The sequence below is a fragment of the Paenibacillus sp. J31R98 genome (assembly GCF_056269245.1).
Window position 1 is genome coordinate 115,343 of the sequence record NZ_JBWDNO010000002.1, and the last position, 115,343, is coordinate 230,685.

The following is a 115,343-nucleotide window of genomic DNA, read 5'->3' on the forward strand; positions in this document are numbered from 1 at the left end:
TTCAATAACTGTGACTATTGGTATCTGCCAGTTGTCTACCTTGCCTTTGGAGTGAAGCGACTACACTTTGCTTAAGAACAAAACTGACACAAGTTACCTGCGTTTAACCACTTAGAATATTTTTCCATATAAGACGTTTCCTTCTTACAATTTGGTTTAACAAGAACTTGATCCCATAATAAAAAAAGCCGCGATTTACGCAGCCTTAATGAAATAGTTACTTGTCACCCGTTAATAGTTAACACTTCAAAGTTGTACTCATCTCCAATAATTAGAAAGATATGATCCCCAATTTGTTGGAGTTCTTTATCTGATAGTTCATCAAAATGGCTTGCTCTTCTGTGTGGAAATTCGATGTGACTTCTCTTCCTGCTTCGACTATCGAGTACCTACATTATTTAGATCTCTGTGCGATTGAAACCCTTAACAATTATCCAAATGGGAAATACGATTTCGAATATTGCTCCTGGAGCATATAAAACGGGCCAGATTTCTTGTCCGAGGATCACCTGACAGCTGCTCGCCAATAATGCCGCATACCCGATGAAACCGATGACTGACAAAAATCGTGGAACCAGTTTTGATCGATAGAGAATTTCACACAGCAATAAGCTGCCTAAACTTAGAACAATCATGGCCATATGGAAGAGCATAGAATGTGCTTCTATCAATGATTTCCCTATCGTCTCAAAGTACGAACTCTTGGGAGTACCTATGGAGATGTAATTTTTGCTCAGCTCGATAAGTACAAACGGACCGATTGCACTAATGATAAGTAGTGTAGACTCCATGATACGAGATCCGAAGTATCCCAGCGCAAATGCTTCGTTCTGCTTTTTTAAGATGGGGTACAAAAGCATAGCAATCCCCACTACTGCTAATGCGTTTATCAACTCCAAAAACGATCCTGAAACCACGTTTGCTCGGTCTGGATAAAGTTTGGCGAGAAAATCCGGTCGATTTAGAACCGGATCTAGAAGTTCATTTCCTATCAAGTAAGCACCTGTCGAAACCAGAAACAATGCCCCTGCCACTCTTGCAATCTTATTCATGTTTATCACCTCTTGGCTAATTTATAAGAAGTATAGCTCGAAGAGGATTAGGGCTAGTAGACACTTTAGTGTGGTTTACGGAATTTGGGGAATAAATTCAATTCACTGGCACGAGCGATCGCTTCCGTACGTCTTTGCACCTGAAGCTTTTCAAAAATCCTGCGATTATGCCCTTTGACCGTGTCCAAGGCCAAAAAGAGTTTCTCTCCGATTTCTCTGTTCGAGAGCCCCTTAGCTATAAGCTCGAGCACTTCGATTTCTCGCTGGCTGAGCGGTTCGATCAGGTTGCTCTTTTCACGGTTGCTCACACGTTCCAAACAAAGTTGTGCTTCACGGAGAGCTGGAATCGGTAGATCACCGCCTAGACGCAGAGCCTCTTGATAACATTCCTCCGCTAGACTGCTCCGATTTTCAGCTTCCTCTATTTGACCCATTCCAATCATGGCCATTACAGCCATCAGTTGATGACCCATCTTTAGGCTATTCGAAATGACTTCGCAGTAGGCTTCACGAGCGGTGGAATGATCTCCGATTCGCTGGCAAGCGACGCCCAGCATCCAAGCGGCTGCCGTTCGAACGGGAATATTATCCGGTCGCACGTACGCCAATGCACGGCGTGATTGGATTATTACAGTCTCAATTCCTTGATTCCCGCTTATCCCTACATCGCTTGTAGGTGCAATCAGTCCGACAAGTTCATCGGTCTTGTCGTCGTGTTCCGTGTTTTGCATTGCCGCTTCGGCTACCTGTAATCTTCTTTCATCACGGTTTGGATTACCATTCAACACCAATGATGCCAATGTAGCCCGAGTCGCTGCAATCAGTCCAATCAGGTCCCTGACACGAACGTCTTGTTCCACACCTTCCAGTGCCACCTCTGCCGCTCGCAGCTTGTGTTCGACGCCAGTCAGCTTGCCCGTAATCAGAAGAGCTGAACCATATATCACCCACAACGCGGGTCTGACATCCAATTCAGCCGCAGGTAATGACTCAAGCCAGTTAAGAGAAATGCTAACAGCCCCGCGAAGATGCAGCGGCATTCCTTTGCCTTCGAGCAGACGTGCGGCGCAATTGATGTCATGGGATTCCACAGCATGGCTAAAGGCTTCGAGTTCGAAACCATTGGTTTCATACCAGTTACTTGCTCGTTTATGCAATTCCGCGATATTGTCTCCTTTGAAACTCTCCTGCAGCCTTTTGCGGAGTAAATCTGCAAACAAATGGTGATAGCGATACCACCGTCGTTCATTGTCCAAAGGCACGACGAATAAGTTCTTGTGTTCAAGATCCATTAAAGTTTGGATACCGGAAACCGTGGGATCGAGCATAATATCATCGCAAAGAGGACCGCTCATACGGTCGAGAATCGATGTCCGCAGCAAAAAGCTTTGAACGGCCTTAGGCTGCCGTCGCAGGACTTCTTCAACAAGATAATCTAACACGAAATGATGTCTGCCGCTGAAAGACTTAATAAACCGATCGGCGTCATAGTCTCCCTGGATGGAGATCGCTGCCAATTGCAGACCTGCAACCCAGCCTTCAGTGCGTGACTCCAACGAGGCTATTTTATCCATGGGCAAGTTAAGGTCCATGATACGATTCAAAAAATCTTCAGTTTCGGAGAGAGTAAATCTCATGTCGGCTGATCGCAACTCGGTCAATTGGTCCACGGCTCGCAATCGAGCCAACGGAATGCTCGGGTCCTCGCGGGTCGACATGACAAGGTGCATCTGAAAAGGAAGATGATCAAGCAAGAAGCACATGGCATCGGAGACCGGTTTTGAATTCGCCGTGTGATAATCGTCAAGAACAAGCATGAAAGGAGTCGGAATGGCCGCGATCTCATTAAGAAGAGCAGTCAAGATCGACTCAGTCGGCGGCAGTTGAGGTAGTTGAAGCATAGCAAGTACGCCTATTCCTATATTCTCCTCAATTGTCTTTAGAGCGGAGATCATGCATGTTAAAAAGCGGGTAAGTTCGTTGTCCCCTTCTTCTAGCGACAGCCATGCTACAGGCCGTCCGCAATTAGCGAGCCATTCACAAACTAAAGTAGTTTTGCCATACCCCGCTGGTGCGGAGATTAAGGTAAACTTGCGGTAAAAACCCCTACTGAGCCTTTCAGTCAATCGTGAGCGGAGAACCGCGTTCGGCCGAGGTTTAGGGATATAAAATTTGGTGGCCATTATTGGAGTAGACATATATTTAACCACCCTGCCTCTTAGCTTAAAACCAAATCAAGCATATTTTTGGACACCTATCATATTCGTGATCTTACTCCAAGACCCTTTTAATGAACACAGATAAGTATCGTAAGGAAGAAATTGAAGAACTGCATATCACGAAAAACGATATAAATAGGGTTCACAAGGTGAGAACCCCTGTATACGCCTACAATACCAACGGTGAAAAAGAGGGCTAAGGCAAACATGGTACCAGCCACCCGAGGTAATCTATTTCTATTATGTCGATATCTCTACCCAAGCCTATTTCGGTTGCTTTAAGAAAAGCCAGCCCATAGGCGGTCACCGTTTCACCGAATCAATTCTCCGCCATACATTATCCCGTTACGATTTCATGTAAGGAAGGAGTATGCTATGAGAATCCCGATATCCGGATTTATCATGCAATCAGGTGATGATGACCCTCTTCACGCTCATAGGCTCTATATAACATCATGGAACGGCAATCCTAGACAAAATCATATTCACGCTATGTCTGGGGTGACATCGATAAATGATGGGCATTCCCATCAATATGCGAGTTGGACTGCTCCCGCTCCAACCGGTGTGCCACATGCACACAGCTATAATATGATGACATTTGTCAGTCAGGGACATACCCATTTGATTCAAGGTACAACAGGTCCTGCGATCGCCATACCAGGTGGCGGGCATTATCATATGTTTGAAGGATTTACAACGATTAATGGCATCAACCCGCATTCACATAGGCATAGCGGACAGACAGGCAATGAAGTTAGTACGATGTAGCATAATGCGATATATCCCCTGCCAAGTATAGATAAATAACCTGGCCCGACTGTCCAGGTTATTTTCTAATTTCCGTTAACCACTCGTTACTGTTTAATAAGCTCTCCTTTGGGCAATTGGAAGGAAAAACAATAGATCCCTTCTTCTATAATTAACATCTCACTATTGAAGATAACTGCCCGTTAGCAGAACGAAGTGTAGTCAGTTACCTCTGGTGGACTGCTTCAATATGCGAATACCGGCGTTTCGTCGGCAATGAGATCAAGTTCTTGTCAATTTCGGCAATGGGATCAAGTTCTTGTCATCTGGTTTTGACAAGAACTTGATCCCATAAATAAAAAAAGCCGCGATTTTCGCGACCTTTAATGAGATAATGTTCTTGTCATCCGACAAGTGGCAGCATCAAAGTATCCTGCCCGTTTGCGCAAAGAAGGCTGCCGGTTTCATTTGCCGGCAGCCTCGTTTACCAAAATTCGTGGAAACCTCGTCAGTTTCCAGTTAAAAAGATTAAAAAAAGCTGCCGGCACATGTCGGCAACTTTATTTACTGATCATTTTCAGGCATCCGGTGGATTCTTTTTTATTCTAAAACCGCCGAATACTACGCTAAACGCAATTCCAATTCCGATACCAACAGAGATATTATCCATTGCCACTCCAATTGCTACACCAAGGGCGATTCCTACTGCAAGCGCCGTTGCGGGTTTCATCTTGTTCTTCCTAACCATAATTCCACCACCTCAAATTGCTGTCGATATTAAATACGTCCATCTAAACGGGCGGTTTCATATTATTCAGTTTTGTCAAAGTAACCGTTTGCTTGTACCCCGTACTGTCTATAATTGTGTACTTTCTTTTTAAGTGCTCAAACATGTAAACTGCCCGTTAACGTAATGAAGCCGCCGATCGAGCTGGCAGCTTCATCAAAGATTTTTATTGTGCTATCCTGCCCGTTTGCTCAACAGGCTACCGAAAATCGGCAGCCTGTTCTTAAATTTTCAATCATTATCTTGATATTCGAAATTACCCGTTTCTATCCGTTTAATAATATCCTCGAGTTCTTCAATTTTACCTTGTTTCATGTACAGTGATTCACTAGTTTTAAAAAAATGAATCAGTTTTTTCTTCTTTAGTTGTGATAATCTCTTATGTAAATAAGATAAGAGTTCTTGATTGTCTGTATTCACCTCAACCTCTCCTCTCAGACTGATGAGCTATTGTACCCGTTAGCTTAATGCTCAAACGGCAGCCGGTAAACAATCCAGCTGCCGTCGTTCTATTGTGCTATCGTTCTCCGTTAACGTAATCGAGCGTTTTCACTTGTTTTTGTTATCTCTAAAAATACCAACTGCTAATCCGACTACAATTCCAAATGAAGTTCCATATACAATTCCAAGACCTACATTACCGAATACTGCTCCAAATGCGACACCAAAAGCGGAACCAAAAGCGGCACCTAGAGCAATTCCAAGGCCTATGAAAGAACCTTTCCCGTCATCTTTCATTTTCAAATAATCACTCCGCTTCTTAATTTCATTCCAAAGCTTTACTGCTGTGACAGTTTCGCCTCATACAACGACTTTACAAAAGATGTAGGTATAACTCAATACGTTGCCAACTACTTAATGTTTCGCTACATTATTCTGCCCGTTAGTTGAATAGGCTGCCGGTATTCCGGCAGCCTGCTGTGTTTTTGCTCTATAGTACCTGTTAGATTAATAATTAAAAATAGATTACTAAGTCTAATCGTCCTTTTCAACCTCCGGTTCTGTCACATAAAAAGGAGTTAACATTAGGGATGAAGTACTCCGGTATTTGTTACTGTTACAAAAATAGGAGTTAAACCAGTCTATTCACCACTCAACCTCCGGTTCTGTCACAAAAATAGGAGTTAATATTAGGGATGAAGTACTCCGGTATTTGTTACTATCACAAGAATAGGAGTTAAGCCAGTCTATTCACCACTCAACCTCCGGTTCTGTCACAAAAATAGGTGTTAACATTAGGGATGAAGTACTCCGGTATTTGTTACTATCACAAGAATAGGAGTTAAGCCAGTCTATTCACCACTCAACCTCCGGTTCTGTCACAAAAATAGGAGTTAGAATGGGTAAAAATTCATGATGGGGTCACCCAAATCTTATAACTCACTATACCATCTTCTAAACTTTGTGATGTATTGATGATTACTTTTGCTTTATTTTGGTCTGCCCATTTCGGAAGTTGTTTGAGCAGATATGTGTAAACTTTATAATCTGGAGTAGCATAACCTACATTTTCTCGTATGCCTCCAGCAAAATCAGAATAAAGTGAATCCACCCATTCGTATACCTCCCAATCTGTCGCCATAATTCTTTTGGCTTCTTTATACTGTTCATTAATCCAATCAATACACATCCCGAACACCTCGATTATTAGCCAAAATCAGGAGCTAATTGAGCTATCGTACCCCCGTTAGCGCAATGACTTCAACCATCATAGTCGTACTTCATTCGCTTGAGATACGAGCCATCTCAATTCCCTTTCTTACAGATCTGACAAGTGTTTCATCATTGGATTCTATAATTAGTTCGGATAGATGAACAAAACCTTGTCCTTTTATCTTTTCAGTTGGAACAATTTCATATCCCTTTTTATATCTCCATGATATACCTACTAATTTCAAACCCTTTACTGCTCGTGTATAAGATTTGTACCCCATTAATCGACCCATGACTGTTTCATTTGCCTTTGTATCCGTAGATTCAATGGAATAACACTTGGAAAATGAATCCATTAACATTTCTTTAAGGTCATTATCCGTGAATCCAGATTCTAATTTATTGATATAGTCTATTTCCGCTACACCATACTTTTTAGATTTACCTGTTGACACTAAATACAATTGATTCTGACCATCAATATATACATTTACTTCTTTGTACTTTAAATATGGAAAAAGAAAATATTTCATGAGAGATTTTTCTCCAAGTTAATTAGTATATCGACTTTAGCAAATTCATCTTAAATTATCGCAAAAACATTGCGCAATTCTGCCTGTTAACGAACAGGCCACCGATTTCTACGCAGCCTTTTTTTTTGAACTATTGTTCCCCATTAGCTTAACCAATTTTAGTTTCGGACAAATTCAGCAGAAACAATGGTTTTGTTCCAATCCACATGTATTGTATATGAGCCAGGCTCCAATTTCGAAAATGTCTTATTATCTGTATAATCCTGCCCAGGCTCCAAATCTATGTAGTCTTTTATTGGAACCCCACCTTCTTCTATTACTTTGTTGTCTTTAAACAACTTATATTTTGCTCCACCAACAACAGTCACTATTTTTTCGCTTTGATTTTTGAAACTATAAGTAATTTTAGTATCTGTACCTAAGTTTACTACTTTAACGGAACCGACTAAATCAGATTGATTTGTCTTTGTACAGCCCGCAAAAACCATGCACAATACACATACTAACATTATGATGTAGATGTTCATTTTTTTCATCAATATCACCTCCACGTTATAAATCAGACGAACACTTTCTTGAGTAGGTTACTAATTCCAAGGATTGGTCACCATTACGCTAATCTGCCCGTTACTTCAATGAAAACGGCAACTGAACATCAAGCCAGCTGCCGTCGTGTTGTATTATGCGATACGTGCCCGTTGGTTTAATGAGTTATATAAGTTCAATTCAGAGAAATAATATCTCATCAACAAAATCTTCTACAATAGACTTGCTGTTAACTGGGATTATTGTGATGCCTTTATTTTGTTTTATCATTTTAGAGCAATGCATCAATCTTGCTTTAATTAATTCCTTCATGTCATCATTAAGCCAAGGAAAACAAAATATATGCTTCCCATGTGCTATTCCGATAGCTGTGGAGGCGTTCCAACGTTCGTTGCTTATATATTTTATTGATCTCTCCAGACGACTAGGAGCAAGCTCGAACATTTCAACCAGTTCACTCACAGAATAATTGCTTGATTTCGCGTTTTCCAATTGCTTATGAATGGTTATTTCCTTACGAAATCCTAATGTATTTTTCTTTGGTAACCCTTCACCAATGTACCATCCATTGGTTTGTATGACACTCCGATTGATTAATTCATCATCAAAATAGATATTGCCTTGGTAACGCCTCGCCTGCCCAGAAAGCAGATAAGAAAGTGCCCAACCTCCTCGTCCAGGCTCACTTACTATTGCGTAAACCTTAGCGGAAGTAAACTTGTATGAGAAATGATTCAAATGTTCTCGACATGAATTAAGGTTCATCATGGTAGGACTGCATGTAAGCGAGACATCTTGTAACTCAACTTGATTTATAGTCTGCATAAGAGGATGTTCACCACCATTATGTTGTTTACCTCAATATACCACTTATCATAATTGCTTTTCTTAAAAAATAACTACGAATAAATGTTGTAATCTCCTGCCCGTTAGTTCAACGAAGTGAAGTCGGTCATTTCTGGCTTAGTGCTTCATTTATGGGATCTCCAAGCTTTTCGTGGGAATGAGATCAAGTTCTTGTCATTTTCGGTAATGGGATCAAGTTCTTGTCATTTGGTTTTGACAAGAACTTGATCCCATAAATACAAAAAGCCGCGATTTTCGCGGCCATTAATGAGATAAAGTTCTTGTCACCCGACACCTGTGTGTGCCGTTAATGCTACGAATATCATCAATAGAGATCGTGAACATTATTTGTGACCAAATTTGATCGTCATACTTTGTTTCAGGACGTGTTGCTTGTATAGCATTTGTTTCAGCAATCAAAAGCCAATGCTCAAAACTTGCTGTAGCAAGTCTCCATATTAGATGTGAAATGGCCCAGTTGACCGATTCCGTTGGAACACCACGATTCACTAAGGTAAGCATGTAAGCTTCAACTGCTTCTGAGCCATGAAAAAAAAGAATATTATGATCTTGCTTCTTACTTGGTTTTCCTGGTGATATTTCATTATAAAAAAGATTGATGTTTAAGAAGCTCTCTTTCCAAAAAACATACGCATAAGCATATGGACAGATTTCCGGGAAATCTTCTCCTCTTCCGCAGCTGCTACACACGCCCAAGCGGTCCGATGCAACCCACAATTTTACACCTTAAAGCTAAATATTCCATTCCATCTCCTTTATTTCTCTTCTATAATTCCTATGAATGCCCTTACATTGGCAAGGTGGCAGCTATTATTACTCGCCCCGGAAAGGAGTTTCCGCAGTTGGCCATAGGTACGGGCTTCAACACTAACCGAGGGAGTGAATTGATATGCGCATTCTTTCTATTCAAAGTAAAACGCACTTGCCGAAGTTCGCTTTAATGCTGAGCTTGCTGATAACCTTCTTGATTTGCTGTCCCGTCGATAACGCACAAGCCGCGACGCTTCCCGCTCAGGTCTCCGTCAATGCCGGGACCTCGCTGAACACAATCCAGCCTGAGGCCTTCGGAATAAATACTGCGGTCTATGACTGGGAATTGCTCAACCCGGGCAACCCGGGGCTGATCAGCCAAGCCGGAATTAAGGTCATGCGCTACCCCGGCGGCGGCACTAACGACGAGTATCATTGGCAGACGAATTCAGTCACCCCCGGCAGTACTAGCTTTGCTGAGCCCGCCAACAACTTCGACGCCTTCATGAATGTCACGCAGCAAGCCAACGCGCAAGCCATGATAACAGTGAACTACGGCTCCAATACTACCGGAACCGGAGGAGGAGATCCCCAGGAGGCTGCCGATTGGGTGAATTACGCCAATAAAGTAAAGGGCTACGGTGTCAAGTATTGGGAAATCGGAAACGAACAATACGGAGGCTGGGAGATGGATCTCCATGCTAACCCTCATAGCGGCATCGCTTATGGTACGAACGCTTCCATTTACATTGATAAAATGAAGGCAGTCGACCCCTCCATCAAAGTCGGCATCGTTTTAGCTCAACCCGACCTACTCCAATTCGGCAACTGGAACGATGAAGTGCTGAGTATTGTCGGAAGCAAGATCGATTTTGTCATCATACACTGGTACCCGCAGGAACCGGGGAATGAGAGCGATGCCGGCCTGCTGGCGACTCCTGGGAATATTCCGGGTATCGTGACGGCGCTTCGTTCTCAAATTAATCAATACAGCGGTGCGAACGCTTCCAACGTGGAAATCATGATTACGGAGACGAATTCGGTCTCCTATGGGCCGGGCAAGCAAACCGTCAGCCTTGTGAACGGCTTGTTCCTCGCGGATAATATGATGACTTGGCTAGAGAACGGCATTGCCAACGTCGACTGGTTTTCGCTACATGTCGGCCCTTCCGTCGGCAATAACGATCCCGCCCTTTACGGCAATGCGGACTATGGCGACTATGGCATGTTGTCCATGGGCAAAATGAACGAACCATCGGTGAATACGCCGTTGCCGTCCTATTATGGCTATCAAATGCTATCGTACTTGGGCAAAGCCGGCGACACGATGGTAGCCTCCTCATCGAACCAAAACCTGATTGCAGCCCATGCAGTCAAGCAAGCCAACGGGCACCTTGCTTTAATGCTGATCAACAAAGATCCCGCCAACAGCTACAACGTCTCGGTCTCCTTAAACGGCTATTCGCCGAGTGGTAGCGGGACGGTCTATTCGTACGGCATGAACAGCACCTCAATCGCTTCAACCAACGTCGGAGGGCTATCCTCCTCCTTTTCGCAGACGGTAAGTCCTTATTCTCTTACCACAATCGATTTAGCCCCGACCAGCGGCGGTTCAACGTCAAGCCCAACTAAAATAGATGACACCAATGCGGGCATCACCTATTCGGGAACCTGGGCAACCAACACGCCTGCCGGTTTTTATAACACGACCAACCACTTTACGAATACGACCGGCAGTTATGCTCAGCTCACGTTTAGCGGAACTAACGTAACCTACATCGGGGGTAAAGGCAGCAACCACGGGAAAGTCGATGTTTATATTGATAATGTTTTGCAGGCAACGGTTGATTCCTATGCGGCAACGGACAGTACACAAGTAGATCTGTACACGAAGACAGGACTTACGAATGCCTCTCATACCATCAAAGTCGTGCAGCGTAGCGACAAGAATGCTTCCTCCAGCGGCAATTATACCGATGTGGATGCTTTCTCCTATGTTACTGAAACGACACCAACGCCAACCCCAACAAAAATCGATGACACCAACGCGGGCATCACCTATTCGGGAACCTGGGCAACCAACACGCCGGCCGGTTTCTATAACACGACCAACCACTTTACGAATACGACCGGCAGTTATGCTCAGCTCACGTTTAGCGGAACTAACGTAACCTACATCGGGGGCAAAGGCAGCAACCATGGGAAAGTCGACGTTTACATTGATAATGTTTTGCAGGCAACGGTTGATTCGTATGCGGCATCGGACAGTACGCAAGTAAATCTGTACACGAGGACGGGACTTACGAATGCTTCTCATACCATTAAAGTCGTCCAGCGTAGTGACAAGAATGCTTCCTCCAGCGGCAATTATACCGATGTGGATGCTTTCTCATATGTTACTGAAGCGACACCAACGCCAACCCCAACAAAAATCGATGACACCAACGTGGGCATCACCTATTCAGGAACCTGGGCAACCAACACGCCGGCCGGTTTCTATAACACGACCAACCACTTTACGAATACGACCGGCAGTTATGCACAGCTCACATTTAGCGGAACAAGCGTGACCTACATCGGGGGCAAAGGCAGCAACCATGGGAAAGTCGATGTTTACATTGACAATGTTTTGCAGGAAACGGTTGATTCCTATGCGGCATCGGACAGTACGCAAGTAAATCTATACACGAAGACAGGACTTACGAATGCCTCTCATACTATTAAAGTCGTGCTACGTAGTGACAAGAATGCTTCCTCCAGCGGCAATTATACCGATGTGGATGCTTTCTCCTATTATTAATCTCGAACGGTTCATCCGTACCGGATGGTTGGCGCTATTGAAGTTTGCGTAAGTGTTACGGCTTCCGGCACCTTTATTCGGACCTCAAGATCGATAAGAAGCAGCAGTAACGCAACAAAAGCCCCGCGGCTCTAATTGACCGCGGGGCTTCGTTAATCAGTCATGAAGATCGGATGCAGTTGTGATATTTCTTAAAGTCCTCACTGAAGTAGTGCGGGTCGTCTTCAACCAATCGCCGTTAATCTATATTTTATCGTAGCCTGTCGACCAAGGAATAAGCTCCCGGACCACGCAGCGCTTGCTTGTGCGCAAAAGAAACAACACACAGGAAGAGATGTCCTCCGGCAACATCCAATCCTCCGGCGCGCTGGCTACGTCGATATCCCGCACCATCTTCGTGTCGGTGATGCCCGGATAGACCGTGCTGACCTTAACGCCGAACTCCTTGCCCGTCTCGTATAGGGCTTCGGAAAAGCCCGCGACCGCACATTTGGAAGCGCCATATGCTGACAAATGCCCCGGTACGCCTAGCGCCACGGTCGAAGAAAAGTTGATAATATATCCTTCGCCTTTGTCCTTCATGATCGCCAGTACGTGCTTGCTTAACGCAAACAGTGCCTTCACATTGATATTGAAGGTATTGTCCCAATCCTCGTCTGTTGTTTCTAGCAACGGCTTTGGCAAGATGATACCGGCATTGTTGATCAGAATATCCACCGTGCCGAAAAGTCGAACAGCTTCCGCTGCCAACCGTCCGGCGCCCATCGGATCACTTAAATCGACGGAAACTGCCCGAGCCTCGCCGCCTGAACGCTCGATTGTCGCCATCACTTCGCCAAGCTCCGTCTCGCTTCTTGCCGCAACGACCACTTTGCAGCCTTCCGCCGCCAGATCGAACGCAATCTGCCGTCCGATACCTCTTCCTCCTCCGGTAACGATCGCCACCTTGTTACGCAATTCCATGTTTGGTTCCTCCTTATGTTCCTTGAGGTTACCGGACGATTTCGTTACGGCCGCCCTTCCTGCGTGCGATCAACGCTCTAGAATCGCCGGCCGCTTCCAGACGCGTCCTTCGACCGCCGTTTCGATCGTCGGCCAATTGCCGGTCATCGAGATGATCTCCGGTCCTCGCTCGGTCAGCAACGTCATGTCTTCCGACTTCGTGCCGGTAATCGTAGGATTCCAGCCAAACACCTGATTAACCTTCATCGTGCCTGGCATCTCCGGTTCGATGTGGTACTCGCGCGGCGCGTATCCCGCTGGGCCTCCTTGGTAATGCAACCTCCATTCGCCGGGATACCCGGCCTCGTCGTACAAGCGCATAATGCGCTGGAAAGCCTCGCGGTACGTTACTCCTTCCCGGGTACCATCAATCATGCCCGCGTCGATCGCTGCGAGTTTCTCCATTTTGCCGAGAAGTTCTCCATCCATCGAACCGAAATGGACGGCGCGGGTGCTGCTTGCTACCAGTCCGTATTTCTCGAAGCAGACGGAGATCAACACGTAACGCCGCACGCGCTTGTCGGTTGCGATAGGATGGCGATACTGATAAATGCGTTCATCGCTCATGACGCAGATAATCATCGGGTTGAGGCTGCGCCGCAGCGCTTCACGAGCAACCTCGCCGCGAATTTCTTGTTCAGTCCAACCTGGCTCGATGAGTCGGCATGTCGCCTCGACAGCCTCCGTCGCCTTCAAGGCTACCTGCCGGTAATATTGCTGCTGGTCTTCGCTCAGAACGGACCGAAGCTCGGTCAGTTGCGCGGTAACCGACACCATTTCCGCCCCTTCCACCCCCGGCGCATCGGTTCCGATTCGCTTACCGCGAACGAGCCGCGCAAATTCGCTTCGCTCGAAAGGCTCGTACCAGTTATGCTCCAGCGGCGAAAAGCCCAATTGTCCGACTTCCTCGTTGATGATCCGTGGTATCTCAATGTTGTTGGCTACCGCATAACAGGCGTCCTCAGTCACGTAGAGCCATGCGACTCCTTCATCTACGCCGTTGTTTACGTAGTTCTCTTTGCCGCCGGTTAGCCAGGCGAAGTTATTGCGCTTGCCAAGCAGCAGACCGTCTAGGCGGCATTTATCGAGAAGAACCCTCGCCTTTTCCAATGGCTCCATTATTTCCTCCTTCAGCGAGCTTTACGAGCAGCCGCTTCGATCGTTTTTCTCACGACATCGGCCCAACCGCCTCGTTGCCGGCAATTCCGCAGAGAGAACGACTCCATGAGGCTATCGATTTCTTCCTCGTTCAGTCCGACGAATTGTTTGGCAAAAGGAACTTGAAGCTGAACCGCCGCGATGCATTCATTCAGATAGAACGACAACGTACTGTACAGCCCCTCGGCCGTCGGAATGCCATCCAGACCGCTCATTACTTCATGCATGTGCGTGCCGAGGCCGCGGATTAATTCAATCCATTCGTTCTCGCCCACTTGGTCTGCGAACGAATTGCAATGCAGCGCTTCAATCGCCCGGCTGGCCGGAGCAATCCGCCGTACCCATTCGGATTCCGAATCGGCATAGACGATCCCGGTTTTTCCGAGATCCTTGTAGATGCCGAACGTCCAGGGGTCTCCTTGTTCCTCGGCGATAGAGAGAATATCTTCGAGAAAGCGCAAGCGCGATGCTTCGGATACCGAGGAAGGGAACGTTGCGCTAGTCTCGCCGAACCAGTTAGGCCCCCCGTTCTCCCGTATAAAGGCGGATCGCTTGATATATTCCTGCTTCAGCGCTTCACGATCCCAATATTGGCCGGTGTGCTCATCCTTCCCGGGATACTCCGTATTCCCCATTCCGCAATCGGAATAAAAATGCATGCTGTAAACCGCATTTTCGTCGAAGGGATGGTTAAGCCCCTCGAATCGGGTGGAATAGCCGTCGCCTTCGATAAACACGATATGCCGTTCGTCCACCTCGCGGATCGCTCGGATCGCCTCGCGGTAAAACCGGTCAAGCTGGGCTATGCTAGGCGGGATCGGCTCATTTAACAAGTCGTATCCGGCAATGACGGGCTCATCGCGGTAACGGCGCGCGATTTCCCGCCACAGGGAGACTGCGCGTTCTTGGTGAGACCGGTGCTCCCAGAAGGCTGCCGCTCCCGTAATGGTATCCGAGTGGAAATTGGGATTTTGCCCGCCTTGAGCGGCGTGCATGTCCAGTATCAAATAAACTCCGTTTTCACGCGCCCAACCGATGGCTTTGTCAAGCCAAGCGAAGCCTTCGGACAAATAGACGAAAGGTTCGTCGTCCGACTCAAAATGTCGATAGTTGAACGGAACGCGCACCAGATTGCAGCCTAGGCTCCGCATGAACCGGAAATCGTCCTCGCCAATGAAATGATTCATAAAGCTTGTAAAAAAGAACTTCGCGCGCTCTTCGCCGAGCACGCGTGTAAATGCTTGACGAATACCTGTTTCATGCCCCGGCATACCGATCATGAAGTTCTCCAAATTCAACCAGCCTGCGAACGAAAATCCTCGCAATCGAACTTCTCGGCCGTGGCTGTCGACGATCTGCCTCCCGGCAACTTTTAGAAAATCCATTTTTTTCTCCTCCAAGCGTAATTAATTCCCCGAACCTCGCGCCATACGCCCATTCTTATTGGGTAATTTAATTATAGAAATCAGAGAATTTCATCACATACCGCGACGGTGACTTTAATTTGCACTTTTGTGACTTGTTTCGGTGACGTCCTCTCCGTCGAGTCCTCGATCGACATAATGTCGACCGACAGCTCGCCCAAGCGCTCTGGTGTAACCCACAATTTTACACCGTAGAGCGAAATATTCCATTCAACCGCCTATCTTTCTCTTCTATACTTTATCTGAATTCGCTTGCATTGGCGGGGTGCAGACTATTCTAACACGCCCCGGAAAGGAGCATCCGCAGTTGCCAAAGGTACGGGGTTCAACACAAACCGAGGGAGTGTATTAATATGCGCATTATTACTATTCAGAGAAAAAAGCATTTGCCGAAGTTCGCTTTAATGCTGAGCTTGCTGATGACCTTCTTGATTTTCGGTCCAGTCTACAACGCCCATGCCGCGACGCTTCCCGCTCAGGTCTCAGTCGCTTCCGGGACCTCGCTGAACACGATCCAGCCCGAGGCTTTCGGTATTAATACCGCGGTCTATGACTGGGAATTGCTCAACCCGGGCAACCCGGGGCTGATCAGTCAAGCCGGAATTAAGGTCATGCGCTACCCCGGCGGCGGCACTAACGACGAGTATCATTGGCAGACGAATTCAGTCACCCCCGGCAGTACTAGCTTTGCTGAGCCCGCCAACAACTTCGACGCCTTCATGAATGTCACGCAGCAAGCCAACGCACAAGCCATGGTAACAGTGAACTATGGCTCCAATACTACCGGAACCGGAGGAGGAGATCCCCAGGAGGCTGCCGATTGGGTGAATTACGCCAATAAAGTAAAGGGCTACGGTGTCAAGTATTGGGAAATCGGAAACGAACAATACGGAGGCTGGGAGATGGATCTCCATGCTAACCCTCATAGCGGCATCGATTATGGTACGAACGCTTCAATCTACATTGACAAAATGAAGGCAGTCGACCCCTCCATTAAAGTCGGCATCGTTTTAGCTCAACCCGACCTCCCCCAATTCGGCAACTGGAACGATGAAGTGCTGAGTATTGTCGGGAGCAAGCTCGATTTTGTCATCATACACTGGTACCCGCAGGAACCGGGGAACGAGAACGATGCCGGCCTGCTGGCAGCGCCCGCAGATATTCCGGGTATCGTGACGGCGCTTCGTTCCCAAATTAATCAATACTGCGGCGCGAACGCTTCCAACGTGGACGTCATGATTACGGAGACGAATTCGGTCTCCTATGCGCCTGGCAAGCAAACCGTCAGCCTTGTGAACACCTTGTTCCTCGCGGACAATATGATGACTTGGCTAGAGAACGGCATTGCCAACGTCGACTGGTTTTCGCTGCATGTCGGCCCGTCCGTTGGCAATAACGATCCCGCCCTTTACGGCAACGCGGACTACGGCGACTATGGCATGTTGTCCATGGGTAAAATGAACGAGCCGTCGGTGAATACGCCGTTGCCACCTTATTATGGCTATCAAATGCTATCGCACTTGGGCAAAGCCGGGGACACGATGGTATCCGCCTCCTCGAACCAAAACCTGATTGCAGCCCATGCAGTCAAGCAAGCCAACGGCCATCTCGCTCTCCTGCTAGTCAACAAAGACCCCGCCAACAGCTACAACGTCTCGGTCTCTTTAAGCGGATTCTCGCCAAGCGGCAACGGAACGGTCTATACCTACGACATGAACAGCACTTCTATCGCTTCAACCAACGTCGGAGGGCTATCCTCATCCTTCTCTCAGACGGTAAGTCCTTATTCTCTTACCACAATCGATTTAGCCCCGACCGGCGAAAGATCATCGCCAAACCCAACTAAAATAGATGACACCAATGCGGGCATCACCTATTCAGGAACCTGGGCGACAAACACGCCAACCGGGTTCTATAACACGACCCACCACTATTCGAATACGACCGGCAGTTATGCTCAGCTCACGTTTAGCGGAACAAGCGTTACCTATATCGGGAGCAAAGGCAGCAACCACGGGAAAGTTGATGTTTATATTGATAATGTTTTGCAGGCAACGGTTGATTCCTATGCGGCATCGGTCAGTAAGCAAGTAAATCTGTACACGAAGACGGGACTTACGAATGCTTCTCATACAATCAAAGTCGTGCAGCGTAGCGACAAGAATGCTTCATCCAGCGGCAACTATACCGATGTGGATGCTTTCTCCTATGTTACTGAAGCGACACCAACACCAACACCAACACCAACGCCAAACCCAACGCCAAACCCAACGCCAAACCCAACGTCAAACCCAACTAAAATTGATGACACCGATGCGGGCATCACCTATTCAGGAACTTGGGCAACGAATTCGCCAGCCGGATTCTATAACACGACCAACCACTATACGAATACGACCGGCAGTTATGCTCAGCTCACGTTTAGCGGAACCAGCATTACCTATATCGGGGGCAAAGGCAGCAACCACGGGAAAGTCGATGTTTATATTGATAATGTTTTGCAGGCAACGGTTGATTCCTATGCGACATCGGTCAGCACGCAAGTAAATCTGTACACGAAAACGGGACTTACGAATGCTTCTCATACCATCAAAGTCGTCCAGCGTAGCGACAAGAATGCTTCCTCCAGTGGCAATTATACCGATGTGGATGCTTTCTCCTATGTTACTGGAGAGACACCGACGCCAAACCCAACTAAAATAGATGACACCAATGCGGGCATCACCTATTCAGGAACCTGGGCGACAAACACGCCAACCGGGTTCTATAACACAACCCACCACTATACGAATACGACCGGCAGTTATGCTCAGCTCACGTTTAGCGGAACAAGCGTTACCTATATCGGGAGCAAAGGCAGCAACCACGGGAAAGTCGATGTTTATATTGATAATGTTTTGCAGGCAACGGTTGATTCCTATGCGACATCGGTCAGCACGCAAGTAAATCTGTACACAAAAACAGGACTTACGAATGCTTCTCATAACATCAAAGTCGTGCAGCGTAGCGACAAGAATGCTTCCTCCAGCGGCTACTATACCGATGTGGATGCTTTCTCCTATGTTACTGAAGCGACACCAACACCAACGCCAAACCCAACGCCAAACCCAACTAAAATTGATGACACCGATGCGGGCATCACCTATTCAGGAACTTGGGCAACGAATTCGCCAGCCGGGTTCTATAACACGACCAACCACTATACGAATACGACCGACAGTTATGCTCAGCTCACGTTTAGCGGAACCAGCGTAACCTATATCGGGGGCAAAGGCAGCAACCACGGGAAAGTCGATGTTTATATTGATAATGTTTTACAGGCAACTGTTGATTCCTATGCGGCATCGAACAGTAAGCAAGTAAATCTGTACACGAAGACGGGACTTACGAATGCTTCTCATACAATTAAAGTTGTCCAGCGTAGTGACAAGAATGCTTCCTCCAGCGGCAATTATACCGATGTGGATGCTTTCTCCTATGTTACTGAAGCGGCACCGACCCCAAACCCAACTAATATAGATGACACCAATGCGGGCATCACCTATTCAGGAACTTGGGCAACGAATTCGCCAGCCGGGTTCTATAACACGACTAACCACTATACGAATACGACCGGCAGTTATGCTCAACTCACGTTTAGCGGAACCAGCGTAAGCTATATCGGGGGCAAAGGCAGCAACCACGGGAAAGTCGATGTTTATATTGATAATGTTTTACAGGCAACTGTTGATTCCTATGCGGCATCGAACAGTAAGCAAGTAAATCTGTACACGAAGACGGGACTTACGAATGCTTCTCATACAATTAAAGTTGTCCAGCGTAGTGACAAGAATGCTTCCTCCAGCGGCAATTATACCGATGTGGATGCTTTCTCCTATTGATCTCCAACGATTCGTCCCTACCGGATGGCGCGTTTGAAGTTTGTGTCAGTGCTACGACTTCCGGCACCCTTTTTCGTACCTCAAGATTGATATGAAGCTGCCAGTAACGCAACAAAAGCCCCGCGGCTCAAATTGACCGCGGGGCTTCGTTAATCGTCATGAAGATCGATGCCGAATTCTCTTATATTGAATCGGATGCATTTGATGATATTTCTTAAAGACCTTGCTGAAGTAATGCGGGTCGTCGAAGCCTACCAGCTCCGATACTTGCAACACCTTCAAATCCTCTTCGGACAGAAGTTTTTTCGCAGCCTCCATACGTACGGCGGTAATGTAAGCCGTCAGCGTCTGACCCGTCATCCTCCTGAACAGCTTGCTGACATAGTTGGGCGTCAGATGGACCGCTTTCGCTATGCCGCTTACGTGAATCTTATGCATATACTGCCCAAGGACGTATGCCTTAACCGCTTGGATAATCTCAATCTGATCCCGCGGTCGTTGCATACCAAATTGACAAGTAAGCTCTTCCGTGACATTACTCTCAAGTGCCGACAGCCTGTTATCCTCAATTGCCTCACCTCGCCGCAAAATGTCCGAGATAGGGAGGATCACACCGGGTCCCGTAAAGAAACGAAGTTCCAAGGCACGGCATGCCTGCAGGTAAGATTGCCGAATTCTTTCAAGCCGTTCCTCGTGTCCTCCGACACCGACCGTGACCTTCATCCCCAAATCGTCATCGTCATGAAAGCTTCGGACGATGACTTCGCATACGTCCCGAATCGAAACGGAGACATGCACATTCTTTAAGATCGGAAATTGCTCCAAGAATTCTTCAATGGCCTGCCGGTCGCGGAAATATCCCGATGCTAACTGATTCAGAATCGCCGCGATCATACGTTGCGCATGCCGCGAGCGGTGACTATGAAGTTGCGCTCATCGCTGCGTTCATGGACCGCGCAGCACTTAATCGATTTGACTGTCAAAGCCTGCATGACGGTTCCTCCTCGTGTCAGTTATATTCCCTTCGCACTTCGACTTCTTTGCGGTAAGCTCTCGGACTTACTTGAAACATCTTCTTGAACGCTTTGGAGAAGTAACTGAAGTTGCTATAGCCGGCGATCTGAGCGATTTCGCTTATGGGCTTTAAGCTGGTGCGCAGCAGTTGCCGGGTCAACTTCATCTTATTGACGAAGATATACTCCGACAGCGATTCTCCGGTTTCTTTCTTGAACAACCTGGATAAATAAGCCGGATTCAGATGCACCAGCTCGGCAAGCTCTATACGTTCTATTCGCTCATCCAAATGAGCGTCTATATAGTTCTTGATTCGCTGTACAATCGAATCCATCTCCCGCTTCACGATGCTGCTTGCCGTCGCGGTGACCCGAACTGCCCATTCCTCCATTTGCCGGATCGTTTTGGGAGCGGATGCCGGATCAAGCAGTTCCGACTCCGTGAACACGTCATGTACGCGACTCTCGTGCTTTTGCAATACGGAATAGACCGTCTGCAGCACTTGATGGTAGTAAAGCAGCAGCGCTTCCGCGTTTCCGCCGTCGAACTGCAGCGAGACAAGCGACTGGTGGATCCGCTGACACAAGGCTTCTTTGTCGCCAGTCTCGATCAATTCCACCCATTCGGAAAAATCGACTGCACTGCGCCGTTTCGGTTCAACCTGAATCGACCTATAGCGGTACACGTCCTGAGTCTTGATAATATTGTCGAACTCCATACGCAACAACGCATCTACCATTCCTTTGGTACCTTCGATCGCTGTCAAATCGCCGATATAGCAGGACACTTTGCAGTAGAAATGGTGCTCGCAGTATTGGATGAACTGCTTGCAACGTTCGGATAGTTCTTCCGCATCGAGAAGCGTCGTACGATCTTGATAGAGAATGATCCAGTTCGCGCCGCCGTGATCCGAAACCGTACAACCGGAAATCCCCTGCAGCACCGTCTCTTCGACCACTTTGCGGATCGCATATTCCATCAATTCCTCGTCTCGCTCGTTGAACACCTGCGTCCACTGTTCGATGCTGATAAGAATCGGCTGCACGTACATTCGCCGAGGATCGAACGGTACCGCGAAGTCCCTAAGCGCCAGCTCTAAGCGATCGGCCAAGCTCGACAGTCGCGAAGCGAGAATGTCCTGCCAAAAGCGTTCGACCAAAAGCGGCTTCTTCTTTTCCCAGAACGCATTCGCTTTCTCCTGCGCCGCACGCCACTCTCGTTCCCCCCTTGACGCATCCACGATTCGGCCTACGACCGATTCGAGCGCCGCGAAATCCACCGGCTTCAGTAAATAGTCCTGCGCCCCAAGCTGTACTGCCCGCTGCGCATAGTGAAATTCGGCATGGCAGGTCAGGAACAACGTATCCAGCTCCGGATTGTGAGCGCGAATCCATTCGATCAGCTCGAAGCCGTCGCCCTCAGGCATTTCAATATCGCAGATGACCAGACCGATGTCCGTTGTCTGCAGCACGGTCCTGGCATCCGCAACGTTATAGGCTTCATAAATGCCGGTAAATCCAAGAGCGGCCCATTTCACGCCCGATTTGAGTCCTTCAATAGCATAGATTTCGTCATCCACGATCAACAGATTGTACATAGCCGATCGCCCCTCCTATTCCCGTTTGCGAAGCGGAATTCGTATGATCACGCAGGCTCCCTGCGGGAGTACATTGGACAAGATTAGCTCTATTTCCCTGTCGTAGAGTACGTTTAAACGATGGAATACATTCCAAATACCGATATGCTCGTTCGTAAAGGTCCGATCCTCTAGCGTCTCATGCAACCTCTCCACCAATTCTTGCGGGAATCCTTTCCCGTTGTCCTCGATTCGCAGTTCGCACCACTCCTCGCCATGCTTGACGATCGCCTTCGCCTCCACCCGCACGCAGAACAGACTCTTACCCGTCGTGAATCCGTACTTGACGCAATTTTCCACGAACGGTTGAACAGTAAGTGGAGGAATCAACCCTTCCTCAACCGCGGGATCGATTATCCATTCGTATTCCAAGTGTTTCGGGAAACGCAGCTTCTGGATTTGCATGTAGTGGTCTACGTTTTCCAACTCTTCCCGAACGGTCGTAAGGTTTTCATTCAAACGAGCAAAAAAGCGAAGAAAGCTGACCATGTGACGGGCCATCTGCTGTATTAACTGCACCTTCCCGATCTCTGCAAGGTTGTATATGACGTTTAGTGAATTAAATAGAAAATGCGGATTCATTTGCAACTGCAGTTGCTTCAGTTCAGCCTGCCGCAAGCGTAGTTCTTCTTCATAGACGTGGATTTTCAGATCCCGGATCTCCGACGCCATATTATTGAAGGTCTCGCCGATCATACTGAACTCGAGGGAACGCTCAGTCGGGAGTCGCGCGTCCATGTTCCCTTTTCCGATCTGTCTCATTCCCTTAATCAGACGCTTCATCGGTTGGATCACAAGCCGCTGCAAATAAATGAGAAAGAGCACCAGCAAGGCGCCGGCCACGAACGGGATGACATAACTGATACGCTGGAAGAGCGGTACCTGCTGCAACATGTTCTTCTCGGAAATGAGGACCGCAAGCGCCAAATCTGATGCGCTCATCCAATGATAGACCAGCAGATTGGCTTCCTTCCCATGAACCGTGGCGGAATCGCCGCTGCGGTCGCTTACGGCCGCGTTAATCTCTCCAGCCGCGTCAATCGGATCGGAGGTCAGAATATTCCCTTTGCCGTCGATAAAAAAGGCGTTAATATTGCTTCCCTTGGATACCGATTGGAGCGCAGCCATTAAATCCTCGCTGCGGACCAGCGCACCGACGTAGGTATTCGTATCCGTTTCTACGATTCTAAGTAAAAAATTTTCATTCCCAATGCGACTGGTCGTCCATTGGACTTCGTAGGCCCTCAGTTCGGCAACGTTGTTGGCTGTAAAAAGTCCTTCCAGATACGCCTTGATTTGAGTGTATTCGTCATAAGACTCTTGCGCGGGCTGCGCGAAGATCATATCTCTATTAAACGGATTATAGACGAAATCGAAATAAATATGTTCGGCATAGAACATATCCGAATACAGCATCCCGGAAATCGCGACTTTAGTAAGTGTGTAAGCGTTCTCATTATTCATGTCGTATACCATTGAGCGAATGAGCGGCTCCCGATTGGACAGCTTGTAGAGATACTTGCTATCCGAATTCAGCGTTTGATCAATTTGGTCTCCGTACAAGGTGAGCAGATTGGCGTTGTAGTTCGTCACCTGATTCCGAACGACCTTACTCGAATAATCGTTGGTGTAGAGCAGGAAACAAATGAGTGGAATAGTGATGAGACTGAAGCCGAGAATCAATTTTACCTGTAAGGACATTGATCGCTCCCCCTGTCTCAGTGCCTTAATAGAGCTCGTCTAAGGTTATCATATCAAATCAAGCGGAAAGCATGAATCCGTATGATTCACGCTTTCCGCCGCTGGTCTATCACGACTACCGATCTATTTTCTTCAGACCGATTTTATTTTTGCGTTTCCAACCAGGCGTTTAACTGCTTCTGTTTCTCGGCCATAATCTTATCCAAGCCAGCATCGTTCAGCTTTTTAATATAATCGGGCAAGTTCTTGTCGAGATCGAGCGTGCCCGTCTGGATGGCAATGAGATATTGAGCATCGACATTGGCTACCGCGGCCGCCTCGTTCTTGACGTTGGACTGATCAAAGGCGAATCCCAGCCCTGGTGATTTAATCGAACTCTCGTTGAATGCCTTAAACTTGCCCCATTTGTCCGGATCCTCATTACTCCAGAGGTAAGTGTTAAACTGATTGCCGAACATCCAGTTGGTACCTGGATTATAACCGCTCGTTTGCGCGTCGACGCCCTCGGGGAATTCTAACATGCCGTTCCCGTTTTTCACGTAATGCTTGCCTTCAATGCCGAAGTCCAGCAGATTCAACAGATACGGGTCCGTGTAGAGCAAATTAATGAACATCATCGCCCGTTCGGGATCGCCGGAAGTCCGGGAAATCGCCATCATCGCGCCCGTCGCTTCGTTCGTAGTCGTCTGCGGACGAATCAGATCTTTCTGTACCAGATCAATCCCGAGTTGAACGCTCATCTCCGCAGCCTTGCCAGGCTTTGTCCCCTCCGCCCAGGCAAAACCTTTGCCCGATTTCATTATATTGTACATCTGATCAGAGGTCATTGTGGCAGCATCTTTGTTAATGAAGCCGGCCAAGTACCATTCCCGCATCTGATTTAAGATCCCTGTCATTTTCGGGTATTCTATATCGTCTAAGACAGTCATTTTGCCGGTATCCGGATCGATTGAGCCGTGTCCGCCACCGAGTCCGTCCATGTAATAGCCCTGAAACAAACCAGTCAGATTGAGCGAACTTTGAACGAGCGGCGTAACACCCGGCTCATTCTCCTTAATCTTCTGAAAGACAGGAGTCAGGTCGCTGAATGTTTTGATCGAGTCAAGATCGATGCTGTATTTATCAACGAGATCTTTGCGCATCAGTAGGCCTACAGATCCGGCAAACTCCTTCTGCGCCGGCACTGCATAGCTGTGCCCATTAACCTGACTGCCCTTAATCCAATCCTGTCCAAGCGTTTCCTTCACGCCCTGCCCATACTTGTCAAGCAAATCATCGAGTTCCAAATATTGACCTTTCAAGGCATTTGCGGTGTATCCGAGATAACTCGCCGTGAAAATCATATCGAATTTCTCGTTGGATGTAAACATGAGGTTCGTCTTATCTCCCCAAGCCCCCCAATCGATCGGCTTTAGCTCAATCGTAGCGTTGATCTTGTCTTTAAGATATTTGTTCATTTCGTCCTGCACCAATTTAAGGTCTTTGGCCGGCGTAGCTGGATAGAGCATCGTCAGCTTGTAAGGCTCAAGCTGGCTCTTTGAATTCTCCGAGCCGCTACTGCCGGCAGCGGTATCCGCAGTCGTGGAATCGCTACCGTTAGCCCCGCCCGCAGCATTCGTGCTGCCGGCATTATCGTTGGATTTTCCGCCGCAGGCGGCAAGGACTATCGAGAATATTAGAATGATTGCGATTGCCCCGAATGAATGTTTTTTCATCGATTTTTAACCTCCCATTTTTTGTTTGAAAGATATCCATAATACCGCTAGTACTTCGTTATCCAAACTATAAGACATTTTATGAAATTAGACATCACCTACTTGTCGAATTATCGGAGTCAGCCCTTCACTGCGCCGATCGTTAATCCTTGGACGAGATAGCGCTGGAAGAAAGGGTACGCCAGCACGATCGGCCCGACGCCTACAACCGCCATAGCCATGCGCATGGCTTCTGTGGGCGTTGTCGCCAATAGAGAGGAAATATTCCCCGAACCTGAATGCTGCGACAGGAACGCAATATTTTGCATGGTCCGTTGCATCAAGTATTGGAGGCTATACAACTTTTCGTCCGAAATGAAGACTAATGAATTAAACCAATCGTTCCAATAACCCAAGGTCGTAAAAATTCCGATCGTCGCGAGTACCGGAAGCGACAGCGGCATGACAATTCGCAACCAAATCCGAAACTCGCCCGCTCCGTCGATTTTGGCCGATTCCATTAGGGAAGGCGGGAGCGTCTGAAAGAATGTCCGAACAATCAGAATATTAAAACCGTTCATTAGCAGGTTAGGGATGATCAATCCCAATAAGCTATCCTTGACGTTAATGAAATTGGTGTAAACCAAATACCACGGCACCAACCCGCCGTTGAACAATATGGTGAAGAAAACGAAAAACGAAAACCAATTGCGCAACGGAAATTCCCGTTTGGAGATCGGATAGGCGAACAGTGCCGTCATAAGCAACCCTGCAACCGTTCCAATTACCGTCACCATTAATGAGACGCCGTAAGCATGCGCGACCAGCCCTCCGTCTCTGAACAGGTACGAGTAGGCGGCGATGCTGAATTTACTCGGGATTAAGGAATAACCGTGTGCATAAATCGCGTTTTCATCGGTGAACGAGACGGAGAGGACGAGTACCAACGGCGATACCGTTAAGATCACGACGACAATAAACAAAACGTGAAGCAATAGTTGGTGCGCGTTGATTTTTTTTCTTCTTCTGCCTGCTGCTATAGCGGGATTGACTTTGATGGCAGCGGCAACTGCATTAGACTTTTGCATGAAGGCCCCCCTTATCAAAACAACGCATTGTCTTTGTTGATGTTACGGACGATGAAATTAACACCCAGCACCAGAATGAATCCTATCGCGGATTGAAATAGACCGGCTGCCGACGACATCCCCATGTCGCCAAGCATGATGAGCGCGCGGTAAACGTATGTATCGATGACATTCGTCGTTTGCAGGATGGCGCCGGAATTCATCGTCACTTGATAGAACAAGCCGAAATCGGAATAAAAGACTTTCCCGACCGCAAGCAGCGTCATAATAATAATCAAAGGCGTAATTAGCGGTACCGTGAGCCGGGTGCATTGCTGCCACTTGTTCGCGCCGTCGATAACGGCCGCTTCGAAATAATCCCGGTCCAATCCGACGATGGCAGCCAAGTAGACAATGCTGGAATATCCCAATCCCTTCCAAGTGCTGACGATGACCAAAATGTACGGCCAGACTCCCGGTTCGTTGTACCAGTTCAGAGGATCCATTCCAAAGAGAGGGAGAATATGCTTGTTCAAGAATCCGTAATCCGCGCTCAAGAAAGCAAACACAAGATAACTGACGACGACCATGGAGAACAAGAACGGAAGCAGAATCATGCTCTGGTAGATTCTTGCCGCGATGGTGCTGCGAATTTCATTAAGCAGAATTGCCAACCCTACCGAACCGACCGTGCCGATCAAGATAAATGTAAAGTTATACAGCAGAGTATTTCGCGTAATGGTGTACGCATCGTGGGTCTTGAACAAAAACTCGAAATTGCTGAACCCGACCCAATCGCTGCCCCATATGCCCTTGGAATAATCGATATTTTTGAAAGCGATCACGATCCCGAACATCGGGACATAGCTATTAAGCAGGAGATAGAGAAAACCCGGCAGTAACATGAGCAATAACGCTTTGTTCTGCATAATAACTTTTCCGAAGGATCTTCTCCGATTCATGACTGGACACCACCTTCTTATTGGATACTTTTATTATAGAAATCAGAGAAAGACGTCACATACCGTGCAGGAGACCTTAATTTGTACTATTGTGACTTGTTTCCGACTGGACCTTTGCCAACGCATCGATAATCATCTTGAAAATACGTAAGTCGTCCTTGTAATCTTCCGGCGTTGTCTTCGGTGTGCCGTCATTGACGATAATATCGTGCAAATAGTTAAGTTCCAGCGTATACGAGTCCGTAAGAGTAGGGCGAATGACTGATTCGGTGTATTGATCGCCAACGGTTTCGTTCACATACAAATTTGTCGGAAGGTGGCGGATATACGGCGTATTGTATTGCACCTTGACGGATTTGCGCGCCGAATACACTTCCACATGTGCGTCGAACCGTCCTTGCAAATCGATCCCGGACTCGTAAGTGACCGAGAAGTGACCATAATCGAATATGACGTTCCAGAACGTCGTCTCCCGCTGCATCGAAAGCTTGGCGCCGAGCACTGCCTTCGGCATGCCCAGCGCTTCTCGCATAGCGGACAGATCATGGCTTCCCAACCCGGTCAACCAACGATAGAAGCCGAACAATTGCTGTTCCGGCTCGAGCCCCGTCGCCTCTCGACCCAAGCGTTCCGCTCGCCTCTTGCGATCTTCCATGGCCGCATCCGGCAAATCGTTAAAAGTTACCGTATGGCTTGTCGAACGGATAAAGAAATTATTAGGCCCAATAATATCTCTGACCCGAGCATAGGCGATATTGTCCAAACCGCCGATTTCTTCGATCGCACGCTCGAAAGAAGCAGCATAACGACGCATATATCCGACCATTACTTTCACGTTGTTGCGGTCTCTCGCCTCGATAATAGCGTCCGCCTCGGCGAAAGTAAGGCACATCGGTTTTTCAATCATCACGTGCTTCTTGGCATTGATCGCGGCTATCGCGCAATCAGCATGATATTCGTCGCTGTTCAGAACGAATACGACATCGAGATCATCCTGCTTTACCAATTCGTTCGCATCGGTATAAAGGCGATCCACGCGATATTGTTGGGCAACGTGCTCCAGTAGCTTAGGCGATACGTCGCATAATGCGGCAATACGATACTGATGAGGTAGCGACTGGAGCACTGGCAAATGTATCACTTGAGCGACTTCTCCCAGACCGATAAGACCGACTTTTAGAATTTGGTTTGACACTTTTCGAACCTTCTTTCTATTAAGTACTTTTATGCTTCTAGAACAACAACACCGCTGGACCTTCAAATGGCGATTTCACAGCTGTAAAATATTCGGAAGTAGCTCTTCCGACTATTAACAACATTCTTCATGCTTTTATTATAGAAATTAGAGAAATGCGTCACATACCGCGCAGGTGACCTGAACTTGCACTCTTGTGACTTGATTCTATGAGTAGGACAGTTGGACATGATAGCACCTTCATTTTCCTTAAAAAAAAGGCCTTCTTTAGAACTGCAGAAGGCCCATCAACTGATTAGGTAACCGGATAATTGAAGTGCTCCCCAAACAGCAGTTTGGGGAGCACTCTGTATAAGCTAGGTGTTCAACAATCAGCCTCCTCCATGATAACGAACGCGAAAGGACTAAGCTCCAACGTAAAACCGACTTCGGACGATTTCGGAATTTGACGTCGGGTAGGAGTGGAGGTAAGGTCGCCGTTCCTGGTCAATGCTATCGCTACCTGTTCGTCCATCACATACATTCTCTTCGGTTTGAACAAAGACGTTTGTACCCGGATCTGTATCGTTTCGTTGGTGTAATTCGCGAGCAGCATCGTGATCTTGCAGTCCAAGCCACGAATCGCCAGCGCTTCGCAAACTAGCGGATCGGCGTTCCGACATGCAAGCAATGGCATTCCTTGAAGCGGACCTAGCGCGGATAATACGTGATAGAGAGGATAGAGTCCCCCTTCGCGAAGGACACCTAGTAGACCTAAGGTCTCGTAATAACATGCTCTATCGGCTTGCGCCTCCGCTAGATAGCGCACGCTACCCAGCGTCCATGCTGCCCCGAACAATGAAGCTTGACGCGGATCGAAGTGATTCCCGCGATCTTCCGACTGCAACCTTGCCTCCGCACTCGTCGCGTTAGGATTAAGGCGTGGTTTGAACGTAATAGGACCGACGCTCAGAGGGAGATCGCCCATGAGCTCCCTCGTGCTGGCAACGGTAGCTAGTTGCGCCGAAGCTGTCTCCACGATCGAAGATAGATCGAACGCGTGAACTTGCGGATTAATCGGATACATGATGGCTTCGATTTGCTCTAATGAAGGATCCGCGCGGTTCAATTCGGTGAAGTACGCTCTAGAGCCTCCTCCAACGATAAAGGAGAGCTCTGCTTGATCTCTTAGCTGCTTAACAAGGAATGACAGCTCGCTATCGCTCACGTAGGAGTCCGGCGAAGAGAACGCGAATACCGTGTCGACGGAGTTAGCTTGTCCGGCGATCGCGTTCACGAGTTCTTCCCATAGCGTGTCGTCCTCGCCACCGATTGCCTCCAACTCAAGCCCTGCTCCTAGTCTATTGGCTTGGACAGCCGCCAAATCCAGCACTTGACGCCAACCCGGCTCATACAACCGAATCGTAGCCCGCAAGAAACCAAGTTTAAGCTCAAGCAACGATTCCATTTCTTGGGGATTCGCTTCTCGATCCGGCGTGACGCATAGACCCAATCGAGGAATTGTTCCAATTTCGCGATCTTCGATCATCACGGACAAGCCAGTCGCATGAATAGCGCTGTCCTGTCTATCTTCGATTACCCTTTCCCTCCCGATCAGGGACAAGACCACCTTCTGACGAACTACGCTCCCTAATTCGACCTGTATCGGAAAAGGAAGACGAAGCGGCGTACAATAAGTCTTGTAAGAAGCATCTGTCCAATTGCGCTGATCTTCCATCTCGAAGATCTCGCCTTCGAACTGCAGCTTCGCCCACAGGTCGGAATTCAACTTGTGGCTAATCGACGTCATATTCTTGAAAGGCTGATGCGGCGAGATCGCTTGAGGAAACTGTCCGTAAACCTCGGAGTTATCGGATTCGACTACGACTTTGCGGCCCGCAAGCTCCGCAGGATGAAGCACGCAAAAGCCGATCCTGTTCCGCAAGAACGAGGACCGCGCAACCCCGTCGAACGAGAAGACGATCGTTCCGTCCTCGGAACCGACGATCGTCCCTTCCCACTCGAAGTCGATGTCGCCTTGTTTATGCTCCGCGAGGAACTTCACCTCGAACGAGCGATCTTGCTCCGTTACTTCGAAGCTGCGAAACGCCGGCTTGATCGTTCCCCAGTTTCGATCGCGAACGGCCGCATAGATCCCTCTGATTAACTCTTGCTTTCCGTAACGAATATAACGCAAACCGCCATCCTCGAGGATAGCGGTCAATGGACCGGCGCGTAATATTCGACGTTCGGGAAGTGGCTCGGATGAACCATATCGAAGATTTCGGATCTTATGTTCGCTTACCATCCCGCTACCACCTTGTTCTCCAATCTGCCGATTCCTTCGATTTCAACGACTACCGTATCGCCAGGGGCCAGGTAAGCTGGAGGTTGGCGGAATACGCCTACGCCGGCAGGAGTGCCCGTCGAGATGATATCGCCCGGTTCAAGCGTAATATACGCGGACACCGCTTCGATAATCGTAGGGATATCGAATATCATCAAGGATGTGCTCGCGTCCTGACGTACTTCTCCGTTAACATAGCTGCGAAGTGCCAGATTGGACGGATCCGTCAGCTCATCCGACGTGACAATGACAGGTCCGATCGGACAGAACGTATCGACGCCCTTACCGATTATCTCGTGCTGCAAGGCGAACTGCAACGCCCGCTCGCTCACGTCGTGCAGTATCGTATAGCCGAAAATGTAGTCGAACGCGTCCGCCTTCGCGATGGACTTGCCTCGCTTGCCGATGATGAATGCCAGCTCGACTTCGTAATCGGCTTGGCAATCGGGATACGGAAGCACGATCTCGTCGCCAGGGCCGACAATGGCCGTCGGCAGCTTCGAGAATACGGAAGGACGCGCCGGGAACACCGCCTTCGGATTCTCTTCTTTATGGTTCGCGTAGTTGATTCCGCCGCACAATATTTTACCGGGACGGGTGATCGGCGCAAGCAGCTTATAGTCGGACGTCGGTACGCCGGAAGCCGCCTGCTGCCTAGCCTTCCTCAGTCCGACATCGCCGTCTGCGATTAAATCCTTCATATCCGAATAGGAGGTCAGTACAACTCCCCCCTCTGCCTCGACGCCAACTTTAATCGATCCGTTCGCTTCGCAAGCGACTAATCTCATGCCGGTATCCCCCTGAGGACATTATCTCCGTCTATCGCTATCGTTTCTCCTATTTCCATGATCAGCGCTTTCCGCGTGCCCGTCGTATCGTGCTCTGCCACGGACGCCACGAATTGCTCGACTTCGCCACGCTCCGTCTCGTTCGACAAATCCAGATAATGCGAAGCGATCGCCAGCTTCAGCCCAAGGAACTCGGAGGCGAGCGCCGCCTCGGAAGGACTCATCTCGCCCGTGAGCAGCTTGCCGGCAAAGTTGGCTTTGGCCAGCAAAGCTTGCGAGTTGGAGCAGCCCATCAATCCGATTGTCGGCTTGTAGAGCTGGGCGATCAGCTTCATGTCGCCAAAGATCGCCGTGTCTCCGCAATGATAGATGCGCACACCGGTCTCCGGCTCGACGATGAAGCCCATCGGCACGCCCGAAATGTATTGCCCGTCCTTCAGACGAGTTTGCGACCAATGATGGCTTTCCACCGGACGTACGATGACGCCGCCGACTTCGACGAGGATTCCCCATACGGTCGGGTGAATTTGCGTAGACGGGATGCCGTGCTCGAGCAGCACGGCTTTCACTTCTCCTCCGCATACGACCGGCGCCCCCGTTCTGAGCGCGATTGCCGCCGTATCCCCGAGATGATCGTACGCAGCGTGCGTCACGAGAATAACGTCCGGCTTTTCCAACTCTTCATGACGGATCGGAGCATTTGGGCTTCCTTCCAAGAAAGGATCGATCAGAATCCGACGCTGCGGTCCGACGATTTCATACCCTGCCATTCCTAGGAATCGAATTGTAGTCGTCATTGCTTCCAGCCCCTTTCTAAGCCCGCGATCAGCGACACCATGGCGCGATTAAGCGGCACGTCGATGCCTAAGCCGTCCGCGGCTTTGACCACGGCTCCGTTAATCACTTCTATCTCGGTCTTGCGCTTTCCTTCGGCGTCTTGAAGCATCGAGGACTTCCCTTTGCCCGCGCCGGCCAGTACCGTATGGATCCGGTTGATGCGCTCGTCGGTTTCGATCTCGTAGCCGAGAGCCCGGGCAACCGCGGTCGCTTCCATCGCCAAATTGTCCACAAGCTCAAGGAGCGGACCGGGTTCTCCTTGCACGCCGGCGCACAGTCCGGTCAACGCCGAGGTAGGCAAAGTCGCCGCGTTCAGGATGAGCTTCTTCCACACTTCCGTCTTCACGAGCGGAGAAACCTCGGCTGGAATATCGGCATCGTTGAGCAACTCGCCGATCCGCTCGGCGCGTACCAGCGTCTGTCCGTCAACATACGCGCCAACGAAAGTCGCTCCGCGTCCCGTATGGGAGACATGGCCGAGTCCGACTACGGTTGCGCTATGGTAGGTAATGCCGACGACGATCTGCTCCGCCGGAAAAGCGTTCGCGAGCACGTCGGCATTGCCCCAACCGTTCTGCAGGCTGACGATCGTCGTCCGCGGACCGACCATCGCCGAAGCCAGCTGCGCGGCCGATGCCGTATGCTGAGCCTTGACGAAGAAAAACACCGCATCGGCAATGCCGACTTCGCCGGGATCGGCCGTCGCGCGAAGACGCACTGTCTCGCTGCCGCCTTCCTTGGAATCCAAGACGAGACCGTGCTCGTTAATCTGACTGACGAGCGTTTCCGATACATCCACCAAAGTCACTTGATGGCCGGAGGCGTTTAGCCTTGCGGCCAGCATACCGCCCATTGCTCCTGCTCCCACTACTGCGATCATGAATGTTACCTCCCAGTTAGGTATTGAATAAGGATGATTTCATCTTTCCGACGACTCTCGCAATCGTATCGTCATCTCCCACGTTGCCGGGAATGACGGCATATCCCATGCGGGTTCCGTCCTGAAGCCGCAGCCTCCACAAGGAAATTCCAGCTTCCAGCTGCCCGCGCACTTCTGCTTCGTCCGCCCCTAAGCCGTCCGACGCGATCTGGGCGGAAGTGATTCCTCCTTTGGAAACGACAGCATCGCAAAAAGAAGATACCGCTTTCACCGTTTCCGTTAAGGTCTTCATGATCTTGGCGCCGTCGGCAAGCTGGCCGTGGCGTCCTTGGCGGACTCGTTCCGTAGCCAGTACGGCGATCCCTCGATTCGCGAGCTGTTCGCGAAGGCGACGTGCCAATTCGGGAATGACGGCCTCGCAGCCATCCTCGAACACTTGCGCGGTCGGAACGACAACCGGCTCGATGCCCAGCAAGCTCGTCAATTGCTCCAGCTGCCTCGTGGACGCGGCGGTGTGAGAACCGCACGCGACGAGCAAGCGGGCAGGTACATCTTCGGGAACGTGCGAGAGGTTCAGCGCTTGCAATCCGCATCTCGCCGCAGCTAGCGTCGAAGCTCCGCGGACGACGATCGTGCGATGGGGCTCGGTTCTAAGCTTGGCTTCCGCTTGTTCCAAGCCTTCCGCGATGAGCCGAACGTCCCCGATGGTCTCGGCGTCCGGGATGACGACCGTGCGCGGCGGAGCATCAAGCAACGCTCTCGTTACCGCCGTCGGTCCTTTGCCGCGCAATTCTTCGAGAGGCACTAGCGCGGCTGTCCAGCCTGGTCCGACTTCTTGAACCCAATCACTAAGCATGCGGCTCGAATATCCGAAGACGGTATCCATCGCGAACTCGGTTTCCACCGCGGGAGTTCTGCGATCGTCTTGGATGAGATAATGAATGCCGCCGACCGTGACGCGCCCGCATTCCGGAAAGGCGGGGACGAACAGTCCTACGGAACGGGGTTCCGCAAGCACCTCCATCTCGGCGAACACGTGGCCTCTGAGCGTCGAATCACCGCGAAGGACGTAGCCGATCTCGCAGCCGGCTTCCGACGCTTCATCGTCCATCCACGAATGGAGCTTGCTTAAGTAACTCACAGCTTCTTCGCGGGTCATCGCCCGCGAATTCGTCAGCACGTAAACGCAAGCTTGGCTGCCGCGGACGAACTTGCGGAAAGCCTCCTTCGAAGGCCGCAAAATCACTTCCACTCCGGATACCGTCTGCGTCCCTGTCGGATCGTCGTCGAACACGACCCATTTGCGAGAGTGCGGGCTCTCCATTGTCATTCGACCCCCGCGCACGTATCCAGCTCGGTTAACTCGATGCGGAGGCCGTTCGGATTCACCTTAAGGAAACAAGCTCGCCGATCGCGTCCTCCCATCACGACCTTAACTTCGGCTTCCCCGTCTATCTGCGAGAGCGTGTGCGGAATGTCTTTTACGGCAAAACAAAGATGATGGAGACCTTCTCCCTTCTCTTCCAGGAAAGAAGCGATAGGCGTCTCGCCGATTGGCTGCACGAGTTGGATCATCGTCGAGCCGACCTGCAAGTAAGCCAGACGAACGCCGGCGGATGGAAGCTCTTCGTCTTGAATCAATGCGAGGCCTAATTGTTGCGTATAATACGGCAACGATTCGTCGATATTCCGAACCGCTATGGCAATATGATCGATTTGCTCTATCATAATGGGAAACTCCCTTCCGAATCTTGAATGATTTGCTTCAATTTCTCGGCCGCGGAATGCATATGGCGTTCCATCGCTTGCTCGGCCTTCGCTACGTCTCCGCTCGCAACCGCTTCGTACACCCTCGCATGCTCCTCGTAGGAGAACTCCGTCGACTCCGAATTCGCGATTACGCTCTTGATCCATGCGCGAAGCAGCGCCTGAATGCTGGACAGAATGTCCTTCAATACCGTATTGCCAGCCATCTCCGCCAACTTGAGGTGGAACGCCACGTCGCTCTCGATGTACTTCACACTGTCGTTCTTCGCCGCTTCCATTCTCCCGAGGATCGCGGCCAGTTCCGCCAGGGCTGTATCGGTCCTTCTGGCCGTCGCTAACCCCACGATCGAAATCTCGATCTTCTGCCTCGCTTCGATCAGATCTAGCGTGCGCTTCTCTCCTAGCAAAATGCCCCATTCGATTACTTGGGGAAGGAGGTCGGAATCGGCCCGTTTCAAATAGGTGCCGTCTCCCTGCCTGACCTCGAGCAGACCGAGCACAGTCAAAGCCTTCAATGCTTCTCTCAGCGAAGAACGCCCGACTCCGAGCGCCTCGCTCAGTTGCCGTTCAGCAGGCAGGCGATCGCCGGGCTTCAGATGCCCGGACATCAAATAATCGAGCAATCTTCGCGTAATCTCGGTCACGATCGTCTTGCGCTCAATCGGCTCGAATTGGAACGAACTTCCGCCTTCCATGGAATTGCCCCTTTCAGGTAGATAAATATAGTAGAATTATCCTTCGTCCGTTCAATCGAAGGACAGGATGATTTTGTTGACTTCGTTCGGCTTCGTCTTCGCGATATGAAGCGCCTCGGCAATACTTGCGAAAGGCATTCTCGCCGAGATGAACGGCTCGACGAGTTCGGCGTATTTATGTAGGAAATTGATGACTTCGGGGAATCGGCCCGCATTGTTGCGGCTTCCGAGGATTTCGACTTCTTTCTTCGTGAACATTATTCCCGGGAAGCTGATCTGATCGTTCGTCAGTCCGACGATGACGATTCGCCCTCCCGGACTAACCAAATGGATCGTCTGCTCCATCGTCAGCTTAATTCCGGCCGACTCGATCACAATGTTCGAGCCTTCGCCGCCGGTCAGCTCCATGACCCTCCCAAGCGTATCCTGCTCCCGCGGATTGATCAGTTCGTCCGCTCCGAAATGCTTCGCGTTCTCCAGCCGCTCGGGAACGACGTCCACTGCGATGACCTTCACGTTGAAGAGCTTTTTCATGAGAATCAACGCCGTTAATCCAATCGGGCCGACCCCGAGAATCGTGACGACGGCACCGTCGTGCATATCCGCGCGATGAACGACCTGAGCTCCGATCGTGAACGGTTCGCATAAAGCGGCCGTCTCGTAGCTCATTCCGTCCGGCATAAGGTGGGCGTACGCTTCCGGTACCGTCACGTATTCGGCAAAGCCGCCCGGGCGGAATCCGCCGATCATATCGATGCTGACGCAGCAATTGTATTTGCCTCTTCGGCACGGGTAACACTTGCCGCAAGGAACGGCGGGCTCGACGATGACCCGTGCTCCGACTTCATGTTTCGTAACTTCGGAGCCGATGGCTACGACTTCGCCGGACAACTCGTGACCGTAGATTTGCGGATAAACCGCGTACGGATGCGTACCGTCGTAATAGTGGACGTCTCCGCCGCATATGCCCGCCGCCCGCATCCGGATGAGAACCTCGTTAGACTTGGGCTCGGGCTTCGGAACGTCTTGTATTCCGATTTGGAAGGGCTCCGTCATAATAGCTGCTTTCATGTCGTTCACGTCCCCCTATGAATGATCGAATAGAATCGCTTTATGCTCTGATGCGCTCTCGTAAGTAGCGAAGATGAGCCGGAGCGTTCGTAGATTGTCCTCGCCGCTCGTCTGGAACGGTTCTCCCGATTCGAGGCACGTAATGAAATGGGAGGATAGCCGGAAGTGGCTCTCTTCGTGATCGAGCTCCGTCGGCCCGCGCGCTACCTTGCGTCCTCCGTCCGAGTCGATGATCGCGATGCTTCCATCGCCATATAGCTTCAACGAGGCTTGATCGCCGTCGATGATGAATTGCTCGATATGGTGCGCTTTAACGGAATCCTTTTCGAGCGGTTCGTTCAATTCCCTCCGGGTTGCCCAGCTCATGTCCATTAGTCCGTAGAAATCTTTGTGACCCAAGGTAACGATACCGGAATCTTCTCCGACCACATACGGACTGTTCACCTTAAGTTCGGCGTACAATCGGCTAGGCTCCCCGAATAGAAACCGCCAAGTATCGTACCAATGCGCGCCCATCTCGTAGAACATCAGGCGAGGCATCCGGGTCAGAAACGCCTGGGGCAGATGCATGTCCTCGGACATCCGCATCGTGAAATAATCAGAATGCAAATACCGCGCCGCAAGCAACTTGCCTAGCTCTCCGCCTTCTATCACTTGCTTAATCGTCTGGAAGATCGACAGCCATCGCCAATTTTCCGTCACCATCAGCCTAACGCCCGCATCCGACGCGATTTGTACCATCCGGGCAGCTTCCTCGTAGTTCGAAGCGAAAGGCTTCTGGCATAGCAAGTGCTTGCCTGCTTTCGCGGCCTTCTCGACGAACTCGAGATGCGTCTCGGGACCCGTCACGATATCCACGATATCGATATCCGCGTCCGCCAGCATTTCGTCAATAGAGGTATACAATCTATCCTCGGATACGCCGTAACGCTGCGCCTTCTCGACCAATTTACCCCGACTGCGATTGCAGAGCGCCGAGATTTCCACATTCGGAATCCGGCTCCATGCTTCCAGATGCTTCTCAGACCAAAACCCCGTGCCCACCAAGCCTATTTTCCACACCAAGATGATCCCTCCGAACACGTAAGTCATCGATTGGTTAATTGGTCGACCAATTTGATTTCAGTATAAAATCGGACGTCTATTTCTGTCAATCTTTATCTTGGAAAAAACAAGAAAAGACGAAAACGCTAAAAATATTTCCGTTACTTCAATCGGCATATTATCGCACAGGCAGAATGCTTTTTTTGCCATAGCCATCTAACACGACATCTAATAGCTTCCTTGTTATAATTTAGAACAAAGTTGCATTAAAGTAATCTGCCCCGTTACTTCAACGAAAAGCGTAAAGAAGCTACCGGTCAATGCCGGCAGCTTCTTCCTGGTCGTTTATTTAACTAACGTGCTCCATTAATTCAACAACATATGATAATTAAATTCAATCGTCTTTACGATACCATTTTGCTAAGCCTACTATTAATCCCATTAGCGGCCACACAATAAAACTTATAATAAGCAGCAAAAGAAAATCTATTGAAATCAACTTGTTTATTGAAAAATGATACTCAAAAATTATTGTATAAACTTGATTAATAATTGCTACAGGTATTCCCCATTTTACTACTCCATTACGAAGATAGGCTTTCTTTTCTTGGGATTCAGTTGTTTGATTCTTATCTTTTTGGTTCAAAAGAGTTCACCTAAATTCCGCATCTTGAATTTATGATTCAATATTCGTGAATATATAAGAACTCTCCTGCCCATTACTTCAACGAAAAACGGCAGCCTTATCTAGCCGAACCAGAATCATTCTGCACTTCTTCTTTAGTCTCTATGTGCTGAAGTTGTTCTAGAGTCATTATGCTTTTACTTGAGAACTGGTCACCAATGGAGGCTTCCCCATTTTCTGTTTCATATATGTTGCATCATAAACTCGGAGTGTTTTTACTTCGACAAACAAATCATATAATACTAATTTAGGGGTTCCATTGGCTTCATATAGAGTAACGGGGACACTAAATAACAAGTATGTTTTACCGTCTGCTGTATAGTCACCTCGTTCTAAATGCTCCGGTTCCCCAAGGCTATATTTACCTACAACCATCTCTACAAATTTCTTTTTAATTTCATGGCTTGCTTGAGTATCAATTTTTGTTGAGTTAATCAAGTTAACCTCTTTGTTTCTCTTCTCATTAGAAGAAATATTACTTGAAGACTTTGATAGGTCACTTGAAGCTACTTTTCCGCTATTCCCATTTCCACACCCAATCAGTAGAAATGATGAAATTGTATAAAGAAGAACTAATTTACTAATTATCCGTTGGCTGCTCAACTTGATTCCCCTATCCATCGCTTGTCTATTCCTTTAAGTGAATCCAGTAGCACGAGATCATTATAACATTCGTTGTACTAGCCTGCCCCGTTAGCTTAATCAGCTGGTAGTTGAAGGATTCAGTCAACAATCTATTTCTTTGTTCTTTTGTTGTATTGTTTTCCACTTTGAATATCCAAATATTAAACCAAACACTAAACCAGCGACCAGATCATACCAATCATATGGTCTGCCAAACAAAAATCGAGCTAAACTCATGAATACTAAATAAAATATTTCTCCTTTTAATGCTTCTTTGAATAAAAATCGGTACTTTTCTTGTTCATATAAGATCTCCATGATGGCATCCCATAATCCCCCAACATGTGCTATGGAGCAACTGCCTTCGGGAAATTGCTCCAAGATGTGTTAGATTATCGTGCTCGTTTGTGTATTAAGATCATTTCATAAATACCATACATGAAATAATTTCCTATTATTGATTAAAGCAAATTCACACAACTCCCAAAGATCATTCACTGCGTTTATACTGGCATCTGTTACTAATATATCTTCATTTGAATACTGTTTTTGCATCTCTAAAAACCATTCCTTTGTTAAAACAACAAGTTCTTCTCTTTCTAAAAGTGAAAAATACATTACCCACTCCTCATTAACTTCAAGAAGTCCGAATTCCTTTGCATCAACAATGACCTTAAGTAACTGTCTAAGTGTAATCGCCTCTTGGTTAGTGAACTTTGATGCTTTTTCAGAAAGGGTATTTAAATCTTTTGGTGATAGATGCAGTGAAAAATCTGCTCTTCTTTCAATGTTATTTTCCAGTCTTTCTAAATCAAAATCTGACATCGCTTCAATAATTTCTTCATCGTTACCTATGATAAATTCTAGGAACAATCCCACTAGTTCTTCCTCCCAGATGAGTGGCTGATACTTAAAATATTCAAGAGATGATTTATGAATCCTGCCCGTTAGCTAAACAGTCCTGTCGTTGATGCCGGCAGTGTTTATAGCTTGTTTCTTTGGGGAGAAAATACCTCTATAAAAGGAGGTTATTTTCATGAAGTTAACATCATTAGCAGCAAATGTCTTACTTGCCGCTTCATTGGCTGTATCTGCTCCAATGGATAAAGTTGCAAATGAAACAGAAATAGCAGACCGTAACAAGAATCAACTACAAACTTCATGTGATGTGCATAAAGACGCATTCGTGTGGACTTTGTTCAAACCGCTAGAAAACGTTCTTCAAGAATATACGGATGAGCGACAATTCATGGTCGGGTGATGTCGTTGAGGTCAAACGTTTGAAGCCAGGTCAATATTATTGGGAGACAACCTTGAAAGTAGCGACTTTTGAAGGACCTCATAACTCGCCTTATCATTACTTTTACCAACTTGGTTGCAAATGAAGTAACAGTGAAGAAAGTCTTAAGAACAGAATAAACACAATTAAACTGTCCGTTAGCGCAAAGAAGGCTGCCGGATTCATTTGCCAGCAGCCTCGTTGATATGTATTGAGCTATAGTACCCGTTAGCTGAACGAAGGCAGCTGCTAATTTTCTCTGAACAGCTGCCTTCGTTTTTTGGAAGCTAACGTACCATTAGCTTTACCCTTGTTTCACTAAGTTCTCAGCTGTGCGGAATGCTAGAGCCATAATGGTTAAGACGGGGTTAACGCCACCATTGGTTACATGCACAGAGCCATCGCTTACCCAGAGATTGTCATATCCATGCACGCGGCCACTCGGGTCGGTAACGGAAACGGATGGGTCGTTACCCATGCGCAGTGTACCCGATTGGTGCTGCCCGCCGCTTAGCCCAGCGCCGGCCTTTGTTCGCCAAACCTGGTGTGCTCCTGCTGCCCACAGCCACTTCTCTGCTTGTTCGGCGAGCATATCCTACTTGTTACCCTCGGAATTTTCAATAAATTTAATGAAAAACGGCAACTGAACATCATGCTAGCTGCCGTCGTGTTGTATTGAGCGGATAGGCTCTTTAGTTTAATCTGATTTCAAAGCCATAATAATGGGACCAATACCTTCGCATTCAATTACTAATGTAGTGCCTCGTTTTTTCATTCAAAAACTAAGATTTGCTACCGATGCCAGAAAAACCATTCAGGTCGGTTTTAAGCTCTTTAAGTTGGATTTCTATATCAAATTCAACACAATAAAAATAATTCAATGAATCACCAGGCTGTATGCCTTCTTCAAGGTTAATACCGTTCTCTACACTAGCTTCATAAATTTCTCAAAATCGCCGCCGAATCATTTGCCGGTAGCTTCGTTTTACGTTTCTATTGAGTTATAGTGCACGTTCGAAATTGATATTATTATATCTCTTTCCAAACCCCATTAAGCGCATCAATCTTCCACTCAAGTTGTTTCATATATTCAATCATGAGGTCAAGCGTTTGTTGCGTAACAAACCCAGGACTCCTCTTCTGAATTTTTATCATTTCTTGAAAAAGCACGCTTCTCTTCTCGATTAACTGGCAACGTGAATTCTTATATTTCAACACTAGCTTTAAAACCGCTTCCCAATCAACCAGTTCAATGTGTAATCTAAGCAGCCTAAAGTAATGGCTAATGTCTGTCTGGTGAGCAAATTCACGATAATTCTCATTTCTTGCAATGCTATACTTAATTACAGCAACCTTGCTATCAATCTGCTTCAATAGCTCTTCCAAGAATGCTCACCCTTCATTAAATTGTTTGTTACGCTTTGTGACCACTGTTAATTGCCCTGTAATTATTGATTGTTGTCCGCTATTTAGAGCATTTTGCTTATTCCGTAGTGAATCTAAATGACCAACGGCACTAATCTGGATATTCGTACCCTCACACCTAATCAGCAATTCATTAATAACTGATTGGATAATATGTCTCTTGTCTCCGAATGTTAGGCTATCGCCTTTGGTCATAATAAACTCGTTTATTTTATCCAGGACTAATTGATTCTCTTTCGTAGAAGTTTCTTCCGTTTGCATTAAGCGCATTTGCTCTTGACAAGAATCAAACCTTTGCATTAGTTCAGTCATTTCATTCTTTATTATTCTGAACTCGCGATCCATTTCTTGTTCATCAATTAAGTCCCTTTTAAACATGATTTTAACCTTTTCCATTTCCTTTTCCTTTGTCGAGATCAACTTCAGAAGCGACTCGGATGTTAATTCTAACTCATTAATTATTGTCACCTTATTTGTATTTAACCTCTCCATATATTCATGAGGTATTGATATCGATTCGATAACCAACCCCCACACATATTCATCGAGAACTTCAGCTCGAATGGAACTAGTGGAGCACGGCTCTATGGATTTTCCATATTGGCTTGGATATCTATTCGGACACCTATAACATGTATATTTTTCCTTCATCCCCGAGCAGATGTTCATCCGTCCTGAATATGTATTCCCCTCCCATTTACGGCCACAATGCCCACATCTTAACAGAGATCGTAGTAGATACTCATATTTGTGATTACCGGCATTTTTTCTGCTCTTCGCTCGCCGCTCCTGAGCTAACTGAAATAAACTATCATCAATTATCGCTGGTACTTTTACTTGGATCCATTCGCTCTTATTCCGATAGGTAATAGTCCTCTTAGATGCTCCCTTCTTGGTACGTTCTCCCTTAACCTTTTGAGTGCATCTTCGGTTGTAGTAATACTTGCCAATATATATTTCATTTTGTAATATGCGTTTTAGCGAACTGACATTCCAAATATTTCTTTCAGATCTTTTCGGTGCCGCTCCCATCTCAATTAGCCTATTTCCGATCTCCTTCATCAACAGATTGTCATACACATACCATTGATAAACAAGTTTCACAAACCTTGCCTCGTTCTCGTTTATCACTAGACTACTATTGATTAAATCGTAACCATACGGTGGGACACGCATCGGCATTATCTTCTTATCTTTCTCTACGGCTTTAAGACGTCCTCGAATAGTTCTCTTCTTAATCAGCGACAACTCGTACTGAGCAATCACACTGATCAAGTTGAAAAAAAGCTGACCTTCCGGCGTATTCTTATACTCCGTGTCCACGAACATCAATTGAACATGTTTAGACTCGAACTCACGACAAATGAGTAACTTGTCAGTAAGATCGCGTGTTAATCTGTCAGGATGAGTAATTATGATCTGTGAGATAAGCCCCGCTATTATATCTTGTCTTAGCTGGTTCATAGCAGGACGATCGATATCCTCACCGCTTACCCCCTCTTCCCTATACACTTTTACGTTAGAATCAGCGATGTTAAGCTCTTTGGCTTTCTTAATACATAGCTCCACTTGACCATCCAAGCTGGTTCCTTCTAGAGCTTGCATGCCTGTCGATACCCTTACATAGACCGCTGTGTACATCAGATTTACCTCCTCCCTTTACATGATTTATTCTTCGGGTCTCTTTTGAGCAAAACTTGTTTCATTTTCTCCATCTGCTTGTAATATGCAACTAAAACTTCAGGTGAGATTGTGTCATGGCTAATTCGTGAGCACCATTCAAAACCTACATTAGTAATGAGGAACCCTTCCTCGATGTTGTTTGAATTAACACAAAACTCAACTTCGATCGGGCCAGAATCATTCACTTTCATAAACCACTGTTCCTTGATTGAGAGGGAGCAGGTATAAATGTGCTCATCCACCTCGATACCCCTTCGTGTAATAAATGCTTTTCTAGATTGCAGCCCCAAGCTCAACACACCACCATATAAGAACATTTGTTCGCATGTTATTAGCGTGTCCTTTTTCACAAAAAATAAACCGCCTGAACAAGCTTCAGTCGGTTTTTATCATGATCCTTTTTAGAATGTAGTCAATGACTCTCCATTTAGCTTCAATAGCAGCTGCATCGACGCTCGACGGCTCAGTATTTTGCTTATTCTCTTCAACTATGGCCGCAGATACATACGTGAACATATACGTCTTATACATCAAACCACCTCAATACTGATGTATTCGAATTGTGGCTTGACTTAGTCCGGTTCACTTGGTAGCTGTTGATTATTTTGATCGATTTCCTTGTCCGCTGCAGCTTGCAGTTCACCATTTTCTTTTTTTATTCGCAGCTCTTCATCCTTCATCCACTTTTCTATCAGTTTGAGTGCGCGTTTTCGATTTTCCTCCAAAATTAAAAAACCTCCTGATATTTGGTATCAGAAGGTTCACCCCAATTATACAAATGTAAATGCAAAAACCATTAGTTGGTTTGCTTAAAATTATGTACTGTCGTATTTAGTTTTAGCTCCTCCTTATAACGCTCCATAGCACCTTTTTCTTTTTCTTTTCCCTTTTGGATTCCAATGATGCACATCATAAACTTTCCCTTCGACAGTATTACTGGGGAATAGTAATAACTATCAAGTGTGATGCCTTTCAAGCTCTTTAATATTTCAACTTTATTGAATTCCTCAATGTCAAATAAAAAGCGAAGCTCAAAGAAATTTTTATATATGTGCATTTTTAACACAATGGGAGTGAGAGTTTCATAAATCACCATTACGTTGATTACTCGTCTAATCTTATTATTGATTATTAACAATTCTTTTGCTTTTTTATTAGCATTTGTAATAGCATTTTTCAAACCGTCAAGACTTACTTGAGGGACCTTCAAAGCAGCATACTCTAAGTAGCTTCTACTATGAATAATCCCAACACAATTATTAAATAGGTATTGCGCTGGAATTTCTAATAATACCGCAAGCATTAATCTATAAGAAATTAAACTGTGACTAACTTGCGATTTTTCAGCACTATCCTTCGGCGCTTCAGTATTATCTTTCGATTCCTCCATTCCATATTCAAGTATCTTACCAAGCGTTCCTCCACTTTTCGAACCACCTAATTCTTTAAAGCCATTTATGATGTCTTGATTATTAATACCACAGATCAACTTACCTAATTTAATACGATTAAACACATCTACTCCCAAAAATACTGCATCTAGTTTAGTTGGATTTCTAAAAAAGAAATACCGCTTGATGCGATCATTTATTTCTTTCAAAGCATCCAGCAAGTTTCCCTTTAACTGATCAATATTTACTTCTTCCCCATAATATTGACCGGTTGGGTTTATGAAATTCTCCACATTTCTTGCGAATCGTTCATATTGATTGATATTCATAATTATCACCATCTCTATTATGAAAGAATGTTGTCGATGTTACCTCAGAAAACCACACCATGGGTTGAATTCCTGAATTGAATAGGTATTTCTCAAGTATTCTAAATACCCATAATCTGCCTAAACCTCCTTCTGGTTTTTTAAAGTACTGCAAAATATCATTGGTTAAGCTATAGCTGTAGGTCCGGACTTATAAGGTCAGTTTTATTTCAGAAAAAAAGAGGCAATCTTTCTCAACTGAGAATGATTACCTCTAAAACCAAGGTATTGATGTGTTAGCGGTGATCCGTTTTTTAACTCGAATCCAGTCCTCTAACCCCATCAATACTTCATTTATACGATTATATTTACACTTCACGCTTTATCCAAGTAAAGGGTTTGTTGTATTATAAAAAAAATACGCCAATTTTTACTTTATTTGTAAAAAACAAAAAAGACCTATCAAAAACTAGGTCCTAGAATTAATTATCAATCGTCTCTTCTTGTTGATTGATTAATAATAATCAACGAGAAGAGACGATTGATAATTTTTTAGCAACAGGCATTTAGCTGTTGAGATTAAGCTCCTGCATAGGAACCTCACATAACGGATTGAGCCGCCTGGCATCCGCAAACATTAGAAATATTACCCTTTTGAGTCTAACACAAATATCAAGGCAATTCTACTAAATCCGAGTGAAATTTGAATAGAATTACAAGATTAAGAGAAAACTAATTATGAGGTGATAAAAATGAAATTAGCTCACAAACAACTAAATAAATCTTCTACAGAAATACTCAACAAAAAAATATCAGTAAAATTTATTTTTGATCAAATTCAAAATTCGCAACTGGAATCAAGTGTCAAGAAAGAGTTAATAAGTCACCTATCCGACTATTTGGTTTCTCATTTTAACCCAGAGGCTTTAACTAAGGATTACACCAATCAACTAAAAACCAGAATTTCTGAGAAAAGAGAAACCGAGGTTTACAAGGCTATCTACGAATTCGAAAATTTTTACCAACATAAATATGCCCCTACAACAATTATGAGACATCGAAGAAGCTTAAAGAAATTTATAGATTACATCAAAGAAAATAGCCATATCAAGGCAGATCAATATAACATGAATGATCTTTCTCAACTAAAGTATCATGATATTACTAATTACGAAAAACATCTCGTATCAGAAATGAATGTTCAAAAAATCCAAAAATGTACCGTAAATAAATACTTACGATCAGTACAGCTATTACTTGAGCTAATGATGCTAAAACAATTTTCAAAGTTAAAGTATAACATTCCCAAATCTTTAATGGACAATGGGCAGCGCTGTAATGTGAAAATTACAACAGAGGAGATTTCAGCCATTCTAGAAGCAATAGATAAGAGTAGTCGTTATAAAGAACGTGATTTATCAATTGTTTTACTTACTATGGAACTAGGATGCCGCCCTATCGAACTTGTAGGTATTACAATTCAAGATATCTCATGGACAGAATCAATTATTCAAGTATTTTGTGTCAAGTCAGGACAACGTACTCTCAAAATAAGCAAACCTCTAACAAAACTACTGAAAGCATACAATTTTATTCGAGATTCCTATAATCTGACACACGATTTTCTATTTGTTAATCAATATGGTGAACCTCTCGGACGAAATGGTGTTTGCGGTATACTCCAAAGTGCAAGTATTAGAGCTTTTGGGGAGCGACGTGTTAATCCAAAAGCATTAAGACATACGTATGCGACAAATGCTTTAGACAACTTTAATGATTTTGATGAAGTCTCTAAATCCCTTGGACATCTTCACTGGTCATCGACAGAATATTATGTATTCAAAAGCATTTCACGCTTATTAAAAAAAGCTTTATCTCACAATCCAGCTCAACTGATTAATGTAGGTGGTGATTCTCATGGACTTTGATTTCACAATAAAAAGTGATCTTGATCCAGAGTATGTTTGCGAACAATTTGGGATCGAGCTAGAAGACTTCTATCGATTAATTGAAGGCAAACGAAAAGTAGATAGTGAGAACACTATTTTGTTTGTTATTGATCAATATAGAGAACGAATAATAAAGACGAAGGTTCTGGCGGCGAACACAAAACGATATTACGATGTGTTTCTAAATAAACTCAGTGAATTTCTGCAAATCAATTACACCGACAGAAAAATCACATCATTTAATGGTGATATTTTCTATGAGTTCTTGGCCACGTGTAAACCAAGGAAAAGCTCATTTGTTAAAAACGGAACAATTAATACTTACGTTGGCATCATAAGGAGTATGCTGGATTTTGCATATACAGAAAAATACGTTACGGAGGATCTTAGGGGGAAAATCAAATTTGTTAATGATGATCTACTTCCTCGTCATCTACCGAAGGATATAATGTCTAAACTTTTACATGAAGCAAAGAAAACATCATGGCCATTTTTAAACTACACGATTATCTACTTTATGTTGTTAACTGGCTGTAGAATCAGTGAGGTTGTACGTCTAAGAGTTCGTGATTTTAATATTAATGAAAATGTGATTTTTATTAGAAAGAGTAAAAACGAAAAGGAACGATATGTTCCTATGTATCCTGAATTAAAAGAGGCTGTACTAGATTATTTCTCCCGAACAGGTTTGCATCACTGGAATATCCAAAACGAAGAAGCTCTATTCACGAAACGCTGCATTGAGAAAAGAACGTCTCTTACGGTTCGAAATGTTCAATACATGCTGGATAAAATGTATACAAAACTAGGGATAAAGGGAATATATACAGTTCATAGTTTGCGGCATACTTTCGCAGTGAACTGTATTAAAATGTCTATGCCAATAGAGATATTACAACAAATTCTTGGTCATAAAAATATAGAAACGACAACAATATATATACAATTGTTGCCTGAAGAGTTGAAGGAAGAAGTGATGAAAAAATATCCTTTTCCTTATGAAAATTTATTAAATCAAATATTTGGAATTGGGAGGAGTACTGAGCATAATGAACCTTTCTAACTTAATTGAATCATATATAATAACCGCACCACTATCAAACCTTACGGCAAAAAAATACCATAAAGAGCTAAAAGAATTTATGGATTTTCTCGGCCTGCAACTAAAATGTGCTCCAGAAGAAATTAGTTTGGACAAAATCTACAGAGTTGTCGATCGTTCAGATAAATTAGTTAGGCATAAGCCCATTGATGCAAAATTTATCGACTTCTATCTTGTAAATATAGTTCCTAAAGGTTATAACAAACTCTCAAACTCATGTCATGCGCTAAAATCATTTTTCCGCTATTTCTCTGAAGCACATAATTATGTAGACATCATTTCTGGCTTACAATTTAAGTTGAGTGACTTTAGAAAAAGTAAAAAACCAAGACGGATTTTCACACGACATGAGGTTTTAAAATTTTTACAGAGCCTGATTATGAATAGTGAAAATATAGAACGCGATTCTCTACTCTTTACTTTGTTACTATCGACCGGAATACGTATCTCGGAGGCACTAGGACTACAAGTGAAGCATATTGATTGGGACAATGAAATGTTTCTTCTAGAGAAAACAAAATCAAAAAAACAAAGAGTACTTGCCTTGCGAAACGGTTATGGGACTATCTTAAAACAATACTGTGAACTACAACAATTAAAAATCGATGACTACTTGTTTCAAAAAGATGAGAAACCTCTCAATAGAAACGATGTAGCGACTATTTTAAAGCAACACATTTCCAAAGCTAATCTTCAATCTATCAACATTCACAGTTTACGTCATTCCTTCGCAACTTTCATGTACGAAGCAGGAAGCGAAATAACAACAGTTCAACAATTGCTTGGCCATTCATCTTTACTAACCACATTATTGTATGTACACCCCTACTATACTAGAAACTTTAATATAAAAATAAAAGAGAATCATCAAGTATACGAAAATATTAAAGGGATTCTTCAAAAATATATATAGTCAATCTTACTGACCTCACAATAAACTGTCTTTCGCAGAGCCTTTTCACTAAGGTCATTTTTTTGAGCGTATGGCTCTAGTTCTCTCCCCTCTTGCTACGATCGGTTGGATCTAAACAAGCCACGTATGCTTACTAGCTTCACTTAAAGCAGTTGCTAGAAGAATACGACCTTGCCAGCAACTAAAGGCGGTTGAGACCGAAATCATTAATGTATTAGATCGCATTCCTATTGCGAAATCTATGCTTGCTGTCAAAAGGGTTAGCGTCATGCAGGCCTTAATCTTGCTGAAGCAAGCTCAGGAAAATGAACCGGACAGATGAAAATTAGCAAACGTGGACGCTCTCGCCTACGACGGATTATCTTCATGAAGACGAGAATTTGTCATGAATAATCCTGAATTTCAAGCGAAGCACGCACAGAATGTGCAAGTGAACAAGATGAAGAAAATGCCGTCCATTATGAAACTGTGTGGTAAATTAGCACGGGTACTCGTTGGCATGGCTCGCAAACGTGAAGCCTAGAATCCTCATAAAACAATGCCACTACAGTTAGCAGCTTAATCATTTTCTTCCGATTCGTCGTACGAATGTTGGCTTATTCGCGGGTTTTCAAAAACCTCCGGGGGCCGCGTGGAGAATGCGTGCAGTATGGAAGGATATGGGGTAGTAACCTCCCCTTCTATTTCCTCACGCCTTCATGTTGTCCTGGTCCTGGTCCGCAACAATGGTTCTCTTATGCTCTTTCTGTATTTCTGGCAAGGGTGAAATCCTGCGAATAAGCGAGCATTCGTGAGAAAACTAAATCGTACCGATGGAGAATTTCTGTAAAACGATAAATACCTTGGAATTCAATCATTCTCACTTCACCACATGCGCGACCAACCGCAGATTGTGCTCAAACAGAATATTTTTGGAGTACCCATCCCATCCGTGTAACTGAAACAATGACTTTCCATCATTCAGCATGCTGAATGACATTCAATGACATCGGGTTGTGTTTACAACCTCCTGATAATATCCATCACGTACTTGAAGATGACGGATGCTCCACCCAAGAAGTACAGCACAATGAGCGTGTACTCCGTCGGATCAATAGGGATCATGGAGAGAATAAAGTTCAGAGGCAGCACATAGTAGAGAATGTCTTTCAAATAGCCTAAAAATGTTGTATCGAAAGTCCCTTTCCAGAACGAAGGGATAAATGCAGTTAGAAAGTCGATGATCATAAAGCCGAATACGGCCCACATCGTGTAAGTAACCCAAGCGACAAGTGTAAATTCCATTTCGTATTCACCACCTTGATACAGGGTATGCTGGGTTATCGCCCTGGTGAGCCATTTTTCGCGCATCGGGTCTTATTTTTTTGCATACCGTTTCTCTAGGGACGTATCGGAACTGCTGCAAGTTCCATGCTTCGTCCAGGCGGAGGCGAGTGCGGCGTGCTAGGGCGAAATGATTCCGTTTCCAATTATTTCGAGAAGCTCTTGAATACAATCGACGTCGGCGTGCATTTCATCGACCGTGAAGGCAATACCGTGTTCTACAACGACAAAATGGCGGAGATCGACGGGTTGAACCGGGAGCAGGTGCTGGGGCAAAATATTTTGCACCTCTATCCTTCCCTCACGCTCGAGACGAGTACGCTGGAGAAAGTGCTGCAGACCGGACAGCAGCTGCCCGCACGCATACAGACTTATTTCAACGTAGACGGCAAGCGGATCATGACGATTAACAGCACTTATCCGCTTTATGACAATGGCCGGCTCGTCGGCGCGCTTGAAGTGGCGAAAGATATTACGAGCATCGTCCATCTGCATGATCAGATACTGGATCTGAGGCAGCAGCTCTATCAATCGAAGCCGAAGGATCCGAAGAGCAAAGTCGCCGCACGTTATGAGTTCAGCGATCTCATTGGGCGAAGCAAGCCGTTTCTGGATGTGCTGCAGCTCGCGAAGAAGACGTCACGCACCAACTCGCCCGTGCTCATCTACGGCGCGACCGGCACCGGCAAAGAGCTGTTCGCCCAAAGCATTCATAATGCCGGCGTCCGCCGAAGCCGTCCTTTCATCGCGCAGAACTGTGCCGCTGTACCGGCAGATCTCCTGGAAGGCATCATGTTCGGCACGACGCGCGGCGCGTTCACCGGCGCAATCGACCGGGCTGGCTTGTTCGAGCAAGCCAGCGGCGGCACGCTATTCCTCGATGAGCTGAACAGCCTTGATATTTATCTGCAAGCCAAGCTTCTGCGCGTGCTTCAAGATGGCATGGTGCGCCGGATTGGCGGCACGAGCGAGCTTCAAGCGGATGTACGCGTCATTACCGCGATGAATATGGACCCGGCTAAGGCGCTCGATGAGGGGCGCTTGCGTGGCGATCTTTATTTTCGGCTTAGTGTCGTGAAGCTGGAGCTGCCGCTTCTTAAGGATCGGATAGAGGATATTCCGCTGCTTGTCGATCATTTCATCGAGAAGATGAATGGCGTGTTCGGGATGCAGCTGACTGGCATTGCCCCTGCAGCACTTGCTCGGCTGACCGCCTATACATGGCCGGGGAATGTACGAGAGCTCAGCCATGCGATTGAATCAGCGTTCAATATGGTAGAGATCGATGATATGCTGATTGACGAGCATCATCTTCCAGCGAATCTACTGGATAAGCGGCACGATCACAACGTTGCTCAGCCCCTTCTTCAACCACTGGAGGATGAGAAGCTGACCAATCGCATCAAGCTAATGGAACGTGAAGCGATCGTGGAGGCACTGCAGCGGAATGCGTTCAACATCAGCCTGACGGCGCAAGAGCTGGGCATCAAACGGCAGGCGCTGCAATATAAGCTGAAGCGGTATGGCATTGCGAAGCAGACAGCGGAGTGAATGGAGATTGCGTGAGCTTGAATCGTGCGATGCAAACAGATTGCATCTCTTTTGCGCTAACGGTTCTCAGCAACGCTATATGGCGATTTCGACTGCGAGATGTTCCGATTCGAGCTGAATAAGCGCTCTGGGAACCGTTAGAATATGCGAAGGTGTATTTTGGGCCAAATAAGCACTGTGAGATCCATTAGCCGGGACTCTCGACAAATTGGGCTCCCTTGCAGGGAGCTTTTTTGATTTTGATGGTCATGTTGGCACACTCCTTGCTTCTTATACAAGTAGATAGCTACTCTCATGGAGGTGCAGCAGATGAATATGGCTAGCAATGGCGGAAAGGACAAGGTGCCTCTTAGCAGCAACCGGCATTGGAAAGAGGTTCCGCTCTGGAAGGACGTCACGGATGAGCAGTGGAACGATTGGCTGTGGCAGCTCACGCACACGATTAAGACGCTCGATGAATTAAAGCAGGTCGTCAATCTGACTCCGGATGAAGAAGCAGGTGTTCAGATTTCAACGCAGACGATCCCGCTCAACATTACGCCTTACTACGCTTCCCTCATGCATCCGGATGACCCGCGATGCCCGATCCGGCTGCAATCGGTTCCGATCTCGGCAGAGCTGCTAAAGACCAAATATGACTTGGAAGATCCATTATACGAGGATGAAGATTCACCTACTCCCGGTCTTACGCATCGCTATCCAGATCGTGTGCTGTTCCTCGTTACGAATCAATGCTCCATGTACTGCCGTTACTGCACGCGCAGACGCTTCTCCGGCCAAGTCGGGATGGGCGTGCCGAAGAAGCAGATGGACGACGCGATTGCCTATATCCGCAATACGCCTGAAGTACGCGACGTGCTGCTCTCCGGCGGCGACGGACTGCTCATTAACGATACCATTCTTGAATATATCCTGAAGAACTTGCGTGAGATCCCGCATGTTGAGATCATTCGAATCGGCACGCGCGCGCCGGTCGTGTTCCCGCAGAGGATTACCGAGAATCTGTGCAAAATGCTGCGCAAGTACCATCCGATCTGGCTCAATACGCATTTCAATCATCCGCTCGAGATGACGGACGAAGCGAAGAAAGCGTGCGAGATGCTCGCAGATGCCGGCGTGCCGCTCGGCAATCAAGCCGTTATTCTTGCCGGCATCAATGACAGCACCCACATCATGAAGAAGCTGATGCATGAGCTGGTCAAAATCCGCGTCCGCCCATATTACATCTACCAATGCGACTTGTCTGAAGGCATTGGGCACTTCCGGGCTCCAGTGTCCAAAGGGCTTGAGATTATTGAAGCGCTGCGCGGACACACTAGTGGCTATGCAGTTCCGACTTTCGTCGTCGATGCCCCTGGCGGCGGCGGTAAGATCGCGCTCCAGCCGAACTACCTCATCTCGCAGAGCCAAGATAAGGTCATCCTCCGCAACTATGAAGGGGTTATCGTTGGCTATCCAGAACCGAGGAATTACGTTCCGGGCCGCGCCGACGAATACTTCAATGAAATCTACAAGATCGAGAAGCAGCCGGAAACCACCGGCATCATCTCGCTCATCAAGGATGAAAATTTCAACCTGGTGCCAGAAAACTTGCGGCGGATCGGCAGGCGGAAGCTCTACGAGCAGACGCCGGATCACCACTCGCTCAAGGACAAACGCGAGAAGCGCGACGAGATGAAGCAGAAGCTTATGCGGGCACGGCAAGGCGGCGACAGCGCGCCAGTCGCTCCGGCGGCGAAGCCAGAAGCTGCTTCAGCAGCTCCGGCAGCACAGGCTGAAGGCGACACGAACGGCAGCGGAAGCAACGATAGCAACAATGGCAATAGCAGCAGCGACGGTTCGGCGACATGATATGAAGAAGGCCTTGCCGCTCCTATCAAGAGGAGCCGGCAAGGCCTTCTTCCGTTTCGGTTCCGCACCAGGTGAGCATGGTAAGCGCAATAATTTCGGCAGCACGGAACATGTCGTCGAGCACGATATGTTCATTCGGGTAATGGGCGGTCTGCGTAAGGCCCGGACCGAACACGATGCACGGCGTATCGCCTACCACGGTCAGCAGCCCTCCGTCCGTCCCCCACGGAGATGCCTCAATCGACGGTTTGCTTCCAAGCACCGCTTCATATTGCTCCGACAGCGCGCCGATCAGCTCGTGATCCATATCCACGCTTCCCGGTACCCAGCGTGCGCCGAACCATTCGAGCCGCGGCGGTGAAACCGCGAACCACTCGTCCTTCGCCTGCAGCTGATTCAGCCATGCCGCGAGCTCCGCCTTGGCGTCGTCCATGCTTTCCTCAGGCGCGACGCCGATTCGCCCTTCAATCGTCACGATGTCCGGCACGGAAGACGGCCAGTTGCCGCCGTTGATAGTCCCGATATTGATCGGGATCGGGATGGGATTGTTCGCAAACAGCGGATCGTTAATACGCGCATTGCGAACTCCTTCTAGCTCAAGCAGCTGCGACACGACAAGCATGCATTTCTCGATCGCGCTGACGCCTTCATACCTCGTTCCTCCATGCGCGGAGCGGCCTTTCACATGAACCCGAAACCACATTGAGCCTTGCTGCTTCGGGAAGATCCGCATATTCGTCGGCTCGGGAATGAGCGCCGCGTCTGCCTTATACCCCTTCAAGATTGCGGCGAGCGTCCCTGCGCCGCCGCTCTCCTCTTCCACGACGCTCTGGAAGATGACATCGCCCTTCAGCGTAATGCCGAGCTCGCGAATCGCTTGAATGGCAAGGAGCAGCGAGACATTGCCGCCTTTCATATCCGATGCGCCGCGTCCATACAGCTTGCCGTCCGCCACTTCGCCGCTGAAGGGATGGCTGGTCCACTGCTTCACATCTCCCTCGGGCACAACGTCCATATGCCCATTGAGCAGAATGGACCGCCCGCCTCCATTCCCACGTAGTACGCCGACCACGTTCGGACTTCCGGTGAACTTGCTGCGCGGCGAATAGAAGTACGGATGCTTCTCGAGCAGCTCGCCATCCGGTTCCCACAGCTCGACCTCCAGGTTCATATCGTACAGCTTGCCGGCGATCAGCATCTGAGCCTGCTGTTCATGCCCCTGCGTACTCGGCATTCGGACCAGGCTTTGCAGCAAACGGACTCCTTCCTCGCGGTGATGCTCCAGCCATTCGTGAATTTGCGCTTTCCAGCTCATGCTGTTCCCTCCCATGCGATGCGGTCAATCTTTATGGAATATAGAGAATTTGCTCGGGCAATGTAAGGCTCGCTTCCGTGCACCGGATGACCTCTTCAAGCGTAAAGGGCAGCATAATCTCCCGCAAAAGAAGACCGTCTGCCGTAACCTCCATCACCGCCATATCCGTAATAATCAGATCGACACAAGCAGGAGCGGTGAGCGGCAGCTCGCACTGCTTCTTAATCTTAGGCGCGCCATCCTTGTTGACATGGTTCATGATTGCGACCACCTTCTTCGCCTTCTGCGCAAGCTCCATCGCACCGCCGATTCCAGCCGCCCGCTTGCCGGGTACGATCCAATTCGCGAGATCGCCCCGCTCGCTCACTTCAAGCGCGCCGAGCACCGTCATATCTATGCAGCCCCGCCGAATCATAGCGAACGCGATGGCACTGTCGCAATACGAAGCTCCTTCTACGATCGTCACCGGGTAGCCGCCCGCGTTGCACAGAAACCCGTCTTCCTCACCTAGTGCCGGACTCGGTCCTGCGCCCAGAATTCCATTCTCCGCATGAAAAATCACTTCAATGCCTTCCCCGATAAAATCAGCCACTCGCGTCGGGATGCCGATCCCTAAGTTCACGACCATGCCATCCTTCAGCTCCGCGGCGGCGCGTCTTGCGATTCGGTCGCGGCTCGTTTCTCCCATACCCACTGCCAATTCACCCCTTTGCCTGCGATGACGGCGTTCACGAAGATGCCAGGCGTTACGATCAGCTCCGGATCGAGACAGCCGATCGGTACGATCTCATCCGCTTCGGCGATAGTCCGCTCGCCCGCCATTGCTACGAGCGGATTAAAATTGCGCCCGCTCTTGTCGTAGACCAGATTGCCGTACGGGTCTGCTTTGCTCGCGTGTACGATGGCAACGTCAGCCGTTAAAGCCGGCTCGACTAAGTACGTCTTGCCATTAATGACGACCGTCTCCTTGCCTTCTGCAATCGAAGTACCGAGCCCGACATCGACGAGAATACCGCCGAGCCCGACGCCTCCGGCCCTGATCTTCTCTGCGAGCGTCCCCTGCGGATAGAATATGATCTCCATCCGCCCATCCTCCATCATCCGCCCCGCGTTCGGATTGGACCCGATATGCGAGGTAATGACCTTGCGCACCCGACCTTCGGTGACCAACCGACCGATGCCGATCCAAGGGAAGCCGGTATCGTTGCCGATGAGCGTAAGCTCCTTTACGCCTTTATCAAGAATGCCTTCAATGAGCGTTGGCGGCGTACCGATTCCGCCAAAGCCGCCATACATGAGCGTGCAACCATCTGTTATCCATGCCAACGCTTCTTCTAGTGATCGCAGCTTGCTCATCCGCTGCTCACCTCCTGACTTACTTCGGCTATCGCTTCGCCAAGCCGTTCTACGAGCAGATCCATCTCCTCCACGGAGATCGTAAACGGTGGCGCAATGATAATTGCATCACCTTCTCCATCCACGCCGCCAGCCGCTGGGTAGATCAGCAAGCCTTTGCTGAACGCGCGCTCGACGATCTTCGTTGTTAGCGATACCTGAGCTGAAAAAGGCTCCTTCGTTCGCCGATTCGCCACGAACTCCAGCCCGAGCAGCAGCCCCTTGCCGCGCACATCGCCGACCAGCTCGAGCCCATCAGACATTTTCACAAGTGCAGCTCGCAGGTACTGCCCCTTCTCCTGCGCAGCTTTCACAAGCTGCTGCTCTTCGATATAATCGAGAACAGCGAGCGCCACTGCCGCCGACTGCGGATTCGCACTGTACGTGTGGCCGGACATGACCAGCTTCGAGCCGTTAAGTATCGGCTCCAGCACATGATCCTTGGCAAGCGTCGCAGCCATTGGCGTGTATCCAGCACTCAGCCCTTTGCCAAGCGCAATGATATCGGGCTGAACGCCCCAATGCTCCATTCCGAACATCGTGCCGGTGCGGGCGATGCCGGTCATGACTTCATCGGCGATGAATAGAATTTCATGACGCCTGCATATCTCCATAATGCGCTCATAGTAGCCGTCAGGCGGCACGACTGCTCCTCCGGCAGCGCCGATGACCGGCTCAGCGATGAATGCGGCGATATGCTCGGAGCCGATTCTATTGACTATCGTCTCCAGATCATTCGCACACGCTAACCCGCATGTTGCTGGATCATGCTGCATCGGGCACCGATAGCAATAGGGTGGCGCGACGAGCGGGAAGTCCTCTAATAGCGGTACGAAGCGCCTTCGCCTCGTGAAATGCCCGGACATGGACAATGCGCCGAGCGTTATACCGTGATAGCTCATCCGCCGCGAAAGCACCTTATATTTGCTCGGTCTTCCCATCTCCTGCCAATGCTGAATTGCAATCTTCATCGCGGTTTCGGTCGCCTCGGAGCCGCTGTTTACGAAGAACGACCAGTAGTCGTTGCCTGGCGCGAGATCACTTAGACGCTTCGCGAGCGCCTCTGCAGGTTCACTTGTAAACTGCGAACGGTAGACGAATGACACCTTGCTTGCCTGCTCCTGCATCGCGTCGGCAATTTCCTGCACGCCATGTCCGATGCCAGCTGTGACAGCTCCGGATGATGCATCTAAGTAAGAGTTGCCTTGATCGTCATACAAGAACACGCCTTTACCATATGAAATCGTGGGATAATGATGGTTCAGCAGTGGCTTAATGAGATGTTCCCGTTTCATCGAGAGCCGCCTCCCATGTAATCAAGCCTGGTGTACCCGTCTATGCCAAAGTTTTGGCACTGCAAGCATGAATCTGCCAAATTATGATGCATCCCTACTCGGAGGCTGGCATTCGATCGCCGTACCACCGCCTCCGGCGTTGGTATCAAACTTGCATCTATTGAAGCTGCAACCGATCAATTGGAGGACGATTATATGTCAACAGAACCGAACACGAACCGCTATTACGATGTTGTCACTGAATGTGGCGATGGCAATTTTACACTTCAGCTGTTTCTGGATTATTTCAACAAACGTCTACGAATTGATGACTATACAGGCGATATCGTAGCGGTGTGTCGACGTGCATCCGAAGTTGCTCAGGAGCATGGATTCACGAAGATTTTTATTAAAGCTCGCGTAGAAGATTGGATGGCATTCCTGTCACGGGGGTATATGCTGGAAGGGATTTTTAAGGGATATTTTCACGGGTGCGACGCTTATAGCATGGCTTATTACACGGACCTGGGGCGGAGAACGAGCGATTATTGGCTGGAAGAAGATCAGATTCTACGGCAAGTGCTGACTCTTATGAAGAAGCCTGAACGCGATCCGGTACCTGCGCCTTTTGTGCTTCGGCCTGCAACTGAGGTTGATGCTGACGAGCTCGCCGCTTTATATGGGCAAGTATTCCAGACATACCCGACACCTATGAACGACCCTGCTTACATTCGGAACGTGATGGATGAGGGAACGGTGTTCTACGTCGTCGTGGACGAAGGCAAGCTAATCAGCGCTTCGTCTGCGGAGATTAATACAGTCTATCGGAACGCGGAGATTACGGACTGCGTCACGCTTCCCGCTTATCGGGGCAAAGGCTTGATGCGTCTGCTTATCCAGTCACTAGAGGAGGAGCTGCTGAATCGTAACATCCTCGCTCTCTACTCGTTATCCCGCGCACTGTCGTTCGGCATGAACGCGGCTCTGTTCCAGCTCGGCTACGAATACAACGGCAGATTGACTAAGAACTGCGATATCTACGATAAATTCGAGGATATGAATATGTGGTGCAAGCAGCTTACCGCTTCCGCTGAATAGAAGAAGCGATGCCGAGCGATTCCCGGTACTTCGCCACCGTCCGGCGCGAGATAGGGATTCCATCCTCCGCTAGCGTATCTGCGAGCTGTTGATCCGAGTATGGGGAATCTCCTTCTGCTCGGATCAGCTCTTTCACGCGTGCTTTTACCGATTCAGCCGAAATGGCATCATCCAGCCCCTTGTTAAATCCTGTCTGGAAGAAAAAGCTAAGCTCATACGTACCCCAGGGGGTCAATGCGAATTTGCCAGAGGCCGCCCGGCTGATCGTCGATTCGTGCAGCCCCAGCTTATCGGCGATATCAAGCAGGGTTAGCGGCCTCAGCTGCGCTGGCCCGAATCGGAAGAACGCCGCTTGCTCCTCAACGAGCGCCTGGGTTACGCGAAGAAGAGTCGTGCGTCTCTGCTCCAGACAACGAATAAGAAAGGCGGCGGAATTCCTCCTCTCATGGAGAAAAGCACCTGTTTCCTCCGTTCGATCCGTGTTCTGCCTCAACCTCTCATACTCTGTGTTGATCAGCAACCGAGGGAACGCCGCATCATGCAATGCCACTGCGAACTGCCCATCATCACCGGATGTACGCACGATTACATCCGGTATGACATATCCGGGAGGACCCGCATGAAATGCCGCTCCGGGTCTTGGCTGCAACGACTTGAGCTGCAGGATTGCAGCTGAGACGTCAGCCTCGCTCGCTTTCAAACGCTGACTCAACTTATGGATACGTGAGGCAGCCACGTCCTCGAGATATTCTTCAATTAAAGACATTAGCAGAGGATGGCATTCGGATTCGGGAAGCCGCTCTGCCTGCCATCTCAAACATTCAGACAAGCTCCTCGCTCCTACCCCTGCCGGCTCCAGCCTCTTCAGGACTTGAATCGCCTGATCCACCAGCGCAGAATCAACCTCAAGCTGGTTCGCAAGCTGCAGGATATCTGGTTCTGGCGACAAATAACCGCTGGCATCCAAATTCCCAATCAAATAACGAACGATTCGCTTGATTTCCTCCGACTCATTGAGGTCTACATTTAACTGTTCAAGCAGGTGCTGTTCAAGCGTTTCCGGTTGTCCCGCAACATGCTGCAAGCGATCGTAGTCGCTGCTGCTTCGGGAACTGCCAATGTTTGTGCCAGTGCTTGCGCCTGTTCCCTTCGCCCAGTCCGCTTGCTCAAGCAGCGGATTGTCTTCCAGCTGTTGATTGATGAACGCACGCAGCTCGGGGGCTGGCATTTGCAATATCTTCACCGCTTGCTGCAGCTGCGGCGTCATATGAAGCTTGGTCCGCTGCTGCTGCTGCATCCCAAACCCGCCGTAATTACGTGGCATAAGGATCACCTGCCTCATCTGGCTCAAGCTCGATCCTTATATTGTATTCGCCTATAGCTAGGTCCGATTAATAATAACGGTCTTGAGCTCCGTCATTTCTTCTATCGCGTATTTCACGCCTTCACGACCAATGCCGCTCTCCTTCACACCGCCGTATGGCATATGATCCACTCGGAACGTAGGGATGTCATTGATGAGGACGCCGCCAACATGCAGCTTCTCCGCCGCGTCAAAGGCCGTATGAATATTGTTCGTATAAATACCCGCGTGCAGCCCGTAACGCGAGTCGTTGATATGCGCAATCCCTTCACCCACATCCTGAATGCGGTTAATGATGACAATCGGTGCGAACACCTCTTCACAGGACACTTTGGCTGCGCGGTCAACTTCGAGCAGCACCGTCGGCAGCACCATACCATTCTCTACCGTTCCTCCGTAGGCCAGCTGCGCGCCATGTTGGACGGCTTCTTCAATCCAGGCAAGCGCTCTTGCCGTATCCTGCTTCGTAATCATCGTCGACAGATCAGTGTTTGGATCAAGCGGATCGCCAAGCTTCAGCTGGCTCGCACCTGCAGCGAAGTGTTCTACAAAGTCCTCGAAAATCTCATTGTGTACATAGATACGCTGAAGCGAGATACAGACTTGACCTTGATAAGAGAAAGCCCCTTGAACACAGCGCGGAATTAGCTTCGTAAGCGACACTTCCTTATCGACGATGAGTGCCGAGTTCGATCCAAGCTCAAGTGCTACCCGCTTCAGCCCAGCCCGATTACGAATGCCGATGCCGACCTGCGGGCTGCCTGTGAACGAAATCGCCTTCACCCGTTCATCCTGCACGATAACATCGCCGATCACAGCGCCTGAACCGGTAACCACATTGAACGCTCCGGCCGGAAGTCCAGCCTCTTCAAGCAGCTCAGCGAGGAAAAATGCCGACAGCGGCGTCTGTGAAGCCGGCTTCAGCACAATCGTGTTGCCCGATGCGATCGCTGGTCCGACCTTGTGAGCGACCAGATTCATCGGGAAGTTGAACGGCGTTATCGCGCCGATCACACCAAGCGACTCCCTCATCGTATACGCGATTCGACCCTCGCCCCCAGGCGCAGCATCCAGCGGAATCATCTCGCCAGTGACCCGCTTCGCTTCCTCCGCGGCGAACTTATACGTCTGGATCGTCCGGTCCACTTCCGCTCGCGCCGCCTTGATTGGCTTCGCCGCTTCTAGCGCAATCAGGCTCGCCGCCTCGTCAGCTCGGTCGGCTAGTAGCCGGCTAAGCTTCTCCAGAATGCTCGCCCGCTTGTGCGCTGGCATACTCGCCATGACCGACCTCGCTTCATATGCTTCCGCAATTGCGCGCTCTGTCTCTTCCTTCGTTGCCAGCGGAATCTCCGCAAGCAGCACGCCTGAGTATGGAGAATAGAGCGATGCATATGCTCTAGGCTCCACCCATTTTCCACCGATGTATAGTTGTTTCTTCATCTCTGGAGTTCCCCCTTTAGTACGTTTCAATTGCAGCCGAGGCAATGATGGCGTCTCTAATGATTTGCAGGCCTTCTTGAAGCTGTTCGTCTGTGATCACAAGCGGCGTCAGAAATCGGAGCACGTTGCTGTAAATACCGGCACTGAGCACGATTACACCTGATTCATAGCATGCTCTGACAAGCTTTCCTACGAAATCCTTCATAGGCTTGCCGGTTGCTGGATGCACAAATTCCAATGCACACATCGCTCCAAGCCCGCGTACCTCGGCGATAATCGGATACTGCTGCTTCAACTCGCCGAAGAAGCTGCGGATCTGCTCTCCAATCTGAACGGAGCGCTCGCATAACTGATCTCTCTCGATCATTTCAATAACCGCAAGCGCAGCAGCGCAGCCGAGCGGGCTGCCTCCGAAAGTCCCGCCGATCTCCCCCGTGCTTGGCGCATCCATAATTTCAGCACGCCCTGTTACCGCACTAATCGGCACGCCAGCTGCGAGTGACTTCGACATCGATATGAGATCCGGTTCAATTCCGAACTGCGTTGACGCAAACATCGTCCCTGTCCGGCCGAATCCGGTCTGAATTTCATCGCTAATAAACAGAATACCGTTCTTTCGGCAAATCTCAAAGATCCCTTGCACATAAGATATTGGCGGAATGATGAACCCGCCTTCGCCTTGGACAGGTTCCATAATGACTGCAGCCAGCTCCTCAGGCGCCGCTTCGGTGAGCAGAAATTGCTCGAACTGCTCCACGCAATAGCTCGAATATGCCTCTTCTGTCATACCTGCCGGCCGATATAGCGGATAAGGATACATCGCTTTATACGTAGCCGGCGCATAGGGACCCATCTGGAACTTATATGGCTTCACTTTGCTTGTGAGCGACATGCCAAGCAGCGTCCTGCCGTGAAATCCGCGGGAGAAGGATACGATCCCAGGTTTCCCTGTGTATTTCCGCGCAATCTTCACTGCATTCTCGACAGCTTCAGCTCCGCTACTCAGCAGCATCGTCTTCTTCGCGAAGCTGCCCGGCGTTATAGCTGCCAGCTTCTCCGCCAGCTTCACATAAGGCTCATACATCGCCACATGGAAGCAGCTATGAATGTACTGCTCCGCTTGCCGCTGCAGCGCTTCGACAACCTCAGGCGGACAATGTCCGGCATTAAGCGATCCGATCGCCCCGGCAAAATCAAGAAACACATTGCCGTCCACATCCGTAACGAGCGCTCCGTGCGCTTCCTGTACGAAGATTGGCGTTGTGTTCGACAGCCCCTGCGGAACATACTGCCGCCTTGCTTCCATCAGCCGCCTCGCAGCCGGTCCGGGAAAATCTGTAGAAACCGAAACAAACTGGCGTTCTTGCCCAGACTCCATCGTCTCACTCCTCTATTCATAATCTAGTCGCTAAGCAGCTCAACTTCACCTGCCTGTAGAGTAAGCAAGATTCATGCCACTGCCGCAATCGATATGACGCCTATCTGAAACGGGCCCGTGCGCCTATTTTGCTAGGACGTGTTACAATTCCGCAGGAGCCGCGATATGCTATAGAGTCGAATAACCATTTTTCACATGTGGAGGTAACATAATGGATCGTGGATTTTTCCCTGGCGGCGGTTTCGGCCGTCCATTCTTTCGCCCGTTCGTTCATCCGTTCTTCCCGAACCGTTTCTTGTTCCCGTTCTTCTTCTTCTCCCCATTCTTTCCGTTCTGGCGTGACGGGAAGTCGGAGGATATGGTATTCGCAACCCACCAAGTCCAATCCGGCGACACGTTTGCAGGCATTTGCCACAAGTACAACATGCCTCACTCCATTCTGGAAGAGGCGAATCCGCAAGTAAATCCAAGCCAAATGAAAAAAGGAGAAACGATCTACATCCCTCGCATTTCGAACATGGTTTGCCAAAAATCATACTCCGAGATGCCTGCAAACGCCGTACAGAATCCACAAGGAATGACGGCGCAGCAGTAAGTAGCGTTTCCATGATAAAACCCACTCTAGCGATAGAGTGGGTTTGTTTTTGCAGTTATTGGATTACTTCTTACGTCCGATGTATAACAAATGCGAAGCCGTCCCGAGCAAATATGGGTCTCGCGCTGAATCGTAGACGAGCTCCATGACCTCATCCACTTCCCCGCGTTCGCGCCAATACGCCCAATGCTCCTCCGTTAACCGAGCTCCAATACCATTGGACGAGATTAACTGGATCGTCTCAAAGCCTTGCAGCTCGAAGAAAGGCTTGACTTCATCAATGTTAAAGAAATACGCGCCTGTGTATCTGCCTTTATCCGCATGATTAAACACGCCGGACTGCATGAAATCTCGTATCGTCTCAACTTGATCAAGCGGCTTCCATTGCGTCGGCGCCAGCAGAGCAGCGAGAAGCTGCGTTGTGCGAGGACGAACGGCAACGAATACAAGGCCGCCTGTCTTCGTGACACGATACAATTCTCGTAAAGCTTGCACCCGATCCGCTTCATTCTGCAAATGATACAATGGGCCTAGCATAAGCGATGCATCGTAATAATTGCTCTCAAGCTGCTCCAGATTTCTCGCATCCTGTATGAGGAAATCTGCAAAATGCTCGCTTAACCCTAGCTGCCCCGCCTTCTCTCTGGCGACCTCCACCAGCCTTGGCGTCAAATCGCTGAGCGTAACTTGGTAGCCAAGCTTGGCCAGTTCCATCGCATATTTGCCCGGACCTGCTCCATTGTCTATTATGTGTCCGCTTTGCGGCAGATTCGACAGGATATAGCGAAGGTTGACTTTGAACTCGAGCGGTTCTCGGTCAAGCCTTCCCCACTCATCAAAGCCAGAATAGTAATCGATGATTTCTTCCATACAGCGAACACCTCCAGTGGTACTTTCGTCCATTCGCATGCTAATCAATAATCAGATCAACAACTTGTTTAGCATATGCAGCATAGGACTGCACGCGATCCGGACTTCGATCAATCGCCCATCTGAGGGTATCGAACGCTTTCAACAACAACAAATGTTTAAGCTCCGGCTGGTCATCTTCGCATATGCCATATCCATCTAGAAATGCTTCTAATTCTTCAGGATTCGGGGTTTCCTCCATGAATTGCGAATGCATGATTTGAATAACTTCACCATCTGGTACTATACTTACTGCTGCATTACCCCAATCTATTAATATGACTTGTCCGGTCTGCTCTACAATGGAATTCTTCAGAGAGAGATCTCCATGAGTTAAACCAAAGCGGAACTCTGCCTTCTTCAATCTCTCAAACAGCGCTCGCGCTTTCTGCGATTGTATCGGAGTAAGCACACCAAGCTCAATTAACTGATCATGCTCCGTCAAACTATTGATATTATACTGCACATAGCCGATCCAGCTGCCATCTGATCCTGGATGAGGAGGGGAATGAAATTCGCCCTGAACGGGATCAATCAAATTCTCCCCATAGCCCTTCACGTGGATGGAGTGAATGCGCTTGGCATACTCGCCAAGCTGCCTCCAAACATCGGTCGTGGGTACATTACTGTCTAAGCCGTTATCTCCTTCTACAAAGCTTTGAATCATGTATGCGGTTTCATGATTGATGCCAATAGACAACACCTCAGGTCCAGGGATGCCTACCGCGGCGGCTTGCTCGATACACCATTTCTCTCGAATATAACTTGAATAAGTATCTGTATCGTTCATACGAACAACGACTTTGCGCTTCTCTGTTTCGACTACGCAAACTTGATTGACGAATCCTCTTCCTATGATTTGGTAGGAAGTCTGGATTTCTTCACCAAGAAAATCGCCTGCGATTCGCTCTGCTAGCTTAACGACAGTTTCTTCCATGATTTAACGCTCCTTGGTCATGTATAGGACCAGATCATTATCTGCACAAACATTAGTAAATGGCATTACCACTTCATTGTGATAAGTTACACCTCTGCCATCAGGTAAGTAGCCCCTCTTTGCATATAAACGCTGAGCAGGCCCGTAATAGATATGCATACCCACCCCAATTCCGACCTTGCCGTACTTCTCAATCGCAATTCTCTCAATCTCTTCCATCAACCTATTGCCGATACCAAGTCTCTTAAACGGTTCAATGACATTAAAATCATTAACTTCAGGTATTCCCTGCTCCACAAAAGGCGGATAATGCGAAGTTGAGATCAGATGTAAGCTTCCTGCAAGCTGCTCCTTGTAAAAAGCAAGCAACGTTATTCTTGTGCCGGATTCATTCTCTTCCCAGCATCTCAAGATATAATCAATATCCCGTTCGATGCCATGATCATTAAATACATGATGTATCGTATCCATGTCATCGAGCGTCATTGGTCGAATGTGAATGTGATCTTCCATTAATGTTCCCTCCATATTCATGCTACCGAATTAAGTTATTGGCTTGCCACACTAATATTTTATTCCCATCGAGGTCGTACATCTCAAAGCTGAAGCCAAGCCAAGATTGGTCGATAAGAGGTTCGACTGAGACACCTGCTAATTGAAGTTGGGCATGCAGCGTCTTCGCGTCATCGGTATGCAAATGAATAATTGGGATAATAACTCCATTTATTGTCCACTGGATGCATTCATCCACCTTAAGCAAATTCAAATCTGGACCTGTTGGCAGTCTTAAGAAGGTGTCACCCTCTCTAATTTCACCTTCATATGAACAGCCGAGATGTTCGACGTACCATGCAGCCGCAGATTCTACATTCGTTACGGGCACACAACAGTTAATGACTTGCTTCACCTTAGCTGTTTGAACGTTCATAGGCTGCCTCCTATCCATATTTTGAATTGATAACATTTTACCGCACATATGTTCTTATGTAAACGCTTTATCGCAAGATTAAATCAAGCTTTTCCTAGTAAGTACTTCCATTTGGTCGCTTGGAATGCTTCGATTGAGATCTCCATTCTCAACATCAATAGACTCCCAATCCGAATAAACCACAAAATCGTCAGTTACTGGAATGAGCTCCGCCCAGTTATAGGAATTTAGTTCATAGGCGATTTCAAACCGAAGCTCCTGACACGTTTCCCACTGCTCTTCCCACTCTTCATCACTATATAAACTCATTAGCTTCTCTTGCTTCTCAGAGAATGCCGGATATTCGTTCTCAATCCCAATCTGATATTCCACTGGCATTTCGCCGGAGTTCCATATCGTCCATTTATCTTCGATTCCGTATTCATCGATGATCTCGTTTCTGTATGATTCAATGCCTAATTGAATCAGTCCAAGAACATTATCCTCACCTGTTCCAAGTAAGGAGATGTAGCACACCTTATCCTGATCATCTAATTTGATTCTCTTTACGGCTTTAGGTATTTCTCTTAGGAGATTTTGTTTCAATTCGATAAGCAGCTGTTGTTTATCCATCTGACACCTCTGTTATATAGATAAAAAGCATTTTTCTATACGTACAAATACCATTCATCAATCCAAGCGAAGTCGCCAAAATGTTCTCTAATGAACGCTATTACCTCGCCCATCAATGCTGCGCCTTGCGCGTAAGCGGTATATTCCTCGAGTGCCAAATCCTTGGTGAGCCCATTGCTCTTGGGTAAAGTATCCAGATATTCGTTTAATTTCTCTTGGTGTAACTGCCCGAATCTGGTCGTATACAAGTAATGGGACACCCATTTGTCATGCGGATAACTGGTGCCATCAAGCAAATAAGCGATACGGCACAGCTGCTGCAGCAGGTTAGCCCCATGAAGTGCAGCCGAGATGCTGTCGCCTCGAATGAGTGGATGACGGAGCCAATCAAGCGTTAACATCAGCTCCAAATAGCCGTCTTTGATGGCCGGTAACGGATCACTCAAGAATTCAGCTGAACCCTCAGCCATAATAGTCGCGAAGCGTTCTCCTGGGTCGTGCAGCGTAATGGCATTCTGAAATTCCCAGACTTGCGGATAATCAGATCCCTCGAAGTAGCCTCTTAGCATCTCGAAGGATTCAAAGTGATAATGGCCAGCCCAATTGTCGATTGGTAGAAAGATCCCATCTCTTCTTTTGATCAGCCCAGCATCGAAATACTGATCAACGATCTTTTGTAGAAGCGATTCATCGCAGAAGAACACAAAATCAATGTCGGAATATTGATCACTGTTTCCTCTTGCCGCACTGCCTTTAAGCACGAGTGTAATATGACTCCACTGTTGGTTCAGCACGGGATGTTCGGATAATTCGTTCATATAAACAATCGCTTGCTTGCGTAATTCCGCGCTCTTCTCGTTCATCTGATTTCCTCCTCATCAAAGTCGAATCCCAAATTTATACCTTTTCAACTTTGGAGGTGAAAATCCTTCTTTCGGGAGGGTCCTAACATTTTAACCGTACAAGCATATGATAGAGTATCCCATTCTGAGAGGGGGCACGACCCTATGGCAGGTATTAAAACCTTCACCAATACGACCCAAGCGACCTTGCAGATGATCCTTTTTGTGCGTGCGGGAGTAGAAGTTTATAACCAAGCTGATGCGGTACCCTTTACGTTAGGACCGTCGCAAACGCTGGACGTTTCCTATGGCAATGATTTCAACAGCTTCTTGAACGGTATCTCGCTGTTCACGATCTACGAAGGCAGCCTCTATAGCAAAATCCAATTCGCAACCGAACGCGGAGGAGCTATAGACAATGCCCTTAATACGAACAGCACGATTACGATTGGCTTATCGAACACGGACTATGTGTTTGAGTTCAGCAACTAATGTCATGGAAATTACACACCTATGCCCTGCTTCACGAAGAGTGAATGCAGGGTTTTCCTGTTCTATCCATTTAAAAATTTAAATGATGAATAGGGTTCTACTCTATCGTTAATATAATTCTCAATCAGAAAGTCTTTAAGTGTTAGAGGAAACTGTAAACCATCTACTCCCTCTTCTTGCTTGAGAGCCTCGACTATTGTTGGAATATCCAACCATTCGTATCCAATCTGTGCAACATCATTTTGTAAATGTTCAATCTCAGCTTCTAATTCAAAGATACAAGCAAAGATGAATTCGATTGCTTGTACTTCTTTTATCAAGAATGAATACTCGTGATTGTTAGAAATATACTCCTTGCCCGCCACCAGGTAATGTATAATAAACACCTACATTATCCAGCTTTTTCTTTATGAAGAGCAGTTTATTGTTATGTTCAATTATTGCTTTAGCTGTATTCCTCACACGATCCAAGATGTATCCTCCTCATAGACCACTTCTATCGCACTAACGGAATATTCGTCGACACCTTATCCGCAACAAGAGTGTAGAACGCTGGAAAGCTCTTATATTGCGCATTAGGCTCTTCTTCCAGAACTCTCAAGTACATGCCTTGGCTAGCAATAGCAGACACAATCTCTCCTAGAGTCCACTTCCTCAATAGCACTTTGTGCAAACTGGAGCGCTCGTTCTCAGAAATAAGAGATGTATAGGCAATATCAGCTTCTCGAAGTTCAGGATCGAAATAATCACCGTTATCTTTCAAAACGATACGATCCCCATTATCATCCAACAACTTATTAAACGGGTGGAAGTCTGTCAGAATAAATCGCCCATTCGGTTTTAGCATCCGAGCAACAATAGAAAATATCTGATTGAGGTCGGAGAAATAATGCAGAATTCCGAACTCCATCAATACAACATCAAAATTTCTTAATGCCTCTTCATTAGGAATATGGAGAACATCTGCGTTAATATAGTCCACTTCAACACCAGCTGCTTGTGCAACTTCTAGAGCATACCGCATATTCTCCTCGGAAATATCAACGATGGTTACTTCTGCGCCAAGTATGGCAAGAGGTATCGCTTTGCCCCCGGTGGAACCAAGCAGATTGATGATCCGTTGTCCTTTCGGTTCTCCTATGTAATTTATCCATCTGCGAAGTGGGTGTTTAGGATCCGCTATTAATTTATTTGCTTGTTCAGTCGGAGTACCTAGCAGAGTCAACCACGCTTCATACGCTTTGGTGTTCCATGCCCGTCGGTTTACTTCGGTTTGCTTCTCTTGCATATAAGCCACCTCTTCTTCAACATGATTATTAGGTGCAAAATTTTCCCAGAGCTTATATACACTAGCGGATTTCACTTGAAATGTAAACGTTTTATTTGAAAAAAGCGTGAAGAGGCTGCCGAACTCTTCGGCAACCTCTTCATTGTTGTATTCGTTACTTCGAGCGGAGCATCATCACCGTAAACGCGACGGCAGTTATTATGGTTCCGGCAGCTAGATAAAGGATAGATATCCCTGAAACTGCATGGTCACCGACAATTGAAGTTAACCAGGGCAGTTCCCCTCTTGACGCAGCAGGCTGGAGAACTTGATCAACAAGCGGCCCCATAGCAAAGAAGGATAACACCGAGGAAGTCATATTAATCTGAAACAAAAATGCGAATACTCTTCCTTGCAGTTCGGCGGGCACTATCGATTGGAAGTGGGAGCTTAACATTGCGTTGCCAATCGGCAGCGGTATCATCAGCAACAATAACGCGATCCCTAGCCACATCGGGTCCTTCACAATCGCGAATACGATAAACATCACTCCTGTAACGACATAACCTGCCGACATGGTCTTAATCCGGTCTCGGAAGCGTCCGATCGCCGCAACGATTAATGCCCCTGCGAATGCGCCTGCATTCATAGCTATGAGAACCATTGAAGTTCCCGGGCCGATTTGCCCAGAAGACCCGGACACGTAAGCAATAACCATTTCAAGCGTACCGTTCAGTAGGAAGTTGATTACGCCAACATACACGGCTATGCCTATCAATCGATGACGGATCATAAACGTAATTCCACCTATAATGGTGTCACGTAGTGTCTCTTTTTCCTGATCTGAGGGCAATCTATCCTTCGTCTCATCCGGCAACCGAAGAGTAAGCAGGAAGATCGTCGACACGAGAAAAGTAATGCCATCCAATATGACAATGCCTGTAATTCCGAGCGGTTCATAGAGAAGCCCTACGAGTGCAGGGGCAATGATTCCCGCTAGCGGAAAGATCATTTCTCTGATGCCATTAACCCTGTCCCGCTGGTTCTCGCTTGTCAGCATGGCAGTGACCGTTTGCAGGGCCGGGCTTTGGAACATGGTGCAGCTTCCTTGAAAGAAGACAATGACAAACAACAACGGCAGACTGAAAAAATCAAACCAAAGGCTGATAACCAACAATGCGCTGCCTAACGCCTGCCCTGTATCGCTGAGCAATAACACGATCCGTTTGGGCAGCCGGTCTACTCCTATTCCGGCAATACTTCCGGCAAGCATGGCTGGAAGTTCATTAAATAATACGATCCATAGAATCGGCGTCGTCTGATGCGTCGAATGGTAGAGCCAAATTCCTATCGACATCGAGGACATGCGAGTGCCAAGCATCGACAAGCCCTCCACGACCATCAACATATAAAGAGTGCGCAATCCGCTCTTGTTTATAGGTTTCAATGGGAACCCTCCGGATATAAGTTTATCTGTAGCATGATATCCACCTCTTCTTACCGGCCACATATAGACAGAAGCGACTCAAAGAAACCTGCCTAATAGACAAGTTTACACATGGCGTGTTCAGTCGTTCATGCTATACGAATGCACTGTGGTTAGATGAGAGTGAGGAGCAGCATGCTGCAGATTCTCCTTTATTTCCCGATTCCTATCGCCATTATTATAACGTTAAGGAATTGTCCGTGTGAATAGACCTTAGCTAATCATAAAAAACCACGTCCTCATGCGGATGTGGTTCGTTCATGTCATTCAGCCAAAATATCTTGAAACAACTGGATCGCATCCGCCTTGGTTTCTTCACCTAAATCATCGCTAATCCACACATTTCGAGCACACTCAATGAGATCCTGTATGACTCTTTCTATGCGGTAGTAGGTGAGCGCATCCTCATCAACTTCTTCGATGCCGTATCCCTGATAAAATGCCTTATCATGCGGGTGTCGTACAAAGATGAAATCACGCTCTTTGGGAGCGAGCATCACCTCGTCCCAATCAATGACGAACAGTTGCCCAGTGTGATCTCGAATCACATTGGCTGGATGTAGATCCGCGTGACAGATGACGTATGGAATTGTTCGAGATTGGAGCAGCGCTGCCAGCTTCTCCAGTGAGGATAACATCGCTTGTATCGTCAACCTATACTTCACCCATGAAGCATGGAGAGTTCGATCCCATGTACTACCGCCTTCGTAGAGTGGAAGTTGATCCTCGAAGGTTCTTATCCACCGAACATAATCCGCTGGATCGAAGGTCTCTTGTCGGAGAGACTTGAATCCTTCTGGCGGCACAATAGTTTGGTGTATCTGTTTCAAGCAGGTTCCCAGATTATTCCACTGCTCGGTAGACATCCCGTTAAAACTTGAATCCCCGTTGATAAATGGATAGACAACGACTCTCCAACCCTCTATTCGCGTCCACAACGATCCGCTCACAGTAGAGATGGGAGCAACCACGCAAGTAAGGCCATGATCGCACAGATATCGAGGAACCTGATATTGCGGCTCGTATAACGGCCTAGATGAGATTTTGAGTAAATAGGAAGTTCCTTGCTCGCTATGCACATGATACACTGCGGAGCTGTAATCAAGTCCCAGCGGGAGAAACTCAAGTGTGACGGGAGTCAGAGCATATTGTTCCTTTAGACAGAATCCTAGGAGTTCCTCTGAAATACTCGGTGAGTTTCGCATATCCCCATCTCCCCATACGTTCGATGTACTTACTTCGACTCCTTCAGCATACGATTCGCAGACTTACTGAGCTGGCCGAAAATAAACTTCGGAGCGATACGGCTCATAAGCTTCAAGGCATTACTTTGCCCTGGCCGGATTTCGAATCTATCCTTCTCCATGCCCCGAATGGCTGTGCCTACCATAGTGGACACGCTCATCGCTTTGGATCCTGCCATATCTGCTGGGTCGAATGAGTCTACCAGCGGAGTCTCTGTCAAAGGAGGCGCTAGTTCAAACACGTTTACCTTCGTATTCTTGAGCTGCACCCTTAACGACTGTGTATAAGAATGTAGTCCAGCTTTTGCAGCACAATAGACTGGCGAGATAGGCAGCGGGACGAAAGCAAGGCCTGATGAAACATTCATAATTGCAGCGGACTCTTGCTTCTTTAGATGTTCCATGAATTGTTTCACCATCCATATTGGACCGCTCAAATTCGTTTCGATCTCACGATTGAGATCCTCCAGATCAATGTCTTGGTCATGAAGATTAATTCTACGCATGAGTCCTGCATTGTTGATGAGGACGTTGATCTTAGGGAACTGCTTCACCACGGTTTCAAACAAAATAGCAATCGCTTGAGGATCCGATGCATCACTTTGTAACGTATGTACTGTCGGTAGTTTTTTCTTCGTTGCATCCAGCTTCGCCTGATCCCGACCAGTAATAATAACGGTATTGCCTAGCTTAAGCAGCTGAACCGCAAACTCGAAGCCGATGCCAGAAGTGCCTCCTGTGATAAGAACCGTGTTACCACTCATTTTCATAGGGTAGCCTGACCTTCCTTTTTATAAGTATGAAGACTATGACAAGCTTTCTCGAGATGGTGATTACGCATTTCCCGAATGAATGGCGTGACAAGCTTCGGATCCCACTGGACGCCAATCCCTTCTTCCAGAATGGAGAGCGCCTTCTCGAAGGGCATGCCATTTCGGTATGGGCGGTCTGAAGTCATGGCGTCAAAAGCATCGGCAATCGCAATTATTCTCCCTAGTAAAGGGATGTTCTCTCCGACTAGCCCATCCGGATACCCCCCGCCGTTGTAATGCTCGTGATGGGAACGTACACCTGGAAGTATATCCGCAAGAGCTTCGGCCGGCTTGATTTGCTTCAAGATGGTTTCTCCTAATACGGGATGCAGCTTGATAAGGGCGAATTCTTCATCTGTGAGGCGTCCTTCTTTTAACAAAACCGAATCCCTTACGCCGATTTTTCCGATATCATGCAACAACGCTGAACGCTTCAAGATGTCCATATCAAGTGGGGACAACCCCGCTAGACGTGCGATGATCATTGAATATTCGGCTACTCGAAGCGAGTGACCTGCAGTATATGGATCACGGGCATCTAGCGCGGCAGCCAGCGTACTGAAATAGCTTTGAAGCAATTGGTTGTTCATTCGTTCTCTTGACTTCAAGCCTTCTACCATGTGGTTGAAACCCGAAACGAGACTGGAAAATTCGTCGGAATAGATATCTGGCGCCGTTGTATTAAAGTCGCCGTTTCTAACCTCATTCTGAGATTTAAACAAATTTCGAATCGGATGTACGATATCTTGTGATAGCAGCCAAGCGCCCATGGAAGAGTAGAATATTCCTAAAAGCAGTATAAATGCTACCCCTTTCCAATACTCTTGGGAGGCTACAGATGTAATCTCGCCGAGACGTATTTGGGTTGCGAGACTCACCAGAAACAGTGGAAACGTACCTATTAGAAAAGCGCTCCATTGGAATTTTCGTTGGATAGAGATTAATACTTCCCCATCCAATGTAAGGTCTGAATGGTATTGAGAGATGTAGCTTTGCCGAAGATGAATAAGTAGCGGCCTGACGGATTGGTTCGTAAGAAAAAACTCTACCATTGCATGCATACTCGCTACAAGAGAAGCGCCGAGCAAAGCAAGACCGATGTAATAGTATGGAAATGATAGTGTTCCCCTATGAATAAAGACAGCCATACTTAAGGCCGCCGGAATATATCCGCCAAACAGATGCGGCCCCATGATTCGCCACACAGCGAGTGTAGGCAATCGATGTGCTCTAAAATAAGCTTGCTGAATTAACTCACGGGAAGGATTCGATCTCCGAAAGTATTTTTTGATTGGAAGTATATGCCGACGAAAAACGATCGACTCTGAGATGATCATACCCAATATAGATACTCCCATTACAAACAGCAGTGCTCCTATTTCACTCTTGTCCAACTCAAGCGTCATGAAGATGATAACACTGGCTACTCCGAGAACGGCGATGGCAGAACCGATCATGTAGTTACGGATAAGATGTCTGATAAACAACTGATAAACGGCCAAAATCATTCTCCCTTCGCATGACTTATTGACCATTTTATCCTATTAAAACCAAAACTACACGATATCTTTTACTAGGGGAAGGAGATTTTATTGGGTAAATCGGTACCTTTCACACGTTCATAAACGTCTCTAATGTCAGGTACATACTCTTTAGTAAGAATGACTCCATTTATCATGTTGCTAATAATAACGAGTTCATCTGTATTAAATGATGTGAGTTCCGGAATTAAGCTTTGTATTGGCCGATCAAACCCTCTTGAAAGACCATCGATTACCATTTTCATCTCTTGTTCAGAAAGTTTTTCACATTGTGCTGTAATCACTGCTATTAGATCAGACACTTGGAGAATTCTCCTTCCGAAATTAGTTCATCAATATATGATGTATTCTTCGAGTTTCACGGATTTGTTCAATATGATGCAAAGCATGTTGAATATCATGTTCGAGTGAACTTTGTTATTTTAATCGAGATACTCAAACCTATAGCAAGTTTGCTCATTTACCTGCTAATAAACGTTTGATACCTTCTATTATTTTCAACTTTTTCAATATAATTGCCATCAGTTAATTCATTAATGATCTTCGTCCAAAATTTCTGAGCTGGTTCATTACGAAGAAGATGATATAATTCCCATTCGCCTTTCAATGATTTAAACAAGTTCATTGCGACTTCTTTTCCAACACCTTGTCGCCGATATTTTCTCAGCACAAAAAAATGCGCAAGATAATTATACTTTCTTGTATTAGTTGATATTTCCCTAACGAATGCGAAGCCAGCAATGGCATTGTTCATTAGAATGAGATAGGGTTGATTTTCTTTTTGCTCTCCCCAGTAAGAATCAAAATTCGATAAGATATTGTATAATCCATTCGGATTTATATCGGCATCCGTAAATTCAGTAAAGTCGTACATGTATAATTGCAAGAGATTTTTTAATAGATCCTGTTCGCTATTTAAAGCATGACGGATTTCGATAGCCATTGATATCCCTCACTTCGTTTGGTTATATGGCAAGGTAAATGTCTTCAAATGGCAGGTATACATTCGTTTCAACTTCTTTATATACCCGGACACTCTTCACATAAAAGGAAGGAAATGGAGCAAGTGCGACTTGCGCTGCTACTTTCATTTCATCAATCTCCGTTTCATTCATCCCCCAATAAGTCTGCCCCAATGTCAGATGAGGATGATAATGATCCAGTTGAAGCAATTCTATCTTTATATCCCTCAGGAGGAACGATACCAATAAAATATTGCGACATGATACCCTCCTTTATTTACTCGTTTGATTTACCTATCAGTCGAGATGTCTAGCACAATTATAGAGTTCACACTCCCATTTTGATTGGAGAGACAGAACAGTTATTGAAGTATTTTTCAAATGTTCCTCCGTAGTTACATGTGGAATTAATCTCTTGAGAGTTAATCCAATCAATGCACCATGACTAACAATTAATACGTTCTTTCCAGGAAATGACTCCGATACTTCAGAAATAAATGACATCCCTCTCGTTATGATTGCATCCTCTTTTTCGATACCTAAATCAAGGTTCTCCCAGTCCATACCCCACTTATTTATTCTTTCATTTAATGTAGTCCCTTCAATATCACCACAAAACATTTCTCTAAGTCTCTCATCAGCTGTTGTAGTTAACCCCAAAGAAGCAGCTATAATATCTGCAGTTTCCTTAGCGCGTGAAAGGTCACTTGAAAAAATAAACTCCCATCCTTCGTCCTTTAGGCGCTTCGCTAATGCATTAGCTTGTTGCCTACCTGTTTCATTAAGTGGTATGTCACTTTGTCCCTGTGCACGCTGCTCAATGTTCCAATCAGTAATTCCATGTCTCACCAGTCCAATTTTCATTACAATCCCCCTCTTATCCTAATGTGGAAATTCGGTTGACGAAACCATTACTTCGAGGCAATTACCGCATAGATCCCAGGAATTCTGTCCTCCGTTCCTTCTGGCATGTCTTTGAATACCCATCTTTGAATTTCACCTGATTCTTCGTATAGGGCATTTACGGTTAATCCAGCGCTAACCATCGAGGTAATGACTTCGCCTAAATTCCATCGTCTTACTTTCATTTCCTCTCCACCAACCGATTGGTCGAAATAATTGCCCGAAGCAACGTATACACCATCTTGGGGTTTGAGTAATTTCCAAATGACAGGATGATAGTCTCTAAGAACGAATCTCCCACCGCTGCTTAATAACCTATTTACAATTGAAAATAACTTCTTGATATCGTACATGTAATGCAACACTCCCATCTCCATAAAAACGATATCAAATTCGCCTAATTCATCAGGTAACAGCTCCATGACATCTTGGATGATATAATCGATTTTCACATTGCAGGCTTGTGCTAATTCATATCCAAACTTCGCGTTCTCGTCTGCTATATCGACGACTTTAACTTCTCTTGCCCCCAATAGAGCAACAGAGACAGCCTTAGTACCGTTCGATCCCAACAGGTTAATTACTCTCTTGTCGCTCACTTCACCTAGGTAATCCGAGAGAACCTTTAACCTCTTTCTCGGATCGTTCATTATCCTTTGCGCTTCTTCTTCAACAGAACCAAACCGTTCGAGCCATCTCTGATATCTTTCATTATTCCAGCTCAATCGATTAACACGGCTCATTTCATTCTGCATTAGACGCCTCACTTTCAATTGGAGTAACAATTTCCTAATAATTCCACATACTTGTTGAACTCTCCTGCTCATAGTCGTGGAAAAGGCAGCCGATCGCTGACCGGCTGCCGTCGTGGATTTATTAAACTGGAGGCATTACCTACTCTCTTCCCAAAGCCCTCCGAATACTGATCTCTACCGGGGAGTAATCTTCCAAATTGTTGCGGTCATAATTCATCCGTGCTTTGAGCGGCGTCTTCTGGTTGCACATGAAACGAGGATTACCAGAATGATTCTGAGACGGAGCATGGTACAGAAACGGGTGGCACAAAATAATGTCTCCAGGAGAAGCCGTAGTCTCGGCTACTCGCAACTGGAAACCGTCCGCATCGGTATGCCACTCGTCCATGAATCGACGGATTCGGTCGGAAACTGCACCATCTTCCCCAGCGGAGTCAGACTCGCTAGTTTCAGATTGCTCGTGACCCATATTCGCACTCCGCTTCGCCGCGATTCCCGTCAACTCCGCCAGATACGGATGCTCCTCGTTAAGCATGTCGATCGCCTCCTGCGGCTCGAGTCCGCCGGGATGCTTCTCTAGGAACCGCGCCACGAGATTGTGAGAACCCTCGACGATCAGCGTGCCGCCGCCATGCGGTCCGATCTCCGAGAACATACAGAGGCACAGAATGCCCTGATCGGAACTGTCGACATAATGCCGGAAGTGGCCGCCATCCCAATGCCAGCCTTCTGTCGGCACGTCCCACGGCATATCGGCGCCGAGCGCGATATTGACCGGCCACCAGCCCCAAGTGGCCACGACCTCATCCTTCCCGAATACGCCGCGGTCGACCCAGCGGCCATGCCCGATTAGATCCTCGATGGCATCCGCCATTCGCTCCGTATTGCACGGATCGAAAGGATCGCCATTGTAAGCCTCGCGAAGATAATACATCGGTTTCTTCCACGTAGCGAAGTCATCACGATCAACGTCAAACCTGCGCAGTTGATCCCAGATGTATTGCTGGCATTGCAGCGCTTGCTCTCGTGGGAAGGCTTCTTCAACCTTTACCCAGCCTCGTTCAATGAAATGTTCGATTTGCTCTTTCGACAATACCTTGTTCTCCATAAGTCCGCCCGCTTTCCTTTCCAGATGAATGAAGAAGAGCCCGTGCCGAGTAAGCACGGGCTTCCCATTCGCAAATTATTGGTTCGCGGCTCTCCATGCATCGAGCTGCTTTTGCTGTTCGGCGATAACTTTATCGATGCCGGCTGCTTTCACTTTATCAATGTACTTCGGCAGGTAGACGTCTGGATCCAGCGTGCCGGATTGGAGACCGGAATTGAACTCCTTGCCTACGTTGCCAAGCGCCGCCACTTCCGTCTTCACATTCGTCGGATCGAAGACGAAGCCAAGCAGCGGATCTTTCGTAGCCGACTGGTTGAACACTTTGAATTTCTCCCACTTCTGTGGGTCCTCGTTCTTCCATAGGTAGTCGTTGAACTGATTGCCGAACAACCATGCTTGATTCAGGTTATATCCCGATGTTTGAGCCGTGATGCCGTCTGCGAAATCAATGACGTTGTCGCCGACTTTCTTAAAGTGCTTGCCCTCGATTCCGAATGCAATCAAGTTGACCAAGTACTTGTCGGTATAAAGGAGATTCAGAAACATCATTGCCCGCTCCGGATCCTTCGACGTTCTCGAGATCGACGTCATCGAGCCCTGCGTGTCGCCCGTGCTGATCAGCGGCTGCGTCAGCTCAACTTGCACCCATTGCTGACCCGTCTGCGTACTGACCTCTGCATCCTTACCCGGCTTCAATTGCTCAGGGAATGAGAACGCTTTGCCCGCCTTCAAGCCGCCGCTCAGATCCTGCAGAGTCGCCGCATCTTTGTTGACATAGCCTTTTTTGTACCACTTGTTAATGAGTTTGTACCCATCCTTCGCTTCCGGCGTCTCCAGTCCGTTAATGAGCTTGAAGTCAGTCGAGCCGAGCGGCAGGGTGCCTCCAGAGCTACCGCCATACGTGTCGAAGTGATTCCTGTTCCAGACATTCAACAGCGAGATGTCTTTGTTCAGGTAGAACGGTGTAACGCCTGGCTCTTTCTCGAGAATCATATCGTAGATGGGCTCCAGATCCTCCAGACTCTTAATCGAGGCAATATCGATACTGTATTTCTCCACAAGATCCTTGCGAAGCATAATGCCGTTCTGGCTGGCCATTTCCTTGTTGATCGGCATCCCGTAATTCTTGCCGCTCACCTTGGAGCCTTCGAGCAAAGCAGGCTCGATGACGGCTTTCGCATCCGGAGCAAACTTGTCGATCAGACTAGTCAAGTCGATGATGTTGCCTTGCGTGATTTTGGTCGTGAAGCCGTTCCAAGCCGCCGTATACAATAAGTCGAACGGTTCGCTGGAGGCGAATTTGAGATTCATTTTGTCATCCCAGCTGCCCCAATCGATGACTTCCAGCTCAAAGGATGCATTAATCTTATCCTTCAGGTATTTGCTGACTTCCTCGTTGACCAGCGATTGGTCCTTCTGCGCGGCTGCGCCAGGAACGAACCATTTGATCGTGTACGGCTCAAGCTTGGAGGTTTCTGTACCGCCGCTGTTCGTCGTTTCATCCTTCACGTTCCCTGTAGCAGTACTGCCTGTATTACCACTATTCGATGTCTCGTTCTTCGTATCGGCAGTGCTGGCATTGTTCGTAGTGCCGCCGTCGTTATTGCCACCGCAACCGGACAGCAGCAACGATAACGCGAACGCGGTCGTCAGTGCGGTCAGTCCGTTTCTTTTGATGCCTTTCATAGGAACCCTCCCGTTTTTTTGAAAATGAGATTGAGAAAATGGCATTCAATATGCTAACCGGCTCTGCCGGGATTAGCCTTTCACCGCGCCGACCGTCAAGCCGGCCACGAAGTAGCGCTGGAAGAACGGGTACGCAAGCACGATTGGCCCCATGCCGACAATACACATCGCCATCCGCACTGTCTCATTCGGCATCTTCGCGATCTCCTCTGCCCCGACAGTCGTGTTGCTTTGAGCATGGGACTGAAGAAATTGGAGATTCCGCATGACGCGGTACATCATGTACTGCAGGTTGACCATATTGTCGTTGTTGATGTAGACCAGGCTGTTGAACCAGTCGTTCCAGTACGCCAGTGTGTAGAACAGTCCGATCGTCGCCATGACTGGCAGCGAGAGCGGCAGCACAATACCGAAGAAGATGCGGAACTCGCCCGCTCCGTCGATCTGCGCGGATTCGAGGATGGACGGATGGATCGTTTGCTGGAAGAACGTCCGCGTTGTCAGCACGAGGAATGCGTTCATGAGCAGCCCAGGAATGATCAATGCGAACAGCGTATCTTTGATATGAAAATAATTCGTGTAGATCAGATACGTCGGCACTAGACCGCCGCCGAAGACCATCGTAAAGAAGATGAAGAAAGAGAAGAAGCCGCGGAAATCGAAATCCATGCGTGACAGTGGATACGCGTACAATGCCGTTATCATCATGCCGGATAAGCTGCCGATGACGGTTGTGGCGATGGAGATGCCATAGCCCTCAAGGATCTTGTGCAAATCGAACATCAGATAATGATAAGCGTCCGTGCTCCATACACGAGGAATGAGCGAGTAACCGTGAAGGTTGATCGCATTCTCGTCAGATAGCGATGCCGCGACGACGAGTAATACTGGAAGCAAGCAAACACAGCTGTAGACGATGAAGAATAAGGTGACGATTAGATTCGTGCTCGGTGATATGGCATTGATTCGCTTGACCGCCGGCTTGGTGACGCCCCCCTCTTGGGAATGGGCAAGGGCATTCGCAGTCGTAGTATTCATGTGCGTTTGTTGCTCCTTCCCTAGAATAGCGCGTTTTCTTTATTGATCTTGCGAACGATCAGATTGACGGTCAAGACGAGGACGAGACCGACGACCGATTGGTAAAGACCAGCCGCGGAGGACATACCGACGTCGCCAAGCGTAAGCAGTGCGCGGTACACGTACGTATCGATAACGTTCGTCGTCGGATACAAGGCGCCGGCGTCCAGCGGGACCTGATAGAATAGACCGAAGTCTGCGTTCAGGATATGACCGACGGCCATAAGCGCCAGAATGATGATGATCGGCCGGATTTGAGGCAAAGTGATGCTGATCGCCTGCCGCCATTTGGACGCGCCATCCATGAGTGCTGCTTCGTAGTATTCGTTGTCGATGCCAATGACCGCAGCCAGGTAGATCACGGTGGAGTATCCGATGTTCTTCCAGATGTAGACGATTGGCAGGATATAAGGCCAATACTTCGGTTCGCTGTACCAGGCGATGGCATCGAAGCCAAGCGGTTCGAGCACGTGCGTATTGATGAAACCGAATTCCGTGCTCAACATGGAATAACCCAGATAACCGACAACGACCGCCGACAGGAAGTACGGAAGGAACATGACGCTCTGGAAGAACCTCGCCGCGAGCCGGCTTCGCAGCTCGTTCAGCAGAATCGCGAACGTGACGGCGATGAACGGCGTTATCGTTATGAAGAGCGCGTTGTAGAGAAGTGTGTTGCGAGTAATTGTCCAGGCGTCGGAGGTACTGAAGAGAAACTTGAAGTTATCGAAGCCCACCCAGGGACTGTGGAGGATACCCTTGCTCCAATCGACGCTCTTGAAGGCAATGAGCGTGCCAAACATCGGCAAGTAGTTGTTGACTAGCAAATAGATCGTTCCCGGCAGCATCATGAGCAGCAAATAGCGGTTCTTGATCACTTTGCGGCCGAACGAATAGCGGCTTCGTTTCATTTCCATTCAGAACCTTCACCTCGCGTTCCTATCGACTTTGTATGCCTTGTTAAACCTATTGTAAAAGAGTAAGCCAGGTGTCTGATATGAAAAGAAGTGACATTGATAACGTTATTATGACAAACCCCCGCCGTTTGGCGGGGGTTGATAAGATGGTTGGGTCTGAGCCGAGTTGCTCCGTCGCCGTCGCTTGACAGTAGGCGCTCTTCGCTCACCCCACGATTCCCTGATAACGCTTGCGATACTCCTGAGGGGAAATGCCCACGGTCTTCTTGAATACCTTCCCGAAGTACGAGAAATTCTCATATCCGAGTGTCTCGCCGATGTCGCTGATTCGTTGGTGCGTCTCCGTCAGCAGGATCTTCGCTTGGTTGATCTTGGCCAAAATGATGTAATCCATCAAGGATTGGCCTGTCTCCTTCTTGAACAAGCGCGACAGGTAGGCAGAGTTCAGATACACGTGCGCGGCTAGATCCTCGCGGTTGACGTCGCGAATATGCGTCTGGACGTACTTCTTCACTTTCTCGATGTTGGCACGGTGGTCCCCTTCGTGTTGGCTGAAATAATCCATACCAGCCGTAAGAAGCCGCTCCGCCCAACTCTTCAGGCGAGCAAGCGAACGCGTGGCCGAGCTCTCACCACCGAGAAGCTTGCCCCCGACCACTTCCTTCGCCGACCATCCCTTCCGATGGGAGACGTGATACAACATATGTAACAGCAAATAATAAACGGCCTCCAACGACTCCTGCGTGACCGGCTGCATGGCGAGTTCCTTGAACGCCGCATTCAGGCGCTCCATGAGCTCCGCCTTCTTGCCGGACTCAAACAGAACCGTCCATTCCGCCCAATCAATGCCCGCAGCCTCCTGCGTCTGCCGCGAGTTGCCGCGCACGAAGCCGTAATCTCGCAGCAGCAGCACCGCTTCCGTTTCCGCTACGTTGCTCTGCTCCATTTCGAGCAAGGCATGGTATGTCCCTAGAAGGGCGCCGATGGAATCGGGCTCGCCCACGTAACAGGACAAGCGGCAATAGAAGTGAATGGAGCAAGCTTGCACGTATCCTTGGCATATGGTTGTCAGGTCCAGTAGCGTCTGTGCCTCTTCGTCTTCATAGAGCAGCACGAACAATATTCCTCCCACGTCGCGGATCACGCAGCCTCGCCCTGTGTCTAGAAACATTTCCTCGGCACTCTTCAAGAGGGCATATTCCAGAATTTCCTCGTCCCGTTTGCTGAACGCCTCACGGAATTCTTCAATGCTGAGAAGAATTGGACGAACCCTCGTTCCAGAGGTGACAGGCAAACCATAAGTTTCGATCAATTCGCCGAGCTTCTCCTCGGTCAACATGACACGCGCACCAAGTACGTCCTGCCAGAACTTCTCCCATAGCAGCGGCTTCTGCGTCTCCCATAGCTGGGCGTATTTCTCATAGCGCTCGGCGTATTGCTGCTTGTCCCGCTCCTGTCGCAGCTTCTCGCACGCTCTCGTTACAACCTCTGCGATTTGCTTATGCTTGACCGGCTTTAGCAAATAATCGAAGCTGCCAAGCTGAAGTGCCTGCTGCGCATAAGCGAAATTGGCATGTCCGGTAAAAAAAATCGTCAGCGTGTCCGGCTTATGTTCATTGACCCATTCCAGCAGCTCAAGCCCATTGCTGCTCGGCATTTCGATATCGCACACGATGATATCAATTGGCTCAGAGAGCAGCTTCTCCTTCGCGGAGCTGACACCGTACGCGCTGAACAGACCAGTCACGCCGATGGACGGCCAATCGATGCAATTCAAGATCGCTTCCACGGCATACTTCTCATCATCGACGACGAGCAAATTATACATCGCTGTTTCCCCCTTCGTTATCCAGCTCCATAGGCAACTTGATCGAAACCAATGTTCCTTCAGGCTCCCTACCGGAGAAGCGAACCTCCGCCCTGCTTCCATACATCATGCTAAGCCGGCGTCGCACATTCCAAATGCCAAGACCGCCCTTCCCTTGCTCCTCACGCTCCGCGGAACTGCTTTCACCAAGCTGCTGCAGTTTCTCCGAAGATAAGCCACGTCCATTATCAGCTATGATGATTTCGCAGACGCCTTCTCCTGTGCATTTGGCCGTTATCGAAATGACGAATGGGCGTTCTCCTTCGGGCATGCCATGTATGACAGCGTTTTCAATAAAGGGCTGAATGGTGAGCGGAGGTAGCTTCCAGCCGGCGAGGCTTGACGGCAAATCCACCTCGAACGATAGCTTATCGGGAAATCGCAGCTTCTGAATCTCCAGATAGTTGGCGATGTGATCAATCTCCTCAGACAGCGTGATGAAAGATCGGTGCGCTCGCGTAATAAAGCGGAAGTAATCCGCTAGATGCTCGGTCATCTGCTCGACCAGCTCGTTCTTTCGCAATGAAGACAGGCTATAGATAATGTTTAAAGAGTTCAGGTAGAAATGCGGATTGATCTGTGCCTGCAGATGCTTGAACTCTGCTTCCTGCTTCTTCAACATGCCTTCATAGACATTGATCTTGAGCGTGCTGATCTGCTCGACCATATTGTTAAACGTATCAATGAGAAAATCGAATTCAAACGACGATTCTTCTTTAAGCCGCACGTTCAAGTCGCCGTACATAATCCGTCTCATTCCCGACATTAATGCTCCCATCGGCTCTAGAAGCGTTCGCTTCAGGAAGATGGAATAGAACAGAATGACGACAAGTCCAAGCACTGGAATCAAGTATATGGCACCTTGAAAATAAAAGAGTTGATTCAGCAAGCTGTTCTCCGGCACGATCGCAATCATATGGACCGGCGCTTGCGTTAAGTCCGCATTGACAGCCAGATAGCTGATTCCCCCGCCTCTAGTGAATTTGCGGTAAGCTTCGCTGCTCGGCTTCTTCAGGCTCGTCTCAATCCTCTCGACATCTCCGGAAGACAGCGACGTCGCCGTCAACGGAACGCCGTCGTTCGAAACGAGCATCTCTTCCAGCCCGGAATCCGATTTGGCTACATTCAACTCATCCATCAACCGCTCCGCCTTGATTAAGGCTCCGACATATACGGCTGCGCTGTCATCGGCAACCCGCTCCAATCGGACGAGGTAGTAGGTCGATTCCGCTTGAATGATATCCCATTCATGCACTTTCCGGTGCTCGCGATCGGCCAAATAACCGTCAAGCACATGATGATACCGTTCGATCTCCCAATACGTCCGCTGGCTCGTAATCAGCCTGTTAGGCTTGTCCAGATAAACAAAGAAGGTGTCCACTTCCTTGTATGCACTCTGATCCTGATCAAATGAAGTCAGCAGCGCTTGCTTGGCGAAGAAATAGTCGCCGCTATCCTCCGGGTACGATGATAGAGTGAGTAAATTCGGATAGGATGGATTGTTCGTCGCCTGCTTCAGCAAGTAGCTGACCGTCTGAGCCAGCGTCATATCTTTCTTAGCCGCTTGCGTGGATATCAACGTGCTGTTGGACTGGGACACCTGCTCGCGAACGACGTTCATCGCGTAATAATTGTTATAAAATAAAAAGAGGATCAAGGGGACCGTTACAATGAAGAATCCGATAAAGAACTTGTAACGCAGCGTTCGCTTTTTTCGAGCCATGGCGCTCGCCTCACCTCCATCATCTATCATATTTTACAGAAAGAGTATAATCCTTCTCTCGAAATCTGGCAAAGAATCTTTAAAGCATACGTCGAATGAAGAAAGGCAGCTGATCATAATGATCGGCTGCCTCGTCTCGCTTTGTTATTTTTCAAAAACTCCATAGCAATCATTGACTTGGCGGGATCGAATAAATAACGTTACCGCTCGCATCCAAAAATTCCATTCGCGGATTGTCGTCCTCATCAATCAGCATTCTTATTCTTTGTTTGCCTTTGCTATCCATCAAACGAACGGACACTTCGCCTTTTTCGTTTTTACCCATAAATGCTCGACGTGTGCTTCCTTCCCACAATTTGGCTCTTTCCTTCTCTTTCTCTTCATCGCTTAAGTTCGATTGCCCAATTTCATTTGTTTTTTCTATTATTTGAGAAAGTGGAACTTGAGGTCGATCGCATATTGTAAACCCATACTCCATTTCACCGTTTTTGTTACTATAGTTTACAGAAACAACTTCGTCTTGTTTATACTGGTCGAACGATAAGCCCCCGAACGACTCATAATTCCCGTCTTCTTTCTTTTCACTTCCAAAAATCAAGCCGCCGCATTCGTCCCCTTCGCCGTTATAGAACATAATCCCTGACATCGGCCAATCTTGTCGATGACCCGGCAGAATGTCTTTGCCATCAAATATTGCGGGAGGTTCGAATTAGTGAGAGTAAGAAAACGAAGACTAGCTTCTCAGTTTCGCCAAACTCGCTAATTCCGTTTGACTTTTATTCCAATCATACGATACTTTCCATTCGTTATTTGCCTTGACCATACTCAATATACCAGCTACGTTAACTTTCTTTGAAATCCCTTGATCATTGGTTAATATTAAAGTCATGTCGTACTTCAGCCACTTATTTGTCTTATTCTTAATATCTTGTTTAGCATACGGGTGAAAATGAATCTTTTCTGTTGTAATACTCGATTTCTCCGTTTGGGCAACTTGCAGAGGTAATTCAATGATCTGATGAAGTACAGGAGCATTTACCGTGTTCATTTCTAAAAATGACGCTGATATGAATGGACTTAACTCTTCAGCTCTGGATTCACTACTTTCAGGGATACTAATCTTATGGTAATCTTCCACGTTATACTGAATTTCTGCGTAATCAGTCGCGACTTGGATCACATCACTGTAATCTGACTTACAACCATTCAAGATAATAAGTAAACCTAGAAAAGGTATCATCAAGCTTAAAGATTTCCTAACCATATCAACCTCCATTAATTGGTTATTCTTCCATACCATGCATACGTATAAGCATCTAAAAAGGTTGCGATAGACTGATAGACTAAGCCGTTGCGCTCAGCACATACGCAAAAAAATACCCCGCCGTGTAGGCGGGTTCCAAGTCTTGCTATATCCTCACAATTAAATCTATTTCTTCGCTCAAAAAATGTCCTCTCGTCTGCCGTCCCAAATCCATAGCCGTCATTGATAATCTGGTTAACCGGAATATGGGGAGTTAAAGCGATCTTTCTTTTACCTTCTTCGAATACGGTAACGATGAAGAAATAATTAACCCCGTTTATGTGAAACTTGTCCTCCCTATACACTTTGTAATCAACGGCCACGTAATAGAATTGAGGAGCGGCGAATAATTCAATATAACGAGTAGGTAAATAATTACTTCCATAAGCATAAGGAATTTGCTTCAAAGCAACGAGATTAGCGTGTTTAATATTGAACAACCCGAGCCTTTGATCCCTATTTTGCATGTTGTTCAGGAAGTTGGCGAGTGACTCCCTTTGACCTTTCACCCACAACTGTGGGATGCCAGACCACTCTCTTGCATTTATGGAATTGAAGTAACTGCTAACCACGTTTCGATTAGGCTCATCGTTTGCATAAGCTAAATGGGTCGACTGCATGTGTAGCAATAGTACGAATAAGCACGCATATCTAAATATCCGCATCGGGCATCCTCCTCCTTTATTGTCAGGAATAGTATGCCCGTTAATGTTCATGGACGAACAAATCACTCGAACGTAACAAACCCCATTGCTTTCTTCGCCTTAACAAGCGTTTCACTCGCAACCTCTGCTGCTTTAACCGCGCCTGTTTTCAGAATGAGCTTCAACTCATCGGAATCCACGATTTCATGGTACCTCTGCTGTATAGGTATCAGCTTCTCGATGATGACTTCCGCGAGATTCTTCTTGAATCCGCCGTATCCTTGTCCTTCATATTGCTTCTCAATCTGCTCGATTGTCTCGCCAGAGAAAACCGAATAGATCTCGATCAGGTTGCTTACCGAAGGCTTGCTGTCCCAATCATATCGAACACTCATTTCAGAATCGGTCACAGCTCTGGAAATCTTCTTCCTAATGTCTCCCGGCGAATCCAGCATGAGAACATAGCTATTCGTGTTCGGGTTGCTCTTGCTCATCTTTTTCGACGGATCGTCTAAGCCCATAATTCTTGAACCAATGGTTTGTATGATAGGCTCAGGAACGGTGAAAATCGGTTCAAACCGGCTATTAAATCGCTCTGCCAAATCTCTGGTCAGCTCCAAGTGCTGCTTCTGATCATCTCCAACCGGGACATGGGTGGCTTGGTAAAGCAGGATATCTGCTGCCATTAACGCCGGATAGGTAAATAATGCCGAGCTGACTGTATCTCTGCCATGCGACTTCTCTTTGAACTGCGTCATTCGATTCAACTCGCCGAAATGCGCTTGTGTCTCCATCAACCACCCTAACTCAACATGCGCAGGAACGTGGGATTGCATGAAGATAACGGCTTTACTCGGATCAATCCCAGCAGCAATATAGAATGCCGCAATCTCTTTGGACCGCTGGTATAATTCCTTCGGGTCTTGTGGCACGGTTACGGCATGAAGATCTGGAATAAAGAAGAAACAATTGTAGTCATGCTGCATAGAAACAAACGGGTTCAGCGCTCCGCCATAACCTCCAATATTCAGCTCACCGCTTGGTTTGATGCCCGACAATACTCGTTTCATAAGCTCAGCTCCCCTTAATAAAAATAAAAAAAACACTCCATCCCTAAAAAAATAGGGACGAAGTGTTAACTCCGCGATACCACCCGAATTCGATCACTGATCGCACTCTTTCGTGTCAAAACGACTAACACGAGTCCCCAAGGTAACGGAGGGACTTCCCGTCAACGCCTACTGGTTGCGCGAACAACGTTCGGATTGAAGCGAATGGAACCATTCATCTGGATCATTGTTCCGGACCTCTCACCACCCGCCGGATCGCTTTGACAATGAAATCAGAGTACTTTTTCCATTCATAGCTTTTGGTTATTATTTACAGTATAGATCTTCTGATTGCAAAGTCAACCTCAAAATCAACCCTATCTCTCAAGCTCTTATTTCGAAGATCGCAATCTCTGGAAAACAAGCGATGCGTAAAGGAATCTTCACTGTTCCCAAGCCACGATGAATATAGAAATGGCTTCGTTTGTTTCGTTGCTGCAGCCCAACATGGTAATTTCTATAAGCCCCTACCGTTCTTTTCATCAGCCGTACTTGACCGCCATGCGTATGACCGACTAATAACAAATCATAGGGTACTTCCTTCTCCTCAACAAACTTTACGATACTTGGGGAATGCGCCAACATGATTACATAATCATAGCTCTCTAATTCCGCTATACTCAACGTCAGACGCTCATTCCCATAGATCGAGTTATCGAAACCATAAACCATACACTTCTTGCCGTCCAATTCAATCTCGCACCCGCAGTTAACAAGTACCGAGACATTCAGAGATTGAAGTGAATGAATAATGAAATTGTATTCGGATTCGGAATATTTTCTCTTACGGAAACCATCTAAGACTTCGCGTTCATAATTGCCTGGAACAAAGCATAGATGAGGACAATTTATTCTTCTTATCTCCTCGAGCACTTCTTCTAACTGGATTTTCTTGGATACAAGGTCCCCTGTAATCATCACGCAGTCTGGGTTTATTCGGTTTACAATCCTGCTTAACGAACCATTGATAAATTGGGTTCGACCATGGAGGTCTGACAACTGAACAACTCTAAGACTTGCCTTGGATTTATGTCCAATCTGGTTATAGGAACTCTTCACCCACAAGGTCTGATAAGCAATCACAGCACATGCCAATACCGCGAGCGTTATAATGATAATCATAACGTTTTGATGTGTGCTGCACAGTTAAACAACTCACACACCCACTCCGTGCCGTTAGATTTTATAGTGGAAACAGACGTATTCTCGAAATGCACATCAATATTCAACTGAGGAATGAGCTGCTTAATCGTTAAGCCAATTAACGCACCATGACTAACTATCATTATTCGTTGTCCAGCATGGACCTGAGCAACCTCTCGTACGAAAGACGTTCCTCTGTCTATGACTGACGCATCTGATTCGATACTGAGAGACAAGCTCTCCCACTGGCTTCCCCATCTATCAATTCGCTCTTGGAGAGTGGTGCCTTTGGTTTCTCCCTTGTGCATTTCTCTCAGGCGCTGGTCTGTTTGAACGTTCATCCCTAGCTTACTAGCTACGATATCTGCTGTTTCCTTCGCTCTGGAGAGGTCGCTCGAATAGATCAGGTCCCATTGTTCTGCCTGCATGCTAGCTGCCAAAGCAACTGCTTGCTGTCGTCCTTCGTCATTTAAAGGGATGTCACTTTGACCTTGTGCCCTTCTCTCATCATTCCAGTCCGTTATTCCATGCCGAACGAATGTAATATACGTCATCGTATCATCCCTTTTTCCGAGCATCCTTTATTATTTCTGTAGAATGAGCGATTGAAAATGAGGTTGTCCATCTCCCAATGGCACCGTGTGAAAACCAACTTCCTTGAAATGTTGAGCTGCAACTTCTCTGATCGCTTGGTCGGAATACGACGCGAAGAAACGTTTGGGCTCGCACCAATCATTTTCCCATATCCCTTCCGAGTCGCTCCCACCATAAAGCCCCATATAGAATAAAGCGTCCGGTTTCATAATCCGTCTAATCTCTTGCAATACGTCACTTATATGGCTTTTGGGAACATGCAGAAGACAGTTCAACGCATAGACGGCATCGTATGTATGATCAGGAAACGCTAGATTATAGAAATCCATAACATAAGCTTGGAGCCCCCGCTCCTTGCAGTAGCGCACCATTTCTGGCGAAAGATCGACACTTGTGACCTCAAGGCCGTGATCTTTAAAGTAAAGACTATCAATCCCTGTTCCGGCACCGATCTCAAGCAGATTTTCCCGATTGGATGCGAGCAATCTTGTCAGAAACGCTTCTCTTTCCTTCAGCTTCCAGTCAGCAGACTGGGAAGTAGCTCTTCGGTGCGAGTCGATATCGTAGGATTTGGCCAGGTCAGCTTTATTCATCGTGTTCACTCCTCGTTAAGATACATTGCCGGAATTCGGAAACGTTTAACCGTTAGTCCATCTCTGACATCGAAATCAACAATATCTCTTGCTTTGTACTCTACCAAGATATGTTCCATGATTCTACTTATTAGAATACAATCACCAAGCGCATCATGACGTTTAATATCATCCGATTGGATTCGATAATAATCAATAAGATAATCCGTGCTGAAGACATCTGTTAGCTCAGGATGAATCTTGGCAAATAAGGCTTTCGTATCCAGAACAAGATTGTAAAACATCGCGATATGGCTCATCTCGCAATGCCTATGAAGCATTGGCATATCGTACTCATAACCTGCCTGAGTGACCAAAACAGCATCACCGCAGAAATCCAAAAACTGCTGGAACGCATCTGCAAAAGACGGAGCATTCGTTAAGCTTTCATTCGTGATACCAGTTAATTGCGCAACCTTGTCTGGAATTTGCTTAGGCGATTTCACCAACGTACTGAACCTTCGCAAGACCTCCCCGTTCTGATAGATAACGGCTCCGATTTGAGTAATATATTCCTGATCAACGAAGATACCCGTTCCCTCTAGGTCAAAAATGCAAAACGCATGCTCATGAATTTGATCTAGAAAGACATCATTAACCAGATACTCGGATTCGGATAAATACTGAATGTTCACTTGTTCACGTCCTTGTCTGGTTGATAATCTAAGATAGTGTATACAGCAGCTCTTCACTGCTATCCGTATTATTTGAAATTTTTACCGTTAATGGAAACGCTTTGACTGCCTTATTCGAACTTAGCCAATTGCGACTAAGTCCTGACAAAATAAACAATCCAGTCTCATCTCCTAAAGCAGCAAAGACGTCATTGGCATCCTTGTAAACTTCAATGTCATACTTTTCTTTTAATAAAGCAACCGCTTGATTGACATCTTCAAATGGAAGTCCGATTTCGCTTATGTTATGTATATCTATTGGAGAGAACAATCCTCCAACTCCATCATCTTCTTCATGGAGATTATGTCGCGCAATAAATTCAACAATATTACCAGCTGGGTCATTGAAGTAAAGCGAATCTGAATTCCATGATTGTGAATGAATAATATCTTGGTCATTAATTTGATTGATTCGGATATCCTTCTCCTTCAGCCATTGTAAGGCCTGATCTACCTTATACTCTGTGATATTAAATGCAAAATGATAATATGGAGATTGGTAATCGTTAGAGTGGATAAAAGTAAGAATCGAGTCTCCAACAGAAATAGATACTTGTTGCGCATTGCATTCAAGCAACGGGAGCTCGAGGGTATCGACATAGAAGCTCATAATCTCCTCAATCGAATTCACTTGTAAAATTATCTCTTTGATTCTCATCGAATGATCCCCTTTCTCAGAAAACACGCAACAACAGACGATACACCTCTCCAGCTGATTTCTTAGATAATGAATAAGTGGTATTGGTATCTTTTACATTCTCAATTGTTCCAGAATCTTCTGTTATCCAAAGAAAATAGGAATCGCTGCCCAGTTCAACTTTATATTCCGGGTCTGCCATATCGGCAATACCAGGATTCTTTTTTGCATGCTTAATAGCTGAGTTGAACATCGATATCTCGGCTTTATCTGTAATTACTTTCAAGGAATCCTGCTTCGTCTCTTGAAAACTTTCCATTTCATAGATATTTATTCGAGCAATTTTATCTTTCGTGCAGCCCATTAATAACGAGAGTAGCAACATGGCGGCGATGCATAGTAAATGATATCGTTTCATAGTATTCACCTCACATCATCAGACGCCCTACATTGAATTATTGTTTCAGCTTAAGTTACGCTTAGCGATACATCTGAACAAACCACATCTGAAAGCCATGCTTCTCGTAGAATCCAACAATCTGTTGCCACTGCTTACTCGCCGAGTATACGACGGAACGAGTAATACCGTTTTCTTCGGAGGTCTGAAGAAGCTGATCAACCAGTAAATGACCGATGTTCATACTTCGATATTCAGGATGGACGTACACTTCGTCGACTTCCAGATAACGCTCGCCTCTCTCAATGACAGCCAATCCGTCGCTCTCATGTACGCTACCCGTGATATAACCTACAACCTCTGAGTGGAGTTCTGCGACCCAGAAGTAATCGCCCATGCACGCTCTCAAGAGTTCCTCACTATTTGCTCCTAATCCATGAGTAATGTTTTCGGCTACCCATAATTGGGATAGCTTAGCCACTGCTGTGAGGTCGTTCTCGGTTGCTCTTCTAATTGAGACCACATCTATCGCATCCATTCGTAGAATTCTAATGTAGTTACCAATTACTGTTATTCTCGCCGTCATTTCAACAATCCTGCAAAACGCAAAAATGACCTTGCCTTCCGGCAGGTCATTTCATCTCTTACATCACATATTCGATTAAACTTTTACCAGCAGCTCCTGATGGCGTGCAATAACAAGATCAATAAGTCGTCTATAAATATCAGACGCATATTGCGGATTCAAGCCATGCTGCTCCGACAGCTGGGCAATCTTCACGAACTGCTGCGCCTCGCGAGCCGTATCTTGCGGTGGCAGTTGATGCTCCGCTTTATATTTGCCTACTTCTTCTGTCAGCTGAAATCGCTCAGCCAGCAAAGCGATCATCTGTTGATCAATGGCATCTATTTGCACTCTCAGGTCTTGCAGATTAACCGTCATCTCGTGCCTCTCCTTCATGCCTTAGTCCGGGTTACGCTTAACGCTGTGACGCTTTTTGGCGTTGAAGCGATAGGTTGAATACCAGATTACCACAGGACTTCCTCTATTGTAAATGCTATGTTGAGGTTTCAAAATATTGGATTGGCTACAAGGTGATGATCACCCACGACTTTGTCCCTCCCTGCACATATGATGAAACATTCTGCCGCCAAGGGAGGAAGCGAATGTCGCCAAGGGTGAATACTTCCGATTCGAGCCAACCGGCACCGAGACGGGCTACAAGTAAACGAAATCCAGCAAGAAGTCGCTCCAGCAGCCTGCGATTGAGAGCAAGTGCAAAACATGGTAAGAGAACTTACCATACCACACAACGCCGAGACAGGCGAGGCAGACAAACCAAGCCATTGAAACGTTCGAGACGTCCGCTTTCTCTTCTCTATGTCGTGCATGCCTTCTATCCAGAAGCTTACACCGGGACCGAGAAATTCGTCTTGAACATGGCGCGTTCGATGCAAAATAAAGGTCACCGTGTGAAAGTGCTGACGTACAGTCTGGAGCCAGTCGAACAGTTTCCAGAAGCGCAAGGAGAAGTCGCCTTTCGGTCGTACACCTATGAAGGCGTACCTGTTATCGCCTATCGACATAGACAGCTTGATCTGAAATTCCCTTCATTCGAGGTTGGGAATGCCGACCTGCTTCATTTTGCCGAACAAATCTTGCTCGCCGAGAAGCCGAATCTCGTTCATTTCGGTCATGCGATGCGGGGTATGGAATGGATGCAAATGTGCGCCAACATGCGGATCAACTACGTTGTCACATTGACCGACTTTTGGTTTCTATGCCCGAAGAGCATTTTGCTGCAAAATAACGAAGCGCTGTGTAGCGGACCTAGAGGCGGCGACAACTGCGCCGTATACTGTCTGATTCCGGATGTGAACCAGCGTATAGCCAGCCACATTCCTCTCCTCCAAGCTGCAAGCAAAATGCTGTCACCATCGGAAACGGTCGCCCAGCTGTTCCGAACGAACATTCCTGAATGTAAGGTTGACGTGTTGCCGCACGGTATTCAGTACGAGCATATTCAGGTCAATCAGCGCAAGTATGAGCCAGATGACCCGATTACGCTCGTCTATGCGGGATCGCTGAATCCGCATAAAGGCGTGCATTTAATTCTGGATGCGATGGCGCATGTGCCGAGTGAGCGCCTGCGGCTGAAGCTGTATGGCAGCGGCCCCGAATACTATATGGAGCAGCTGCAGCTCGCCGCTCAGCAAGATGCGCGGGTCCAATTCTGTGGACTATATGCTGAGCAACAGATCGGTCAAGTATATAGCGATGCCGACGTCGCGCTCGTCCCTTCCATTTGGTACGAGAATTATCCTCTAGCTCTCCACGACGCGATCGCTTGCCAAGTGCCTTCCATCGTATCGAACATCGGCGGTATGGCCGAGAAGATCCAAGACGGTCATAACGGCTTCACGTTTCGCGTCGGTGACGTGCAGCATCTAGCCGAGCGAATCGCTGCAATCGTGCAGCAGCCACAGCTACTAAACGGGCTGAAGGAAAATCTGGCTCGGCAGCCGCAGTTACCATCGGTCGCGCAAGAGGCGGACCGGTACGAGCAAATCTACTATGATATCTCGCGTCCGAAGAAATCTACCTCCAAGTCCAAGAGACGCCGCCGCAATCGGAGTAAGTCCAGACTCCGAAGGAATAGAACGACAGCACCAACTCGCATACCAAACCGGACTCAAACCCGCCAGCATCGTCGCTAGCCTAGCTCATTAGCTCCACTTAGCTACTCCTGATGCGCCATCAGATTCGTCTGCGCCGAGCGAATCATCTGCTTATATTTGCCCGGCGTCATGCCGAATGTCTTCACGAATTTCCTGCTTAGATACGCGGCATCGCCAAGCCCGCACAGCTGTGCCAGTTCACTTAGCGGCTCCTCGGTCGTCTCGAGCAGCCGCTTCGCTTTGTTCAGCCGCATCTGCCGGAGCATCTGCATCGGATTAATGCCATAAGCCTCATGAAACGCACGGTCAAAATAATTCGTATTGAGGTGGACCCGCTCCGCCAGCATATCCCGAGACAACTTCTGCTCCAGATGATCCGCCATGTAACGGATAATCGGGAAGAATCGGTCATATTTGGCCGTATATGCCTCGCTTCGCCCGAGCCTACCATGCGCATCCCAGCTCTCCAGAATCATCGTCGCGAGCCTGAGCATATCCGCTGTTATCGAGATGGTTTTGAACGAATCGGCGCTGCGCCACGAGCGGAATAAGGAGCGGAAGATCGCGCTGTATGCAGCAGGATCAAGCAGCTCAACAACTGGCTGAACCGGATACAGCTGGAACAGGTCGAGATTCGTTCCAGTATGAATATGAATCGATACCCATTCATGTACGCCGGGTCCTGCCGACACTTCGGAGAACGGCAAAAAAGGAGGGTGAAGCATAACCCCTCCTTCTTTCACTTCATGTTGCTCGCCGCCTGTCGACGTAATGACACTCCCCTCCAGAACATGGCTGATGACCCAGTTCGGATAGACGATATTTTGCAAATTCAGCGTTTCGTACTTGGCCAGATCTGCCATATAAACACTGACCTGCCACTGATCCATGCTTGCCCCTGCAATTGATCTTGTCTGCACGCGCGCCTCCACTGATTCAACAGCCGTTTTTCTTCTAGTTTACACGAACGGCTTGCCATCCGGGAACAGTTTCATCTCCAGTTCTTGCTTGAGCTGCATTTCATTCTCAGCACCGATCCATACAGGCATTAGGCAATAACTGCCTTTCCACCCGCTGCAACGAGCGGCCCGTTATTGAAGACGACGCCGGTATTCGGGTTCTTCGCACCTTCGACGGAATATTGAATGACGTAAGCTTTGCGCGTGTTATTGCTCTGGTTCGGCGTGCTGCGGTGGAACAGCAGCGAGCTGAAGATGACCATGCTGCCTTTGCGAAGCGGCACGGGCTGACCTGGGTCTTCGCCAAAATAACACTGCCATCCTGTATCCGTCTTCTTATGCTCGACGAAGCCTTGCAGATGCGATTGCGGCTGAATCCATATGCAGCCATTCTCAATGGTTGAATCGTCCAGTGCAAGCCAGCAGGTCATATATTTGACCGGATCGGTCGGTACATAGCCGTTATCTTGATGCCATGGAAAATCACGCTTCGCCTCTGGCCGCTTATAGACCGACTGGTCCCAATACAGCCGGATGTCCGGACCGAGCACAGCCGTCGATAAATCAACGAAGCGCTGATCGCCTATGAATCTTTCTAAATCTTCGTGACGGCGCGCCAAGTTACAAGTAAAATTAATTTGATTCGGTATATTGTTGAATCCTTTGCTTCCTTGCTTCAACGCTTCTTCGCCTTCCCAGTCAAACACATCGATGATCGTCCGAATACGATCCATTTCCTCATCCGTGAATAGCTGCTCCAAGATGACATAACCTTGCTCCTCGTACTGCTTCAACTGGTCTACCGTCAACATTCGGCTCACTCCTTGATCGAGTTCTTATTTCGATATGAATTAGCTCTAGTATCTAATAGTAAGCGCTGTCAAACAATGAACGGGTTCCAGCTGTTATTGTACTTTTTCCACCTATTTCGAAGGCAGCCTGCTTAGGGTGCAAGACGGGCTTCTCCTCCTTCGGACGGAGAAGGTTGAGCTTCCTGCGACCGAGTGGAATTCCATGCTGCAGGCTAATGCTCCAGTTTATGGCAACAGGTATAATGAGGATATATCCGGTTGGGAGGAATTGTGCAAATGAACCGATTGATCTACGAAATCGACCATGTCAGTCATGTGTACAAAGGCAAGAAACGCAGTATTGTGAAAGCCAACGATAACATCTCCTTCAATATTTCCGCAGGAGAGATTCTCGGTATTCTCGGACCGAACGGCGCAGGCAAGTCCACGCTGATCAAACAGATGGTCGGCTTGCTGAAGCCTACTGAAGGTCAGGTTCGTTTCGACGGGAGGACTATCACGGAACAGACGAAGCGAGCTGCTTCCCTAGTCGCCTACTACGCCCAAGAGCCGCATGTATTAGCCGCACTAAAGGTACATGAAGCGCTGGAATTCACTGGCCGCTTAAGAGGGATGTCACGAGAAGAAGCCCAGCGGCAAACGAATGAGCTGCTCGAGCAATTCGAGCTGGGCAAATACCGCAATAAACTACTCAAGCAGCTGTCCGGCGGGCAGAAACGGATGATTGGCATCGGTACTGTTCTAATTGGCCATTCGCCAGTGCTTATTCTCGATGAGCCTACGAATGAATTAGACCCGCGTAATCGCAGGCTCGTATGGGATATGATTAACATGCGCAATCGTGAAGGCGCTACCATTATTCTCGTTACACATAACGTTCTGGAAGCCGAACAAGTTGTGCACCGCGTTGCTGTTATCAATCATGGCAAGCTGCTTGCCATTGATTCGGTCGCAAAGCTGAAGCAGCAGGTTGACCCGCGGCTCAAATTCGAGCTATTCACTTCAATCGGCACTCGTGACGAGATCGAAGCCATGCTCTCCCGCTTCGGCACGGTTCAAGTGCTCACTGAGAACCGCCTCCTCCTGCTTGCCGAGAAACGCGATGCGAGCGAACTGCTGGACTTCATTACGAGCCATCCCGAACTGCCGATTCTGGAATATTCAATTAAGCCCTCCAGCTTAGAGGATGTCTACTTCCATATTGATAATGCCGCTGCGCAAAGCGAGGTGATCGCCCTATGAAATCAGCTGCCGAAGCAAAGCTACAGCCAATCGAACGTGCTGCCATAACTCAAAGCCCTGCGAGAATATGGACAGAGCTCAGCATTCTGTTCCGAATCCAGTTCGCCATTATTCGGGACAGCTGGGTATGGGTCGTGCTCATGGCGACGATGTTCCCGCTGACGACGCTCCTGTTCATGCGGTTCTTCGTGGAAAACCCGACCAAAGAAGCTATGATTCAGATGATCGCAGGCAACATGATCTTCGGGTTGCTCGTTATGGGTTTGAATGCAATGGCACAAGAGATTTCATGGCAAAAGCATGATGGGCATTTCACATTCTATGCCTCGCTGCCGATCTCGAAGCTGAATTTCGTTATAGCCATCTTGATGAGAGGGCTTATGAGCACATTACCGTCCTTCGTACTTCTAGCCTTATTCGGGCAATGGATGTATGATGTTCAGTTCCACTTCTCCTGGGCGCTTCCGCTCGTGGCCATTCTCGCACTAGCAAGCGTCGTCGGCATCGGCGTGTGCATGGGCTTCTGGTCGCCGAATCATCAGCTCACGAATATGCTCGCCCAAGCGTTAATGATGCTCATTACGTTCTTATCGCCAGTCATGGTGTCAATCGATCAGCTGCCGCTTCCTATCCAGTGGATCTCTTATTTACTACCGACAACCTATGCAGCTGAGGCGCTCCGAGGCGCGATGCTGACAGGCTGGACACATGACGTCATGATTAATTGCATCGTATTGCTCGGCTTTGCCATTGTATCGATCACGGCAACGCTCAAGCTGGCGAATTGGCGGATTTCCCGTTAAACTTCGCTAGATGAGCTGGGAATCATTAAATCCAATCCTGCCAAAATAACCCTTCTGACCCGTGTTCCGCACCTGAACTTGGTCATAGTATTCCAGTCCACCTCTTGGTCCTTCTTCGTTCGTATTGCTTGGAATGTTCCACCGGAGCGAGATCACTTCGCTTCCTTTGGGCACAAGCACCGAGTCGGATGTACCGCTTGGCTCCTTATACAGCTGCTGATCAGCGGTTGTTATATGGAGCCTTTTCGTTAAACTGGGTACAAGCTGCGCTCGAGCCAGAGCGTACTCCGCAAGCTGCGCAACCGAAGCGTCGCTGTCTTGGAGTGCCCCTTGAAGCGCGGACTGCACGCCTTGCCCTGTTGCGATGCGTCCGAGACTCAGAACGGCATAGTAACGGACCAGCTCGCAAGAATCTTTTAGAAAAGGAATCAAGTAAGGTACGGCGGACTCTCCTATCGTCTCCCACTGATAAGAGCCAATATAGTAAATGCCGTGCATCTGCATCGAGTTGAAGTCGCACTTCGCATCAGTGGCCGTCTTCCTCCAGCTGGCAGCTAATTGCACCGGGTCAGGTCTCGTAAATCCGACTATCAGCTCGCTGTCCATGACAGGCGGGCTGCCCGGCTGCAATTGGTTCGCGGCGGCGAGCCCTGCTTCCGTCTGATGAAATTGCGAAGCTAAACACGCCAGAGTGTCTCCGTACTGGAACACGTAATACGGATAGCCGCCTGCCCGCTGATACTCAAACCCGGCATCTGGAATGAGAATCGGCTGATCGACAAAAATAACGCTAGGATCGCAAATCACATTCACATCCATAAGCTTTGGTACCGTCGTACGGAATCGCAAGGCGATGCTCTCTAGTGAATCCCCCATTCGAACAACATAGATCAAGCCTACATCTCTCCTCTCCTGCCTATACGATATTCATGCCAAATACAAAGAGGAACTGCCCGTAATCCGGACAGTTCCTCTTCTTCTGTAGCACTCAAAATAAGATTAGGTTGTAAGCAAGTCGTGATCGACATAACGCGTGCCGTTCAATTCGCTAATAATGTTGATGGCAACCTTCGCCCCGTCGCCTGCAGTAATGATAGTATGCATGCTGACTCCAGCAATCGTACCGGCAGCCCAGATGCCTTCAATATTCGTCTTGCCGCTCGCGTCGCAAGCGATAATCTGCTTAATGCGCGGCTCTGTGCCAGGCTTCAGCTCAAGACCGATTTTCTCAGCTAGATCTGCTCCAAGGCCTGTTGCGAAGATCACGTGAGTCGCCTCGAACGACGCGCTCTCCGTCTCGACTTTGAAGCCATTTTCCTGCTTCGTCACATTCACGACGGCATCGGCAACAATCTCAGCGCCGAACTTAGTCGCCTGCTGCTTGCCGATATCAACAAGCTCAGGACCTTTCAAGCCGGGAACACCGTAATGGTTCTCGATCCAAGCTTTCTTAGTAACACTCTTATCACTATCAATGAGTAAAGTCTTCTTACCAGCCTTTGCTGTGAACAACGCTGCACTGGCTCCTGCTGGTCCAGCGCCGATGATGGCAATGTCAAACATAACAACAACTCCTTCATCCTCGTATTGGTATTCACTTCTAGTACAAGCACATTATAGAATTGATTGAAAGCGGATGCAAGTTAAGGCTGCTAGAATCGCAGCTCCATGTGAACTTGTTCCATGAATCGGTTGAAACCGAGTCGTTCAAGCAGCGCGATAAGCGTCCCGTTGCCCTCTCGGATGTTGAGCGCGACTCGCCTGCAGCTGCTCTGTTCCGGCATGAAGAGCTTCGTGAGCGCTGATCGCATAATCGCTTCTGCGTCTGCCCGATCCGGCGATGCCTCGCACTGATAGAGTACAATCGACGCGAGACTTCCGTCCGCATTGTAGCTTCTTCTGAACAGTGCATAGCCGATCGTCACATCACCGCTAGCGCGATCGGTTACAAGCAAACATTCGCCGTCCTTCAGGCTCCCCCACTGGGTCTGCCAAGCGGCCATTTGCCGATAATACGGCAGCTGCTGCACTTCGATTGGCAGCACTTTCGATACGGTATATCGGAGTTCAGCATTTGCCGATTCTACAAACGTTTCCTCCAGTGATCCTGTTTGCTGCAAGCCGACAAGCCGCTCCGTTATCTGGTAGCCTGTGCTCTTGTAGAGCTTGATCGCAGGCTCATTCTGGCTCATCGCTTCGAGGAGCGCGATGTCCACTCCATGCTCTTGATACAGCTGCACATTCCGCTGCATGAGCTGCTTGCCATAGCCTTGTCCCCGATACTCTGGCGTGATCCCGGTCCCCCCGTTCCAAGCCACCTTTTTCCCATCTATCATACGAAAGCCATTCATCACAAACCCTACAGGCTCGTCACCGTCATACGCAGCAATCGAATGCTCCAAAGAGAGCCCTTCGCTAGCCGCCCGTGCCACATACCGATCCACACTAAGCGTCATGTTGGAAAAATAACCTTCAAAACCGAGGTTCCACAAGTTCACCAGTTCATCGAGAGACAGCTTGCTCATTGGAATGAATGAGATCATTGATCGTACGCCTCCTCTAGCGGATTAGCGAATTGAAACATATTACTCTCATTTTACTATATTGCTAAAAGGTGGAAAAGCACAGCAGGACGAAGAAGACTGCCAATGGGCAGTCTTCTTGATGTTACACAATAGCAAGCTCAAGCGGCTTCAGCGGGTGCGATTCATTATTACGCCGAGAGAACGTACTTGTGCTCTCAGCTTCATTTTGCTGACTTTCTCGCACTGAGAGAACACATATGTGCTCTCGGCTACATTTCGAATACAAAGCTGGCTCTCGGCTGACTGAGAGAACACATATGTGCTCTCGGCTACCCAAGAGCACCAAACGCCGAAACATAAAGAAACCCGCTGTCTTTTGATGGACGCGGGTTTCTCACTCTATAACTCCGAAGGCACGAACAAGCTACGTACATCCTCACCGCGCTCATCACGCAGCAACAGATCGCGCAGGAACTCGATAAATCCTACCTGCGGCGTCCATCCGAGCACCTCTCTCGCCTCGGACAGATCGTGCTGCTCCACTTCTCCCGGCAGTGAGATGTCATATTTGGCAATCAGCGCTGCTGCGCCTGGCACTTGCTCCTCGCACCAAGCAGGTCCAAGTGTGCGGAAGTTAGCTCTTATTTCTTCTGGCATGCCATGATTCGTATGTACAATTGTACGGAATAAGCCAAACTCGCGTTTGCTCGCTGCGGTCAAAGCAGCAACGGTTGCCCGTGCCACATCTCGCCGATCCACGCCATTGCGAAGCAGTCTGGAACCGAATTCCAGGTACGGTCTAGGAATAAATTCATGATAGCGAAGCATCGCAATGGAAGCCCCAGTCATCTCGTGGTAAGAACGGCACAAGTCTTCACCAATTACTTTGCTGACGCTATATACTGATCCCCAGCCATAGGCCATCGACGAAGCATAAATAATAGATTGAATACCTTCTCTGCGACATGCCTCAAGCACCTGATAGGTACCATCGACATTAACCGCGAAGATCGTATCGTCACTGACAGGAGGCTGATGCGCACAATGCCAAGCTGCGAGATGGATGACACCGTCCACCCCTTTCACCGCTTGCTGCACATCCGTAACGGTACGCGTATCGCATCTGACAAATTCAAGCTCCCGCAGATCTGCTGCGTTCGGCGGCATCACATCGGCCATACGAACCTCATAACCGGCTTGCAGCAGCTCACGGCATACCGCTTGACCGCCATTGCCACTAGCTCCTGTAACAAGTACTTTCATCTTCGTTTTCGCCCTCCTCCTAGTATCCGACAACCTATTCGCTATCATATCACAACCGCCTGCCTAGCAACGAAAGTCTTTCGAACCGAATGTGATATAAACCGGGTCCGTAATTCATAGACTGAAATAGAATATAGCAATCTATTACGCAGATGAAGGAGACTACCCTATGAATCAGCTGACAAAAGAACACTTCGTATCCCGTTTCGTACGCAAGGATGATGCTGCATCGAGGCATTTTGTCTACAACTTGCCTTATGAATGGTGGAGCAGACCTTATGAATATGCGTGGTGCTCACACTTCGTCAATCCATCAGACACAGTGCTGGATGCGGCATGCGGGATTTCGCATCCGTTCAAGTTCTATCTGGCAAACAACGCTCGCAAGACATACGCATGCGACATGGATCCACGCATTACTTCGATGCCGAGCATCATGCGGGAGGTCGCGCTCGACATCGGCGAAGGAGCTGCGACGGCAGTTGCTTCCACGTATGAACAAGGCAGCATCAGCTTCAGCCAGGCAAGCATTACGGCGCTCCCTTACGACAATCAGCTCTTCGACAAAATCTTCTGTATCTCGGTTTTGGAGCATTTGACACCCGCAGATGCCCTCCTTGCACTCAGAGAATTTGAGCGGACGTTGCGAGCGGACGGCTTAATCGTTGTGACACTGGATTATCCGGCGGTCAACCTCAGCTATTTCAAGTCGATTGTCCGTCAAGCCGGACTTGATTTCTATGGACCTATCGATACCGCGATGACACGTGACGCGCTCCACACGGAATATTGGGGCGGCATCCACTGTTTCCGGGCGTTACTTCGAAAGCAATAGTTCCAACACAAGGCGAGCTTACCTTTGACTAGGGGAAATGCTCGTTTTTTGCTGGGGTCTACTAACTAAACCAACGCTCGAACAAACGCAACTTTCGCTACTCTTCGAAGTATAAAACATAAATGGAAATCCTTAGTAGCACAGGAGGCTAGCTCGCATGTATTACAACACAACAAGAAAACTCATTTACACCATGATTACGGCTGGAATCTTGCTGCTTATTTACGGTCTTTGGCAATACGTGATAGCTCATGATCTCGCATCCGAAGAGTCGGTAAGCATACTTACAATAAAGAGACTCGTATTTCCAATACTCGGCATCATCATCTCATTAATTGGTTGCGTATTACTGAAGCTTATCAATGAAATTGAGGAAGCCGCGTTGTCAGTAAGGGAAGAGATGATTCATTTGAGAAAGCTTGCCGAGAGTAAAATGAACGATAAGCACTGATACGCTTGTGTCCGAGCACAAAAAACAAAGAAACCGCTCAGCGGCTTCCAGTTTGTGAAGGAAGGTATGTACAAAAGGATGGCTGCCGTCCTCAGAGTGAGAGAAACCCACGGCTTAGTCTGGGTAAATGCTTATATCGGCTGTTTGGCGATGCTGAGAGTGCAATTTTCGAACTCTCAGCTAAGAAAACAGCCGGTTGCGGTTCTGAGAGTGCAATTTTCGAACTCTCAGACTGGGAAACCGCCGATTTCGGCAGCATTGGGAGGCTGAGAGTGCAATTTTCGAACTCTCAGCTAAGAAAACGGCCGATTGCGGTTCTGAGAGTGCAATTTTCGAACTCTCAGACTGGGAAACCGCCGATTTCGGCAGCATTGGGAGGCTGAGAGTGCAATTTTCGAACTCTCAGACTGGGAAACCGCCGATTTCGGCAGCATTGGGAGGCTGAGAGTGCAATTTTCGAACTCTCAGCTAAGAAAACGGCCGGTTGCGGTTTTCAGAGTGCAATTTTCGAACTCTCAGACTGGGAAAGCGCCGATTTCGGCAGCATGGCGATGCTGAGAGTGCAATTTTCGAACTCTCAGACTGTCGAGGCCTTTTCCGACTGCAAAGCAAAAGAAGCCGCCAAGCGGCTTCCCTGCTCAAGGCTGCCTGCCGTCAGGCAGCCTCTCGTCTCTCTCATCTATACAACGATGCCGAATCATGATCCCTTCTCATCGTCTTCTTCTCCCGGTCCTTCCACGCCTTGCTCTTCATCCTCGGAAGGCTCCTGAATCGGCGCTTCTTCCTCTTTCTCTTCCTCCTGCTGCGGCTTCTCTTCTTGGAAGATCAACGTCTTCACCACAGGGGGCTCCGGACGAATCTGTCCATAGAGTCGAATATAGATCTGCTCGATCTCCTCGCCGGTCAAGTCGCCTTTCTCAAGCAGCTCTTCCGCAATCGCATGGACGAATTCAGAATGCGAGAGAATAAGCTTCTTCACCTGCTCCATTTGCTCCCTGAGCAGCGCATTAATCTTCGGTCGCAGCGAACGCAGCGCTTCGCCCATAGACCCGAGCGTGAGCCAGCTGAACAACTCATCGCCCATGCCGACCGCGCCGAGGAAGGCGCCCGCCATGTTGGTCGCCTGCTGCAGGTCGGAAGTCACTCCGTTCAGCTTCTTACCGAGAAACTCTTCTTCGACCGCTCTGGCTGCGAGGCAAACTTGAATGCTGGCGAGTATCTCGCTGTCGCTTCGATTATACCGCTCGTGCGTCGGCTTCGTCGCAGCAAGCCCGAGCGCGTTACCGCGGCGAATAATCGTTACTTTCCACACACGATCATGCGGCTTCAGCAAATATTGGGCAACGGCGTGGCCTGCCTCATGGTACGCCACATTCCGTTTCTCATCGTCTCGCATCGAACGGAGCGGCTGCTTGAGCCCCCATTCGTATGTTTCCATTGCCATGCGGAAATCCTGATATTCGGCTTCGAGCGCACCGCGCTGATGCGCAATGACAACCGCTTCGTTGACGATATGCTTGATCTGCGCAGGACTGTATCCGATTGTATCAAGCGCTGCTTTCTCTGCGGTTAGAGACTCCCCGCGCTTTACTTTTTTGAGATAATAATTGAAGACATCGACACGGCCGTCATAATCCGGCGTATCGACCCATAGCTGCCGGTCGAACCGGCCAGGTCGCAGAAGCGCTGGATCAAGCACATCCGGCAAGTTCGTTGCCGCGATGGTAAGCACCGCTTCGCGCTCCGCTCTCTTGCGGCGAAGGCCAAGCTGCCTCAGCAGCTTCTTGATGCGGGAATTGTCTAGATTCGGCGGGTCCATCTGCAGCAGCAACTCGTTCAGGAGTCCTGAACCGCCTCCCATGCCCATCATGCCGCCAAGCGCCATGCCGCCGCCACCTTGACGCTTCATACCGATCGCATCGATCTCATCAATAAAGATGATGCAGGCGCCATACATTCTAGCGAGCTTCCTTGCCTTCTTATAGATGTTCATGACTTTGAGGTTTCCGACCCCAAAGAACATGTTCTGAAAGCTTGGCGCCGAAGCATATGCGAAAGGAACCTTGGCTTCATTCGCGATGACTTGCGCGAGATAGGATTTACCGGTACCCGGCGGTCCACAAAGCAGGAAGCCGCGGATAACCTCGCCTCCCATTTGCTTGAACTCCCGTACTCCTTTAAGCAGAAGAACGATTCGCTTCGCATTCTCGACAATTTCCGGATTGCCCCGGTAATCGTCCCATGTCGAACCCGTTTCACCAGGCAATACCCAATACGTTCGTCCCCGCGCGAGAAACCAGAACAGCGCCACGAATTGAATAATGATGAACAACACGGCAAACATGAGTTGAAACAATAAGCTAAGAATCGTAAGCGCAACGTTCCAGACCGTTGGCCCTCCGTTATACAGGTAGACACCTAAGATGACGAGGGCAATCAGCCAGAGGAGAAATTTACGCCACTTCACCCAATAATAGCTCCTCATGGCCACACTTCCTTTTCCACACTTGGATTGGCAGCAGTGATGAAAGAATACGATACTAACATTTTATTAGTATTCCTGCAAAATATGCTCTTCTCCATCCGCTCCCACTCCTATGTAAGACTGCTTCATATTTAATCCTATGAGCCAATCATTCGTTTATATCAGAGGGTAGCAAACTTTTTTGTACGAGCGCAGTATGTTTCTTAAGACATAAAAAAAGACGCTCCATATCGAGCGTCGTTAAGCCTTCTTCCTATTGAACTTGTGCTACGGTTGAATAGAAACAACAATTGTTCTTGCCCTTCATCTTGGCTTCATACATCGCTTGATCGGCGTGCATCAGCAGCGTTTTCCCTTCCGTTCCGTCATTCGGATAGATCGCAACCCCGATGCTCGCCGTAACGTGAATCGGCACTCCATCCACCTCGTCCAGCTGTTCAATGACGTGGATGATCTGTTCGGCAAGCGCTTCGAGCTGATCCCTGTTCTGCACATTTTCTAGCAGCACGATAAATTCATCGCCAGCCCATCTTGCACAGACGCCGGTGCTCCGGACACATAACTGAAGGATGCCCGCAACTTCCTGCAACAGCTTGTCCCCCATTTCATGGCCGTGCGTGTCATTCACCTTCTTGAAGCCGTCCAAATCCATGAAGAATACTGCAAAATTCGCGATATTGTTCTTGGAGCGACCTAGCGCTTCGATGAGACGTTCGCCCAAATATCGGCGGTTCGGCAGCCCCGTCAGCTCATCATAGTACATAATCCGCACCTCATCGGTACGATCGTGGAAGCCGAATAAATGACCATGAAGCGTTCCATCAATCTCATCCGTGAGAGGACTTACGTAACATTCAAAGTATCGAGTCTTCTCTTTGCTCGTCACGAGTGAGATTCGCTCGCGAAAGGTCGCCAGCCTAGCGCTAAAATAGCGGTCGATCAACTCGGCAAGCGTGCCTTGCGACGCCTGTATCCGCTGACAATAGTCAGCAAACAGCTGCCCGTTCAGGAGCGGTCGCTCGAACAGATGCTCGAATCTTCGGTTGGCGAACACCACTTTACCCTCAGTATCGCACATGACGATTGCCTCTTGGCTTGATTCTAGCATCCGCGCAATAATTTCATTTCGCTTCGCAATCTCGCGCTCTGCAAGCTGGCTCTCTCCAAGAAGATCCTTATATCGAACTTCGCTGTCAGCTACTTTTCGGTACAGTACGGTAAGGCTCATATACATCTTCGTAAACTCATAAATGATCCCGCTCAGCACCGCGTTCGCACAGATAAACGTGTTCCACTTTGCAACGTACCAACCGACACTAAAGCGCCCTCCGCCGCAAAGGATAATCGCTACGTCGAGTAATGAAGCTAGCAATGCGATACAGAGCCATGCCGTCGTCACTGTGTTTCCTTGCGTTAACCGGAAGAACAGCACCAGTGCAATCACGCTGTAGATGATAATGGGCACAGCCATTTTACTCGCGAAAAACGAGGTTAGATGACCGTCCTTCAGGAGGATGGGCACGCTGTCATGAAACTTGGTCGTTATAAACGTACAAACTGCGATTAGAAGGATGATTCCTGCGAATACAAGTAAAGATATTGTCCTCGCTCGGGCTGGGCTTAGCTGCATCCCCTTATAGCGAGATTCAATCCAGACATACACGATGATGGCTGATGGCAGTCCGAGATGCCAGATCAAATAAAGCCAGGGCGCTGTTTGCAGCCCCGCATGGAACAAGCCGGTTTTAGCGAAAGTGCCGGGGAAGGTCATTAAATACATCGCGGTCATACCGCCTGAGTACAGATACCCGGCGGCAAGCGCGAGCTCCGATGGCGAGCGGTTTATGCGAAACTGGCTGTACAGCACGTAAGCCGTGATAAGCTCGAAACAGATAACAACAGAGAATATCGCAGGCTGAAAAGCAGGCAGTTCCGTAAATTTCAATTGAGCGAACGGGACCGTCAGCAGCGATAGCAGGCAAACGAATGCGCCGATTACAAAAACAAGCCGTCGCTGGGAACGGTTCGAAGGCGTTGACAGCAGATGTTGAACAGCGATTTTTGAAGCTTGATGCTCCATTGCAGCGCCTCCATTTAATGTTAATACAGCTTTTTTCGACAATTGTCGATCATTTCCTCCCTTGGTATCATTTATTTTCACGAAAATATATTCTCGTCAATCCAGTTTTTCTAAAATTTCGCTAAAATAACATCGAACTTTGAAAGACCACTTCATCCAGCATAGACTTCTGCACCATTATCCTCTTTAATAAAGAGACTACATCTAAATGAATCAGGCAGGTGAAATGATGGCGCACCTAACGATTACGAAGCAGCAGGCAAGACGCTTCCTGCTGTATTATCATGGGCTTAGCAATACGAATGCCGACTTCGAAGGCAAAGCCGGCATTATGGCTTTCATCGAACGTGTCGGCTGCATTCAGTTTGATCCGCTCAATGTAGTAGGAATGAACCACGAGCTTGTTCTGCAGGCCCGCATTCCACATTTCAACCGAGCGATGCTCGGACAGCTGCTCTATGAGGATCGTCTGCTGTTCGATCAGTGGGACAAGTGCATGTCGATTGTTCCTGTGACGGATTGGTCGTATTTTGCCAGATTCAGGAGACAGCATGCAGGATGGTGCGAATCCAATCAGGATACGGTGAATCAGGTCTACGCCGAGATTGAGAGACGCGGTCCGCTCTGCTCCAGCGATCTGGACTACGCGGAGAAAGTCGACTGGGGCTGGGGACCGACAAGGCTGTCCCGCGCAGCACTGGAAGGCATGTATTATGCCGGTATTCTGATTGTTCATCACAAAGTCGGAACGCGCAGATTCTATGATATTGCCGAGCGCTGCATCCCAGAGTCGCTTTATACGAAAGCCGATCCGATTGAATCGGACGAGCTGTATTTTGCATGGAATGTGCTTCGACGGGTTGGCAGTATCGGACTTCTATGGAACCGGCCTAGCGATGCTTGGATTGGCATTCGGGGGATGAAGAGCCGCAATCGCAACGAGGCGTTCAAGCAGCTTCTTGCAAGCGGACAGCTCATAGAGGTTCAAGTTGAAGGGATCGCGCATCCACTTTACCTTCGCGCTTCCAATCTTGAATGTTTTGAGAGCGCAATGGCCGCTAGCGATGACAATCCGAAGCGCGCCAGCCTGCTCGCACCGCTCGATAATCTGATGTGGGACCGGAATCTCATTAAAGAGCTGTTCGACTTCGAATACCGCTGGGAAGTCTACAAGCCAGCAGCGGAACGCGAGTATGGCTACTACGTACTGCCAGTCGTTTACGGCGATCGGCTCGTCGCACGCGTCGAGTTTGCTAACCAACGCAAGAAGTCGCCATTAACGATTCTCAACTGGTGGTGGGAACGCGATGCGGCAGTCGATGCAGCCATGCAAGACTCTGTAATCGAATGCTTGGAGCGGTTCGCCGCGTATCTTGGAACGACGTTTGACCGTTCCAACTTTGCGGACATGAATGCGTAGATAGCGAGGTTGGACAGTAATGCGGATACTGCCGGCCGGAATCTGATCGGTTTGACGATCAGATCGAATCCGCCGAAGTCGATTTCGGGTGAGCTGAGCCGCTCCATGGAGCGGCTGGGCGACCAGTATCCCGGTCTGCTGGAGCAACCGTTGCCTATGCTGCCATCTTCCACTGCTAACGGAACGTACAAACCTTATTCGCACGAAATTAGCTCTGTTCTCACTCTAACGGTTCTAAGCAGCGCTATTGGGTCCAAATGGAGCGTAAAATGCATTATTGGAGCCAAATAACGCTTCCTGAGTCCGTTAGAATTTCAAACGGGGCGAAATTGACCGGATAGCACCTCCTGAATCCGTTAGAAGTTTGGATGCTCCTGTCCAAGCCTTCCGATCCCTTGCTCCGAACGAGAATCTGCGCAACCCGGTCGATTCTTCGACCGGAGCATTGCGAATTCCACTAACCGTCTGCTCGCTTCGCAAACGGTCTAAAGCCGCTCCATGATGGAGCGGCTTTTTGACTGTCGAGAAAGTCTTATCAGTCTGAGAATGCAAAATCTGCTCTCTAAGATCAGAGCCGCAATCATTCTCGGCGCCTGAGAGCACGTATTTGTTCTCTCAACGGGCTATTGGCGCATTTTGGGTGCTGAGAGCACGTATAAGTTCTCTCAGAAATAGAGATCGGTTGTTTGTTCAACTTCGGCGCCCGAGAGCACGTATTTGTTCTCTCAGCGGGCTTTTGGCTCATTTTGGATGCTGAGAGCACTTATAGGTTCTCTCAGACACAGAACATCGGTTAGTTTGTTCAACTTTTGCGCCTGAGAGCACGTATGTGTTCTCTCAGCCATTTTTCGGCGCATTTTGGATGCTGAGAGCACGTATAGGTTCTCTCAGTTCGTTTTCGTAAGATTTTGGGGAGCGAGTCGCCCCGCTGGTGCTAAGTAATCATCCTCGATCTCACAGTATCTATTTATAAGCCACTGCTCGCGCTCGCTCCTCCACTGAGAGAGGTTTTCCCTTCTCTCAGCACCCGTTTTCGCTACTTCACTCACCGAGAGCGGGTATTTCCTCTCTCGGCGCAGCAAATCAACGCGCGGAGCGGTTTTCTCCCGCTGAGAGAGGTTTTTTCCGTACTCAGCTTCGAGTTTGCTTGTTTTCGCCTCGCGAGAGAGGTTTATTCCCCTCTCAGCACCTCTTTGCACACTCAGCTTCGCCATCCTGCTGCTATCTGGTCAGCGTCCTTATCGGAGAGCCTTGTTTTGTAAAAACGAGGACTACTCAACGAAATAAAGCCACTCCACGATGGAGCGGCTTTTCAAGGTTCAGCTTTCATTCATACTCATTTACTTCCGATTCGCTTCCATCCATCTGACGCCATAATCAACCAACTCTCGAACAGGCACGAGGCGAATCACCGCATCGCCGATCTGCCCAAGCTTTGCCATGCCTGTCTCTTCTTCGAATGCCAGTCCGAGCACATCAAAGTCATCTGAATTAATATTGATCTCATCGATTGCCGTCCACTCTCGTCTACCATCAACCAGAATTGGTGCATGGTTGGTCACCTGCTGCTTGCTCGCATAGCTTGCCCGGTATTCCGCGAGATGAAGCGATGTATTATTGCTGTGATCGACACCGAAGAGGAGCACATAAGCCCCGCTATCATACAGCTTCGCAAGCGGCGACTGTTCGCCTAACCCAAACGATAACGAATGATCTGCTGTAAGATACGCCGCGAGCGGGCCCCTCGCGGCAAAAGATAGCTGCGGATGATAACTCCGCACCGTTCCTTCCTGCTTGCGGAAGCATTCCACAACAGCACCCATTCCCCGAGTAGGTGTAAGATCCGGCTGGAACGCAGGCATCTCCTCACGAATGAGCGGCCACCAAGCTTCTGGCACTGATGGGTACTGCCATGGCGCTGGATCGGATAAATCCCCGCTATGTGTCGGCATGACAAGCGTGCCTTCTTCGCCGATCGCATCCTCGAGCGCCAAGACAACTGCCCCAGCACCGCCGACAATCCAGCGGTTCATTGCTTTCAGCGAGGAATGCACGATGAGCGTCATTCCTTTCGTGACGCCAAGCGCTGACAGATCTTGGGCGAGCGAAGTCCGTGTCACTGGCCATGCCGACTCATTAATTCGTTCCACGCTACCCCTCCACCTTATGCAGAAACTGCCTGACTGCCTGCAAATAGGCGTCCGTTTCTTCCAGATAGCTCATATGCGAGCTTTGTTCGAAGACGCGAAGCTCCGCTCCTGGCACGAGTGATTGATAAACCTCCGTTGCCTCTGGTGTCGCCTCATCGTAACGACCGCACAGGAACAGCGATGGAATCGCGATCTCGTGCATCTGCGGCGTCACGTCATAATGCTTCAAATTGCCGGTCGGGCAGAACTCGGATGGTCCCCACATCGTCATGTAGACCTCTCCATTTCCCTTCGGCCTGCTGATATTTAATATTTCCGGCAAGGGATCGAGCCTGATCACATGACGATCGTAATAGACCTTCATCGCCGCTTTGTATTCTTCGGAATCCGTAGTCCCCTGCTCCTCATGCAGCGCAATCGTCTGCTGAACATCCTCAGGAAGCTGCGCGATGAGTCTATCGGCATCCAGCTTCCAGCGTTCACTACTCAGACATGGACTGGAGAAAATAACGCTGCGAACACCTTCCGGCTTCCGTTCGATGAGATACGATGCCGCAAGCATCGTGCCCCAAGAATGTCCGAGCAGATGCATCTGGTCAAGACCGAGCGCCTCGCGAATACATGCCAATTCTTCTACGAAACGCTCCGTTTGCCAGAGCGTTACATCCGTTGGACGCTCGGAATTGCCCGAGCCAAGCTGATCGTAGAAGATGACCGGACGCTCATTCGCGAGCGCGCCAAGCTCGGACTTCAGCGGTCCGTGCGTGTTGCCGGGTCCCCCATGAAGCACCACGAGCGGGGCCCCGTTGCCCCCTTCTTCGGTAAGCCGCGTATACCAGACTTTACCTCCAGGTACGTCGATATATCCTTCTTCACTTTTCTGATTACTCATTCGCGGCATCTCCTCCCAGCAGCTGTTGAATCGCTAGAACAGCTTCATCAATTGAACCTGCCTGTATAATCGTGCGATGATCTATTTCATATGTCGTATTCGAATGCGAGTACCGCTGATCGTAATAGTGAACAAGCAGCAGCTCAATCGCCATGCGGTATTCTTCGTGCTTCAGCGCCCAGTCGATCTCTGCGGCAATCGGCGTATGAATGCGTGCTTTAATCAGCTTGAACGACTGCAAGCAAGCTTCGTGATGCTCCCAAGGCTTATATTCCTCGAGCAAATTCGACACACGCGCTTCTAGAGGTAGCTCAAGCCAAATATGCTTGCCTTCTTCTTTCTTCGTCACAAGCCGATCTGGCAGCACAACCTTGCCAATTCGCTTGCTCTCCGCTTCCATTAGAAAATACGGCGCTTGCCCGAGCTTAATCAATTCATCAGATAACAGCGCGTCGAACGTCTTCTGATTATGCGATTTCAGCCCGATGTTGCCGAAGATCGAGCCCCGATGCCCCGCCAAACGTTCAATATCCAGCACCGGATAGGACTGCTCCTTCAGCTTGCGCAGAATCGCAGTCTTCCCCGTTCCCGTATTGCCGTGAAGCACATAAGCAGGTGGCGGAAGTTCTAGCTCCTCCATGCGGCTTACCACCCACTGGCGATAAGCGCGGTAACCGCCTTCTATCCGATACGTGCGGATGCCCATCAGATCGAGCACCGTCGCACTCGTCTTGCTCCGCATCCCACCGCGCCAGCAGAATACGGCTTTCTTGCCTGGAATTTGCGAGAACGCCTTGATGAATGCAGGCAGCTTCGCCGATGCAATCTCAAGACCGCGTTCTTTCGCTGCCTGCACGCTTACTTGTTTATATATGGTACCAATCTCGGCACGCTCTTCATCATTAAACAGCGGAATGTTCAAGCTGCCTGGTATCGTAGCATCCGCGTATTCGGAAGGCGATCTAACGTCGATCGTAACGAGGCTGCCAGCTTGTCTCAGCGCTGATAGTTCTTCAATTGCAAGATCTTGAAACATCGCCAGTTCCCCTTGAGAAAGTTATTGTACGAAAATATGTCCGGGACGTTCATCGGTGACTTCGCCAATCAAGCTTGCTTCGACGCCCTTCTCTAGAAGTGCCTCGAGCAGCGCTTCGGCTTGCTCGCTCGCTACTGCAATGAGCAGTCCGCCTGAAGTAACGGCGTCGCACAGAATATATTGGTCGATCTGATCGATACTCTCAGCGAATGTGACGTCACCTTGCACATGGGCAAAGTTATTCTTCGTTCCGCCTGGCACAAAGCCTAGCTCAGCAAGCTCGCGGACTCTTGGCAGCAGCGGTACATTCTGCTTCTCAATATGTATGCTTACTTTGCTGCCCTTCGCCATCTCCAGCGCATGGCCGACTAAGCCAAAGCCCGTTACATCGGTGCAGCCATGCACGTCGAACGGCTCCATCGTCTCTGCAGCCGTCTTGTTGAGCGTCGACATCACTTTCGTCAGACGC

Annotated in this window: 115 protein-coding genes, 2 pseudogenes and 1 other annotated feature (1 of these 118 cut by a window edge); of the genes and pseudogenes, 21 read left to right on the plus strand and 96 right to left on the minus strand. The window is 48.1% G+C overall.

Annotation, left to right across the window (positions count from 1 at the left end):
- Window positions 1–398 precede the first annotated feature (398 nt).
- A complete protein-coding gene (locus AC0YNX_RS08770; RefSeq protein WP_475815308.1) occupies window positions 399–1,052 on the minus strand; it encodes a DUF4386 domain-containing protein in 654 nt (217 codons plus the stop codon).
- A 65-nt stretch (window positions 1,053–1,117) separates the two neighbouring features.
- Window positions 1,118–3,235, minus strand: a complete 2,118-nt coding sequence (locus tag AC0YNX_RS08775; protein WP_475815309.1) for a helix-turn-helix transcriptional regulator — start codon at window positions 3,233–3,235, stop codon at window positions 1,118–1,120.
- Window positions 3,236–3,763: 528 nt separating this feature from the next.
- Between AC0YNX_RS08775 and AC0YNX_RS08780 the strand changes: the two genes are divergently transcribed.
- Entirely contained in the window at window positions 3,764–4,042 is a 279-nt protein-coding gene (locus tag AC0YNX_RS08780; protein ID WP_475816209.1) for a YmaF family protein, read from the plus strand.
- 556 nt (window positions 4,043–4,598) lie between these two features.
- Here AC0YNX_RS08780 and AC0YNX_RS08785 read toward each other — a convergent pair.
- From AC0YNX_RS08785 to AC0YNX_RS08815, 7 genes are all read right to left on the minus strand, one after another.
- Window positions 4,599–4,769, minus strand: a complete 171-nt coding sequence (locus AC0YNX_RS08785) for a glycine zipper domain-containing protein (RefSeq protein ID WP_475815310.1) — start codon at window positions 4,767–4,769, stop codon at window positions 4,599–4,601.
- 588 nt (window positions 4,770–5,357) lie between these two features.
- Window positions 5,358–5,546, minus strand: coding sequence for a hypothetical protein (locus AC0YNX_RS08790; protein ID WP_475815311.1), 189 nt, complete (start codon window positions 5,544–5,546; stop codon window positions 5,358–5,360).
- A gap of 613 nt (window positions 5,547–6,159) precedes the next feature.
- Window positions 6,160–6,438, minus strand: a complete 279-nt coding sequence (locus AC0YNX_RS08795; RefSeq protein WP_475815312.1) for a hypothetical protein — start codon at window positions 6,436–6,438, stop codon at window positions 6,160–6,162.
- Window positions 6,439–6,529: 91 nt separating this feature from the next.
- Window positions 6,530–6,994, minus strand: coding sequence for a hypothetical protein (locus AC0YNX_RS08800; protein WP_475815313.1), 465 nt, complete (start codon window positions 6,992–6,994; stop codon window positions 6,530–6,532).
- Window positions 6,995–7,152: 158 nt separating this feature from the next.
- The gene (locus tag AC0YNX_RS08805) at window positions 7,153–7,530 is read right to left on the minus strand and encodes a hypothetical protein (protein WP_475815314.1); all 378 of its coding nucleotides are present in this window, start codon (window positions 7,528–7,530) and stop codon (window positions 7,153–7,155) included.
- Window positions 7,531–7,720: 190 nt separating this feature from the next.
- Window positions 7,721–8,308, minus strand: a complete 588-nt coding sequence (locus AC0YNX_RS08810; RefSeq protein ID WP_475815315.1) for a hypothetical protein — start codon at window positions 8,306–8,308, stop codon at window positions 7,721–7,723.
- 342 nt (window positions 8,309–8,650) lie between these two features.
- A complete protein-coding gene (locus AC0YNX_RS08815; protein ID WP_475815316.1) occupies window positions 8,651–9,124 on the minus strand; it encodes a hypothetical protein in 474 nt (157 codons plus the stop codon).
- Window positions 9,125–9,296: 172 nt separating this feature from the next.
- Between AC0YNX_RS08815 and AC0YNX_RS08820 the strand changes: the two genes are divergently transcribed.
- Entirely contained in the window at window positions 9,297–11,957 is a 2,661-nt protein-coding gene (locus AC0YNX_RS08820; RefSeq protein ID WP_475815317.1) for a hypothetical protein, read from the plus strand.
- 243 nt (window positions 11,958–12,200) lie between these two features.
- On the opposite strand, the gene AC0YNX_RS08825 is transcribed toward AC0YNX_RS08820, so the two are convergent.
- The 3 genes from AC0YNX_RS08825 to AC0YNX_RS08835 form a co-directional block, all read right to left on the minus strand.
- A complete protein-coding gene (locus tag AC0YNX_RS08825; protein ID WP_475815318.1) occupies window positions 12,201–12,920 on the minus strand; it encodes an SDR family NAD(P)-dependent oxidoreductase in 720 nt (239 codons plus the stop codon).
- Window positions 12,921–12,989: 69 nt separating this feature from the next.
- Window positions 12,990–14,078: a M24 family metallopeptidase gene (locus AC0YNX_RS08830; protein ID WP_475815319.1), complete on the minus strand. Its 1,089-nt coding sequence runs from the start codon at window positions 14,076–14,078 to the stop codon at window positions 12,990–12,992.
- A gap of 11 nt (window positions 14,079–14,089) precedes the next feature.
- On the minus strand, window positions 14,090–15,502 hold the full coding sequence (locus tag AC0YNX_RS08835) for a glycoside hydrolase family 5 protein (RefSeq protein ID WP_475815320.1): 1,413 nt from the start codon (window positions 15,500–15,502) through the stop codon (window positions 14,090–14,092).
- A gap of 392 nt (window positions 15,503–15,894) precedes the next feature.
- Here AC0YNX_RS08835 and AC0YNX_RS08840 point away from each other — a divergent pair, with 392 nt between their 5' ends.
- Window positions 15,895–19,422, plus strand: coding sequence for a hypothetical protein (locus tag AC0YNX_RS08840; RefSeq protein WP_475815321.1), 3,528 nt, complete (start codon window positions 15,895–15,897; stop codon window positions 19,420–19,422).
- Window positions 19,423–19,578: 156 nt separating this feature from the next.
- On the opposite strand, the gene AC0YNX_RS08845 is transcribed toward AC0YNX_RS08840, so the two are convergent.
- From AC0YNX_RS08845 to AC0YNX_RS08940, 20 genes are all read right to left on the minus strand, one after another.
- Window positions 19,579–20,316, minus strand: coding sequence for a helix-turn-helix transcriptional regulator (locus AC0YNX_RS08845; protein ID WP_475815322.1), 738 nt, complete (start codon window positions 20,314–20,316; stop codon window positions 19,579–19,581).
- Between the two features lie 115 nt (window positions 20,317–20,431).
- Window positions 20,432–22,033, minus strand: a complete 1,602-nt coding sequence (locus AC0YNX_RS08850; protein ID WP_475815323.1) for a response regulator — start codon at window positions 22,031–22,033, stop codon at window positions 20,432–20,434.
- Between the two features lie 15 nt (window positions 22,034–22,048).
- Window positions 22,049–23,773 (minus strand): cache domain-containing sensor histidine kinase, encoded by a 1,725-nt coding sequence (locus tag AC0YNX_RS08855; RefSeq protein ID WP_475815324.1) that lies wholly within the window; start codon window positions 23,771–23,773, stop codon window positions 22,049–22,051.
- Between the two features lie 143 nt (window positions 23,774–23,916).
- Window positions 23,917–25,488: an ABC transporter substrate-binding protein gene (locus tag AC0YNX_RS08860; RefSeq protein ID WP_475815325.1), complete on the minus strand. Its 1,572-nt coding sequence runs from the start codon at window positions 25,486–25,488 to the stop codon at window positions 23,917–23,919.
- A 119-nt stretch (window positions 25,489–25,607) separates the two neighbouring features.
- Window positions 25,608–26,555 carry a carbohydrate ABC transporter permease gene (locus AC0YNX_RS08865; RefSeq protein ID WP_475815326.1) on the minus strand — a complete coding sequence of 316 codons (948 nt, stop codon included), beginning with the start codon at window positions 26,553–26,555 and terminating at the stop codon, window positions 25,608–25,610.
- 14 nt (window positions 26,556–26,569) lie between these two features.
- Complete coding sequence (locus AC0YNX_RS08870; RefSeq protein WP_475815327.1) at window positions 26,570–27,496, minus strand: ABC transporter permease; 927 nt, start codon at window positions 27,494–27,496, stop codon at window positions 26,570–26,572.
- A 76-nt stretch (window positions 27,497–27,572) separates the two neighbouring features.
- Window positions 27,573–28,691 carry a Gfo/Idh/MocA family protein gene (locus AC0YNX_RS08875; RefSeq protein WP_475815328.1) on the minus strand — a complete coding sequence of 373 codons (1,119 nt, stop codon included), beginning with the start codon at window positions 28,689–28,691 and terminating at the stop codon, window positions 27,573–27,575.
- 364 nt (window positions 28,692–29,055) lie between these two features.
- Complete coding sequence (locus tag AC0YNX_RS08880; protein ID WP_475815329.1) at window positions 29,056–30,978, minus strand: D-apionate lactonase family protein; 1,923 nt, start codon at window positions 30,976–30,978, stop codon at window positions 29,056–29,058.
- Window positions 30,972–31,805, minus strand: coding sequence for a fumarylacetoacetate hydrolase family protein (locus AC0YNX_RS08885; protein ID WP_475815330.1), 834 nt, complete (start codon window positions 31,803–31,805; stop codon window positions 30,972–30,974). Before AC0YNX_RS08885 ends, AC0YNX_RS08880 begins: the two co-directional genes overlap by 7 nt.
- Window positions 31,802–32,602: an MBL fold metallo-hydrolase gene (locus AC0YNX_RS08890; RefSeq protein WP_475815331.1), complete on the minus strand. Its 801-nt coding sequence runs from the start codon at window positions 32,600–32,602 to the stop codon at window positions 31,802–31,804. Before AC0YNX_RS08890 ends, AC0YNX_RS08885 begins: the two co-directional genes overlap by 4 nt.
- Window positions 32,599–33,522, minus strand: coding sequence for a ketopantoate reductase family protein (locus AC0YNX_RS08895; protein WP_475815332.1), 924 nt, complete (start codon window positions 33,520–33,522; stop codon window positions 32,599–32,601). Before AC0YNX_RS08895 ends, AC0YNX_RS08890 begins: the two co-directional genes overlap by 4 nt.
- Window positions 33,523–33,538: 16 nt before the next feature.
- Window positions 33,539–34,846 (minus strand): four-carbon acid sugar kinase family protein, encoded by a 1,308-nt coding sequence (locus AC0YNX_RS08900; protein ID WP_475815333.1) that lies wholly within the window; start codon window positions 34,844–34,846, stop codon window positions 33,539–33,541.
- A 2-nt stretch (window positions 34,847–34,848) separates the two neighbouring features.
- Complete coding sequence (locus tag AC0YNX_RS08905; protein WP_475815334.1) at window positions 34,849–35,250, minus strand: VOC family protein; 402 nt, start codon at window positions 35,248–35,250, stop codon at window positions 34,849–34,851.
- Window positions 35,247–35,984 (minus strand): FadR/GntR family transcriptional regulator, encoded by a 738-nt coding sequence (locus AC0YNX_RS08910; RefSeq protein WP_475815335.1) that lies wholly within the window; start codon window positions 35,982–35,984, stop codon window positions 35,247–35,249. The genes AC0YNX_RS08905 and AC0YNX_RS08910 overlap by 4 nt, the downstream gene beginning before the upstream one ends.
- A 51-nt stretch (window positions 35,985–36,035) precedes the next feature.
- Window positions 36,036–37,055 (minus strand): zinc-binding alcohol dehydrogenase family protein, encoded by a 1,020-nt coding sequence (locus tag AC0YNX_RS08915; RefSeq protein ID WP_475815336.1) that lies wholly within the window; start codon window positions 37,053–37,055, stop codon window positions 36,036–36,038.
- Window positions 37,056–37,070: 15 nt separating this feature from the next.
- Window positions 37,071–38,117, minus strand: coding sequence for a Gfo/Idh/MocA family protein (locus AC0YNX_RS08920; RefSeq protein ID WP_475816210.1), 1,047 nt, complete (start codon window positions 38,115–38,117; stop codon window positions 37,071–37,073).
- A 376-nt stretch (window positions 38,118–38,493) separates the two neighbouring features.
- Window positions 38,494–38,745: a hypothetical protein gene (locus tag AC0YNX_RS08925; protein WP_475815337.1), complete on the minus strand. Its 252-nt coding sequence runs from the start codon at window positions 38,743–38,745 to the stop codon at window positions 38,494–38,496.
- 168 nt (window positions 38,746–38,913) lie between these two features.
- Window positions 38,914–39,387, minus strand: a complete 474-nt coding sequence (locus tag AC0YNX_RS08930) for a hypothetical protein (RefSeq protein WP_475815338.1) — start codon at window positions 39,385–39,387, stop codon at window positions 38,914–38,916.
- A 123-nt stretch (window positions 39,388–39,510) separates the two neighbouring features.
- Entirely contained in the window at window positions 39,511–39,789 is a 279-nt protein-coding gene (locus tag AC0YNX_RS08935) for a hypothetical protein (protein WP_475815339.1), read from the minus strand.
- Window positions 39,790–39,831: 42 nt separating this feature from the next.
- Window positions 39,832–40,287 (minus strand): hypothetical protein, encoded by a 456-nt coding sequence (locus AC0YNX_RS08940; RefSeq protein WP_475815340.1) that lies wholly within the window; start codon window positions 40,285–40,287, stop codon window positions 39,832–39,834.
- Between the two features lie 157 nt (window positions 40,288–40,444).
- Between AC0YNX_RS08940 and AC0YNX_RS08945 the strand changes: the two genes are divergently transcribed.
- Both AC0YNX_RS08945 and AC0YNX_RS08950 read left to right on the plus strand, forming a co-directional pair.
- Window positions 40,445–40,669 carry a hypothetical protein gene (locus AC0YNX_RS08945; protein ID WP_475815341.1) on the plus strand — a complete coding sequence of 75 codons (225 nt, stop codon included), beginning with the start codon at window positions 40,445–40,447 and terminating at the stop codon, window positions 40,667–40,669.
- Entirely contained in the window at window positions 40,644–40,793 is a 150-nt protein-coding gene (locus tag AC0YNX_RS08950) for a DUF3888 domain-containing protein (RefSeq protein ID WP_475815342.1), read from the plus strand. Before AC0YNX_RS08945 ends, AC0YNX_RS08950 begins: the two co-directional genes overlap by 26 nt.
- 198 nt (window positions 40,794–40,991) lie before the next feature.
- Here the strand turns inward: AC0YNX_RS08950 and AC0YNX_RS08955 are convergent, their stop codons facing one another.
- The 6 genes from AC0YNX_RS08955 to AC0YNX_RS08980 form a co-directional block, all read right to left on the minus strand.
- A complete protein-coding gene (locus AC0YNX_RS08955) occupies window positions 40,992–41,279 on the minus strand; it encodes a GMC family oxidoreductase (protein ID WP_475815343.1) in 288 nt (95 codons plus the stop codon).
- 437 nt (window positions 41,280–41,716) lie between these two features.
- On the minus strand, window positions 41,717–42,073 hold the full coding sequence (locus tag AC0YNX_RS08960) for a hypothetical protein (protein ID WP_475815344.1): 357 nt from the start codon (window positions 42,071–42,073) through the stop codon (window positions 41,717–41,719).
- Between the two features lie 6 nt (window positions 42,074–42,079).
- Window positions 42,080–43,753, minus strand: coding sequence for a recombinase family protein (locus AC0YNX_RS08965; protein ID WP_475815345.1), 1,674 nt, complete (start codon window positions 43,751–43,753; stop codon window positions 42,080–42,082).
- A gap of 5 nt (window positions 43,754–43,758) precedes the next feature.
- Window positions 43,759–44,145: a hypothetical protein gene (locus AC0YNX_RS08970; RefSeq protein ID WP_475815346.1), complete on the minus strand. Its 387-nt coding sequence runs from the start codon at window positions 44,143–44,145 to the stop codon at window positions 43,759–43,761.
- Between the two features lie 222 nt (window positions 44,146–44,367).
- A complete protein-coding gene (locus AC0YNX_RS08975) occupies window positions 44,368–44,520 on the minus strand; it encodes a hypothetical protein (RefSeq protein WP_475815347.1) in 153 nt (50 codons plus the stop codon).
- 71 nt (window positions 44,521–44,591) lie between these two features.
- Complete coding sequence (locus AC0YNX_RS08980; protein WP_475815348.1) at window positions 44,592–45,515, minus strand: hypothetical protein; 924 nt, start codon at window positions 45,513–45,515, stop codon at window positions 44,592–44,594.
- Between the two features lie 731 nt (window positions 45,516–46,246).
- Here AC0YNX_RS08980 and AC0YNX_RS08985 point away from each other — a divergent pair.
- The 4 genes and pseudogenes from AC0YNX_RS08985 to AC0YNX_RS09000 all read left to right on the plus strand — a co-directional run.
- The gene (locus AC0YNX_RS08985; RefSeq protein ID WP_475815349.1) at window positions 46,247–47,422 is read left to right on the plus strand and encodes a tyrosine-type recombinase/integrase; all 1,176 of its coding nucleotides are present in this window, start codon (window positions 46,247–46,249) and stop codon (window positions 47,420–47,422) included.
- Window positions 47,412–48,506, plus strand: a complete 1,095-nt coding sequence (locus AC0YNX_RS08990; protein ID WP_475815350.1) for a tyrosine-type recombinase/integrase — start codon at window positions 47,412–47,414, stop codon at window positions 48,504–48,506. The genes AC0YNX_RS08985 and AC0YNX_RS08990 overlap by 11 nt, the downstream gene beginning before the upstream one ends.
- On the plus strand, window positions 48,493–49,458 hold the full coding sequence (locus AC0YNX_RS08995) for a tyrosine-type recombinase/integrase (protein ID WP_475815351.1): 966 nt from the start codon (window positions 48,493–48,495) through the stop codon (window positions 49,456–49,458). The genes AC0YNX_RS08990 and AC0YNX_RS08995 overlap by 14 nt, the downstream gene beginning before the upstream one ends.
- An 89-nt stretch (window positions 49,459–49,547) precedes the next feature.
- A pseudogene (locus tag AC0YNX_RS09000) lies at window positions 49,548–49,981 on the plus strand (transposase); the annotation flags it as partial.
- A gap of 476 nt (window positions 49,982–50,457) precedes the next feature.
- On the opposite strand, the gene AC0YNX_RS09005 reads toward AC0YNX_RS09000, so the two are convergent.
- Entirely contained in the window at window positions 50,458–50,742 is a 285-nt protein-coding gene (locus AC0YNX_RS09005) for a hypothetical protein (protein WP_475815352.1), read from the minus strand.
- Window positions 50,743–50,898: 156 nt separating this feature from the next.
- Between AC0YNX_RS09005 and AC0YNX_RS09010 the strand changes: the two genes are divergently transcribed.
- Both AC0YNX_RS09010 and kamA read left to right on the plus strand, forming a co-directional pair.
- Window positions 50,899–52,332: a sigma-54 interaction domain-containing protein gene (locus AC0YNX_RS09010; protein ID WP_475815353.1), complete on the plus strand. Its 1,434-nt coding sequence runs from the start codon at window positions 50,899–50,901 to the stop codon at window positions 52,330–52,332.
- A gap of 315 nt (window positions 52,333–52,647) precedes the next feature.
- Window positions 52,648–54,033, plus strand: a pseudogene (gene kamA, locus AC0YNX_RS09015) (lysine 2,3-aminomutase); the annotation flags it as partial.
- Window positions 54,034–54,208: 175 nt separating this feature from the next.
- Here kamA and AC0YNX_RS09020 read toward each other — a convergent pair.
- Genes AC0YNX_RS09020 through AC0YNX_RS09035 form a run of 4 tightly spaced genes read right to left on the minus strand, consistent with a single transcriptional unit; the run spans window position 54,209 to window position 58,188 of the window.
- A complete protein-coding gene (locus AC0YNX_RS09020) occupies window positions 54,209–55,498 on the minus strand; it encodes a peptidase (RefSeq protein WP_475815354.1) in 1,290 nt (429 codons plus the stop codon).
- A 31-nt stretch (window positions 55,499–55,529) separates the two neighbouring features.
- Window positions 55,530–56,192: a 3-oxoacid CoA-transferase subunit B gene (locus AC0YNX_RS09025; RefSeq protein ID WP_475815355.1), complete on the minus strand. Its 663-nt coding sequence runs from the start codon at window positions 56,190–56,192 to the stop codon at window positions 55,530–55,532.
- On the minus strand, window positions 56,135–56,854 hold the full coding sequence (locus AC0YNX_RS09030; protein WP_475815356.1) for a CoA transferase subunit A: 720 nt from the start codon (window positions 56,852–56,854) through the stop codon (window positions 56,135–56,137). The genes AC0YNX_RS09025 and AC0YNX_RS09030 overlap by 58 nt, the downstream gene beginning before the upstream one ends.
- Window positions 56,851–58,188 (minus strand): aspartate aminotransferase family protein, encoded by a 1,338-nt coding sequence (locus AC0YNX_RS09035; protein WP_475815357.1) that lies wholly within the window; start codon window positions 58,186–58,188, stop codon window positions 56,851–56,853. Before AC0YNX_RS09035 ends, AC0YNX_RS09030 begins: the two co-directional genes overlap by 4 nt.
- Before the next feature lie 195 nt (window positions 58,189–58,383).
- Here AC0YNX_RS09035 and ablB point away from each other — a divergent pair, with 195 nt between their 5' ends.
- Complete coding sequence (ablB, locus tag AC0YNX_RS09040; protein WP_475815358.1) at window positions 58,384–59,265, plus strand: putative beta-lysine N-acetyltransferase; 882 nt, start codon at window positions 58,384–58,386, stop codon at window positions 59,263–59,265.
- Here the strand turns inward: ablB and rpoN are convergent.
- The 3 genes from rpoN to gabT are packed head-to-tail and all read right to left on the minus strand — an operon-like array spanning window position 59,246 to window position 63,446.
- Entirely contained in the window at window positions 59,246–60,589 is a 1,344-nt protein-coding gene (gene rpoN, locus AC0YNX_RS09045; RefSeq protein WP_475815359.1) for an RNA polymerase factor sigma-54, read from the minus strand. The genes ablB and rpoN overlap by 20 nt on opposite strands.
- Window positions 60,590–60,646: 57 nt before the next feature.
- A complete protein-coding gene (locus AC0YNX_RS09050; protein WP_475815360.1) occupies window positions 60,647–62,068 on the minus strand; it encodes an aldehyde dehydrogenase family protein in 1,422 nt (473 codons plus the stop codon).
- 16 nt (window positions 62,069–62,084) lie between these two features.
- The gene (gabT, locus tag AC0YNX_RS09055) at window positions 62,085–63,446 is read right to left on the minus strand and encodes a 4-aminobutyrate--2-oxoglutarate transaminase (protein ID WP_475815361.1); all 1,362 of its coding nucleotides are present in this window, start codon (window positions 63,444–63,446) and stop codon (window positions 62,085–62,087) included.
- Window positions 63,447–63,657: 211 nt separating this feature from the next.
- Between gabT and AC0YNX_RS09060 the strand changes: the two genes are divergently transcribed.
- Window positions 63,658–64,041, plus strand: coding sequence for a LysM peptidoglycan-binding domain-containing protein (locus AC0YNX_RS09060; RefSeq protein WP_475815362.1), 384 nt, complete (start codon window positions 63,658–63,660; stop codon window positions 64,039–64,041).
- 63 nt (window positions 64,042–64,104) lie between these two features.
- Here AC0YNX_RS09060 and AC0YNX_RS09065 read toward each other — a convergent pair whose 3' ends face one another.
- From AC0YNX_RS09065 to AC0YNX_RS09090, 6 genes are all read right to left on the minus strand, one after another.
- Complete coding sequence (locus tag AC0YNX_RS09065) at window positions 64,105–64,911, minus strand: class I SAM-dependent methyltransferase (protein WP_475815363.1); 807 nt, start codon at window positions 64,909–64,911, stop codon at window positions 64,105–64,107.
- A gap of 40 nt (window positions 64,912–64,951) precedes the next feature.
- Window positions 64,952–65,887 carry an aminoglycoside phosphotransferase family protein gene (locus AC0YNX_RS09070; protein WP_475815364.1) on the minus strand — a complete coding sequence of 312 codons (936 nt, stop codon included), beginning with the start codon at window positions 65,885–65,887 and terminating at the stop codon, window positions 64,952–64,954.
- Window positions 65,888–65,890: 3 nt separating this feature from the next.
- Window positions 65,891–66,400, minus strand: coding sequence for an N-acetyltransferase family protein (locus AC0YNX_RS09075; protein WP_475815365.1), 510 nt, complete (start codon window positions 66,398–66,400; stop codon window positions 65,891–65,893).
- Window positions 66,401–66,422: 22 nt separating this feature from the next.
- A complete protein-coding gene (locus AC0YNX_RS09080; protein WP_475815366.1) occupies window positions 66,423–66,815 on the minus strand; it encodes a VOC family protein in 393 nt (130 codons plus the stop codon).
- Window positions 66,816–66,893: 78 nt separating this feature from the next.
- Entirely contained in the window at window positions 66,894–67,427 is a 534-nt protein-coding gene (locus tag AC0YNX_RS09085; protein WP_475815367.1) for a hypothetical protein, read from the minus strand.
- A 35-nt stretch (window positions 67,428–67,462) separates the two neighbouring features.
- Complete coding sequence (locus AC0YNX_RS09090; RefSeq protein ID WP_475815368.1) at window positions 67,463–68,290, minus strand: nucleotidyltransferase domain-containing protein; 828 nt, start codon at window positions 68,288–68,290, stop codon at window positions 67,463–67,465.
- A gap of 144 nt (window positions 68,291–68,434) precedes the next feature.
- On the opposite strand from AC0YNX_RS09090, the gene AC0YNX_RS09095 reads away from it, so the two are divergent.
- On the plus strand, window positions 68,435–68,761 hold the full coding sequence (locus AC0YNX_RS09095) for a hypothetical protein (RefSeq protein WP_475815369.1): 327 nt from the start codon (window positions 68,435–68,437) through the stop codon (window positions 68,759–68,761).
- A gap of 62 nt (window positions 68,762–68,823) precedes the next feature.
- Here AC0YNX_RS09095 and AC0YNX_RS09100 read toward each other — a convergent pair whose 3' ends face one another.
- From AC0YNX_RS09100 to AC0YNX_RS09250, 31 genes are all read right to left on the minus strand, one after another.
- Window positions 68,824–69,081, minus strand: a complete 258-nt coding sequence (locus tag AC0YNX_RS09100) for a hypothetical protein (protein ID WP_475815370.1) — start codon at window positions 69,079–69,081, stop codon at window positions 68,824–68,826.
- Window positions 69,082–69,100: 19 nt separating this feature from the next.
- Window positions 69,101–69,232 carry a hypothetical protein gene (locus AC0YNX_RS09105; protein ID WP_475815371.1) on the minus strand — a complete coding sequence of 44 codons (132 nt, stop codon included), beginning with the start codon at window positions 69,230–69,232 and terminating at the stop codon, window positions 69,101–69,103.
- 25 nt (window positions 69,233–69,257) lie between these two features.
- Window positions 69,258–70,049: a class I SAM-dependent methyltransferase gene (locus tag AC0YNX_RS09110; RefSeq protein WP_475815372.1), complete on the minus strand. Its 792-nt coding sequence runs from the start codon at window positions 70,047–70,049 to the stop codon at window positions 69,258–69,260.
- Window positions 70,050–70,203: 154 nt separating this feature from the next.
- Entirely contained in the window at window positions 70,204–71,538 is a 1,335-nt protein-coding gene (locus AC0YNX_RS09115) for an MFS transporter (protein ID WP_475815373.1), read from the minus strand.
- A 239-nt stretch (window positions 71,539–71,777) separates the two neighbouring features.
- Entirely contained in the window at window positions 71,778–72,719 is a 942-nt protein-coding gene (locus AC0YNX_RS09120) for a phosphotransferase enzyme family protein (RefSeq protein ID WP_475815374.1), read from the minus strand.
- Window positions 72,720–72,748: 29 nt separating this feature from the next.
- The gene (locus AC0YNX_RS09125) at window positions 72,749–73,528 is read right to left on the minus strand and encodes an SDR family oxidoreductase (RefSeq protein WP_475815375.1); all 780 of its coding nucleotides are present in this window, start codon (window positions 73,526–73,528) and stop codon (window positions 72,749–72,751) included.
- Window positions 73,525–75,072 (minus strand): HD domain-containing phosphohydrolase, encoded by a 1,548-nt coding sequence (locus AC0YNX_RS09130; protein ID WP_475815376.1) that lies wholly within the window; start codon window positions 75,070–75,072, stop codon window positions 73,525–73,527. Before AC0YNX_RS09130 ends, AC0YNX_RS09125 begins: the two co-directional genes overlap by 4 nt.
- A 71-nt stretch (window positions 75,073–75,143) precedes the next feature.
- Window positions 75,144–75,413, minus strand: a complete 270-nt coding sequence (locus AC0YNX_RS09135; RefSeq protein ID WP_475815377.1) for a hypothetical protein — start codon at window positions 75,411–75,413, stop codon at window positions 75,144–75,146.
- A 158-nt stretch (window positions 75,414–75,571) separates the two neighbouring features.
- Window positions 75,572–76,054 carry a GNAT family N-acetyltransferase gene (locus AC0YNX_RS09140; protein WP_475815378.1) on the minus strand — a complete coding sequence of 161 codons (483 nt, stop codon included), beginning with the start codon at window positions 76,052–76,054 and terminating at the stop codon, window positions 75,572–75,574.
- Between the two features lie 22 nt (window positions 76,055–76,076).
- On the minus strand, window positions 76,077–76,283 hold the full coding sequence (locus AC0YNX_RS09145; protein ID WP_475815379.1) for a hypothetical protein: 207 nt from the start codon (window positions 76,281–76,283) through the stop codon (window positions 76,077–76,079).
- 87 nt (window positions 76,284–76,370) lie between these two features.
- Complete coding sequence (locus tag AC0YNX_RS09150; RefSeq protein WP_475815380.1) at window positions 76,371–76,937, minus strand: histidine phosphatase family protein; 567 nt, start codon at window positions 76,935–76,937, stop codon at window positions 76,371–76,373.
- 47 nt (window positions 76,938–76,984) lie between these two features.
- The gene (locus AC0YNX_RS09155) at window positions 76,985–77,731 is read right to left on the minus strand and encodes a class I SAM-dependent methyltransferase (protein WP_475815381.1); all 747 of its coding nucleotides are present in this window, start codon (window positions 77,729–77,731) and stop codon (window positions 76,985–76,987) included.
- 139 nt (window positions 77,732–77,870) lie between these two features.
- Window positions 77,871–78,896 (minus strand): phytanoyl-CoA dioxygenase family protein, encoded by a 1,026-nt coding sequence (locus AC0YNX_RS09160; protein ID WP_475815382.1) that lies wholly within the window; start codon window positions 78,894–78,896, stop codon window positions 77,871–77,873.
- Between the two features lie 18 nt (window positions 78,897–78,914).
- Window positions 78,915–80,525 (minus strand): ABC transporter substrate-binding protein, encoded by a 1,611-nt coding sequence (locus tag AC0YNX_RS09165; protein ID WP_475815383.1) that lies wholly within the window; start codon window positions 80,523–80,525, stop codon window positions 78,915–78,917.
- 72 nt (window positions 80,526–80,597) lie between these two features.
- Window positions 80,598–81,563 carry a carbohydrate ABC transporter permease gene (locus AC0YNX_RS09170; protein ID WP_475815384.1) on the minus strand — a complete coding sequence of 322 codons (966 nt, stop codon included), beginning with the start codon at window positions 81,561–81,563 and terminating at the stop codon, window positions 80,598–80,600.
- A gap of 20 nt (window positions 81,564–81,583) precedes the next feature.
- Window positions 81,584–82,513, minus strand: coding sequence for an ABC transporter permease (locus tag AC0YNX_RS09175; protein ID WP_475816211.1), 930 nt, complete (start codon window positions 82,511–82,513; stop codon window positions 81,584–81,586).
- A 211-nt stretch (window positions 82,514–82,724) separates the two neighbouring features.
- Window positions 82,725–84,347, minus strand: coding sequence for a response regulator transcription factor (locus tag AC0YNX_RS09180; protein WP_475815385.1), 1,623 nt, complete (start codon window positions 84,345–84,347; stop codon window positions 82,725–82,727).
- A complete protein-coding gene (locus AC0YNX_RS09185) occupies window positions 84,340–86,109 on the minus strand; it encodes a sensor histidine kinase (protein ID WP_475815386.1) in 1,770 nt (589 codons plus the stop codon). The genes AC0YNX_RS09180 and AC0YNX_RS09185 overlap by 8 nt, the downstream gene beginning before the upstream one ends.
- A gap of 169 nt (window positions 86,110–86,278) precedes the next feature.
- On the minus strand, window positions 86,279–86,755 hold the full coding sequence (locus tag AC0YNX_RS09190; RefSeq protein ID WP_475815387.1) for a hypothetical protein: 477 nt from the start codon (window positions 86,753–86,755) through the stop codon (window positions 86,279–86,281).
- 87 nt (window positions 86,756–86,842) lie between these two features.
- Window positions 86,843–87,385, minus strand: coding sequence for a hypothetical protein (locus AC0YNX_RS09195; protein ID WP_475815388.1), 543 nt, complete (start codon window positions 87,383–87,385; stop codon window positions 86,843–86,845).
- Window positions 87,385–87,879, minus strand: coding sequence for a hypothetical protein (locus AC0YNX_RS09200; RefSeq protein ID WP_475815389.1), 495 nt, complete (start codon window positions 87,877–87,879; stop codon window positions 87,385–87,387). The genes AC0YNX_RS09195 and AC0YNX_RS09200 overlap by 1 nt, the downstream gene beginning before the upstream one ends.
- Window positions 87,880–88,139: 260 nt before the next feature.
- The gene (gene trpS, locus AC0YNX_RS09205; protein ID WP_475815390.1) at window positions 88,140–89,126 is read right to left on the minus strand and encodes a tryptophan--tRNA ligase; all 987 of its coding nucleotides are present in this window, start codon (window positions 89,124–89,126) and stop codon (window positions 88,140–88,142) included.
- 50 nt (window positions 89,127–89,176) lie between these two features.
- Window positions 89,177–89,429: a binding site (T-box leader), on the minus strand.
- 60 nt (window positions 89,430–89,489) lie between these two features.
- A complete protein-coding gene (locus AC0YNX_RS09210; protein WP_475815391.1) occupies window positions 89,490–90,287 on the minus strand; it encodes a metallophosphoesterase in 798 nt (265 codons plus the stop codon).
- Entirely contained in the window at window positions 90,284–90,862 is a 579-nt protein-coding gene (locus AC0YNX_RS09215) for a histidine phosphatase family protein (protein ID WP_475815392.1), read from the minus strand. The genes AC0YNX_RS09210 and AC0YNX_RS09215 overlap by 4 nt, the downstream gene beginning before the upstream one ends.
- Before the next feature lie 30 nt (window positions 90,863–90,892).
- Complete coding sequence (locus tag AC0YNX_RS09220) at window positions 90,893–91,495, minus strand: class I SAM-dependent methyltransferase (protein ID WP_475815393.1); 603 nt, start codon at window positions 91,493–91,495, stop codon at window positions 90,893–90,895.
- Window positions 91,496–91,500: 5 nt separating this feature from the next.
- Window positions 91,501–92,169, minus strand: a complete 669-nt coding sequence (locus AC0YNX_RS09225) for a 3'-5' exonuclease (protein WP_475815394.1) — start codon at window positions 92,167–92,169, stop codon at window positions 91,501–91,503.
- 28 nt (window positions 92,170–92,197) lie between these two features.
- Window positions 92,198–92,866, minus strand: a complete 669-nt coding sequence (locus AC0YNX_RS09230) for a VOC family protein (RefSeq protein WP_475815395.1) — start codon at window positions 92,864–92,866, stop codon at window positions 92,198–92,200.
- 16 nt (window positions 92,867–92,882) lie between these two features.
- Window positions 92,883–93,263, minus strand: coding sequence for a YhfM domain-containing protein (locus tag AC0YNX_RS09235; RefSeq protein WP_475815396.1), 381 nt, complete (start codon window positions 93,261–93,263; stop codon window positions 92,883–92,885).
- Window positions 93,264–93,324: 61 nt separating this feature from the next.
- Window positions 93,325–93,639, minus strand: coding sequence for a GNAT family N-acetyltransferase (locus AC0YNX_RS09240; protein WP_475815397.1), 315 nt, complete (start codon window positions 93,637–93,639; stop codon window positions 93,325–93,327).
- A gap of 264 nt (window positions 93,640–93,903) precedes the next feature.
- The gene (locus tag AC0YNX_RS09245) at window positions 93,904–94,185 is read right to left on the minus strand and encodes a chorismate mutase (RefSeq protein ID WP_475815398.1); all 282 of its coding nucleotides are present in this window, start codon (window positions 94,183–94,185) and stop codon (window positions 93,904–93,906) included.
- Between the two features lie 276 nt (window positions 94,186–94,461).
- Entirely contained in the window at window positions 94,462–94,590 is a 129-nt protein-coding gene (locus AC0YNX_RS09250; protein ID WP_475815399.1) for a hypothetical protein, read from the minus strand.
- Between AC0YNX_RS09250 and AC0YNX_RS09255 the strand changes: the two genes are divergently transcribed.
- The gene (locus AC0YNX_RS09255) at window positions 94,590–95,960 is read left to right on the plus strand and encodes a glycosyltransferase family 4 protein (protein WP_475815400.1); all 1,371 of its coding nucleotides are present in this window, start codon (window positions 94,590–94,592) and stop codon (window positions 95,958–95,960) included. The two genes, AC0YNX_RS09250 and AC0YNX_RS09255, sit on opposite strands and share 1 nt — an antisense overlap.
- Before the next feature lie 23 nt (window positions 95,961–95,983).
- Here AC0YNX_RS09255 and AC0YNX_RS09260 read toward each other — a convergent pair whose 3' ends face one another.
- Both AC0YNX_RS09260 and AC0YNX_RS09265 read right to left on the minus strand, forming a co-directional pair.
- Window positions 95,984–96,841: a helix-turn-helix domain-containing protein gene (locus AC0YNX_RS09260; protein WP_475815401.1), complete on the minus strand. Its 858-nt coding sequence runs from the start codon at window positions 96,839–96,841 to the stop codon at window positions 95,984–95,986.
- A gap of 128 nt (window positions 96,842–96,969) precedes the next feature.
- Complete coding sequence (locus AC0YNX_RS09265) at window positions 96,970–97,692, minus strand: phytanoyl-CoA dioxygenase family protein (RefSeq protein WP_475815402.1); 723 nt, start codon at window positions 97,690–97,692, stop codon at window positions 96,970–96,972.
- A 276-nt stretch (window positions 97,693–97,968) separates the two neighbouring features.
- Between AC0YNX_RS09265 and AC0YNX_RS09270 the strand changes: the two genes are divergently transcribed.
- Complete coding sequence (locus AC0YNX_RS09270; protein ID WP_475815403.1) at window positions 97,969–98,934, plus strand: ABC transporter ATP-binding protein; 966 nt, start codon at window positions 97,969–97,971, stop codon at window positions 98,932–98,934.
- On the plus strand, window positions 98,931–99,737 hold the full coding sequence (locus tag AC0YNX_RS09275; RefSeq protein WP_475815404.1) for an ABC transporter permease: 807 nt from the start codon (window positions 98,931–98,933) through the stop codon (window positions 99,735–99,737). Before AC0YNX_RS09270 ends, AC0YNX_RS09275 begins: the two co-directional genes overlap by 4 nt.
- Before the next feature lie 6 nt (window positions 99,738–99,743).
- Here the strand turns inward: AC0YNX_RS09275 and AC0YNX_RS09280 are convergent, their stop codons facing one another.
- The 4 genes from AC0YNX_RS09280 to AC0YNX_RS09295 all read right to left on the minus strand — a co-directional run bounded on the left by AC0YNX_RS09280 (window position 99,744) and on the right by AC0YNX_RS09295 (window position 103,525).
- On the minus strand, window positions 99,744–100,631 hold the full coding sequence (locus AC0YNX_RS09280; RefSeq protein ID WP_475815405.1) for a LysM peptidoglycan-binding domain-containing protein: 888 nt from the start codon (window positions 100,629–100,631) through the stop codon (window positions 99,744–99,746).
- Window positions 100,632–100,736: 105 nt separating this feature from the next.
- A complete protein-coding gene (locus tag AC0YNX_RS09285) occupies window positions 100,737–101,300 on the minus strand; it encodes an FAD-dependent oxidoreductase (protein ID WP_475815406.1) in 564 nt (187 codons plus the stop codon).
- An 89-nt stretch (window positions 101,301–101,389) separates the two neighbouring features.
- Entirely contained in the window at window positions 101,390–102,280 is an 891-nt protein-coding gene (locus AC0YNX_RS09290; RefSeq protein ID WP_475815407.1) for a GNAT family N-acetyltransferase, read from the minus strand.
- Window positions 102,281–102,661: 381 nt separating this feature from the next.
- Window positions 102,662–103,525, minus strand: a complete 864-nt coding sequence (locus AC0YNX_RS09295) for an NAD-dependent epimerase/dehydratase family protein (protein ID WP_475815408.1) — start codon at window positions 103,523–103,525, stop codon at window positions 102,662–102,664.
- Between the two features lie 169 nt (window positions 103,526–103,694).
- On the opposite strand from AC0YNX_RS09295, the gene AC0YNX_RS09300 reads away from it, so the two are divergent.
- Complete coding sequence (locus AC0YNX_RS09300; RefSeq protein WP_475815409.1) at window positions 103,695–104,360, plus strand: class I SAM-dependent methyltransferase; 666 nt, start codon at window positions 103,695–103,697, stop codon at window positions 104,358–104,360.
- A gap of 157 nt (window positions 104,361–104,517) precedes the next feature.
- Window positions 104,518–104,811: a hypothetical protein gene (locus AC0YNX_RS09305; protein ID WP_475815410.1), complete on the plus strand. Its 294-nt coding sequence runs from the start codon at window positions 104,518–104,520 to the stop codon at window positions 104,809–104,811.
- A 697-nt stretch (window positions 104,812–105,508) separates the two neighbouring features.
- Here AC0YNX_RS09305 and AC0YNX_RS09310 read toward each other — a convergent pair.
- The gene (locus AC0YNX_RS09310; protein WP_475815411.1) at window positions 105,509–107,278 is read right to left on the minus strand and encodes an AAA family ATPase; all 1,770 of its coding nucleotides are present in this window, start codon (window positions 107,276–107,278) and stop codon (window positions 105,509–105,511) included.
- 271 nt (window positions 107,279–107,549) lie between these two features.
- Window positions 107,550–109,376, minus strand: coding sequence for a diguanylate cyclase domain-containing protein (locus AC0YNX_RS09315; protein WP_475815412.1), 1,827 nt, complete (start codon window positions 109,374–109,376; stop codon window positions 107,550–107,552).
- Window positions 109,377–109,584: 208 nt separating this feature from the next.
- On the opposite strand from AC0YNX_RS09315, the gene AC0YNX_RS09320 reads away from it, so the two are divergent.
- Both AC0YNX_RS09320 and AC0YNX_RS09325 read left to right on the plus strand, forming a co-directional pair.
- A complete protein-coding gene (locus tag AC0YNX_RS09320) occupies window positions 109,585–110,796 on the plus strand; it encodes a winged helix-turn-helix domain-containing protein (RefSeq protein ID WP_475815413.1) in 1,212 nt (403 codons plus the stop codon).
- Window positions 110,797–110,805: 9 nt separating this feature from the next.
- Window positions 110,806–111,087: a hypothetical protein gene (locus tag AC0YNX_RS09325; RefSeq protein ID WP_475815414.1), complete on the plus strand. Its 282-nt coding sequence runs from the start codon at window positions 110,806–110,808 to the stop codon at window positions 111,085–111,087.
- 596 nt (window positions 111,088–111,683) lie between these two features.
- On the opposite strand, the gene AC0YNX_RS09330 is transcribed toward AC0YNX_RS09325, so the two are convergent.
- The 5 genes from AC0YNX_RS09330 to selD all read right to left on the minus strand — a co-directional run.
- The gene (locus tag AC0YNX_RS09330) at window positions 111,684–112,010 is read right to left on the minus strand and encodes a hypothetical protein (RefSeq protein ID WP_475815415.1); all 327 of its coding nucleotides are present in this window, start codon (window positions 112,008–112,010) and stop codon (window positions 111,684–111,686) included.
- Window positions 112,011–112,136: 126 nt separating this feature from the next.
- On the minus strand, window positions 112,137–112,946 hold the full coding sequence (locus tag AC0YNX_RS09335; RefSeq protein WP_475815416.1) for an AAC(3) family N-acetyltransferase: 810 nt from the start codon (window positions 112,944–112,946) through the stop codon (window positions 112,137–112,139).
- A 1-nt stretch (window position 112,947) separates the two neighbouring features.
- Window positions 112,948–113,838: a proline iminopeptidase-family hydrolase gene (locus tag AC0YNX_RS09340; RefSeq protein WP_475815417.1), complete on the minus strand. Its 891-nt coding sequence runs from the start codon at window positions 113,836–113,838 to the stop codon at window positions 112,948–112,950.
- Entirely contained in the window at window positions 113,831–114,874 is a 1,044-nt protein-coding gene (gene mnmH / locus AC0YNX_RS09345) for a tRNA 2-selenouridine(34) synthase MnmH (protein ID WP_475815418.1), read from the minus strand. The genes AC0YNX_RS09340 and mnmH overlap by 8 nt, the downstream gene beginning before the upstream one ends.
- A gap of 21 nt (window positions 114,875–114,895) precedes the next feature.
- Window positions 114,896–115,343: the 3' portion of a selenide, water dikinase SelD gene (gene selD, locus AC0YNX_RS09350; protein ID WP_475816212.1), read on the minus strand. 593 nt of this gene lie beyond the right edge of the window; 448 of the gene's 1,041 nt are visible here — the last part of the coding sequence; the start codon falls outside the window, past its right edge; its stop codon occupies window positions 114,896–114,898.

Bases quoted from the DNA above. Each gene is read 5' to 3' on its own strand.
- AC0YNX_RS09155 (WP_475815381.1), bottom strand. From the start codon at position 77,731: ATGCAGAATGAAATGAGCCGTGTTAATCGATTGAGCTGGAATAATGAA.
- AC0YNX_RS08820 (WP_475815317.1), top strand. From the start codon at position 9,297: ATGCGCATTCTTTCTATTCAAAGTAAAACGCACTTGCCGAAGTTCGCT.
- mnmH (WP_475815418.1), bottom strand. From the start codon at position 114,874: ATGTTTCAAGATCTTGCAATTGAAGAACTATCAGCGCTGAGACAAGCT.
- AC0YNX_RS08880 (WP_475815329.1), bottom strand. From the start codon at position 30,978: ATGGTAAGCGAACATAAGATCCGAAATCTTCGATATGGTTCATCCGAG.
- AC0YNX_RS09185 (WP_475815386.1), bottom strand. From the start codon at position 86,109: ATGGCTCGAAAAAAGCGAACGCTGCGTTACAAGTTCTTTATCGGATTC.
- AC0YNX_RS08895 (WP_475815332.1), bottom strand. From the start codon at position 33,522: ATGATCGCAGTAGTGGGAGCAGGAGCAATGGGCGGTATGCTGGCCGCA.
- AC0YNX_RS09285 (WP_475815406.1), bottom strand. From the start codon at position 101,300: ATGTTTGACATTGCCATCATCGGCGCTGGACCAGCAGGAGCCAGTGCA.
- AC0YNX_RS08985 (WP_475815349.1), top strand. From the start codon at position 46,247: ATGAAATTAGCTCACAAACAACTAAATAAATCTTCTACAGAAATACTC.
- AC0YNX_RS09330 (WP_475815415.1), bottom strand. From the start codon at position 112,010: ATGGCGAAGCTGAGTGTGCAAAGAGGTGCTGAGAGGGGAATAAACCTC.
- AC0YNX_RS08980 (WP_475815348.1), bottom strand. From the start codon at position 45,515: ATGAATATCAATCAATATGAACGATTCGCAAGAAATGTGGAGAATTTC.
- AC0YNX_RS08915 (WP_475815336.1), bottom strand. From the start codon at position 37,055: ATGAAAGCAGCTATTATGACGGAGCCCTTCCAAATCGGAATACAAGAC.
- AC0YNX_RS09095 (WP_475815369.1), top strand. From the start codon at position 68,435: ATGGCAGGTATTAAAACCTTCACCAATACGACCCAAGCGACCTTGCAG.
- AC0YNX_RS09120 (WP_475815374.1), bottom strand. From the start codon at position 72,719: ATGCGAAACTCACCGAGTATTTCAGAGGAACTCCTAGGATTCTGTCTA.
- AC0YNX_RS08870 (WP_475815327.1), bottom strand. From the start codon at position 27,496: ATGAATCGGAGAAGATCCTTCGGAAAAGTTATTATGCAGAACAAAGCG.
- AC0YNX_RS09200 (WP_475815389.1), bottom strand. From the start codon at position 87,879: ATGCAAAATAGGGATCAAAGGCTCGGGTTGTTCAATATTAAACACGCT.
- AC0YNX_RS09210 (WP_475815391.1), bottom strand. From the start codon at position 90,287: ATGATTATCATTATAACGCTCGCGGTATTGGCATGTGCTGTGATTGCT.
- AC0YNX_RS08995 (WP_475815351.1), top strand. From the start codon at position 48,493: ATGAACCTTTCTAACTTAATTGAATCATATATAATAACCGCACCACTA.
- AC0YNX_RS09230 (WP_475815395.1), bottom strand. From the start codon at position 92,866: ATGAGAATCAAAGAGATAATTTTACAAGTGAATTCGATTGAGGAGATT.
- AC0YNX_RS09215 (WP_475815392.1), bottom strand. From the start codon at position 90,862: ATGACGTATATTACATTCGTTCGGCATGGAATAACGGACTGGAATGAT.
- trpS (WP_475815390.1), bottom strand. From the start codon at position 89,126: ATGAAACGAGTATTGTCGGGCATCAAACCAAGCGGTGAGCTGAATATT.
- AC0YNX_RS09270 (WP_475815403.1), top strand. From the start codon at position 97,969: ATGAACCGATTGATCTACGAAATCGACCATGTCAGTCATGTGTACAAA.
- AC0YNX_RS08945 (WP_475815341.1), top strand. From the start codon at position 40,445: ATGAAGTTAACATCATTAGCAGCAAATGTCTTACTTGCCGCTTCATTG.
- AC0YNX_RS09030 (WP_475815356.1), bottom strand. From the start codon at position 56,854: ATGAGCAAGCTGCGATCACTAGAAGAAGCGTTGGCATGGATAACAGAT.
- rpoN (WP_475815359.1), bottom strand. From the start codon at position 60,589: ATGCCACGTAATTACGGCGGGTTTGGGATGCAGCAGCAGCAGCGGACC.
- AC0YNX_RS08780 (WP_475816209.1), top strand. From the start codon at position 3,764: ATGTCTGGGGTGACATCGATAAATGATGGGCATTCCCATCAATATGCG.
- AC0YNX_RS08890 (WP_475815331.1), bottom strand. From the start codon at position 32,602: ATGACGACTACAATTCGATTCCTAGGAATGGCAGGGTATGAAATCGTC.
- AC0YNX_RS09085 (WP_475815367.1), bottom strand. From the start codon at position 67,427: ATGGATAAACAACAGCTGCTTATCGAATTGAAACAAAATCTCCTAAGA.
- AC0YNX_RS09190 (WP_475815387.1), bottom strand. From the start codon at position 86,755: ATGTCAGGGATTATGTTCTATAACGGCGAAGGGGACGAATGCGGCGGC.
- AC0YNX_RS09020 (WP_475815354.1), bottom strand. From the start codon at position 55,498: ATGAGCTGGAAAGCGCAAATTCACGAATGGCTGGAGCATCACCGCGAG.
- AC0YNX_RS08775 (WP_475815309.1), bottom strand. From the start codon at position 3,235: ATGGCCACCAAATTTTATATCCCTAAACCTCGGCCGAACGCGGTTCTC.
- AC0YNX_RS08855 (WP_475815324.1), bottom strand. From the start codon at position 23,773: ATGTCCTTACAGGTAAAATTGATTCTCGGCTTCAGTCTCATCACTATT.
- AC0YNX_RS08825 (WP_475815318.1), bottom strand. From the start codon at position 12,920: ATGGAATTGCGTAACAAGGTGGCGATCGTTACCGGAGGAGGAAGAGGT.
- AC0YNX_RS08840 (WP_475815321.1), top strand. From the start codon at position 15,895: ATGCGCATTATTACTATTCAGAGAAAAAAGCATTTGCCGAAGTTCGCT.
- AC0YNX_RS08835 (WP_475815320.1), bottom strand. From the start codon at position 15,502: ATGGATTTTCTAAAAGTTGCCGGGAGGCAGATCGTCGACAGCCACGGC.
- AC0YNX_RS09070 (WP_475815364.1), bottom strand. From the start codon at position 65,887: ATGGAAGAAACTGTCGTTAAGCTAGCAGAGCGAATCGCAGGCGATTTT.
- AC0YNX_RS09195 (WP_475815388.1), bottom strand. From the start codon at position 87,385: ATGGAGGTTGATATGGTTAGGAAATCTTTAAGCTTGATGATACCTTTT.
- AC0YNX_RS09050 (WP_475815360.1), bottom strand. From the start codon at position 62,068: ATGAAGAAACAACTATACATCGGTGGAAAATGGGTGGAGCCTAGAGCA.
- AC0YNX_RS08860 (WP_475815325.1), bottom strand. From the start codon at position 25,488: ATGAAAAAACATTCATTCGGGGCAATCGCAATCATTCTAATATTCTCG.
- AC0YNX_RS08830 (WP_475815319.1), bottom strand. From the start codon at position 14,078: ATGGAGCCATTGGAAAAGGCGAGGGTTCTTCTCGATAAATGCCGCCTA.
- AC0YNX_RS08810 (WP_475815315.1), bottom strand. From the start codon at position 8,308: ATGATGAACCTTAATTCATGTCGAGAACATTTGAATCATTTCTCATAC.
- AC0YNX_RS09175 (WP_475816211.1), bottom strand. From the start codon at position 82,513: ATGAAACGAAGCCGCTATTCGTTCGGCCGCAAAGTGATCAAGAACCGC.
- AC0YNX_RS08965 (WP_475815345.1), bottom strand. From the start codon at position 43,753: ATGTACACAGCGGTCTATGTAAGGGTATCGACAGGCATGCAAGCTCTA.
- AC0YNX_RS08950 (WP_475815342.1), top strand. From the start codon at position 40,644: ATGAGCGACAATTCATGGTCGGGTGATGTCGTTGAGGTCAAACGTTTG.
- AC0YNX_RS09275 (WP_475815404.1), top strand. From the start codon at position 98,931: ATGAAATCAGCTGCCGAAGCAAAGCTACAGCCAATCGAACGTGCTGCC.
- AC0YNX_RS09090 (WP_475815368.1), bottom strand. From the start codon at position 68,290: ATGAACGAGAAGAGCGCGGAATTACGCAAGCAAGCGATTGTTTATATG.
- AC0YNX_RS09125 (WP_475815375.1), bottom strand. From the start codon at position 73,528: ATGAAAATGAGTGGTAACACGGTTCTTATCACAGGAGGCACTTCTGGC.
- AC0YNX_RS08800 (WP_475815313.1), bottom strand. From the start codon at position 6,994: ATGAAATATTTTCTTTTTCCATATTTAAAGTACAAAGAAGTAAATGTA.
- AC0YNX_RS09290 (WP_475815407.1), bottom strand. From the start codon at position 102,280: ATGATCTCATTCATTCCAATGAGCAAGCTGTCTCTCGATGAACTGGTG.
- AC0YNX_RS09235 (WP_475815396.1), bottom strand. From the start codon at position 93,263: ATGAAACGATATCATTTACTATGCATCGCCGCCATGTTGCTACTCTCG.
- AC0YNX_RS08990 (WP_475815350.1), top strand. From the start codon at position 47,412: ATGGACTTTGATTTCACAATAAAAAGTGATCTTGATCCAGAGTATGTT.
- AC0YNX_RS09220 (WP_475815393.1), bottom strand. From the start codon at position 91,495: ATGAATAAAGCTGACCTGGCCAAATCCTACGATATCGACTCGCACCGA.
- AC0YNX_RS08805 (WP_475815314.1), bottom strand. From the start codon at position 7,530: ATGAAAAAAATGAACATCTACATCATAATGTTAGTATGTGTATTGTGC.
- AC0YNX_RS09245 (WP_475815398.1), bottom strand. From the start codon at position 94,185: ATGACGGTTAATCTGCAAGACCTGAGAGTGCAAATAGATGCCATTGAT.
- AC0YNX_RS09305 (WP_475815410.1), top strand. From the start codon at position 104,518: ATGTATTACAACACAACAAGAAAACTCATTTACACCATGATTACGGCT.
- AC0YNX_RS09180 (WP_475815385.1), bottom strand. From the start codon at position 84,347: ATGTATAATTTGCTCGTCGTCGATGATGAGAAGTATGCCGTGGAAGCG.
- AC0YNX_RS09320 (WP_475815413.1), top strand. From the start codon at position 109,585: ATGAATCAGGCAGGTGAAATGATGGCGCACCTAACGATTACGAAGCAG.
- AC0YNX_RS08785 (WP_475815310.1), bottom strand. From the start codon at position 4,769: ATGGTTAGGAAGAACAAGATGAAACCCGCAACGGCGCTTGCAGTAGGA.
- AC0YNX_RS09005 (WP_475815352.1), bottom strand. From the start codon at position 50,742: ATGGAATTTACACTTGTCGCTTGGGTTACTTACACGATGTGGGCCGTA.
- AC0YNX_RS08770 (WP_475815308.1), bottom strand. From the start codon at position 1,052: ATGAATAAGATTGCAAGAGTGGCAGGGGCATTGTTTCTGGTTTCGACA.
- AC0YNX_RS09065 (WP_475815363.1), bottom strand. From the start codon at position 64,911: ATGGAAGAAATCATCGATTACTATTCTGGCTTTGATGAGTGGGGAAGG.
- AC0YNX_RS08900 (WP_475815333.1), bottom strand. From the start codon at position 34,846: ATGGAGAGCCCGCACTCTCGCAAATGGGTCGTGTTCGACGACGATCCG.
- AC0YNX_RS08795 (WP_475815312.1), bottom strand. From the start codon at position 6,438: ATGTGTATTGATTGGATTAATGAACAGTATAAAGAAGCCAAAAGAATT.
- AC0YNX_RS09140 (WP_475815378.1), bottom strand. From the start codon at position 76,054: ATGGCTATCGAAATCCGTCATGCTTTAAATAGCGAACAGGATCTATTA.
- AC0YNX_RS09080 (WP_475815366.1), bottom strand. From the start codon at position 66,815: ATGAACGTTCAAACAGCTAAGGTGAAGCAAGTCATTAACTGTTGTGTG.
- AC0YNX_RS09340 (WP_475815417.1), bottom strand. From the start codon at position 113,838: ATGAGTAATCAGAAAAGTGAAGAAGGATATATCGACGTACCTGGAGGT.
- AC0YNX_RS09265 (WP_475815402.1), bottom strand. From the start codon at position 97,692: ATGTTGACGGTAGACCAGTTGAAGCAGTACGAGGAGCAAGGTTATGTC.
- AC0YNX_RS09165 (WP_475815383.1), bottom strand. From the start codon at position 80,525: ATGAAAGGCATCAAAAGAAACGGACTGACCGCACTGACGACCGCGTTC.
- AC0YNX_RS09115 (WP_475815373.1), bottom strand. From the start codon at position 71,538: ATGTGGCCGGTAAGAAGAGGTGGATATCATGCTACAGATAAACTTATA.
- AC0YNX_RS09110 (WP_475815372.1), bottom strand. From the start codon at position 70,049: ATGCAAGAGAAGCAAACCGAAGTAAACCGACGGGCATGGAACACCAAA.
- AC0YNX_RS08850 (WP_475815323.1), bottom strand. From the start codon at position 22,033: ATGTACAATCTGTTGATCGTGGATGACGAAATCTATGCTATTGAAGGA.
- AC0YNX_RS08910 (WP_475815335.1), bottom strand. From the start codon at position 35,984: ATGGAAGGCGGAAGTTCGTTCCAATTCGAGCCGATTGAGCGCAAGACG.
- ablB (WP_475815358.1), top strand. From the start codon at position 58,384: ATGTCAACAGAACCGAACACGAACCGCTATTACGATGTTGTCACTGAA.
- AC0YNX_RS08845 (WP_475815322.1), bottom strand. From the start codon at position 20,316: ATGATCGCGGCGATTCTGAATCAGTTAGCATCGGGATATTTCCGCGAC.
- AC0YNX_RS09035 (WP_475815357.1), bottom strand. From the start codon at position 58,188: ATGAAACGGGAACATCTCATTAAGCCACTGCTGAACCATCATTATCCC.
- gabT (WP_475815361.1), bottom strand. From the start codon at position 63,446: ATGGAGTCTGGGCAAGAACGCCAGTTTGTTTCGGTTTCTACAGATTTT.
- AC0YNX_RS08955 (WP_475815343.1), bottom strand. From the start codon at position 41,279: ATGCTCGCCGAACAAGCAGAGAAGTGGCTGTGGGCAGCAGGAGCACAC.
- AC0YNX_RS09295 (WP_475815408.1), bottom strand. From the start codon at position 103,525: ATGAAAGTACTTGTTACAGGAGCTAGTGGCAATGGCGGTCAAGCGGTA.
- AC0YNX_RS09060 (WP_475815362.1), top strand. From the start codon at position 63,658: ATGGATCGTGGATTTTTCCCTGGCGGCGGTTTCGGCCGTCCATTCTTT.
- AC0YNX_RS09240 (WP_475815397.1), bottom strand. From the start codon at position 93,639: ATGGGCGATTACTTCTGGGTCGCAGAACTCCACTCAGAGGTTGTAGGT.
- AC0YNX_RS09075 (WP_475815365.1), bottom strand. From the start codon at position 66,400: ATGGAAGATCACATTCACATTCGACCAATGACGCTCGATGACATGGAT.
- AC0YNX_RS09250 (WP_475815399.1), bottom strand. From the start codon at position 94,590: ATGGCTTGGTTTGTCTGCCTCGCCTGTCTCGGCGTTGTGTGGTATGGT.
- AC0YNX_RS09300 (WP_475815409.1), top strand. From the start codon at position 103,695: ATGAATCAGCTGACAAAAGAACACTTCGTATCCCGTTTCGTACGCAAG.
- AC0YNX_RS08885 (WP_475815330.1), bottom strand. From the start codon at position 31,805: ATGAGATTAGTCGCTTGCGAAGCGAACGGATCGATTAAAGTTGGCGTC.
- AC0YNX_RS09170 (WP_475815384.1), bottom strand. From the start codon at position 81,563: ATGAATACTACGACTGCGAATGCCCTTGCCCATTCCCAAGAGGGGGGC.
- AC0YNX_RS08865 (WP_475815326.1), bottom strand. From the start codon at position 26,555: ATGCAAAAGTCTAATGCAGTTGCCGCTGCCATCAAAGTCAATCCCGCT.
- AC0YNX_RS08790 (WP_475815311.1), bottom strand. From the start codon at position 5,546: ATGAAAGATGACGGGAAAGGTTCTTTCATAGGCCTTGGAATTGCTCTA.
- AC0YNX_RS09150 (WP_475815380.1), bottom strand. From the start codon at position 76,937: ATGAAAATTGGACTGGTGAGACATGGAATTACTGATTGGAACATTGAG.
- AC0YNX_RS09315 (WP_475815412.1), bottom strand. From the start codon at position 109,376: ATGGAGCATCAAGCTTCAAAAATCGCTGTTCAACATCTGCTGTCAACG.
- AC0YNX_RS08905 (WP_475815334.1), bottom strand. From the start codon at position 35,250: ATGATAGAGCAAATCGATCATATTGCCATAGCGGTTCGGAATATCGAC.